This is a genomic window from Pseudomonas fluorescens NCIMB 11764 (genome assembly GCF_000293885.2).
Lineage (GTDB): Bacteria > Pseudomonadota > Gammaproteobacteria > Pseudomonadales > Pseudomonadaceae > Aquipseudomonas > Aquipseudomonas fluorescens_B.
Window position 1 is genome coordinate 4,872,010 of sequence record NZ_CP010945.1, and the last position, 115,343, is coordinate 4,987,352.

79 protein-coding genes and 2 pseudogenes (2 of these 81 only partly in view) are annotated in these 115,343 nt (G+C 59.7%); 57 read left to right on the plus strand and 24 right to left on the minus strand.

The genetic code is table 11. The features are described 5' to 3' along the window. Nucleotides 1-50 carry the 3' portion of an ABC transporter permease gene (locus B723_RS22280; protein ID WP_031318954.1) on the plus strand. 1,549 nt of this gene lie to the left of the window's left edge, so 50 of the gene's 1,599 nt are visible here — the last part of the coding sequence; the start codon falls outside the window, past its left edge; its stop codon occupies nucleotides 48-50. Next, nucleotides 47-1,117, plus strand: a complete 1,071-nt coding sequence (locus B723_RS22285; RefSeq protein WP_017339023.1) for an ABC transporter ATP-binding protein — start codon at nucleotides 47-49, stop codon at nucleotides 1,115-1,117. The genes B723_RS22280 and B723_RS22285 overlap by 4 nt, the downstream gene beginning before the upstream one ends. On the opposite strand, the gene B723_RS22290 is transcribed toward B723_RS22285, so the two are convergent. Continuing rightward, the gene (locus B723_RS22290) at nucleotides 1,114-2,004 is read right to left on the minus strand and encodes a site-specific integrase (protein WP_017339024.1); all 891 of its coding nucleotides are present in this window, start codon (nucleotides 2,002-2,004) and stop codon (nucleotides 1,114-1,116) included. The genes B723_RS22285 and B723_RS22290 overlap by 4 nt on opposite strands. 404 nt (nucleotides 2,005-2,408) lie before the next feature. On the opposite strand from B723_RS22290, the gene arnB reads away from it, so the two are divergent. From arnB to B723_RS32465, 15 genes are all read left to right on the plus strand, one after another. Continuing rightward, nucleotides 2,409-3,557, plus strand: coding sequence for a UDP-4-amino-4-deoxy-L-arabinose aminotransferase (gene arnB / locus B723_RS22295; protein ID WP_017339025.1), 1,149 nt, complete (start codon nucleotides 2,409-2,411; stop codon nucleotides 3,555-3,557). Then, entirely contained in the window at nucleotides 3,554-4,573 is a 1,020-nt protein-coding gene (gene arnC / locus B723_RS22300) for an undecaprenyl-phosphate 4-deoxy-4-formamido-L-arabinose transferase (protein WP_017339026.1), read from the plus strand. Before arnB ends, arnC begins: the two co-directional genes overlap by 4 nt. Next, nucleotides 4,570-6,561 (plus strand): bifunctional UDP-4-amino-4-deoxy-L-arabinose formyltransferase/UDP-glucuronic acid oxidase ArnA, encoded by a 1,992-nt coding sequence (gene arnA, locus B723_RS22305; RefSeq protein ID WP_017339027.1) that lies wholly within the window; start codon nucleotides 4,570-4,572, stop codon nucleotides 6,559-6,561. Before arnC ends, arnA begins: the two co-directional genes overlap by 4 nt. Next, a complete protein-coding gene (gene arnD / locus B723_RS22310) occupies nucleotides 6,561-7,445 on the plus strand; it encodes a 4-deoxy-4-formamido-L-arabinose-phosphoundecaprenol deformylase (RefSeq protein ID WP_017339028.1) in 885 nt (294 codons plus the stop codon). The genes arnA and arnD overlap by 1 nt, the downstream gene beginning before the upstream one ends. Next, on the plus strand, nucleotides 7,442-9,091 hold the full coding sequence (arnT, locus tag B723_RS22315; protein WP_017339029.1) for a lipid IV(A) 4-amino-4-deoxy-L-arabinosyltransferase: 1,650 nt from the start codon (nucleotides 7,442-7,444) through the stop codon (nucleotides 9,089-9,091). Before arnD ends, arnT begins: the two co-directional genes overlap by 4 nt. Further along, a complete protein-coding gene (gene arnE, locus B723_RS22320) occupies nucleotides 9,088-9,432 on the plus strand; it encodes a 4-amino-4-deoxy-L-arabinose-phosphoundecaprenol flippase subunit ArnE (protein ID WP_017339030.1) in 345 nt (114 codons plus the stop codon). The genes arnT and arnE overlap by 4 nt, the downstream gene beginning before the upstream one ends. Then, nucleotides 9,429-9,830, plus strand: a complete 402-nt coding sequence (gene arnF, locus B723_RS22325) for a 4-amino-4-deoxy-L-arabinose-phosphoundecaprenol flippase subunit ArnF (protein ID WP_017339031.1) — start codon at nucleotides 9,429-9,431, stop codon at nucleotides 9,828-9,830. Before arnE ends, arnF begins: the two co-directional genes overlap by 4 nt. After that, nucleotides 9,827-11,206 carry a UDP-glucose dehydrogenase family protein gene (locus tag B723_RS22330; RefSeq protein ID WP_017339032.1) on the plus strand — a complete coding sequence of 460 codons (1,380 nt, stop codon included), beginning with the start codon at nucleotides 9,827-9,829 and terminating at the stop codon, nucleotides 11,204-11,206. The genes arnF and B723_RS22330 overlap by 4 nt, the downstream gene beginning before the upstream one ends. A gap of 292 nt (nucleotides 11,207-11,498) precedes the next feature. After that, a complete protein-coding gene (locus tag B723_RS22335; protein WP_017339033.1) occupies nucleotides 11,499-13,499 on the plus strand; it encodes a type VI secretion system tip protein VgrG in 2,001 nt (666 codons plus the stop codon). Next, the gene (locus tag B723_RS22340; RefSeq protein ID WP_017339034.1) at nucleotides 13,496-14,362 is read left to right on the plus strand and encodes a DUF4123 domain-containing protein; all 867 of its coding nucleotides are present in this window, start codon (nucleotides 13,496-13,498) and stop codon (nucleotides 14,360-14,362) included. The genes B723_RS22335 and B723_RS22340 overlap by 4 nt, the downstream gene beginning before the upstream one ends. Continuing rightward, nucleotides 14,359-17,973 (plus strand): toxin VasX, encoded by a 3,615-nt coding sequence (locus B723_RS22345; RefSeq protein WP_052909702.1) that lies wholly within the window; start codon nucleotides 14,359-14,361, stop codon nucleotides 17,971-17,973. Before B723_RS22340 ends, B723_RS22345 begins: the two co-directional genes overlap by 4 nt. A 265-nt stretch (nucleotides 17,974-18,238) precedes the next feature. Continuing rightward, on the plus strand, nucleotides 18,239-19,087 hold the full coding sequence (locus tag B723_RS22350; protein ID WP_238588294.1) for a hypothetical protein: 849 nt from the start codon (nucleotides 18,239-18,241) through the stop codon (nucleotides 19,085-19,087). Then, complete coding sequence (locus B723_RS33115; RefSeq protein ID WP_238588295.1) at nucleotides 19,084-19,479, plus strand: hypothetical protein; 396 nt, start codon at nucleotides 19,084-19,086, stop codon at nucleotides 19,477-19,479. Before B723_RS22350 ends, B723_RS33115 begins: the two co-directional genes overlap by 4 nt. Continuing rightward, complete coding sequence (locus B723_RS22360; protein ID WP_031318957.1) at nucleotides 19,463-20,599, plus strand: hypothetical protein; 1,137 nt, start codon at nucleotides 19,463-19,465, stop codon at nucleotides 20,597-20,599. The genes B723_RS33115 and B723_RS22360 overlap by 17 nt, the downstream gene beginning before the upstream one ends. After that, on the plus strand, nucleotides 20,589-21,191 hold the full coding sequence (locus B723_RS32465; protein ID WP_017339038.1) for a GNAT family N-acetyltransferase: 603 nt from the start codon (nucleotides 20,589-20,591) through the stop codon (nucleotides 21,189-21,191). The genes B723_RS22360 and B723_RS32465 overlap by 11 nt, the downstream gene beginning before the upstream one ends. Here the strand turns inward: B723_RS32465 and B723_RS22365 are convergent. Next, entirely contained in the window at nucleotides 21,136-22,107 is a 972-nt protein-coding gene (locus B723_RS22365) for a LysR family transcriptional regulator (protein ID WP_017339039.1), read from the minus strand. The two genes, B723_RS32465 and B723_RS22365, sit on opposite strands and share 56 nt — an antisense overlap. 307 nt (nucleotides 22,108-22,414) lie before the next feature. On the opposite strand from B723_RS22365, the gene argH reads away from it, so the two are divergent. The 11 genes from argH (at nucleotide 22,415) to B723_RS22420 (ending at nucleotide 34,376) form a co-directional block, all read left to right on the plus strand. Further along, the gene (argH, locus tag B723_RS22370; protein ID WP_017339040.1) at nucleotides 22,415-23,842 is read left to right on the plus strand and encodes an argininosuccinate lyase; all 1,428 of its coding nucleotides are present in this window, start codon (nucleotides 22,415-22,417) and stop codon (nucleotides 23,840-23,842) included. Nucleotides 23,843-23,992: 150 nt separating this feature from the next. Then, nucleotides 23,993-24,871, plus strand: a complete 879-nt coding sequence (locus tag B723_RS22375; RefSeq protein WP_017339041.1) for an amino acid ABC transporter permease — start codon at nucleotides 23,993-23,995, stop codon at nucleotides 24,869-24,871. A 10-nt stretch (nucleotides 24,872-24,881) separates the two neighbouring features. Beyond that, on the plus strand, nucleotides 24,882-25,646 hold the full coding sequence (locus B723_RS22380) for an amino acid ABC transporter ATP-binding protein (protein WP_017339042.1): 765 nt from the start codon (nucleotides 24,882-24,884) through the stop codon (nucleotides 25,644-25,646). 39 nt (nucleotides 25,647-25,685) lie between these two features. After that, entirely contained in the window at nucleotides 25,686-26,510 is an 825-nt protein-coding gene (locus B723_RS22385; RefSeq protein ID WP_017339043.1) for an ABC transporter substrate-binding protein, read from the plus strand. Nucleotides 26,511-26,694: 184 nt separating this feature from the next. Next, on the plus strand, nucleotides 26,695-27,543 hold the full coding sequence (locus tag B723_RS22390) for a polysaccharide deacetylase family protein (protein ID WP_017339044.1): 849 nt from the start codon (nucleotides 26,695-26,697) through the stop codon (nucleotides 27,541-27,543). After that, on the plus strand, nucleotides 27,536-28,423 hold the full coding sequence (locus B723_RS22395; RefSeq protein WP_017339045.1) for a polysaccharide deacetylase family protein: 888 nt from the start codon (nucleotides 27,536-27,538) through the stop codon (nucleotides 28,421-28,423). Before B723_RS22390 ends, B723_RS22395 begins: the two co-directional genes overlap by 8 nt. Further along, nucleotides 28,420-29,769, plus strand: a complete 1,350-nt coding sequence (locus B723_RS22400) for an MmgE/PrpD family protein (protein ID WP_017339046.1) — start codon at nucleotides 28,420-28,422, stop codon at nucleotides 29,767-29,769. Before B723_RS22395 ends, B723_RS22400 begins: the two co-directional genes overlap by 4 nt. 79 nt (nucleotides 29,770-29,848) lie before the next feature. Further along, entirely contained in the window at nucleotides 29,849-31,027 is a 1,179-nt protein-coding gene (locus tag B723_RS22405) for an MFS transporter (protein ID WP_017339047.1), read from the plus strand. A gap of 159 nt (nucleotides 31,028-31,186) precedes the next feature. After that, nucleotides 31,187-31,894 carry an HPP family protein gene (locus tag B723_RS22410; RefSeq protein WP_017339048.1) on the plus strand — a complete coding sequence of 236 codons (708 nt, stop codon included), beginning with the start codon at nucleotides 31,187-31,189 and terminating at the stop codon, nucleotides 31,892-31,894. A gap of 220 nt (nucleotides 31,895-32,114) precedes the next feature. Continuing rightward, the gene (locus B723_RS22415) at nucleotides 32,115-33,221 is read left to right on the plus strand and encodes an enoyl-CoA hydratase/isomerase family protein (RefSeq protein ID WP_017339049.1); all 1,107 of its coding nucleotides are present in this window, start codon (nucleotides 32,115-32,117) and stop codon (nucleotides 33,219-33,221) included. 3 nt (nucleotides 33,222-33,224) lie between these two features. Next, the gene (locus B723_RS22420; RefSeq protein ID WP_017339050.1) at nucleotides 33,225-34,376 is read left to right on the plus strand and encodes an acyl-CoA dehydrogenase family protein; all 1,152 of its coding nucleotides are present in this window, start codon (nucleotides 33,225-33,227) and stop codon (nucleotides 34,374-34,376) included. 122 nt (nucleotides 34,377-34,498) lie between these two features. Here B723_RS22420 and B723_RS22425 read toward each other — a convergent pair whose 3' ends face one another. The 6 genes from B723_RS22425 to B723_RS22450 all read right to left on the minus strand — a co-directional run bounded on the left by B723_RS22425 (nucleotide 34,499) and on the right by B723_RS22450 (nucleotide 41,379). Further along, nucleotides 34,499-35,272 (minus strand): enoyl-CoA hydratase, encoded by a 774-nt coding sequence (locus tag B723_RS22425; RefSeq protein ID WP_017339051.1) that lies wholly within the window; start codon nucleotides 35,270-35,272, stop codon nucleotides 34,499-34,501. 45 nt (nucleotides 35,273-35,317) lie between these two features. Next, nucleotides 35,318-36,445: an acyl-CoA dehydrogenase gene (locus B723_RS22430; RefSeq protein ID WP_017339052.1), complete on the minus strand. Its 1,128-nt coding sequence runs from the start codon at nucleotides 36,443-36,445 to the stop codon at nucleotides 35,318-35,320. 83 nt (nucleotides 36,446-36,528) lie between these two features. Beyond that, entirely contained in the window at nucleotides 36,529-37,722 is a 1,194-nt protein-coding gene (locus B723_RS22435; RefSeq protein ID WP_017339053.1) for an acetyl-CoA C-acyltransferase, read from the minus strand. A 12-nt stretch (nucleotides 37,723-37,734) separates the two neighbouring features. Further along, on the minus strand, nucleotides 37,735-38,496 hold the full coding sequence (locus B723_RS22440) for an SDR family NAD(P)-dependent oxidoreductase (RefSeq protein WP_017339054.1): 762 nt from the start codon (nucleotides 38,494-38,496) through the stop codon (nucleotides 37,735-37,737). A gap of 16 nt (nucleotides 38,497-38,512) precedes the next feature. After that, nucleotides 38,513-40,177: an AMP-binding protein gene (locus B723_RS22445; RefSeq protein WP_017339055.1), complete on the minus strand. Its 1,665-nt coding sequence runs from the start codon at nucleotides 40,175-40,177 to the stop codon at nucleotides 38,513-38,515. Nucleotides 40,178-40,362: 185 nt separating this feature from the next. Beyond that, a complete protein-coding gene (locus B723_RS22450; protein WP_017339056.1) occupies nucleotides 40,363-41,379 on the minus strand; it encodes an AraC family transcriptional regulator in 1,017 nt (338 codons plus the stop codon). Between the two features lie 235 nt (nucleotides 41,380-41,614). Here B723_RS22450 and efeU point away from each other — a divergent pair, with 235 nt between their 5' ends. Genes efeU through efeO (B723_RS22470) form a run of 4 tightly spaced genes read left to right on the plus strand, consistent with a single transcriptional unit; the run spans nucleotide 41,615 to nucleotide 45,826 of the window. Continuing rightward, nucleotides 41,615-42,454, plus strand: coding sequence for an iron uptake transporter permease EfeU (gene efeU, locus B723_RS22455; RefSeq protein WP_017339057.1), 840 nt, complete (start codon nucleotides 41,615-41,617; stop codon nucleotides 42,452-42,454). A gap of 8 nt (nucleotides 42,455-42,462) precedes the next feature. Then, nucleotides 42,463-43,662 carry an iron uptake system protein EfeO gene (efeO, locus tag B723_RS22460; RefSeq protein ID WP_031318959.1) on the plus strand — a complete coding sequence of 400 codons (1,200 nt, stop codon included), beginning with the start codon at nucleotides 42,463-42,465 and terminating at the stop codon, nucleotides 43,660-43,662. A gap of 17 nt (nucleotides 43,663-43,679) precedes the next feature. Next, nucleotides 43,680-44,978, plus strand: coding sequence for an iron uptake transporter deferrochelatase/peroxidase subunit (efeB, locus tag B723_RS22465; protein ID WP_017339059.1), 1,299 nt, complete (start codon nucleotides 43,680-43,682; stop codon nucleotides 44,976-44,978). A 23-nt stretch (nucleotides 44,979-45,001) separates the two neighbouring features. Next, entirely contained in the window at nucleotides 45,002-45,826 is an 825-nt protein-coding gene (gene efeO / locus B723_RS22470; RefSeq protein WP_017339060.1) for an iron uptake system protein EfeO, read from the plus strand. Nucleotides 45,827-45,888: 62 nt separating this feature from the next. Here the strand turns inward: efeO (B723_RS22470) and B723_RS22475 are convergent, their stop codons facing one another. Together B723_RS22475 and pssA are read right to left on the minus strand one after the other, a co-directional pair. After that, complete coding sequence (locus B723_RS22475; protein ID WP_017339061.1) at nucleotides 45,889-51,693, minus strand: hypothetical protein; 5,805 nt, start codon at nucleotides 51,691-51,693, stop codon at nucleotides 45,889-45,891. Between the two features lie 107 nt (nucleotides 51,694-51,800). Next, nucleotides 51,801-53,144, minus strand: a complete 1,344-nt coding sequence (pssA, locus tag B723_RS22480) for a CDP-diacylglycerol--serine O-phosphatidyltransferase (RefSeq protein WP_017339062.1) — start codon at nucleotides 53,142-53,144, stop codon at nucleotides 51,801-51,803. Between the two features lie 215 nt (nucleotides 53,145-53,359). On the opposite strand from pssA, the gene B723_RS22485 reads away from it, so the two are divergent. The 4 genes and pseudogenes from B723_RS22485 to B723_RS22495 all read left to right on the plus strand — a co-directional run bounded on the left by B723_RS22485 (nucleotide 53,360) and on the right by B723_RS22495 (nucleotide 55,562). Continuing rightward, nucleotides 53,360-53,923, plus strand: a complete 564-nt coding sequence (locus B723_RS22485) for a TetR/AcrR family transcriptional regulator (protein WP_017339063.1) — start codon at nucleotides 53,360-53,362, stop codon at nucleotides 53,921-53,923. Between the two features lie 55 nt (nucleotides 53,924-53,978). Next, entirely contained in the window at nucleotides 53,979-54,455 is a 477-nt protein-coding gene (locus B723_RS22490; RefSeq protein ID WP_017339064.1) for a DUF1348 family protein, read from the plus strand. Between the two features lie 106 nt (nucleotides 54,456-54,561). Then, nucleotides 54,562-54,669, plus strand: a pseudogene (locus B723_RS34200) (hypothetical protein); the annotation flags it as partial. Between the two features lie 113 nt (nucleotides 54,670-54,782). Beyond that, complete coding sequence (locus B723_RS22495; protein WP_017339065.1) at nucleotides 54,783-55,562, plus strand: TSUP family transporter; 780 nt, start codon at nucleotides 54,783-54,785, stop codon at nucleotides 55,560-55,562. On the opposite strand, the gene nudC is transcribed toward B723_RS22495, so the two are convergent. Together nudC and B723_RS22505 are read right to left on the minus strand one after the other, a co-directional pair. Next, nucleotides 55,530-56,360: an NAD(+) diphosphatase gene (nudC, locus tag B723_RS22500; protein ID WP_017339066.1), complete on the minus strand. Its 831-nt coding sequence runs from the start codon at nucleotides 56,358-56,360 to the stop codon at nucleotides 55,530-55,532. The genes B723_RS22495 and nudC overlap by 33 nt on opposite strands. Nucleotides 56,361-56,367: 7 nt before the next feature. Next, on the minus strand, nucleotides 56,368-57,180 hold the full coding sequence (locus tag B723_RS22505) for a crotonase/enoyl-CoA hydratase family protein (RefSeq protein ID WP_017339067.1): 813 nt from the start codon (nucleotides 57,178-57,180) through the stop codon (nucleotides 56,368-56,370). A 555-nt stretch (nucleotides 57,181-57,735) separates the two neighbouring features. On the opposite strand from B723_RS22505, the gene glgA reads away from it, so the two are divergent. The 16 genes from glgA to B723_RS22585 all read left to right on the plus strand — a co-directional run bounded on the left by glgA (nucleotide 57,736) and on the right by B723_RS22585 (nucleotide 83,495). Beyond that, nucleotides 57,736-59,322 (plus strand): glycogen synthase GlgA, encoded by a 1,587-nt coding sequence (glgA, locus tag B723_RS22510; protein WP_017339068.1) that lies wholly within the window; start codon nucleotides 57,736-57,738, stop codon nucleotides 59,320-59,322. Between the two features lie 14 nt (nucleotides 59,323-59,336). After that, nucleotides 59,337-61,133 (plus strand): malto-oligosyltrehalose trehalohydrolase, encoded by a 1,797-nt coding sequence (gene treZ, locus B723_RS22515; protein WP_017339069.1) that lies wholly within the window; start codon nucleotides 59,337-59,339, stop codon nucleotides 61,131-61,133. Then, a complete protein-coding gene (malQ, locus tag B723_RS22520) occupies nucleotides 61,130-63,208 on the plus strand; it encodes a 4-alpha-glucanotransferase (protein WP_017339070.1) in 2,079 nt (692 codons plus the stop codon). Before treZ ends, malQ begins: the two co-directional genes overlap by 4 nt. Continuing rightward, a complete protein-coding gene (locus B723_RS22525; protein ID WP_017339071.1) occupies nucleotides 63,205-65,991 on the plus strand; it encodes a malto-oligosyltrehalose synthase in 2,787 nt (928 codons plus the stop codon). The genes malQ and B723_RS22525 overlap by 4 nt, the downstream gene beginning before the upstream one ends. A 2-nt stretch (nucleotides 65,992-65,993) precedes the next feature. After that, complete coding sequence (locus tag B723_RS22530) at nucleotides 65,994-66,335, plus strand: DUF2934 domain-containing protein (RefSeq protein ID WP_017339072.1); 342 nt, start codon at nucleotides 65,994-65,996, stop codon at nucleotides 66,333-66,335. A gap of 207 nt (nucleotides 66,336-66,542) precedes the next feature. Continuing rightward, entirely contained in the window at nucleotides 66,543-68,702 is a 2,160-nt protein-coding gene (gene glgX, locus B723_RS22535) for a glycogen debranching protein GlgX (protein WP_017339073.1), read from the plus strand. A gap of 1 nt (nucleotide 68,703) precedes the next feature. Beyond that, the gene (locus B723_RS22540; protein WP_017339074.1) at nucleotides 68,704-69,693 is read left to right on the plus strand and encodes an acyl-CoA dehydrogenase; all 990 of its coding nucleotides are present in this window, start codon (nucleotides 68,704-68,706) and stop codon (nucleotides 69,691-69,693) included. After that, nucleotides 69,690-70,448 carry a PIG-L deacetylase family protein gene (locus B723_RS22545; protein ID WP_017339075.1) on the plus strand — a complete coding sequence of 253 codons (759 nt, stop codon included), beginning with the start codon at nucleotides 69,690-69,692 and terminating at the stop codon, nucleotides 70,446-70,448. The genes B723_RS22540 and B723_RS22545 overlap by 4 nt, the downstream gene beginning before the upstream one ends. After that, on the plus strand, nucleotides 70,445-71,044 hold the full coding sequence (locus tag B723_RS22550; RefSeq protein WP_017339076.1) for an SAM-dependent methyltransferase: 600 nt from the start codon (nucleotides 70,445-70,447) through the stop codon (nucleotides 71,042-71,044). The genes B723_RS22545 and B723_RS22550 overlap by 4 nt, the downstream gene beginning before the upstream one ends. Further along, a complete protein-coding gene (locus B723_RS22555) occupies nucleotides 71,041-71,700 on the plus strand; it encodes a glycosyltransferase (protein ID WP_017339077.1) in 660 nt (219 codons plus the stop codon). The genes B723_RS22550 and B723_RS22555 overlap by 4 nt, the downstream gene beginning before the upstream one ends. Nucleotides 71,701-71,820: 120 nt before the next feature. Further along, nucleotides 71,821-72,579 carry a PIG-L deacetylase family protein gene (locus tag B723_RS22560; RefSeq protein ID WP_017339078.1) on the plus strand — a complete coding sequence of 253 codons (759 nt, stop codon included), beginning with the start codon at nucleotides 71,821-71,823 and terminating at the stop codon, nucleotides 72,577-72,579. A gap of 99 nt (nucleotides 72,580-72,678) precedes the next feature. Then, nucleotides 72,679-73,479, plus strand: coding sequence for an endonuclease/exonuclease/phosphatase family protein (locus B723_RS22565; RefSeq protein ID WP_017339079.1), 801 nt, complete (start codon nucleotides 72,679-72,681; stop codon nucleotides 73,477-73,479). 89 nt (nucleotides 73,480-73,568) lie between these two features. After that, a complete protein-coding gene (locus B723_RS22570; protein WP_050558256.1) occupies nucleotides 73,569-76,304 on the plus strand; it encodes an RHS repeat domain-containing protein in 2,736 nt (911 codons plus the stop codon). 386 nt (nucleotides 76,305-76,690) lie between these two features. Beyond that, nucleotides 76,691-79,183 (plus strand): autotransporter outer membrane beta-barrel domain-containing protein, encoded by a 2,493-nt coding sequence (locus B723_RS22575; RefSeq protein WP_017339083.1) that lies wholly within the window; start codon nucleotides 76,691-76,693, stop codon nucleotides 79,181-79,183. A 323-nt stretch (nucleotides 79,184-79,506) separates the two neighbouring features. Next, entirely contained in the window at nucleotides 79,507-80,574 is a 1,068-nt protein-coding gene (locus tag B723_RS22580) for an autotransporter domain-containing protein (RefSeq protein WP_017339084.1), read from the plus strand. 95 nt (nucleotides 80,575-80,669) lie between these two features. Then, a complete protein-coding gene (locus tag B723_RS22585; RefSeq protein WP_080995143.1) occupies nucleotides 80,670-83,495 on the plus strand; it encodes an RHS repeat domain-containing protein in 2,826 nt (941 codons plus the stop codon). A gap of 72 nt (nucleotides 83,496-83,567) precedes the next feature. On the opposite strand, the pseudogene B723_RS22590 reads toward B723_RS22585, so the two are convergent. Further along, nucleotides 83,568-83,897, minus strand: a pseudogene (locus B723_RS22590) (alpha amylase C-terminal domain-containing protein); the annotation flags it as partial. An 87-nt stretch (nucleotides 83,898-83,984) separates the two neighbouring features. Between B723_RS22590 and B723_RS22595 the strand changes: the two are divergent. After that, nucleotides 83,985-86,762 (plus strand): RHS repeat domain-containing protein, encoded by a 2,778-nt coding sequence (locus tag B723_RS22595; RefSeq protein ID WP_080995144.1) that lies wholly within the window; start codon nucleotides 83,985-83,987, stop codon nucleotides 86,760-86,762. A gap of 84 nt (nucleotides 86,763-86,846) precedes the next feature. On the opposite strand, the gene glgB is transcribed toward B723_RS22595, so the two are convergent. The 3 genes from glgB to B723_RS22610 all read right to left on the minus strand — a co-directional run bounded on the left by glgB (nucleotide 86,847) and on the right by B723_RS22610 (nucleotide 94,620). Continuing rightward, a complete protein-coding gene (gene glgB, locus B723_RS22600; RefSeq protein WP_017338497.1) occupies nucleotides 86,847-89,078 on the minus strand; it encodes a 1,4-alpha-glucan branching protein GlgB in 2,232 nt (743 codons plus the stop codon). Between the two features lie 2 nt (nucleotides 89,079-89,080). Further along, nucleotides 89,081-92,422 carry a maltose alpha-D-glucosyltransferase gene (gene treS, locus B723_RS22605; RefSeq protein ID WP_017338496.1) on the minus strand — a complete coding sequence of 1,114 codons (3,342 nt, stop codon included), beginning with the start codon at nucleotides 92,420-92,422 and terminating at the stop codon, nucleotides 89,081-89,083. A 203-nt stretch (nucleotides 92,423-92,625) separates the two neighbouring features. Continuing rightward, complete coding sequence (locus tag B723_RS22610) at nucleotides 92,626-94,620, minus strand: alpha-1,4-glucan--maltose-1-phosphate maltosyltransferase (protein WP_017338495.1); 1,995 nt, start codon at nucleotides 94,618-94,620, stop codon at nucleotides 92,626-92,628. A gap of 216 nt (nucleotides 94,621-94,836) precedes the next feature. Between B723_RS22610 and B723_RS33505 the strand changes: the two genes are divergently transcribed. Continuing rightward, entirely contained in the window at nucleotides 94,837-95,004 is a 168-nt protein-coding gene (locus B723_RS33505) for a hypothetical protein (protein ID WP_017338494.1), read from the plus strand. Between the two features lie 139 nt (nucleotides 95,005-95,143). On the opposite strand, the gene B723_RS22615 is transcribed toward B723_RS33505, so the two are convergent. Beyond that, nucleotides 95,144-95,653: an MgtC/SapB family protein gene (locus B723_RS22615; protein ID WP_017338493.1), complete on the minus strand. Its 510-nt coding sequence runs from the start codon at nucleotides 95,651-95,653 to the stop codon at nucleotides 95,144-95,146. A 122-nt stretch (nucleotides 95,654-95,775) separates the two neighbouring features. Between B723_RS22615 and B723_RS22620 the strand changes: the two genes are divergently transcribed. The 3 genes from B723_RS22620 to mapR all read left to right on the plus strand — a co-directional run bounded on the left by B723_RS22620 (nucleotide 95,776) and on the right by mapR (nucleotide 99,222). Further along, the gene (locus B723_RS22620) at nucleotides 95,776-96,009 is read left to right on the plus strand and encodes a DUF3203 family protein (protein WP_017338492.1); all 234 of its coding nucleotides are present in this window, start codon (nucleotides 95,776-95,778) and stop codon (nucleotides 96,007-96,009) included. Between the two features lie 195 nt (nucleotides 96,010-96,204). Beyond that, nucleotides 96,205-97,635, plus strand: coding sequence for a cytochrome c oxidase accessory protein CcoG (gene ccoG / locus B723_RS22625; RefSeq protein ID WP_031318843.1), 1,431 nt, complete (start codon nucleotides 96,205-96,207; stop codon nucleotides 97,633-97,635). 177 nt (nucleotides 97,636-97,812) lie between these two features. Then, nucleotides 97,813-99,222, plus strand: a complete 1,410-nt coding sequence (mapR, locus tag B723_RS22630) for a GntR family transcriptional regulator MpaR (protein WP_017338490.1) — start codon at nucleotides 97,813-97,815, stop codon at nucleotides 99,220-99,222. Nucleotides 99,223-99,242: 20 nt separating this feature from the next. Here the strand turns inward: mapR and B723_RS22635 are convergent, their stop codons facing one another. The 7 genes from B723_RS22635 to B723_RS22665 form a co-directional block, all read right to left on the minus strand. Further along, nucleotides 99,243-102,002, minus strand: a complete 2,760-nt coding sequence (locus B723_RS22635; RefSeq protein WP_238588296.1) for an RHS repeat-associated core domain-containing protein — start codon at nucleotides 102,000-102,002, stop codon at nucleotides 99,243-99,245. Nucleotides 102,003-102,260: 258 nt separating this feature from the next. Further along, nucleotides 102,261-105,032, minus strand: a complete 2,772-nt coding sequence (locus B723_RS22640) for an RHS repeat-associated core domain-containing protein (RefSeq protein WP_052909706.1) — start codon at nucleotides 105,030-105,032, stop codon at nucleotides 102,261-102,263. An 88-nt stretch (nucleotides 105,033-105,120) separates the two neighbouring features. After that, on the minus strand, nucleotides 105,121-105,867 hold the full coding sequence (locus B723_RS22645; RefSeq protein WP_017338488.1) for an SDR family oxidoreductase: 747 nt from the start codon (nucleotides 105,865-105,867) through the stop codon (nucleotides 105,121-105,123). A 222-nt stretch (nucleotides 105,868-106,089) separates the two neighbouring features. Beyond that, nucleotides 106,090-108,171: a putative bifunctional diguanylate cyclase/phosphodiesterase gene (locus B723_RS22650; protein ID WP_017338487.1), complete on the minus strand. Its 2,082-nt coding sequence runs from the start codon at nucleotides 108,169-108,171 to the stop codon at nucleotides 106,090-106,092. Nucleotides 108,172-108,384: 213 nt separating this feature from the next. Next, nucleotides 108,385-109,860, minus strand: coding sequence for an efflux transporter outer membrane subunit (locus tag B723_RS22655; RefSeq protein WP_017338486.1), 1,476 nt, complete (start codon nucleotides 109,858-109,860; stop codon nucleotides 108,385-108,387). Beyond that, nucleotides 109,857-112,964 (minus strand): efflux RND transporter permease subunit, encoded by a 3,108-nt coding sequence (locus B723_RS22660; RefSeq protein ID WP_017338485.1) that lies wholly within the window; start codon nucleotides 112,962-112,964, stop codon nucleotides 109,857-109,859. Before B723_RS22660 ends, B723_RS22655 begins: the two co-directional genes overlap by 4 nt. Then, on the minus strand, nucleotides 112,961-115,343 hold the 3' portion of the coding sequence (locus B723_RS22665; RefSeq protein ID WP_017338484.1) for an MdtB/MuxB family multidrug efflux RND transporter permease subunit. Its footprint extends 722 nt past the window's final position; only the last 2,383 of its 3,105 coding nucleotides appear in the window; its start codon lies beyond the right edge, outside the window — the gene reads right to left on this strand; its stop codon occupies nucleotides 112,961-112,963. The genes B723_RS22660 and B723_RS22665 overlap by 4 nt, the downstream gene beginning before the upstream one ends.

The following is a 115,343-nucleotide window of genomic DNA, read 5'->3' on the forward strand; positions in this document are numbered from 1 at the left end:
CGTTGACCGGGCTCCTCTATCACCAATCCAAACGAACGGCTGGCCGATGAACGCTCTTGAACTGCATTCGATCTGCAAATCCTATGGCGCGCATCGCGCCCTGGAAAACATCAGCCTGACGGTGCCCACGGGTAGCCGCACGGTGATCGTCGGGCCTTCCGGTTCGGGTAAAACCACCTTGCTGCGCATGATCGCCGGTTTCGAGTTTCCGGACTCGGGCCGCCTGACGTTCAATGGCCAGACGTTGGTGGACGACACCCACGAAGTCCCGGCGCATCAACGTCAGATCGGTTATGTCCCGCAGGACGGCGCCCTGTTTCCGCACATGACCGTGGCCGCCAACATCGGTTTCGGCCTGTCGACCAAGGGCGCCATCAAACACGAGCGTATTGCCGAACTGATGGACAGCGTGGCACTGGATTCCAGCATGGCCAATCGTTGGCCCCATGAGCTTTCCGGCGGCCAACAACAACGTGTGGCACTGGCGCGAGCGCTGGCGCAACAGCCGCGCCTGATGTTGCTGGACGAGCCATTTTCCGCGCTCGATACCGGCTTGCGCGCCGCCATGCGCAAACTGGTGGCGCGGTTGCTGGCGGACGCCGGTGTCACCACCATTCTGGTCACCCATGACCAGAGTGAAGCGCTGTCGTTTGCCGATCAGCTTGCGGTCATGCGTGAGGGGCGTGTGGTGCAGTCCGGTCATCCGCTGGACCTTTACCGCTATCCCGGTGACGAACAAACCGCAATGTTCCTCGGCGATGCCGTGGTCATGCCGGCCCGGATCGAAGCCGGCTGGGCGCATTGCGATCTCGGGCGGATCCCGGTCAACAATCATCGCAACAACCACTGTGCGCAGATCATGCTGCGGCCCGAGCAGTTGCAACTGGTCGGTATCGTTTCCAGCTCGGTCGAGACCGCCGGTTGTCGAGCCGTGGTGACCGAGCGCGATTTCAGCGGCAATACCTGCACATTGACCGTGGAACTGGAACCTCTGTCATCCACCGACCTGCCCGGTCGGTCATTGATGGTGCGCAGTTCGGGCCTGTACGCGCCACCGACCGGCAGTGCGGTTCACGTCTCGACCATCGGCCACGCCCATGTGTTGAGTGAATCTTAAAGGTCGAAGCGGTCTATCGCCCGCCGCCGCTCATTGTCATCGCGCACGTCGTAGTTGGCTGTCGTCTGGATATTGCTGTGATGGGCAAGTTTCTGCGCAATCGACAAGTCATGTTCCTCGATCACCCGGGTAATGAACGAGCGCCGAAAGTCATGGGGCATGATTTTCACCCCGACCTGCGCGCCGCGTTGCCGGGCGATGTAATAGATCGCGTGTTTGGTGATGCGCTCACGGGTGATGTGGCTGCCGCGGCGGATGCGATTGAACAGGAACGCATCATCCACCTCGCCTTCCTTGAGTTGCGAGCGTCGCAGCTCCAGCCAGGCATCCAGTTTGGCGAACGCCCAGGCCGGTGCGTATTTGATCAGCTGTTTGTTGCCTTTGGCGGTCACCCGCAGGCTGCGTTCGGTGAAATCCACCTGATCGAGGTCGAGGTTCACCGACTCTGATTTGCGCATGCCCGAACCGTACAGAATCCCGATGATCGCCGCGTCCCGCAGGCCTTGTGGCCGTGGATCGGCAGCACAGACTGCCATCATTTCCTGGATCAGCGAGCGGCGCAGATTGCGTCCCTGGGACAATCGTGTGCCGGCAATGCCCTTGACCGAGCGCATCTTCAGCAAGTGTTCCTGGCTGATCAGGCTCATGCGCCACGCTTCATTCATCACCCCGCGCACGGCGTTGACGTACAGCGAAGACGTGTTGGGCGCGTAGCCGTCCGCGCGCAACGCCGCCACCAGCGCGATCACATCCTCGGGCTGCAACTGGTGCCAGGGAATCTCCTCGACATTCATGTCTTCGAAGCCCAGGCGGTCGGCGGCGTCCTGCAACACATAACGCATGGTCAGTTGGCTGGACGGCGCCAGCCGCGCCAGATACAGGGGCATCGGATTGGTCTTTACAGCTGTTGAATCAGTAACAGGTAAGTCAATCAAAACAAAACGGCCTTGAGTGGAAACAGATCAATAAAACAACTAAGGATTGAAACAATCTTTATATAAAGCGGGACACTTCTGCAGGACTTTTCTACTAAAGAGCGCGATGAACGGCAGAAGCCTGAACATTGGCTTAATAACGTTCAGATAAACGATTCCATCGCCGTTTTTTGATGTTCCTTTCACAAAAACCGGCCTAACCTCATCTCTACCCGGCGGGCCTCGATAGGCTCCCAACCTGCCGGCCATGGCTGCAAAAGTCAAATAAGGCTCGTGCCCGACAGGTCACTAAACCATTGAAATCCCGTTTATTTCGGTACTTCCCCCGAAGGACGGCCTACGCCCCGAGGTTTTCCATGAGTGAGGCTTTTCTCCCCTTCTCCCGCCCCAGTATCGGCGATGAAGAAATAGCCGCCGTAGAGCAAGTATTGCGCTCCGGCTGGATCACTACCGGGCCGAAAAACCAGCAACTCGAAGAACACTTCGCCAACTATGTTGGCTGCCGCCATGCCGTGGCGTTGTCCTCGGCCACCGGCGCCATGCATGTCACGTTATTGGCCTTGGGCATCGGACCCGGCGACGAAGTCATCACGCCATCCCAGACCTGGGTTTCCACCGCCAACATGATCTGCCTGCTGGGCGCGACGCCGGTGTTTGTCGACGTCGACCGCGACACGCTGATGAGCAGCGTCGAACACATCGAAGCGGCCATCACCCCACGCACTCGGGCAATCATTCCGGTGCACTACGCCGGCGCGGCATTCGATCTCGATGCGCTTTACGCCTTGGCCGACAAACACGGCATCCCGGTGATCGAAGATGCTGCCCATGCGGCGGGCACCTTCTACAAAAACCGTCACGTCGGCGCGAAAGGCACGGCGATCTTCTCGTTCCACGCGATCAAGAACATGACCTGCGCCGAGGGTGCGATGTTCGTCAGCGACGATGAGGCGCTGGCCAACCGGGTGCGCATGCTCAAGTTTCACGGGCTCGGCGTCGATGCCTATGACCGCATGACCCACGGCCGCAAACCCCAGGCCCAGGTGATCGAACCGGGGTTCAAATACAACCTGGCCGACATCAATGCCGCCATCGCCCTGGTGCAACTGGAACGCCTGGATGAGATCAATGCCAAGCGTACCGCGCTGGCCAGACGCTATTTGCAGCGTCTGGAAGGCTCGCCGGTGCAACCGCTGGCGATTCCGCTTTACCCGCAGCAGCACACCTGGCACCTGTTCATCCTGCGCATCGATGCCGAGCGCTGCGGACTCGACCGTGAAGCGTTCATGCACGCCCTGCAGGCGCGGAACATCGGCACCGGCATCCACTTCATCGCCACCCACTTGCACACCTGGTACCGCCAGCGCTTCCCCAACATCTACCTGCCCAACACCGAATGGAACTCGGCACGCCTGTGCTCGATCCCGTTGTTCCCCGACATGATCACCGAGGACGTCGACCGTGTCGTCAGCGCCATCGAACTCACACTGGACACACGCCTGTGAAACCTTACCCGATCCGTTGCGTGTCGATCGTCATCCCGGTCTACAACGAGCAGGACAGCCTGCCCGAATTGCTCAGGCGCACCGAAGCGGCGTGCCAGCAACTGCACCACGACTACGAAATCGTGTTGGTCGACGACGGCAGCCGCGACAATTCCGCGCAGATCCTCGAAGAGGCCGCCAGTCGCGATTGCAGCCCGGTGGTGGCGGTCATTCTCAATCGCAATTACGGCCAGCACGCGGCAATCATGGCCGGTTTCGAGCAGTGCAAGGGCGATGTCGTCATCACCCTCGATGCCGATCTGCAAAACCCGCCCGAAGAGATTCCTCGCCTGGTGGCCCAGGCTGAGCTTGGCTATGACGTGGTCGCCACGGTACGTAGCAACCGTCAGGATTCGGCCCTGCGCCGTTGGCCGTCGAAGCTGATCAACCTCGCCGTGCAGCGTTCCACCGGCGTCGCCATGAGTGATTACGGCTGCATGCTCCGCGCCTATCGTCGATCGATTGTCGACGCGATGCTCGCCTGCCGCGAGCGCAGCACCTTCATCCCTATCCTCGCCAACAGCTTCGCCCGGCACACCACGGAAATCCTGGTGACCCACGCCGAGCGCGAACACGGCGAATCGAAGTACAGCCCCATGCGCCTGATCAACCTGATGTTCGACCTGATCACTTGCATGACCACCACGCCGTTGCGGTTGTTGAGCATTGTCGGCTTTGCCATGGCCGGGCTCGGCGTGGCGTTTGCCACCGTGCTGATTGTCTTGCGGCTGGTGTTCGGCGCCAGTTGGGCCGGTGACGGGATGTTCGTGCTGTTCGCCGTGCTGTTCGTGTTCACCGGCGGCCAATTCATCGGCATGGGCCTGTTGGGCGAATACCTGGGGCGCATGTACAGCGATGTCCGTGCGCGTCCGCGGTTTTTCATCGAAAAAGTCCTTCGCAGCCAGCCCGCCACACCCGTTCCCGTCATCACCGTTGACGGCCTCAATTCCACTTCTTCAGATCAGGTTCTCTCATGAGCGCAAAAGCCGTTGTTTTCGCCTATCACGATATTGGCTGTACCGGTATCGAAACCCTGCTCGACAGCGGTTATGAGATTGCTGCCGTGTTCACCCACGCCGATGATCCCAAGGAGAACGCTTTCTACGCCTCCGTTGCACAACTGTGCGCACGCCGGGGCATTGCGGTGCACGCCCCGGAAGACGTCAACCATCCGCTGTGGATCGAGCGCATCAGCCAGCTCACCCCCGATTACCTGTTCTCGTTCTACTACCGCCAGCTGCTGAGCGAACCGCTGCTGGCCACCGCACGCAAAGGCGCGTTCAACCTGCACGGTTCGTTGCTGCCACGCTATCGCGGTCGTGCTCCGGCCAATTGGGTGCTGGTCAACGGCGAAAGCGAAACCGGCGTGACCCTGCACCGCATGGTCAAGCGCGCCGATGCCGGTGCCATCCTCGCCCAGAAGAACGTTGGAATCGAGCGCAGCGACACCGCGCTGAGCCTGCACGGCAAACTGCGCGGGGCCGCTACCGACCTGTTACGCGACACCTTGCCCGCGCTGCTCGCCGGCAAGGTCAGTGAAACGCCGCAAGACGAATCCCAGGCCACGACGTTCGGTCGCCGCACGCCCGCCGACGGCAAACTGATCTGGCAAAAACCGGCAGAAGAACTGTTCAACCTGGTGCGCGCCGTCACCCAACCTTATCCCGGCGCGTTCTGCGCGGTGGGCGAACACAAGCTGGTTGTCTGGAGCGCCGAAGTGGTCAAGGGCAACGAAGGCCAGATGCCGGGGCGGGTCATCAGCGTCGATCCATTGCGCATCGCTTGCGGCGAAGATTCGCTGGTGATCAGCGCCGGTCAGCGCAACGACAACGGCTTGTACCTGAGCGGGCCGCAACTGGCCGGCGAACTCGGTCTGGTCGACGGTTCCGTGCTGCGAGGTGCCGAATCCGCACGCACGCCACGCCGCACACGCGTGCTGATCCTCGGCGTCAACGGTTTCATCGGCAATCACTTGTCCGAGCGTTTGCTGCGCGATGACCGCTACGAGGTGTACGGACTCGACATCGGCTCCGATGCCATCTCGCGTTTGCGCAGCCATCCGAATTTCCATTTCGTCGAAGGCGATATCAGCATCCATTCCGAGTGGATCGAGTACCACATCAAGAAGTGCGACGTGATCCTGCCGCTGGTCGCGATCGCCACGCCCATCGAGTACACCCGCAACCCGCTGCGCGTGTTCGAGCTGGATTTCGAAGAGAACCTCAAGCTGGTTCGCTACTGCGTCAAATACCACAAGCGGGTGATCTTCCCGTCGACGTCGGAGGTCTATGGCATGTGCCAGGACGACAAATTCGACGAGGACACATCCAGCCTGGTGGTCGGGCCGATCAACAAGCAACGCTGGATCTACTCGACTTCCAAGCAACTGCTCGACCGGGTGATCTGGGCTTATGGCCAGAAAGGCCTGAACTTCACCCTGTTCCGCCCCTTCAACTGGATGGGGCCGCGCCTCGACCGTCTGGACTCGGCTCGCATCGGCAGCTCCCGAGCGATCACGCAACTGATCCTCAATCTGGTGGAAGGCACGCCGATTCGCCTGTTCGACGGCGGTGAGCAAAAACGTTGCTTCACTGACATTGCCGACGGCGTGGAAGCACTGGCGCGGATCATCGACAACCGCAACGATGCCTGCAACGGCCAGATCATCAACATCGGCAACCCGGACAACGAAGCGAGCATCCGCCAGTTGGGCGAAGAGCTGCTGCGTCAGTTCGAAGCGCACCCGCTGCGCCACAATTTCCCGCCATTCGCCGGGTTCCGCGACGTCGAAAGCAAGGCGTTCTACGGTGCGGGTTACCAGGACGTGTCCCACCGCAAACCGAGCATCGACAACGCCAAGCGCTTGCTGGACTGGACGCCGACCGTGGAGATGAGTGAAACCATCGGCAACACGCTGGATTTCTTCTTGCGCGAAGCCCTGCTCGAAATCGCGGACAACGCTTGATGAAAGCGGGCCTCCGGATTGATGTCGACACCTACCGAGGCACTCGTGAGGGTGTGCCGCGATTGCTGGAAATGCTTGATGAGGCCCAGGTCAAAGCGACGTTTTTTTTCAGCGTCGGGCCGGACAACATGGGGCGGCACCTGTGGCGCCTGATCCGCCCGCAGTTTCTCTGGAAGATGCTGCGCTCCAACGCCGCCGGACTGTACGGCTGGGACATTCTGCTGGCCGGCACCGCGTGGCCGGGCAAGCCGATCGGCCGCGATCTCGGGCATTTGATGCGGCAAACCCGGGCGGCCGGGCATGAAGTCGGTCTGCATGCCTGGGATCACCACGGCTGGCAGGCCAATGTCGGACGCTGGAGCGACGCACAGCTGATCGAGCAGATACGTCAGGGCGTGGACACGCTGAGCGACACCCTCGGACAAAAAATCGACTGCTCGGCGGCGGCGGGTTGGCGGGCGGACGAGCGTGTGATCGAAGCCAAGCAGGGTTTCGGTTTTCGCTACAACAGCGATTGTCGCGGCCGCAGTCTGTTCCGGCCGACATTGGCCGATGGTGGTCTGGGCGTGCCCCAGATCCCGGTGGACCTGCCCACCTTCGATGAAGTGGTCGGCCCGGCCGTCACGGCCGAGGATTTCAACGGGTTCATTCTTGAACGATTCACGGCGCAAAACCTCAACGTCTACACGGTCCACGCCGAAGTGGAAGGGATTCTGATGGCCCACGATTTCCGTCAACTGCTGGCCGATGCGCGTCAGCGCGATATCCGTTTTCAGCCTTTGGGTGATTTGCTGCCCGAAACACTGGACACCTTGCCCGGTGGCCGGGTGGTGCGCGGCGCGCTCGACGGTCGCGAAGGCTGGCTGGGAGTGCAAGGCGTATGAGCAAACGCTGGGCATTGCCGTTGTTGCTGGGCCTTTGTCTGTTGGCTTATCTGCTGCCGATGGGCAGCCACGGTTTGTGGATTCCGGACGAAACCCGCTACGCGCAAATCAGCCAGGGCATGCTCTTGAGCGGCGACTGGGTTTCGCCGCATTTCATGGGCCTGCGCTACTTCGAAAAACCGGTGGCCGGTTACTGGATGATCGCCCTCAGTCAGGCGGTGTTTGGCAACAACCTGTTCGGCGTGCGTTTCGTTTCGGCCCTCAGCACCGGGCTCAGCGTGATGCTGTGTTACCTGATTGCCCGCCGGCTCTGGAACGAGCCGCGCAAGAGTTTTGCCTGCGCGCTGCTGTACATGAGTTTTACCGTGGTGGCCGGGCAAGCAGGTTACGCCAACCTCGATCCGCAATTTACCTTTTGGGTCAACCTGAGCCTGGTGGCTTTGTGGTTTGCCCTGGACAGCGTCAGCCGTGGCCGGCGCCTGATCGGTTGGGCGTTGCTGGGCCTGGCGTGTGGCATGGGGTTCCTGACCAAGGGATTTCTGGCCTGGCTGTTGCCGGTACTGATCGCACTGCCGTGGATGATCTGGCAAAGACGCTGGCACGAGTTGTTGCGCTACGGCGCGGTGGCGATAGCCGTGGCCATCGCCGTGAGCCTGCCATGGGCCTTGGCGGTGCATGCGCAGGAGCCCGATTACTGGCGGTTCTTCTTCTGGCACGAACACATCCGCCGTTTCGCCGGTGACGATGCGCAGCATGACGCGCCGTGGTGGTTCTACCTGCCAATGCTGGTGGCGTTCAGTCTGCCGTGGGCCGCGTTATTGCCGTCGGCACTGAAGCAGGCGTGGCAAACCCGTGGTCAGGCCAGCATCGGCTTTCTGCTGCTGTGGTTGCTGATGCCGATGCTGTTTTTCAGCCTGAGCAACGGCAAGTTGCCGACTTACATCCTGCCGTGCCTGTTGCCCCTGGCCTTGTTGCTGGGCAACGCACTGGCGGATCGCCTGCGGCTGGAGCAAGGCCTGGCGTTGGGCATCAATGGCTTGCTCAACCTCCTTCTGGGCCTGACCACCCTGCTCGCCCTTGTCTATCTGCAACTGAAAAACCCCCTGTACGACCACGAACTGCACAGCCTCGTGCTGGTGTTTATAGGCCTGATCGGCTGGATCATGGCCAACCTGCTGCAAGCGTTCCGACCGTTGCAATGCTGGGCGGCGCCGGCCTTCGGCAGTCTGTTGCTGATCGGTGTTCTACCGGCGGCGATGCCCGAAGCGGTGGTGGCCAACAAGATGCCCGACCAGTTCGTCCTCGAGCATGCACAGGAACTCGGCCAGGCCGAAACGCTGCTGAGCAACGATCTGGGCGCCGCTTCGGCCCTGGCCTGGCGCCTGAAACGCCCGGACGTGGCGTTGTACAACACGATAGGCGAATTGAAATATGGCCTCGCTTATCCTGACGGCGCGCAGCAGCGCGTCGACCCCGATCGCGTGCTGCAGTGGATGCGCGACGCCCGCCGGAACGGTTCGGTGGGCGTGCTGATGCGGGTCAAAGGGGAGGACGAGCTGCGTGAAATCGAACACTTGCCCAAGGATGGCAAACGCTATGAACAAGGCAACCTTGTGATTCTGATTTTTCCTCAGGGTGCGTCATGAGCCTGTTGCTGGTGTTGGCAGCCTGCCTGCTCACCGGCCTGGGCCAGATCGCCCAGAAATACGCCGTGGAGCACTGGCGCGGCCGGTCATCGGCTTGGGGCGAGAAACTGCGCTCGCCATGGTTGTGGCTGGCAATCGCAGCGTTGGGCGCGGGCTTGCTGGTGTGGCTGCTGGTGTTGCAACGCCTTGAAGTCGGCGTCGCGTACCCGATGCTGAGTCTGAATTTCGTGCTGATCACCCTGATCGCCCGCTTCGTCTTCCACGAACCCATCGACCGCCGTCACTGGTTGGGCGTGGCGCTGGTGATGGGCGGCGTGATTTTGCTGGGGCTGCACACATGAGCCTGCGCCGTGGCCTCACCTTCGCCCTCGGCAGCGTGCTGCTGGGCAGCGCCGCGCAGCTGGGCATGCGCTGGAGCATGACACGCCTGCCGTCACCGGAACACTGGCAGACAGCCCCGATTGATCCGACCGCTGTGGTCGTGGTGCTGGTCGCCATCCTCGCCTATGCCCTGTCGATGTTCAGCTGGCTCGCCGCCCTGCGCGATGTGCCACTGGGCCGGGCTTACTCGCTGTTGAGCATCAGCTACGCGCTGGTGTACCTGCTCGCCGTCGCGCTGCCGGCGTTCAACGAAGAATTCAGCCTTTCCAAAAGCTTCGGGGTGGCCCTGGTCATCCTCGGCGTCATCACCATCAACTCTCGACCTGCTCATGCGTCCAACCTCAGGAGTGACCTATGAAAATCAGTGTGTTTGGTAGCGGTTACGTGGGCCTGGTGCAGGCCGCTGTGCTGGCAGAAGTCGGCCACGACGTGGTCTGCATGGACATCGACGAGAAAAAAGTCGAGTTGCTGCAACAGGGCCACGTGAGCATTTTCGAACCGGGGCTCGCCAGCCTGGTGCGCGAAAGCCTCGACGCCAGGCGACTGCAGTTCACCACCGATGAAAAGTTCGCTGTGCAACACGGCCAGGTGCTGTTCATCGCGGTGGGCACGCCGTCCCGGGACGATGGCTCGGCGGACCTGCGCTACGTACTGTCGGTGGGCGAAGCGGTGGCCCGTCATCGCGAACACCCGGTGATTCTGGTGGAGAAATCCACCGTTCCCGTGGGCACCGGCGATACCTTGCGCGCACACATCGACAAGTGCCTGATCAAGGTCGGGCGGTTGTTGCAGTTCGAGATCGTCTCCAACCCGGAGTTTCTGAAAGAAGGCTCGGCCGTGGCCGATTGCCGGCGCCCGGACCGTATCGTCATCGGCTGCGAAAGCGATGAGGTGCGCGACGTCATGCGCGATCTTTACGCACCGTTCAACCGCAACCATGACCGGATCATGTTCATGGACCTGCGCAGTGCCGAACTGACCAAATACGCGGCCAACTGCATGCTCGCAACCAAGATCAGCTTCATCAACCAGATCGCTGAACTGGCCGAGCACCTTGGCGCCGACATCGAATCGGTGCGCCTGGGCATCGGCGCGGATTCGCGCATCGGCTATCACTTCATCTACCCCGGCTGCGGTTACGGCGGTTCGTGTTTTCCCAAAGACATGCGCGCCCTGATCCACAGCGCCGAAGAAGCGCATTGCTCCAGTGACCTGCTGCAAGCGGTGGAAGCAATCAACCAGCGGCAGAAACACAAGCTGTTCGAACGCATCAACGCGTTCTACAAGGGCGATCTGCGCGGCAAGACGTTCGCCGTGTGGGGCCTCGCGTTCAAACCCAACACCGATGACATGCGCGACGCACCAAGTCGCGTGCTGCTCGAATCGCTGTGGGCCGCCGGCGCCAGCGTGCGCGCGTTCGATCCGGAAGCGATGCAGGAAACCCAGCATTTGTACCCCGACGAAGCAAAGCTGATGCTCATGGGCACCCCGGAATCGGTGCTCGCCGGCGCCGATGCGTTGATCATCTGCACCGAGTGGCAGCAGTTCAAGGCACCGGATTTCAACCTGATCCAGCAACGGCTCAAAGCCCCGGTGATTTTTGACGGACGCAACCTGTACGACGCCGATCGCCTGGCGCGCAACGGATTCATGTACTTCCCGATGGGGCGCGGCGACTCGCGCAAGCTGCCGATTCCGTATCAGCAATGGCCGGTGGCTTCCGACGTCGCTTGATCGTTAACTCGCCGAGCATTTGTCAGCAGTCCCTGGGGGTAGGGCTGCTGGCACTGGTGTTGTTCAGTACCGGGGTTTGTCAGACGCATCCTGCGTTTTACGCCCTCGATACAGCGCAGTCCCGCGCCCGCCCTACAGCCCCCTCCTACAACCATGTGTCAGTGGTCCGCACCTGACCGTAGATTCCAACTTAACGGACTCGCCCTACGCCAAATAGCGATTCGTCTGACATTCATCAATGAGCCGATCCACGCAAAGTCCCGAGTCTTGAAATAGACACAAGGAAATGTGGATGTTCAGCGCCGTTAAACCCGTCGTTTTCACCCTCGACATTCAAGGTTTTCCCCGTGACCTTCAGGTACTCGAATTCCGCGCCAGGGAAGCGCTGAATCAACCCTACGAAGTCAATCTCGAACTGGTCGGCGAACGCCACGACCTGGACATCAAGTCGCTTCATCATCGCTCGGCTTTTTTGCGCTTCGGAGCTGACGGTGCCGGCATCCACGGGCAAATCCATGCAGTTGCCGAAGGTGATTCAGGCAAGCGCCTGACCCGCTACCAGATGACCCTGGTGCCGCACCTCAGCTATCTCTCCCATTGCCACAACCAGCGCATTTTTCAAAACCTCAGCGTGCCGCAAATCATTGCAAAGGTGCTGAAAGATCAAGGAATGCAGGCTGATACCTGGCGCTTCCAGCTGAATGCCGAGTACCGACCCCGGCTGTATTGCGTGCAGTACGAGACGGACCTGCATTTCCTGCAAAGGTTGTGCGAGGAAGAAGGTCTGCACTTTCACTTCGAGCACAGCGCCGAGGGGCATGTGCTGGTGTTCGGCGACGATCAAACCAGTTTTTCGAAACCAGAACGGTCAACCGCCTACAGGCAAGCCAGTGGCATGGTTGCGCAAGCGCCAGTGATCGACCAATTCAAGCTAAAACTGAATACCCGCCCGACCCATGTCAGCCGTCGCGATTACGATTTCGAAAAACCACGCGTGCAACTCGACAGCGAGTCTAAAAAACCGCTGGTGCCGCACCTTGAGGACTATGCGTTCCCCGGGCAATTCATCCATCGTGAGCGCGGTAAACAGCTGACCAATCTGGCACTGGAGCGCCACCGCGCCGATTACCAGCTGGCCAATGGACGCAGTGACCAAAGCGCCCTGCGCAGCGGTCACTTTGTCGAGATGACCGAGCATCCATGCCCTGAGCGCAATGGCCTGTGGTTGTTGACGCAGGTCGAGCATGTCGGCTTGCAACCCCAAGTGCTGGAAGAGGCGATGACCGACACCCGCGCGCAGGACGGTTTCAGCCAGGGTTACCGTAATCACTTCGTCGCCACACCGTGGGACGTGATATTTCGGCCAGCGCTTGACCACCCCAAGCCCCGTATGTCCGGCAATCAGCACGCCGTCGTTACCGGCCCGCCCGGTGAAGAGATTTATTGCGATCAGTACGGTCGAGTGAAAGTCCAGCTGCTGTGGGACCGCGACGGTCAGCAAAACGAACAATCGAGCTGCTGGCTGCGAGTCGCCACAGGTTGGGCTCATGAGCGTTACGGCAGCGTGCAGATCCCGCGCGTCGGAATGGAGGTGCAGGTAGGTTTTACCGACGGCGATCCGGACAAACCCTACGTCTTGTGCTGTCTGCCCAACGCCTCGACTCCGGTGCCACTGGATTTGCCCGCGGAACAGACCCGCAGCATTTTCCGCAGCCAGAGCAGTCCTGGCGGTGGTGGTTACAACGAGCTGCGCATCGAGGACAGAAAAGGCGCCGAGGAAATTGCCCTGCGTGCCCAACGCGATTTCGTGCAGCACGTTCTGAACGATGAGCGCATTCAAGTCGACAACCAGCGCAACGTGGTGGTCGGTGGAACTACCAGCCACGACCTGCGTGGCGAGGAACGCCATTTAACCCACGGCACCCGCCTGACCGAACTCAAGCAGGACGACCACCTGCTGGTCCTGGGGGATCGACATGTGCGCGTCGCGAATCAACGCCTCAGTGCGATGCAACAGCTTCACTTCAGTGCGGTGCAACAAGTCGTCATCAATGGCGGGACGCACCTCGCGATCATGGGTGGCGGTCAATGGCTGGTGTTGGGACCGGCGGGCATTTTCAGCAGCGTGCCGATTCTGGTGGGCGGCGCCCCACCCGTGAGCTTGCCAGCGGAGCCTCTGATGCCGGGCGCCTTGCCGTTGCTGAAAGTGACGTTTGATGCGGCCCAACAACGCCATGCATTGATTTCAACCCGTGCCTCGCGCTGCCTGATTTGCGAGGCCGCTCAAGCATGAACCTTTCGACCTCCTTGCCAAACGACCTGCCCTGGAGTGAGCAACAGGCTTTCCTGTTGCTGGACGGCGCAACCCTGAGCGATTTGCCGGAACGGTTGAAAAAACTCTGTCCCGGAGCAAGCACTGTTGCGCTGTATGACTGCGCGCCCTTCACTGCGCTGCGGGATATCTCGCCGATGCTGGTGGCGATCCAACAACCTGACGAACCGATTGTTCAGTTCTATCTGCAACAGGCGCATGAAGAGTGGGGCGTGCTGTTGTTCAGCACCGCACCTGCGCATGAGGTCGCCCAGCACTTGCGCAAACTGCTGACCGTTGAATTGCCTGAAGGTCTACCGGTGGTCCTGCGTCTGGCCGATGCCGCCGTGGCGCGAATCCTGTTCGGCAGCGGTGATCAGCGATTGTTTGGGCCTCTGTCCTGTGTGGTAACGGCCGATATCGTCGGCGCTAATTGGCATCGCCACCAACCCCGGTCGTCCGAGCGTCCTGACCTGCCGACGCCCTATCGCCTGAGCCCTGAACAGAGTTCGGGGCTGGACCACGCTGACCGGCGCCGCGTACTGCTCGAACTCGACGCTCATCTGCTCAGGCACTTCCCCGAACGCCAAGGCAGCGAAACCGTGGCCGAACGCTGGCCAATGCTCGAGCAACTGGAGGCTGAGGCCAGCACGCTGGGTTTGAGCAGCCAGTCCGAATTGTTTTATTACGCCAACGTCATGGCCTCGCTGGATGGCTCATCGCTCGATCAGCACCCGCACATCAACCGATTGCTGCATACGCCGTCGCTGCAATCCCCCGGCGAGCGCGTCGCGCTGGCCGCTGACCTCGCCCACCAGTGGGCCAGCCAACGAGGCCACCCATGACTTCACCCGCCAACCTCGCCGCAGCCGCGGCCTCCAAATCCCCCATCGGCTCTCTGGGGGCTTGCCCGCTGCGGCAGACCCACGTGCAATTGCTGCCCTTGCGTTACGGACTGGTGGAAAAGCCCCTCGACCCGAGTGCCGAACTGAAGCTGCCCTATGCCCTGACGGCCCGCCCGCTGGGCATTCGCCTGCTGCGCGATGGCTGGCTGTACATCATCGACAGCGTCACCGGCCACCTGCATGAATATCAGGTACTCAACGGACTGGTCAGCGCCTTGCTGCACAAGGGCGCCAAGGTCGCCAGCGATCAGCGCACGCCCATCGAAGAACGTCCTGCGTTGGTTTTTTCCAGGCGCAGCACCCTGCACGTGACCTTCGCCGAAGTGCAGTGGACGGCGGCCAAATGCGCGCAAGTGCTCGACAACCGCGAGGAACGCGAACACTTCATGCAAGCCGTCGACCTTGGCCCGGTGCATTGCCAAACCGGCGGCGAGCACCTGCTGACGGTCGCGCAAACCAAGCAGTGGCTGGCGGAGGTTGCGACGGACGCGGCCACTCAAAGGCAAACGGAGCAAAGTGCTGACGAACCGGACGCCGTTCTATTGCCTACGGTACAGGTCAGCGACGCCCCCGAGCACGAACGTGAACCCTACTTGTGGGAGCAGCCGCGGCGCTTTCGCGAGGCGCACATTGGCGAGTTGCTCGGGCGGGTGCGCCCGGCTTATCAGGACGACACCTTGTTCCTCGTGGTGCACGACGACCTCGGTGTGCTGCGTGATCTGGCCGAGTATCAGGACACCGTAGTCGGCTGGGTCGACGACTGGAGCAATGCCGACCACAACGAACGCAATTACCTGCTGGCGTGTTACATCGAATCCTTGAGCCAGCTCAGCCCGGCGGATGTCGGCTACCTGGCCGACGCCAGCGATAAACCAGCAGACAAAGCCTTGTTCACCGATCTGGAACAATTACCCGAACCGGACCGTGAACGCACCCGTCAGGCCCTGCTCGATTACTTGAACAGGGGCGGCAAGGTCGAGCCTATGGGCGTACCGGTGCCACCGAAACTGGTGCCGTTGCGCGATCAAGCCGTAGACCATGCCCGCGAGATCAACAGGTTCGACAGCCTTACACCCGACTTCACGGCTGAAAGCCGCGCCATTGAAGACGCAGACCGGCGTTACTACACGCGCCAGCATTTCGAGGTCGCTCCTGGCGATTTCGTCGAACGTCACCTGCAGACCCTGATCAACCTCGGCCAGGCGCACAACCGACGTATTAAGGACGTGCTCGAAGGCCCGATTTTCAGTGGCAAACGCGGGGTCAACGATTTCATCGACCGGGAGGCCATGGACACGGAGCTGTTTCAGCACCGCGACGACCTCAGCCGCTGGAACCGCCTGCTTGAGCGCATCACCGCCGACCGCACGATGCTGGTGTGTGCCGGGCGTTATCACCTTTCAGCCTGGTACTACGACGCGCACGAGCCATCGCAACTGGGCCAGGCCTTCACTGCCGAATACGCCTGCCTCAAAGACATTTGCCGCAGCGACCACGCCAGCGAAAAAATGCTCGGTTATCTGGAAGAACACCCGGAGTTGAGCCGGCCACTGTTCTACACCTTGCCCCTGCGCCTGCAGCCAGAACGGGCCGCGCAATACACGACGTTGTTCAACGCCGGCATGGGCGTGTTCAACAACCTGCCGCATTGGCTGGGCGAATTGCAAAAAATCGAACAACCGCCCCTGCCGGCCCTCGACGATCTGCCCGAGCATACCCGCGCCGTTGCCGACGCGGCCCAGCACAGCCTCAGCCCGGCGCTGAACCTGGGCCTGAGCCGGGCACTGGAAGGGTTTGACTTGTCGGCAGAGAAAATTCCTGACCTTGACGAACTGTTCCGGCGCCTGCCTAAAGCCTTGTCGCCACGAATACTCGATGCGGCAAAAACCACTGGCGTGACCTTTACTGTCGCCAGCCCGGCGGAACACGGCGCGCTGCAAACCGTGATTAAGGAAATGTTGAGGGAGCGCGATTACCTGAAAACCCTGACCCGTGAGCGCAACCAGATCACCCACAACAAAAACCGCCAAGGGCATAAAACGCCGAGGGCGGTTGAGTTGCAGGAAGAAATTGTGCGGGTGCGTGCACAGTTGACGCAGCTTGAAGGCCGGCTGGCGGGGGCGCTGAGCCCGATTGCCGAACTGCCGGATCAGTCGGTGCGGCTGCACGGCGCGACGCCGGCTCGGGCGGGAGTGACGGTGGTGTTTCCACCGGCCCAGCAGTTGGAGGTGCGGAGTTTGTTGAAGGATATTCGGTTGGGGGTTAGCTCGGTGCCGAATGGGAAATTGATTCGGAGCGAGGGGATGGGGTTGTTGGTGTTTTTGGTGCAGGGGGTGAATTTGGTTTCGGTCATCAGGGAACTGACTAATCAATCCAAGAACAAGCGAACATGGGCTCCCTTTGCCAGTGCATTGGCGGCTACTGGTGCAGCCGGGTTTACTGCGGCGCAAAGTCTTTCCGACACCGCGTTGAAGGCACGTAGCGCTGCACTCGTCGCGGGGCTTCAACACCACGCCTTGCAGAATGTGCACGTGCAGATGGGCAAGATGCATGTTGGGTTGGGTGGCTTTACTTACCTTTTTGGTTTTTTGTCTTCGTTGTCCAGCCTCATCAACCACCACCAGAACTCGCAACAGGCGACGCGTAGTGGCAATACGGCTGCGCAGAATAGTGCAGCGCTCGCGACAGTGGGCGCGGCCGGCATGACGACCGTCAATGCCTATGGTTTAACTCACACCGGTCGTGCTGCGTTTAACGTGTTGGTCGCAAAAAACAGCGCCGCAAGAACCGCCGCCTGGGCCGCTGCGGGCACACGCCTTTCCACGGTGTTCTTCCGCTTCAACCTCGCCGGCGCCCTGTTCACCGTGCTGGAACTGGGTGGCACCTGGCTGTACAACCGCTACAACATCAGCGCCCACGATAAATGGCTGAAAACCACACCGTGGAGCCTGGACACCGATAATCGCGGCGACCATACCCTGGATGAATATCAGCATTATTTGGGTTATTTGCTCAACGCTCCATATGCGCAACTAGGCCCGAATGAACATGACTCGTGGCTGAAAAACTTGCTGCTGAAAGCCAAACCCAGCGACATTCACTTGGTGCTGCCAAGGCTCAAGCTCAGTGATTTCCAGCCACCGTTGAGTGGACAACCGGCTCATCGTCTGGGGATCGGCGCCCACCGTCTTTCCGTTCCCCTCCACAGTCGTGGTGTACCGAGAGAACGCAAGGACGTCATCAGTGAGGAAGTCGCCAACAGCCTGCGGATCGTCCAAGCAGGACCCGACCGGCTGGTGCTGTGCCTGCAGTATCCCGTGGACCCAGACTCTGAATTGACCCCGGCGTCCGAAACGCTGGAACTGGCGGTCTGCATACAGACCTTGAACGCCAAGGGGGTGTGGGAATCGTTGACAGATGTTATTCACCTCAACCCGCACGGTAGGGACCATTTTCCTTCGTTGCCCCGTCAATCCGTTACTGAGCATCCACCGTTGTTGCTGGTTGATACCCATTTGCTGGAGCTGGCCGACCATGCCCACCAAGATTGATGTGCCTCTGCCTTCCCCGCACCTTGAGCAATCCCGAAAAGCCGGAGATGTTGAGCCGTTTCCCAGTGGGAGAATCACTTATCTCGCGCCGTTGCCATTGCCGACAGCGTTGCCACCGCACGGTCCGCATATCGGGGATCTGAATGAGGTGTACATGGACTTTGGCTTGGGTTCACCGCAGGTGTTTTCATGGCAGGTCGTATTAGGTTTACCATTCAGTGGTGCCTTCTCGATTGCATTTCTATTTCCGCTAATCGGCGGTTTCATGTTTTTTTTGTTCGGCATGGGGTGGGACGATATTTCTCACGCCATAGAGGGGATCTTCCATGAAACCTACGGACTAGCTCTGATAACGGGCTTCTCTGCCTGGATCATCCTCCTCTGCACTTGGCTCCACTATCACAACAAACGCGCCACCATCGTCCCCACTCGCTTCAACCGCCAACGCCGCGAAGTCTGCTTCATGCCCGAAGGCGCCACCGAACCGCTCTTCGTCCCCTGGGAATCCCTCTCCGCCTGGGTCATCGAAGCCCAAGGCGCGACCCAATACGGCATCCACCGCCAATACGGCATGGGCATCGGTTTCCAGCACGGCGAAACCCTGACCAGTGTCGAATTTCCCTGCTTCGGTCTTTCCCTCGCCATCAGCCACTGGGAAGCCATCCGCGGTTACATGGAATTCGAAATCCACGACCTCAAATCCATTCAGGACCCGCAAGACCTGCAAGGCCCCGACGATCCCCCCCACGAAGGCCTGCACACCTTCCACAACGCTCGCGCACGCATGCATCAGCAAATCCGCGACGACCAACGGGGTCGAGTATCTGGCTTCTTCTGGTACCTGTACCACGTCATGACCCTGTGGACGATTCCCAACCACCTGACCGAATGGGAAATCCGCCGCCTCCAGAAAATGGCCCCGCAGGCCATGCCCGAAGTGATGCGCCAGTGGTCCGAGCCGTTGCCAAAGGAACAATGGGCGAAACCGAGTGAAGAACTGCTACGCCTGAGCGATCAGGTCCGCACTCTGCATAAACGCCAACCGCGACGCCCGATCACCGAGATCTTTGCGCAAGTGCAGCGTTTAACTCCGACCGACAAACGTCGCACATGAGTTGTGTATTCAATGCCCGCGCCCACCGTCTTTCCGTTCCCCTCCACAGTCGTGGTGTACCGAGAGAACACAAGGACGTCATCAGCGAGGAAATCACGGATAACCTGCGCATCGTGCAAGCAGGACCTGACCGGCTGGTGCTGTGCCTGCAGTATCCCGTGGGCCCAGACTCTGAATTTACTCCTGCCTCCGAGACGCTAGAACTGGCCGTCTGTATCCAGACCCTGAATGCCAAGGGCGTGTGGGTTTCTCGCATTCGGGTCATTCGCCTGAGCCCTCGGGGTGAAGGCCGCTTTCCGGCGTTGGCCACTCAAACCGTTACCGAGCATCCACCGCTGTTGCGGGTTGAAACCCATTTGCTGGAGCTGGCCGACCATGCCCACCAACCTTGAAAGCGCCCTGCCTGCGCCACACCTTGAGCAACCCCGAAAAGCCGGAGATGTGGAACCGTTTCCCAGTGGGAAGATTACCTATCTTGCACCGTTGCCATTACCGACAGCGATACCGCCGCATGGTCCGCATATCGGGGAACTGAATGAGGTGTACATGGACTTCGGGCTGGGATCACCGCAAGTCTTTATGTGGCAGATGACTCTAGGCTTACCATTCAGTGGTGCTTTCATGATCACTTTCCTAATCCCACTAGCAATTGGCTGCATGGGCCTTATGTTCGGATATGACTTCGCATACACATGGGAGTTTGTCATTGATTTATTCTTCGCGATCTATGGATACGCCTTAGTTACCGGATTTTCCACGCTGGCAATCGGCCTCGGCGTCTGGCATCACAACCACAACAAACGCGCCGAAATCATCCCCACTCGCTTCAACCGCCAACGCCGCGAAGTCTGCTTCATGCCCGAAGGCGCCACCGAACCGCTCTTCGTCCCCTGGGAATCCCTCTCCGCCTGGGTCATCGAAGCCCAAGGCGCGACCCAATACGGCATCCACCGCCAATACGGCATGGGCATCGGTTTCCAGCACGGCGAAACCCTGACCAGCGTCGAATTTCCCTGCTTCGGCCTTTCCCTGGCCATCAGCCACTGGGAAGCCATCCGCGGTTACATGGAATACGAAATCCACGACCTCAAATCCATTCAGGACCCGCAAGACCTGCAAGGCCCCGACGATCCCCCCCACGAAGGCCTGCACACCTTCCACAACGCTCGCGCACGCATGCATCAGCAAATCCGCGACGGCCAACGGGGTCGAGTATCTGGCTTCTTCTGGTACCTGTATCACGTCATGACCCTGTGGACGATTCCCAACCACCTGACGGAATGGGAAGTCCGCCGCCTTCAAAAAATGGCCCCGCAGGCCATGCCCGAAGTGATGCGCCAGTGGTCCGAGCCGTTGCCAAAGGAACAATGGGCGAAACCGAGTGAAGAACTGCTACGCCTGAGCGATCAGGTCCGCACTCTGCATAAACGCCAACCGCGACGCCCGATCACCGAGATTTTTGCCGAGGTGCAGCGCTTGAATTCGACCGAAAACATCGCGCATGAGCGCTGAAAATCAAGATGGTATCTACCCCGTGACAGACTTGACGATTATTGTGCGCCGCGCCCTGGTTACCGACGCGCCCGCCCTCCCCGACATCGAACGTAGCGCTGCTCGATTGTTTCGCGGCGACCCTTCATTGGCTTGGCTGGCTGACAGCCCGGTGCCCGATGCCGAACACCATCAACAGGCAATAAAGACCGGACCGGTTTGGGTGGCGCAATCGGCCGAGGGTGCACTTGCAGGGTTTCTCAGCGCGGAGGAAGTCGACAACCAACTGCATATTCAGGAACTGTCCGTCAGCCAGCCCTTTCAGGGCCGGGGCATCGGGCGAAAGTTGCTGTTAGCCGCAGTTTCATACGCTCGCGGGCAAGAACTCGACGGTCTGACTTTGACCACATTTCGCGACTTGCCCTGGAATGAACTGTTTTATCGGCGCATGGGCTTCGCAACATTGAGCCCGGCTGAAACAGGACCACGATTAACCCGGGTATTAAACGACGAAATCGCTCATGGATTACCCGGTGGACGCCGTTGCGCGATGCGCTTCAGCCTTGAACCGGGGCCTTCAAATCAACCCCCATTGCCTGGGCGAACGCCTTGACCAGCGGACTGCGCACGGTGTTGTGTCGCAGGATCAGATTGAACGGCGTGCTGATATGAATCAGGTCGGGGCGTACCGCGCGAAATTGCCCTTGGGCGACCATTGAAGCGGCGTAATGCTGCGGTAGAAAACCGACGAAGCGCCCGGTCTTGATCAGCAACGCCACGGCTTCCACCTGGGTGGCCGAGGCCGAAAAGCTGTCATACCGGGCAAAATTCAATTTGTCGCGGTGGATCGCGTAGCGGTGGTTGATGCACTCGTAATCCTTGAGCACCTCGCTGTTGATTTCTGTCTCCGGCACCGCGAACAAAGGGTGACCCACCGCACAGTAAACCTCCGAGCGTTCTTCATACAACGCGTAATAATCGAACTCTTCACGTTTCTGATAAACAGGAACGATACCGGCCACTAACCGTCCCTCTACGACGCCTCTTTCCACTTCATCCAGCTGCGACGACTGAAGTTGAAACCTTACTTTCGGTGACGTTTCATTTATTCGTTTAAGCGCTGCAACTAACGGCGAATTAACATCGGAAATAGTATTGTCAATAACGCCCACACCAAGGTCGCCAACAAGTTCGTTCTGCGCTGAACTAAGCCGATCACGAAAGTTGTCGACCGAGGCAAATAAATCAATCGACGCCTGATACACCAGACGACCTTCTTCGGTCAGATGAAAACCCTCGCGGCCTCGGGTACACAGGCGCATGCCGATGCGGATCTCGAGGTCGGATATCTGTTTGCTGATGGCGGCCAGCCCCACATTCAGCTCGTTCTGCGCCGCGCTGAAACCACCGGCCTCGACCACGGCCTTGAACACTTTGAGCAGTTTGAAATCCAGTCCGCTGAGGGCCAACGGTGCCCGCTGCACCGGTTTTGGCGCGGGGTTTCCGGAATTGGAAAGTGGGGTTTCCATAATGCTTATTTACCTCTGGCGCGCTATTCAACAACCTGTGCCCAACAACAAAAACATAGCTGGCCAATAATAATGAACACAGAAAACCAGGCTTGGCAACCGCTAATAATCTCCGTACTTCAGTGCCAACTCACTGATTTCGAACCATTAAAAGCTGACACTTCGATCAGCTCTCGCATTGACGCAACTGCGCTTTTCCCCTGCCCTTGAATATTGAACAGGCCTGACCACGCCCCATTGATTTGCGGCGGGTGTTTGCGGCCCGGCACACCGATTTCAGTTCGCTTTACCGACGAGGAAAACAACAATGTCTCAAACCACCGACCGTCTCTGGGGTGCTCGCTTCAAAAGCGGCCCATCCGAAGCCCTGGCGGCCCTGTCCCGTTGCCCCGAGCGCTATTTTCGTCTCACCCCGTACGACCTCGCCGGTTCCAAGGCCCATGCCCGTGAACTGCAACGCGCCGGGCTGTTGAGCGAGCAGGAAACCCTGACCATGCTCGCCGCGCTGGAAGGTATCGGTGCTGACTTCAACGCCGGCAGCATCGCGCCCACCCTCGACGACGAAGACGTCCACACCTTTATCGAACGCTTGCTGACCGAGCGCCTCGGCGCCTTGGGTGGCAAACTGCGCGCTGGCCGCTCGCGCAACGACCAGACCGCCAATGACCTGCGTCTGTTCCTGCGTGACCACGTGCGCACCCTCGCCGTTGAAGTATTGGCCCTGCAACAGGCGCTGGTGGATCAGGCCGAACAACACATCGAAAGCATCTGCCCCGGCTTCACTCACCTGCAACAGGCGCAGCCGATCGTCTTTGCTCACCACCTGCTCGCTCACGCCCAATCGATGCTGCGTGACGTACAACGCCTGGTGGACTGGGACGTTCGCACCTCGCTATCGCCGCTGGGTGCCGCCGCCATGGCGGGTTCCGCCATCGCACGCCTGCCGCAACAGTCGGCCAAGGAAATGGGCTACAGCGGCGTCTGCGAAAACTCCATCGATGCCGTGGCCAGCCGCGATCACGTCGCCGAGTTCCTGTTTATCGCCAGCATGCTGGGCATCAATATTTCCCGCCTCGCAGAAGAATTCTGCCTGTGGTCGTCGCGGCAATTTCGCTGGGTCGCCCTGGATGATGCCTACGCCACCGGCAGCTCGATCATGCCGCAGAAGAAAAACCCGGACATTGCCGAACTGGCCCGGGGCAAGGCTGGCCGTCTGATCGGCAACCTCACCGGCCTGCTCTCGACGTTGAAATCCCTGCCGCTGTCGTACAACCGCGACTTGAGCGAAGACAAGAACGGCGTGCTCGACAGCGTCGACACCTTGCTGTTGGTGCTGCCGGCGATGGCCGGAATGGTCGCGACCATGAAGGTCAACGTCGAAGAATTGCGGCGTCAGGCACCGCTCGGTTTCACCCTGGCCACCGAAGTGGCCGACTGGCTGGCGATGCGTGGCGTGCCGTTCAAGGAGGCCCATGAAATCACCGGCGCGCTGGTTCAGGCCTGTGAGAAGCACGACATCGAATTGTGGGAAGCGTCCCCTGCGCTGCTGGCCGAGATCGATCCGCGACTCACCCCGGAAGTGCGCGACAGCCTGACCCTCGAAGCTGCCATCGCCGCTCGCAGTGGCTGGGGCGGTACCGCACCGCAGCAGGTGCGCGAGCAGATCGGTCGGTTGAAGACCGCCCTCGCGGCGCAGCAGCAATGGACCGAGAACTATCAGGGCTTCCGTCTCTAACGGCCGCCACGCATAACCCTGTGGGAGCTAGCCTGCTAGCGATTTGACTCTGTCTGACAAGCATTCGCTGATTGACACACCGCAATCGCCAGCAGGCTCGCTCCCACAAGGATCTGTGTTGGATTTGAAAGAACAGTACGGAGAAACAACATGAGCCAGACTCAGGCAGAACGACTCAAGGCGGAGCGCAAACTGGCGGAAAACCAGTTCGATATCACCCAGTACGATCACGTGCCACGGCGTTATTACGGGCGAATCTTTTTCGCCACCGTGATCGTCATCGCGATCTTCGGCCTGGTGCGGGCCTTTGCCGAAGGCAAGATCGAATGGTCGTATATCGGCCAGTTCCTCACCTCCCAGGCCATCATGTGGGGCTTGCTCAATACCATCGTCATGGCGGTGCTGGCGATGGGGCTGGGCATTGTGTTCGGGGTGATCACGGCGATCATGCGCATGTCGGCCAACCCGATCCTGCGCTACGTGGCGGTGACCTACACCTGGCTGTTCCGCGGCACGCCGCTGATCCTGCAACTGCTGTTGTGGTTCAACCTGGCGCTGATTTTCCCCACCATCGGCATCCCCGGCCTGTTCGAAATGGACACCGTGAGCCTGATGACGCCCTTCGTGGCCGCCCTCCTCGGTTTGAGCATCAACCAGGGCGCCTACACCGCGGAAGTGGTACGCGCCGGCCTGCTGTCGGTGGACACCGGACAGTACGAGGCCGCCAAGTCGATCGGCATGCCGCGCCTGCAGGCGCTGCGCCGGATCATCCTGCCCCAGGCCATGCGGGTGATCATCCCGCCGGTCGGCAACGAATTCATCGGCATGGTGAAAATGACCTCCCTGGCGAGCGTCATCCAGTACTCGGAATTGCTCTACAACGCCCAGAACATTTACTACGCCAACGCCCGGGTCATGGAGCTGCTGATCGTCGCCGGTATCTGGTACCTGGCCACCGTCACTGTCCTGTCCTTCGGTCAAAGCCGTCTGGAGCGTCGTTTCGCTCGCGGCGCCGGCAAGCGTTCTTGAGGAGCCCCACATGAGAAGCATCGTCAAGGCTGTGAGCCTGAACAAGTATTACGACCAGTTCCACGCGCTCAAGGACGTCAACATCGAAGTCGAGCAAGGCGAAGTGCTGTGCATCATCGGCCCGTCCGGCTCCGGTAAAAGCACCTTGCTGCGTTGCATCAATCAGCTGGAGAAAATCGACAAGGGCGGCCTGTGGGTCGACGGCGAACTGGTGGGTTACCGCATCGCCGGCAACAAACTGCACGAACTCAACGAAGCGCAGATCGCCCGTCAACGCCTGTCCACCGGCATGGTGTTCCAGCGTTTCAACCTGTTCCCGCACATGACTGTGCTGCAAAACATCATCGAAGGGCCGTGCCAGGTGCTCAAGCGTTCGCCCAAAGAGGCGCACGAAGAAGCCGTGGAACTGCTCGCCCGCGTCGGCCTGGCCGACAAGCGCAACAGCTACCCGATCGAGCTTTCGGGTGGTCAGCAACAGCGCGTCGCCATTGCCCGTGCATTGGCCATGCGACCCAAGCTGATGCTGTTCGATGAACCCACTTCGGCACTCGACCCGGAGCTGGTCGGTGAGGTGCTGTCGGTGATGCGCGATCTGGCGCAAACCGGCATGACCATGATCGTCGTCACCCATGAACTGGGCTTCGCCCGTGAGGTTTCCAACCGCATGGTGTTCATGGACGGCGGGCAGATCGTGGAGGCTGGAAGCCCCGAAGAAATACTAATAAGTCCGCAAAACCCACGCACCCAAAGCTTCATTTCTGCCGTTCGAACCTAAGTGCCCTTTGGCGCTCACAACACTCATAAGAGAACGACCATGAAGAACTTCGTTATCCCAGCAGTACTCGCAGGCCTGATGGCATCCAGCGTCAGCTTCGCCGCCGAATTGCCGGCCAGCATCAAGGAAAAAGGCGAGATCGTCGTCGCGATCATGCCGAACTACCCGCCGATGGATTTCAAGGACCCGGCCACCAACACCCTCACCGGCCTCGACTATGACCTGGGCAACGCCCTGGCCGAGCGTCTGGGCGTGAAGATCAAATGGCAGGAAACCGGTTTCGAGCAAATGATCAACGCGCTCACCACCGACCGCGTCGATATGGTGCTGTCAGGCATGACCGACACCGTCGAGCGTCAGGCCAGCGTGACCTTCGTTGACTACTTCACCAGCGGTCCGCAGTTCTACACGTTGCAGAAAAACAAAGACTTCAACGAAATCACCGACCTGTGCGGCAAGAAAGTCGGCACCAGCCGCCGTACCACGTTCCCGGCGGAAATTGCTGAATACAGCAAGGCCCACTGCGAAGCCGCGGGCAAACCGGCCATCGTGGTGGTCGGTACCGAAGGTTCGGCGGATGCCCGCGCGCAACTGCGTCAGAGCCGTATCGATGCGGCGATGCAAGGCAGCGAAACCTTGTCGTACCTGAAAACTCAAGAAAAGGACATGTACAAAACCGTCGGCCAGCCGATTTCCGTGCAGTTCTCCGGCATGGGCCTGAGCAAGAAAAAGCCTGAGCTGAGCGAAGCGGTGAAAGTCGCGTTGCAGAGCATGATCGATGACGGCAGCTACGCCACCATCCTGAAAAAATGGGACCTGGAATTGGGCGCGATCAAGACGGCGACCATCAACGCGGGCAAGTAATGCGTGCTCCCACAGAGGTCTCGGTCGATCGCAATGTTGTGACCAACCCATAAACCTGTGGGAGCGAGCTTGCTCGCGAAGGGGCCTTGTCAGCCGGCATTTAAGTTGAATGACACACCACTTTCGCGGGCAATCTCGCGCCCACAGGCGCCGGTGTTAACTGATAAAAGTTGGAGCGCTACTGATGTCCTCCTCACCCCAACCCACCTGGCCCGGCCAGCACACAGCTTGCCTCGCCCTGGCCTTCGACCTCGATGGCCCCACCGGCGATGCGATGCTCAACGGCACGATCTGGCACAAGCCCGAGTACTTCGGTTTCGGTGGTTACGGCCCTTACCGCGCACTGCCGCGGATTCTCGATCTGCTCGATGAGTTCCGGATTCCGACCACCTTCTTCGTTCCGGCCTGGGTCGTGGAGAACTGGCCGAAACAGTGCCAGGCCATCGTCGAGCGCGGGCATGAGGTGGCGTACCACGGCTACAAACACGAATCCTTTTACGCCCTGACGCTGGAACAGCAAAAGGACGTGATGAACAAATCCCGCGAGGTGTTCTGGAAATACCTGAACATTCGCGCTGAAGGCTTCCGCACGCCGTCCGGTGACTGGCGGGCCGAGACGCCGGCGATGCTGGTGGAAGCAGGCGTGGCCTATTCCAGTAGCATGCGCGGCGATGACCGGCCCTATCTGGTCAACGTCCCGGGGTTCGAAACGCCGCTGGTGGAAATCCCCGGCCGCTGGGAAATGGACGACTACGCCTCCCTCGCCTACACCCGTGCGCCGGACTTCCCCAGCGGGTTGGACCGCACCGCCAGTTATGAGCTGACCCTGGACAACTGGTGCCGAGAATACGACGGTGCCATGAATGAAGGGTTGTGCCTGACCACCCTGTTCCACCCCAAGATCACCGGCAAACCAGGACGCATCCTGTTGCTGGAAAAACTCTTCGAACACATGCGCCAGCGCGACGACGTGTGGTTTGCCACCTGCCGCGATGTCGCCCAGTGGTGGCTGAAGGAGCATCACCATGGCTGATTCCATTCTCTGGCCCAAAGGCTACCGCTGCGCCGTGGTGCTGACCGTCGATTACAACGACATCCACGGCATTCTCACCCAGGCGCCCGAAGTCGCCGGGCGCGACAAAACGCTGTCAGTCTGGCGTTACGGCACACAACGGGGCGTCGACCGCTTGCTGGGTCTGTTCGAAGAACTGGGTGTTTGCAGCAGCTGGTTTGTCCCCGGCATCGTTGCCGAGGAGAACCCGGAACACATCCGGGCGATTCAGGCGGGTGGGCATGAGGTTGCCTGCGCCGGGTATCGTCACCAGAACTACGACACCCTTGATCTGAAGCAGCAGACCGCCGAGATTGCCCGCGGCTGCGAAGCGTTGCAAGCGCTGACCGGTCAACGCCCGACCGGGTTTCGCGTTCCGGCCGGCAACGGTGCGCCGGGGTTCATCGAGGCATTACGGGATCAAGGCATTCGCTGGTCTTCCTCGTGGCGTGGCGATGATTTGCCGTTCGCTCACCCCACGGCGCCCGGCGTGATCGAGCTGCCATTGCATTACGAACTGGAAGACGAACCCTACTTCGCCTTCAACCTGAGCCCGGCGGTGCCGCCGGCTCAATCGCGGATCGCTTCCTACAGCCACACCCTGGGCAACCTGCAAATGGACTTCGCCGGGTTTCACCGCTTCGGGCTCTGTTATGTGCTGCGCCTGCACCCCGAAATCATTGCCACGCCGGGACGGATTGGCGTTTTGCGCGAATTGCTGCAGGGCATTCAGCAGCACGACGACGTTTGGATCGCCAGCGGTGCCGACGTAGCTCAATGGTGGGCCGAATCCGCGCCGCCCGTGGCCGAGGATCACCCGGCGTCGGTGTACGAGCGGCATTATCGGGATTACCTGCTATGACCGAACGCTTGCAAAGACTGGCACAGTTTTGCGTCGACACACGATTTGAACACTTGCCGCCGGCACTGGTGGCGCAAGCCACGCGGCATATTCTCGACACCTTTGGCGCTACGCTGGCCGGGGCTGGCAGCGATGTGGCAAAGCAGGCGCGGCAGGTGTTCGAGGGTGAAAGCGGCATCGCGCGGGTCTGGGGCACGGATGTGCGGGTCGGCGCCGCACAGGCCGCCATGCTCAACGGCGTCGCCGCCCATGCACTGGAACTGGACGACACTGGTGGCTGCGATCATTCCGGCGCGGTGGTGTTGCCGGCGGTGATGGCTGCGGTGTCGATGTCCGCTCGACCTGTCAGCGGTCGCGAGTTGATCACCGCCGTGGTCATCGGCTACGACGTCGGCCGCCGCGTGCTCGAAGCCTGCGGCGGTTACTCGGCGCACAACGGCGCCGGCTGGCACTCCACGGCGACCTGTGGCGTCTTCGGCGCGGCAGCCGCGAGTGGGCTCATTCTGGGGTTGAACGCCGGACAAATGGTGGCGGCACTCGGCATCGCCGGCAGTTTCAGTGGCGGATTGTGGGCCTTCATCCACGACGGCTCGCAAAGCAAAAAACTGCACAGCGGCCGAGCCGCCGAGGGTGGACTGCTCGCGGCGCGGTTTGCTCTGCAAGGCATCACGGGGCCGACGAAGTTATTCGATGACGTCTGGGGCGGGTTTCTAAAGACCCTGGCCACCGGGACGGCTCAACCTGAAGCGCTGGATGCGGATCTCGGGACTGTGTGGAAACTCGCTCGCTGTTCAATCAAGCCATATGCCTCATGCCGAGGGACACACTCGGCCATCGACGCCTTGGGACTGCTGCTGGAACGACTGCAGGTCAACGTCGATCAGGTCGAGGACATACAGGTCTCGCTGTGCGGTTTCCTGCAGGACATGTGCGGCGGTCAGGACGTGAGCACGCTGGCGGCCGCGCAGATGAGCCTGCCGTATGCCCTCGCCGCCCGGCTGGTGCATGGCCATTGTCGACTGGAAGCCTATGACGATGAACAGCGAGGCGATCCGCGGATTGCCCAGTGGATGTCGCGTATTCGCCTTGAAGTGGACCTGCGACTGTCAGAGGATGGCGAGCCCGTGGTGAGCGTGCAGACCGTGGACGGTCGGCAGGCCCGCCTTTGTGTCGATCCACCGTTGGGTGCGCCGGGTAATCCGTTGAGTGACGAGGCGCTGGAGCAGAAGTTTTTCAGTCTGGCCGGGCGGGTCATGCCGAGGTCGCAGGCTGAAGAATTGGCTGAGCAGTTGTGGCGGTTGGAAGAACTCGAATCGGTTCGGTCGCTGGATCGGTGGTTGACTTGAATCCTGCCTTGCCCGCGATGGCCGCAACTCGGTCTCACGCCGAACACTACAGAATCTGAATAAGGACATTTGCCCCACCGTGGCCACTTACTCGCTTGTTATCCGCCGCTTGATGATCGTCTCGCTGACCATCGTCGTCAGCCGCGCCATCACCAGCCCGTTGCTGACGCTGTTCCTGAGCAACAAGCTCGGCCTCAACCAACAGGACGTTGGCTTGCTGCTGGGCATCGCGGTGTTCATCGCCACCCTGCTCGCGCTCTACGGCGGGTACATTATCGACCGCCTCGAAAAACGTCGCTTGCTGATCCTCGCCATGCTCTCCAGCGCCATCGGTTTCGTGCTGCTGACCTTCGCCGAAAACCTGTATTTGACCACCCTCACCCTGGTGATCACTGAAACGGCGTCGGCGCTGTTCCTGATCGGGTCGAAGGCAATCCTCAGCGAAAACCTGCCCATGGGCCAGCGCGCCAAGGCCTTTTCACTGCGCTACACCCTGACCAACATCGGCTACGCCACCGGCCCGATGCTCGGCGTGGTGATTGCCGGGGTGTACCCGATTGCGCCGTTCCTGATTGCCGGCGCGATCGCGTTTTTCAGTATCTTTTTAATGAGCGGAATCCCCAGGGACTCGGCGCAGACGCCCGCGATCGGCCAGCCACAGAGTTTCCTGAAAACCCTGATCACCCTGAAAAACGACCGCACGCTGATCATGTTTACCTGCGGCTGTCTGCTCAGCACCGTCGTCCACGGGCGATTCACCCTGTACCTGTCGCAATACCTGCTGGTGACCCACGACTCCAAGCGCGCCCTGGAAACCATGGCCGCCCTGCTCGCTTGCAACGCCATCAGCGTGATCCTGCTGCAATACCAGATCGGGCGTTTCCTCAAGCGCGAACAACTGCGTTACTGGATTGCCGGTGGTACCAGCCTGTTCATCCTTGGCCTGATCGGCTTCAGCCTGGCTGACAGCCTGGTGTCGTGGTGCGTGGCGATGTTCATTTTCACTCTCGGTGAAATGATCATTTACCCCGCCGAATTCCTCTTCGTCGACACCCTGGCGCCCGAGGAATTGCGTGGCAGCTACTACGGCGCGCAGAACCTCGCCGCTCTCGGGGGCGCGCTCAGTCCAGTGATTTGCGGCTTCCTCCTGATGCACACGCCGGCGCCGACGATGTTTTATGCGCTGAGCGCACTGACGGCCATGGGTGGTTTCCTGTGTTTCATGAGTGGTCGTCGAGTCGCCTTACATCAAAATTAATGCACTCAAGCTGCATTAATATGAATTTGTCAGCATGTCGAATGAACGGCACACTGTGCCCTCTTCCTCCCCCAATAGTTGGAACACCTTCAAGGGCTTTCTGGGTATCCCAGCTAAGCCTTTTTTTTGCCTCGATTTTTTCAATGGGTCGTTTGCCAAATGCTTGCTCGCTGGTTACCTGCCGCCATCAATACCCGCCCCTCGGAATGGAGCCGCGCTGCCATCGGCATGGCGTTGGGCACGATGTTCAGCGTCTGGCTCTGCTCCCAGGTTTTCGGCATCGAAGTCGCGCAGCACCTGATCGGACCGCTGGGTGCGTCGGCGGTGTTGCTGTTCGCGGTGTCCTCCGGGGCGCTGGCGCAACCCTGGTCGATACTCGGCGGCTACTTGAGTGCCGGGGTGATCGCGTTGCTGGTCGCCCATGTGCTTGGACGCACACTCGGCAGCGCGTGCCTGGCCGCGGGCATGGCACTGATCCTGATGTGCTGGCTGCGCTGCCTGCATCCGCCGGCCGGCGCAGTGGCCTTGACGTTGGTGCTGGCCGATCCGGCGACCATCGCCCTGGACTGGAAAGCCCTCGCCCCGGTGATGCTCGGCGCTTCGACGATGTTGTTCAGCGCCCTGGTTTATAACAACCTGACGCGCATTCGTTACCCCAAGCGCGCCAGTGAACCGGTGGCCGTAGTGCCTGCCGATCATCCGCCGATCGATCGCCAGGCCATCACCGCCGAGGATTTGAAACTGGCCCTGGCGGAAATGGAGGCCTTCTTCGACGTCACGCCTGAAGACCTTGAGCAATTGATTCACGTCAGTGAATTGCATGCCAAACGCCGCAGCATTGGGGATGTGTTTTCTCGAAAGGGTTGAAGAAGATCTAAAGATCGCAGCCTTCGGCAGCTCCTGCGTTGGAACACGATCCGGCGCAGGAGCTAACGAAGCCTGCGATCTTTTGCTTTCGACCTAAGGTAAAAATGCAGACTCGTACTGCACATATCCCGGTTGTACATGGCAAATTTGCACTGGTACGATCCAGCATCGCTCGCGCGCAAGCGTCTCTATAAAGAACAATAAAAGCAGGGAGTTACTGATGACTGCTCAGGTTTCATCGAAGGGGACTTCGTCCATGGATGCCACGCAATATGAAGTGCTGGCCGAGGTTCGCAACCACATCGGTCACCTGACCCTCAATCGCCCCGCCGGTCTCAACGCGATCACCCTGGACATGGTCCGCCACCTGCACCGCCAGCTCGACGCCTGGGCAAACGATCCGCAGATTCACGCCGTGGTTTTGCGCGGCGCAGGCGAGAAAGCCTTCTGTGCCGGCGGTGATATTCGCTCGCTGTATGACAGCTTCAAGAATGGCGACACGCTGCACAAAGATTTCTTTGTCGAGGAATACGCCCTCGACCTCGCTATCCACCATTACCGCAAACCCGTACTCGCCTTGATGGACGGTTTTGTCCTGGGCGGCGGCATGGGGCTGGTACAAGGGGCCGACTTGCGGGTGGTGACCGAGAAAAGCCGCCTGGCGATGCCGGAAGTGGCGATCGGTTACTTCCCGGATGTGGGCGGCAGTCACTTCCTGCCGCGCGTTCCCGGCGAACTGGGTATTTACCTCGGTGTCAGCGGCGTGCAGATTCGCGCAGCCGACGCCCTCTATTGCGGGTTGGCCGACTGGTACCTGGACAGCAACAAACTGGAGGCGCTGGACGAACACCTCGATCAGCTGGAATGGCACGACACGCCGCTAAAGGACCTGCAGGGCCTGTTGGCGCAACTCGCGGTGCAGCAATTGCCCGATGCGCCACTGAGCAAACTGCGCCCGGCCATCGATCACTTCTTCGCCCTCCCCGACGTCCCGAGTATTGTTGAACAACTGCGCGAAGTCACGGTTGCCGACAGCCATGAATGGGCGATGACCACGGCGGATCTGCTGGAAAGCCGTTCACCGCTGGCCATGGCTGTAACCCTCGAAATGCTGCGGCGCGGCCGGCACTTGAGCCTGGAAGACTGCTTCGCCCTCGAGCTGCACCTGGACCGTCAGTGGTTCGAGCGCGGCGACCTGATTGAAGGCGTGCGCGCCTTGCTGATCGACAAAGACAAGAGCCCGCGCTGGGACCCGCCGACCTTGCAGGCGCTGGACGCCAAGCACGTCGCGAGTTTCTTCACAGGGTTTGACCGGAGCGGGAGCTGAGCCATGCACGATATCGAATTGAGCGAAGAACAAGTCATGATCCGCGACATGGCCCGGGATTTTGCCCGCGGCGAAATCGCGCCCCACGCGCAGGCCTGGGAAAAGGCCGGCTGGATCGATGACGGCCTGGTGGCGAAGATGGGTGAACTCGGCCTGCTGGGCATGGTGGTGCCCGAGGAATGGGGCGGCACTTATGTCGATTACGTCGCCTACGCCCTGGCGGTGGAAGAGATTTCCGCCGGTGACGGCGCCACGGGCGCACTCATGAGCATCCACAATTCCGTGGGTTGCGGGCCGGTCATGAACTACGGCACCGACGAACAGAAACAGACCTGGTTGCCGGACCTGGCCAGCGGCAAGGCCATCGGCTGCTTCTGCCTGACCGAGCCACAAGCCGGCTCCGAAGCGCACAACCTGCGCACCCGCGCCGAACTGCACGACGGCCAGTGGGTGATCAACGGCGCCAAGCAATTTGTCAGCAACGGCAAACGGGCGAAACTGGCAATCGTGTTTGCCGTGACGGACCCGGATCTGGGCAAGCGCGGTATATCAGCGTTTCTGGTGCCAACCGATACCACCGGTTTCATCGTGGATCGCACCGAACACAAGATGGGCATTCGCGCTTCCGATACCTGCGCGGTGACCCTGAGCAACTGCACGATTCCCGAAGCCAACCTGTTGGGCGAACGCGGTAAAGGCCTGGCCATTGCCCTCTCCAACCTCGAAGGCGGGCGCATCGGCATCGCCGCGCAGGCGCTGGGCATCGCCCGTGCCGCGTTCGAAGCGGCGCTGGCCTATTCCCGTGATCGGGTGCAGTTCGACAAGCCGATCATCGAACACCAGAGCATCGCCAACATGCTGGCCGACATGCACACCCGGCTGAATGCTGCACGGTTGCTGATCCTGCATGCCGCGCGCTTGCGCAGTGCCGGCAAGCCGTGTCTCTCGGAGGCTTCGCAGGCCAAGCTGTTTGCCTCGGAAATGGCCGAAAAGGTCTGCTCGTCAGCGATGCAGATTCATGGCGGGTACGGGTATCTGGAGGATTACCCGGTGGAGCGTTACTACCGGGATGCACGGATTACGCAGATTTATGAAGGGTCGAGCGAGATACAGCGAATGGTGATTGCCCGGGAGCTCAAGAACTACCAGGTGTGAAGCCTTAAAAGCTTCGCGGGCAAGCCCGCTCCCACGGGATCTCCGGTGTCCACAGATGTTGTGTACACAGGAGAACCTGTGGGAGTGGGCTTGCCCGCGATGGCGTCCGCAAGGACGCCGCATTACTTGCCGACGAACTCCGCCTCACGCTTGGCAATAAACGCCGCCATCCCTTCCTTCTGATCCTGCGTCGCAAATGCCGCATGGAACACCCGACGCTCAAAGCGCACGCCTTCCGACAGGCTCACCTCAAACGCGCGGTTGACGCTTTCCTTGACCATCATCGCAATCGGCAGCGACTTCCTGGCGATCAACGTCGCGACTTTCAGCGCTTCCTCCAGCAATTCATCCGCCGGAACGATACGCGCGACAATCCCGCAACGCTCCGCTTCCACCGCATCGATCAAACGCCCGCTCAGGCACATTTCCATCGCCTTGGCTTTTCCGACTGCGCGAGTCAGGCGCTGGGTGCCGCCCATGCCCGGCAGCACGCCGAGGTTGATTTCCGGTTGACCGAACTTCGCGTTGTCACCCGCCAGGATGAAATCGCACATCAACGCCAGCTCGCAGCCGCCGCCCAGGGCAAAACCGTTGACCGCAGCGATGATCGGCTTACGGCGGTTAGCCACGCGATCACTGTCGCTGAACAGATCATCGAGGTAGATCTGCGGGTAGGTCAGCTCAGCCATTTCCTTGATGTCGGCACCGGCGGCGAAGGCTTTCTTCGAGCCGGTCAGCACGATGCAACCGATGTTCGAATCCGCTTCCAGGCCATCGAGGGCGTGGTTCAGCTCGCTGACGATCTGCGCGTTCAACGCGTTCAGCGCCTGCGGACGGTTCAGGGTGATCAGGCCGACACGGCCGTGGGTTTCCAGCAAAATCGTTTCGTAACTCATAAATAACTCCTGTTTTGCATAACGCTCAATCTCTGTAGGTGTTTTTTAGAGACTGCGCGAAATGACCATGCGCTGAATATCACTGGTGCCTTCGTAGATCTGGCAGACCCGCACGTCGCGGTAGATCCGCTCGAGCGGGAAGTCGTTCAGGTAACCGTAACCGCCGAGGGTTTGCAACGCGGCGGAGCATACCTTTTCAGCCATTTCCGAGGCGAAAAGTTTGGCCATGGAGGCTTCTACCAACGCCGGTTTGCCGCTGTCACGCAATGCCGCGGCGTAATGCACCATCTGCCGGGCGACGGCGATCTGGGTTGCCATGTCGGCCAGACGGAACGCGACGGCCTGGTGTTCAATGATCGGTTTGCCGAAACTCTCGCGCTCACGTGCGTAGTCCCGGGCCGCTTCAAACGCGGCGCGGGCCATGCCCACCGATTGTGAGGCGATGCCAACGCGGCCGCCTTCGAGGTTGGCGAGGGCGATCCGGTAACCTTCGCCCTCCTCGCCCAAGCGATTGGCCACCGGTACTTTGACGTCTTCGAACAGAATCTGGCAGGTGTCGGAGGCATGCTGGCCGAGCTTGTCTTCGACGCGGGCGACTTTATAGCCTGGCGAATCGGTGGGCACGATCAGCGCGGTGATCCCGCGTTTGCCGGCACTCGGGTCCGTCACCGCAAACACGATCACCACCCCGGCGTTCTGCCCGGAGGTGATGAACTGCTTGCAGCCGTTGAGAACGTAGTGATCGCCCTCGAGACGGGCGCGGGTTTTCAAACCGCTGGCATCGGAACCGGCTTGCGGTTCGGTCAACGCGAAAGCGCCGAGCATCGCACCGCTGGCCAGCGGTTTCAGAAAGCGCTCTTTCTGATCGTCGTTGCCGTAGTTGAGGATCGGCACGCAACCGACCGAATTGTGCACGCTCATGATGGTCGAGCAGGCGCCGTCGCCCGCGGCGATCTCTTCCAGCGCCATGGCGTAGGCCAGGTAACCGGTGTCACAACCGCCCCACTGTTCCGGCACCAGCATGCCGAAGAAACCCAGATCGGCCATCTCGCCGATGGCTTCCTTGGGGAAACGGTGCTCGCGATCCCACTCGGCGGCGAACGGTTTCAGGCGTTCCTGGGCAAACTGCCGGGCCATGTCGCGGATCTGTTGTTGGTCGTCATTGGGAATCATGGTGAATCCTTAAAATCCGGGGTACGCCACAGAACTCTGTGGGAGCCAGCCTGCTGGATGGCTCCCACAGGGGTGAGGTTGGCCTAGTACAGGCATTCCACGGCCATTGCCGTGGCTTCACCGCCGCCGATGCAGATCGCTGCGACACCGCGTTTCAGGCCTTTCTGGCGCAGGGCCGAGAGCAAGGTCACCAGAATCCGAGCACCCGACGCCCCGATCGGGTGGCCCAGGGCGCAGGCGCCGCCGTGTACGTTGAGTTTCTCGTGAGGGATTTCCAGGTGGGTCATGGCGGCCATGCCGACCACGGCAAACGCTTCGTTGACTTCGACCAGATCGACGTCGTTCAGCGACCAGCCGGTTTTCTTCATCAACCGTTTGATTGCACCGATCGGTGCCACCGGGAACAGGCCCGGCGTGTCGGCGAATGCCGCGTGGCCATGGATCAGCGCAAGGGGTTTCAAACCGCGCTTTTCAGCTTCGGAACGGCGCATCAATACCAGCGCCGCCGCACCATCGGAAATCGAACTGGAGTTGGCCGCCGTCACGGTGCCGCCTTCACGGAACGCCGGCTTGAGCGAGGCGATCTTGTCCAGTTTGGCTTTCGGTGGCTGTTCGTCGTTGCTGATCACCACCTGCTCTTTCCCGACGGTCACGGTCAGCGGCACGATTTCGTCCTTGAAGCTGCCGTCCTTGATCGCCTGCTGCGCGCGGGTGGTCGAGGCAATGGCGAACGCGTCCTGAGCCTCGCGAGTGAAGCCGTTGGTTTCGGCGCAATCTTCGGCGAAGGTGCCCATCAGGCGGCCCTTGTCGTAGGCGTCTTCCAGGCCATCGAGGAACATGGAATCGAGCACACGACCGTGGCCCATGCGGTAACCGCTGCGGGCGCGGTCCAGCAGGTACGGCGCGTTGGACATGCTTTCCATACCGCCGGCCACGACAACATCGGCGCTGCCGGCGATCAGCATGTCGTGGGCCAGGATGGCCGCTTCCATGCCCGAACCGCACATTTTGTTCAGGGTGGTGCAGCGGGTCGATTTATCCAGCCCGGCACCCAGCGCAGCCTGACGGGCCGGGGCCTGGCCAAGGCCGGCGGGCAACACGCAGCCAAACAGCACTTCTTCAATGGCATCCGGCGCCAAACCTGCACGTTCAACCGCAGCACGAATGGCGGCAGCGCCCAGTTGTGGCGCGGTCAGGCTTTTCAGTTCGCCCTGGAAACCACCCATCGGGGTGCGGACGGCGCTGACGATAACGATTGGATCGTTGGCAATAGTCATGACAAATCCTCCTTACTTCGCGGCCATGCGCAAGGCGCCGTCGAGACGGATCACCTCGCCATTGAGCATGCTGTTTTCAATGATATGCCTGACCAGCGCGGCATACTCGCCCGGTTTGCCCAAACGTGGCGGAAAAGGCACGCCAGCGGCCAGGGAATCGCGGACTTCCTGGGTCATGCCGGCCATCATCGGGGTTTCGAAAATGCCCGGAGCGATGGTCATCACACGGATGCCGAAACGCGCCAGTTCACGAGCAGCGGGCAAGGTCAGGCTGACGATCGCGCCTTTGGACGCGGCATAAGCCGCCTGGCCGATTTGGCCATCGTAAGCCGCCGCCGACGCAGTGTTGATGATCACCCCGCGCTCGCCATCGGCATCCGGCTCGGTTTCGGCGATCGCCGCCGATGCCAGACGCAGCATGTTGAAGCTGCCGATCAGGTTCACGTTGATCACCTGGCTGAAACTGGCCAGCGCGTGCGGGCCGTTCTTGCCGAGGATCTTCTCGCCACGGACGATGCCGGCGCAGTTGACCAGGCCGTTGAGGCCGCCAAAGGCCTTGACCGTCGCCTGCACCGCCGCTTCAGCGGCCGCTTCGTTGCTGATGTCCGCGACCACGCTTTGCGCACCGAGACGTTCAGCCTGGGCCGCAACAGCGTCGGCGTTCATGTCCACCAGCATCACTTTGGCGCCGGCTGCGACCAGCATTTCAGCCGTGGCCGCGCCGAGCCCGGAGGCACCACCGGTGACGAGAAAAACCTTGTTTTCGATCTGCATCATTGTGTCCTTGGATTCAAGCTGAAGCGTTCTTCGCCGCGGCCTCTTGAGCCTTGGCGATTTCCTGGTTGCGCAAGATAAAGCGCTGCAATTTGCCGCTTGGGGTTTTCGGCAACTCGCTGACAAATTCGATTTCACGGGGGTACGAGTGCGCGGCCAGACGCTTGCGCACATGTTGGCGCAGCTCTTCGGCCAATTCGGGGGCGGCGCGGTATTGCGCGCTGAGCACGACGAACGCTTTGACCAGCTCGGTGCGCTCCGGATCGGGCTTGCCCACCACCGCCGCTTCGACCACGGCCGGGTGTTCGATCAACGCGCTTTCCACGTCGAACGGCCCGACGCGGTAGCCGGAGGTGGTGATCACGTCATCACTGCGGCCGACGAAGCTGATGCTGCCGTCCGGGTTCCACTCGACGGTGTCGCCACTCAGGTAATAGTTGCCAACGAAGGCCTTGGTGGGCGCGCCTTCGTAACCGGCAAACCAGCACATCGGCGACTGAGTGCGGTCGATGGCCAGGATGCCCGGCTGGCCGACGCCCAGCTCCTGGTACTCGTCGTCGAGCACCACGATGCGGTGGCCTGGCGAGGCAAAACCGGCGGCGCCCAGGTGAATCGGATGTTCGAGACCGTGGTGGTTGCACAGGACCATGCCCAATTCGGTCTGGCCGTAATGGTCATGAATCACCACGCCGAGGTTGTCGGCGAACCAGCGAATCACTTCCGGGTTCAACGGCTCGCCGGCACTGCTGACGATGCGCAATTTGCCCTTGATCGATTTGGCGAACTCGTCGCCACCGGCGATCAGCAAACGATATGCCGTCGGCGACCCGGTGAGGTTGGTGATCCCGTATTTGTTGATCACCCGGCAGGTGCTTTCGAGGGTGAACGGGCCATCGTAAAAGGTGATCGGATGCCCCATCGACATCGGCCCGGTCACACCAAAATAGATGCCGTAGGCCCAGCCCGGATCGGCGACGTTCCAGAATGCATCTTCCGGGCGCAAGTCCACGGCGTCACGGGTGTAGCTCTGAAAGGCGACGATGGCCTTGAGCGGCACGGACAACGCCTTCGACGGACCGGTGGTGCCCGAGGTGAACATCAGCAGGAACGGCTCTTCACCGATCAGCAGCACCGGCTCGCACTCGGGGGAATAGTTGGCCAGTTCGGCCCAGAAACTGAAATCGCCGCGGACAATGCCCTGGCCTTTCGCGCCACCGACGGTGACGATGGTCGGGCAGTCGGCAACTTCAGCGAGTTTGGAGCGGTTGACCGCGTCGGTCACCACCACTTTGGCGCCGGAACTGCTCAGGCGATGCTCGATGGCTTTGGGGCCGAATGCGGTGAACAACGGCTGATACACCGCACCGATGCGCCAGGTGGCGAACACGGTGATCAATAATTCGATATTGCGCGGCAGCAGGCCGGCGACCTTGTCGCCTTTCTTCACGCCCTGAGCCAGGAGGAAATTGGCGAAACGCGCTGCCTTGTCCTGCAGCTCGCTGAACGTGTACGTGGCGCTGGTGCCGTCGCGGCCTTCCCAGAACAGCGCGATGCGGCCTGGCAACGCATGCCGGTCGCAACACTCGACGCAGGCATTGAGGGCCGTCAGATCGCCCGCGAGTGCGGTATCGACGGTGTGCTGATAATTGAACTGTGACGTGGCAGACAAGTAATCGCGCATTGCCAGAATCCCTCTGTATTTTTATTAGGCTGGGGGGAACCGTAACCAACAGGGAAATACTCGCTCTGCGCGGGGGGTGGGGCAATGGTCAAAGCTATCAAGTTGTCTGACTGGTTTGGCCAAGAATTGAGGAATGCGGCGCCTGGGCGGCCGCCATCGCGGGCACGATCACTACAAAATCAGGTTCAGTCGGCCTCGTTCAGAATCAAACTCCGGTAATGCCCCGGATTCGACCCCGACCACTTGCGAAAAGCCTTATAGAACGAACTCGCATCGGCAAACCCCAACCGCGTAGCGATCTCGGCGAAGCTGATACTCGGTTCAGCCAGCCAGACAATGGCCAGTTCCTTGCGCACGCTGTCCTTGAGCCCCTGATACGTCTGCCCCTCTTCCGCCAGTCGCCGACGCAAGGTCGAGGCCGACATGCACAGTTGTTGCGCCAGAGGTTCGGTCTCTGGCCACTGTTCGGCGGGCAACTGCCGCAAATCGTGCTTGATCCGGCTCGCCAGGCTCTCCGGGTCGCGGTACTTGACCAGAATATTGGCCGGCGCATGGGCCAGGAATCGCTTGAGTTCTTCGGCGCTGCGTTTGATCGGCAAATCCAGGCAGTCGGCGGAGAAAATCATCCGGGTGCGCGGCCGGTCGAAACGCAGGTTCTCGGAAAACATCACCTGATAGTCGTCACAGAAATCCGGCTGCGGGCAGCGCAACTCGATGGCCAGAATCGGAATCCGTCGCCCCGCCAGCCAACAGGCAACGCCGTGAACGATCATCCAGTAGGTGAAATAGGTAAAGGCGCGACGCGGGTCCTGGTCGTCTTCCAGCAGCACGATCTCTGCGAGGCTTTGCTGGCGAACCAGCTGCGCGGGCAGGTGTTCGAGCATCAACGACAGAAACCCCAGCCCCGAGGTCAGGCCGGCAGCGAGGCTCGGCTGGACCATGGAACAGCGGCACAGAAACGCCAGACTGCCGGATTTGAGCTTGCGCGGGTCCATGCCAAAAAATTCATCGTCCCGACGCCGCGCCAGCAAGCGCCAAAGCCGTGCGTACGCGGTGGCCGGCACGCGGGCTGTGGTCGATTCGAGCAGCCCCGGATCGATGCCGACCTTGTTCAACACCTCGTCGGTGGAGGCGCCGGGGGCGCAACTTTGCAACAGCGCTTCACGCACCAGTTGAATGGAGATGGTGTCTTTTTCCGACATTGAGCGGGGTGTGCCCTGTTTTTATGAATGGTGCGCATATTAGCCCGATAAGATCAAAAGATCGCAGCCTTCGGCAGCGCCTGCATTTGGTATGCATTACCTGTAGGAGCTGCCGAAGGCTGCGATCTTTTGATCTGTTCAGCTTAGGTTCAGGTTAATGCCAATGATTGCCATTTGGTAATGAGTGTCATTATGTTACAAATTAGCACCCTATCTAATTCCCAGACGGTGCCGAATGCTTGTCCCTTTTCTGATCATGCTGCGCGAAGGCATTGAGGCCGCATTGATCGTTGGCATCATCGCCAGCTACCTCAAGCAAACCGGTCGCGGTCAATGGATGCCTGCCGTATGGATCGGCGTGTTTCTCGCCGCCGCGCTGGCCCTGCTGGTGGGCGGTGGCCTGGAGTTGGTCAGTGCCGAATTCCCGCAGAAACAACAGGAACTGTTCGAAGGCGTGGTCGGCCTGGTCGCCGTCGGCATTCTCAGTTCCATGGTGTTCTGGATGCGCAAGGTGGCGCGTTCGATCAAGCATTCGCTGCACGTCTCCCTCGATCACGCGTTGACCGGCTCCAGGCATCAAGTGACAGCGCTGATCGCCATGGTGTTTTTTGCCGTCGCCCGGGAAGGCCTGGAAACGGTGTTCTTCCTGCTCGCGGTGTTCCAGCAGAGCGAAGGGCCGGCCGCACCGATCGGTGCCCTGCTCGGCCTGATCCTGGCGATCATCGTCGGTTTCCTGATCTACACCGGCAGCATGCGCCTGAACCTCGGCGCGTTCTTCCGCTGGACCGGCCTGTTCATCCTCGTGGTGGCCGCCGGCATTCTCGCCAACTCGGTGCAGGCGCTGCATGAAGCCGGGGTCTGGAATCACCTGCAAACCGTGCTGTTCGATTTCAGCGCCACGCTGCCGATGGATGGCCCGCTGGGGTCAGTGCTGGCCGGCATGTTCGGGTATCAGGATGCACCGACTGTCAGCACCCTGGGTGCCTACCTGATCTATCTGGTGCTGGCGCTGGTGATGTTTTTTCTCCCCGCGCCTGCACCCGCTAAACACGCTTCTTCCGTTTCCAGTCAGTAAGGGCCTACATGTCAACGCCTACTCCTCCAGTGGCCTCCCCTCCCCGTGCCTTGCGCTGGGCGGTGGCCGGTTCGGTGATCGTGATGATCGCCGCCGGCGGCCTGTTCTACTACGCCTCAAAAATGGCTGCGGCCAAACGTCAGGCCAACCATGACGAAGTGCTGGTGACCATTCACCCGCACAGCTGCGAGCCGAATGCATTGACGGTGCCGGCCGGTCGCGCCAGTTTCCGCATCGTCAACCACTCGGACCGCGCCGTTGAGTGGGAAATCCTCGATGGCGTGCTGGTGGTCGAAGAACGGGAAAACATCGCCCCCGGCCTGAGCCAGGTGATCAACGCCAACCTGATGCCCGGCGATTACGCGATCACTTGCGGCCTGCTGAGCAACCCGCGCGGCACGCTGCATGTGACGCCTACCACCGCTTCCGATGCCGCGGCCAAAGCCAAACCGTCGATGGTCGCTTTCGTCGGGCCACTGTCGGAGTTCCGCGTTTACCTGAGCAGCCAAAGCACCGCGCTGATCAAAGCCGTCACCGCGCTAGAGCAAGCCATCGAAGCCGGCGACCTGAGCCAGGCGCAAGCGTTGTATGTCCCGGCCCGCACCGCGTATCAGCGCATCGCCCCGGCCGCACAGCGCCTCGCCGAACTCGACAACACGATCAACGCCCGTGCCGATTACTTTGAAAAACGCGAGCAGGATCCGGGTTTCAGCGGTTTCCATCGCCTCGAATATGCGCTGTTCCAGCAACGCACCCTCGACGGCCTGACACCGGTGGCTCAACGGTTGCTGACCGACGTCACCACGCTCAAACAACAACTGCTCGCCCAATCGCTACCGCCGGAACAGCTGGTCAGCACCGTGGTGCGCAACCTCAACAACCTGGGCGAAGTGCGCGCGAGCAGCGGTGAAGAAGAACGCTACAGCCGCACCGACTTGAACGGTTTCGCCGGCAACCTCTTTGCTGCCCGCAAAGTCGTCGACCTGTTGCGTCCGCTGCTGACCAAGTCCGCCGCCGAACTGCTGCCCACTCTCGACAACGCCATCGCCAGCCTCGATGCAGAACTTGACGGCTTCAAGGTCGAGAAAGGCTACGCGAGCTACGACAGCGTCAGCGCCGAACAGCGTAAACAGATCGCCGACATGGCCAAGGCGCTGGCCGACGCACTCGACGGCATCGATCCCGCCCTCGGCCTTTCCGGCCTATAGCAGAAGACGAACTTCAGATGAACGATTCAGAGCAATTCAACCTTCAGCGGCGCCGGGTATTGATGGGCATGGGCGTCGCCGGCGTGGCCCTGGCCGGTTCAGCCTTGAGCTGCCCGGCCCTGGCCGCCAGCCCCGCGCAAGTCACCGAAGCGCCGAGCAGCGACAAGACCGAGGACCGCCACGATTTCCATGGCCAGCACCAGAGCGGCATCGTCACCCCTCGACCGGCGTCCGGCATGCTGGTGTCGTTTGATGTGTTGGCCAGCGACCGCGAGGACCTGGAGCGGCTGTTCCGCACGCTCAATGAGCGCATCGCGTTCCTGATGCACGGCGGCCCGGTGGCGCAGGTCGATCCGAAACTGCCGCCGGTGGATTCAGGCATTCTCGGCCCGGTGGTGACGCCGGATAACCTCACCATCACCGTGTCGGTCGGCGAATCGTTGTTCGATGAGCGCTTCGGCCTGGCGAACGCCAAACCGAAACGGCTGATCCGCATGGTTGGCTTTCCCAACGATGCGCTGGAGGCCGATTGCTGCCACGGCGACCTGAGCCTGCAGTTCTGCGCCAACACCGCCGACACCAACATCCATGCACTGCGCGATATCGTGAAGAACCTGCCGGACCTGCTGCTGGTGCGTTGGAAACAGGAAGGCAGCGTACCGCCGCAGGCTCCCGCGAAACCGGGTGTGCCGGCACAGAGCGCGCGCAACTTTCTGGGCTTTCGCGACGGCTCGGCCAACCCCGACTCCAACGACGCCAAGGCCATGGACAGCATCGTCTGGGTCCAGCCCGGCAACGACGAACCGGCCTGGGCTGCCAATGGCAGCTATCAAGCGGTGCGGATCATCCGCAACTTCGTCGAACGCTGGGACCGCACACCGTTGCAGGAACAGGAAAGCATCCTCGGACGGATCAAAAGCACAGGCGCACCCATGGGTGGCGCTCATGAAACCGAGGTCCCGGATTACGGCAAGGACCCGGAAGGCAAGCTGACCAAGCTTGACGCCCATATCCGCCTGGCCAACCCGCGCACCGCCGCGAGCCAGGCCAACCTGATCCTGCGCCGACCGTTCAACTACTCCAACGGCGTGAACAAGAACGGTCAGCTGGACATGGGATTGCTGTTCATCTGCTACCAGGCCGATCTGGAAAAAGGCTTTATCACTGTGCAAACCCGACTCAACGGTGAACCGCTCGAGGAATACCTCAAGCCGGTCGGCGGGGGGTACTTCTTCACCTTGCCGGGTGTGACGGGCGACCAGGATTTCATCGGTCGCTCACTGCTTGACGCTGCCTCCCCAAAAACAACCGCATAACCACCCCGATACGGAACCGTCCCATGAAAAAGTCGCCCCTCGCGTTACTGCTGACCCTTGGTTTGCTCAACACCCCGCTTTCGGCTTTCGCGGCGACGGCGCCGCTGGAACTGGTGGGGCCGATCTCGGACTACAAGATCTACGTCACTGAACAATTGGACGAACTGGCCAGCCACACTCAGAAATTCACCGACGCCGTGAAGAAAGGCGACCTTGCCACCGCGCAAAAACTCTATGCGCCGACCCGGGTTTACTATGAGTCCATCGAGCCGATCGCCGAACTGTTCAGTGACCTGGACGCGTCCATCGACTCCCGTGTCGACGATCACGAAAAAGGCGTGAAGGCCGAAGACTTCACCGGTTTCCACCGCATCGAGTATTCGCTGTTCTCCGAGAAAAGCACCAAGGGTCTCGGACAATTGGCTGATGGCTTGAACAAGGATGTCAAAGACTTGCAAACCCGCGTGGCCGGCCTGACCTTCCCGCCCGAGAAAGTGGTGGGTGGCGCAGCGGCGTTGTTGGAAGAAGTCGCGGCGACCAAGATCTCCGGCGAGGAAGATCGCTATAGCCACACCGATCTTTACGACTTCCAGGGCAACATCGACGGCGCGAAGAAAATCGTCGACCTGTTCCGTCCGCAGATCGAGAAGCAGGACGCGGTGTTCATGGCCAAGGTCGACAAGAACTTTGCAACGGTGAACAAGACATTGGCCAAATACAAGACCAGGGATGGGGGTTTTGAGACTTACGACAAAGTGAAGGACAGCGACCGTAAAGCGCTGGTTGGGCCGGTGAATACATTGGCTGAGGACTTGTCGACGTTGCGTGGGAAATTGGGGCTGAACTGAGTTTCAACCCTTTGAAGGACGCTTCGCGGGCAAGGCTTGCTCGCGAAGCCGTCCAGGCGGGGTCAGCGCTGCTGAAGTTTTAGATCCAGAGGGATGAAACCCACAAGTGCAGGCCCGAAAGGCCTACCGCTATTGTCCACGCCATACCATTTGTTGTTCTGACGAATGGCCGTGGTGTTAGTGCCTCGGTGAATGCCTTGCATGAGCGCGTGATCAGCATCCACCCAACCCGACATTTTTTTCCCCGCCGCCCCGGCGGCTCCTCCGAAAAAGCCCCTGACTTGATTGAGGCCGGTTTGCAGGCGACCGAGGCCGTTTTGAGTGATATCGAATACACGACTGGTCAGCATTTGACCAAAGCGCCGCATGCCTCTTGCAGTGCCCGAGAGGAGATCAGGCAATCCGCTCAACGGGTTGATGACCGAATGGACTGAACCCGCGCTGATTTTCATTAACTCAAAAGCCTTCACCTTGACCGGTGAAACAGACTTGACCACGCCCACTGCCGTACTCACGCCACCGACCAATCCGGACAGGCTTGAAACAGCATCGGAAAAACACCCAAACACGCCATTGATCAAGCCCATGCGCGTCCCGGTGCTCAAATCGCTCACACAGCCGACGAAGGGAATCAGCTGCAGTGCAAAGCCTTTCAGGTTTTCCCAGAATTGCTTCTGCTTGTCCCGGGGTGTGAGTCCTTTGGCGCGATCCAGCAGAACCGCCTTTTGCCCCTGCAGAAAATTATCGTTGATCACCGCACTGATGATCCTCGCCAGCTTGGGCGAGAAGTAACTATTGGGGACGTATATTGTTTCATCCGCGTAACCCACCAGCGGCGTAGCGGCAAAGCTGTCACCCAATTTCTCGATGATCAACTTGGGTGATTTGACATGGGTTCGCGGTGCGGCCCCTGTTGTATATGCCAGAAAATCGAAGGGCAACTCAGCGCCTCGCTGAACGACTGCATTGACTGGAGAACCTTTACTGACTTTGACTTTTTCGACTGTCATCACGCCATTCAGCGGCAGCACATCGGGCAGGTCCGAACGCTTGATGATTTTCATCTGCGCCGGGAACACTTCGAAGTAGCTGATTTTTCCACCGTGCTCACAGCGTATCAGCGTGCCATATCCCCCCCGAGCCGCCGCCTGAAGCTCGCGTGTTTCATCCTCTTTTATCCTCCCGGTTTCTTCTCGCAAGGTGAACAGTTCGATGGTCCCCAGCTCAATACATTGGCGGTCTTGCAAAGGCAGTTCGGCGAACAGCAGTTGGGTTGGAGCGATAAACGCTTCAGAAAATCCGGCGAAATAGCTGTCCACGGAAGACGTTAAAAGCGTGTCGAGGTCTGGTAGTGCCTGGATTCTGGTTTCCCACACCCCTTGCGTCATCCCCATCCGGCTGGGCTGCCACCAATTTTCAGGGGTCAAGTCACCGGCCATGTACACCTCGACCAGATCGTGGGTGGTCCCTTTGGCGGCCTGGAGGTTCCAGCTGGCACCCAATAATTTTGACCAGAGTTTCATCGCCCCTATTTCGTGGTCACTGGCATCCGGAAATACCTTGCGTAACTCAATGATGGCCATGTCCCTGCGCGTTTGCAGCGGGCGGGAAAAGGTCTGCAATGCCTTGGCAATGTCAGTGCGCTGCCTGGCGAACATTTTGGCGGCGTATTCATAATCCCCGGGTGAATAGGATGACGTGTGCCTCTGTCGAATAACGCCGTTCATGACACCCCATGCCACTAAGATGTCGACACCGGCGCTCTGAAACAACAGGCGGCTTTCTTCGGTGGCTGGATCAAGCACTGCAAGCGCCATGAGCTGGTCGGCGGGCATCGCACGGGAACAGCCCTGATTCGTTGCTTCCACGATGGCAACGCCCAGGCGCAACGTCATCCAGTTGACCGTTCCCATGTGCACGTTGCTACCGCCAGGCACGAGGAACTCCGGGGCAACCTCGGCCAGGAACAAGTGCGCCACCAGTGGTGCAGTCAGCGCGCTGACACCCTTGTCACTAATCAAATGATTTTCGATATCGGCACGTATCGCACCCAGTTCACGCCCTCTGTTGCCGGGCTGATAAACATCGTAACCGGCAATGTTTCCGGACTTGCCAGGCGCGTCGGGATCAACGCTCAGTTTTATCGCCGTGCACAGGAGCTGCTGGCAGTGCTCCATGGAAGCCGTTTGCCCTTCGGTGGCTCCGTACCAATTGAGTTTTTTGACCAATTGCTGTCCCCAAGCGTCGGCACCATACGTGTCGAAAATCTCAGCGAGCAAATGGTGGGCATTGTTTCGCCGCTGTTCGACTGAGGTGCCGGTGAGCGGATAAGTACCCAACGCGTGGAAGATTGACGGCGACCCGTCCAGAAGTACTTTGGACAACTCAATAATCTGAGTCTTTTCAGCGTTTGATAGCGTGACAGGCGCAGTATTAGCCAACGGCCAGTCTGCCCCATAGTTGCCTAACGGTGGGGATGGCGGCATTGACGTGTTCAGCCAACCAATGATGTTACGCACCTCTGCGACATTTTTGGGCGCATCAAAGCCTCTGAAACGGATGACTTGCAGCAGGTCAGCAGACGTACTGGAGTACAGTGCGCCGCCGGATGTTCTGGCCTGCTCAAACAACTTGTCGAGCGCTGCCTTTAACGCAGGCCGTGCGTTCACAGCGCCAGTCAGATCAACCCAGATCCCCTCGGAGAACACCTGGATTTTTCGCTCAGCGAGCCTGACAGGGAACAGGCTGCAGTCGATTTTCAGAGCCTGGCAAAGTTCGATCATCGCTGGCAACGCCAGTAAATCATGCAGGTGGCGGCGTATTTCCTGGCTTGCCTGCTCAAGTGGTCTGCTGACAAAACCAGCCATGGTTTCCGACAAGGTAACGGGCGCGCTATCGGCCTTGTCCTTTACCACCCGTTCGAGGGCAGTGACCAACAGTGCGCACTCCTTGGCAACGTCAGCAATCTGTTCGACCTGTTCGATCGCTTTTTCCAGGCGCGCCTTTTTAGCGGTAGAGAACGCGGGCCACGCCGAAGTTTTCAATTGGCTGGCGATTTGTTGTGCGCTCACTGTCCGGGATGGCGGGTTTACCCCGTAAAACCCGAGCACAGTATCGCGAGGAATGGCGTTGGAGTCCGAACTCAAATGACACAACCCGAAATCGCCGGGGTCGAGCAATTTCAGGATCGGCAACAGTGATTTTGCCGCCGGCCACCACCCCGAATGATCCCACAGCCCGAATTCGTGGAGGGTGGTCAGGCCGTTTTTGGTGATGGCCCCTGTCACCCGGTCGTGATGGATGCGCAGCGTTGGCAAGGCCAGGCCTTTGGCAGTGAAGAACTCCAGAAGCGCGTTGTCGTTCACGGCTTGCTTGTACAGTTCGACCGATGAGTGGATCAGCGTCCCCGCAGGGATCACCACTGGCGTGTTCCGATTGGACTCCAGCACTGTAAGGACGTCACTGTGCAGCTGATGATCCGCGGTGGAGAGCGCGCCCGGATCATTCAACGTCTCCAACACCCACTCGGCGGCCCGTTTTGATCGTTGTGTACGTTCTGGCTCTGTCGTGCCCTCATCAATGAGTGGAGCAAGATCGTGGTGCTTGAAATAGTCATCCCGGGGGTGTTCGGCGACCTCGAGGATCAATTCAGCGCTGCTAATGCTCCGGTTCCATGGCACCGGCTGCAGCAACAAGCCGGCAACATCGTTCACCAATCGGGGATCCTCGTGAGGATCCTCAAAAGTCGAGTCGGCGATTCGCGCCCTGATAGCCTCGTCAACCGATGGCATTGCGCTCAGGGCGGTTTCCACTTCATTCAAGATGTCGCCACGCAGTCCGGCGTCTTGTTCCTGGATAAAGTGTGGACCACCGATAATTGCTCCGGCCCGGAGTTTGTGGAATTCATGGACAGCCGCATAAATTGTGGCCATCGCGATCGTTGCGGCGGCGCGTGGGTGCTGCCGGGCAATACCCGTCACGGAGTTCAACGTCGACACACCCATCGCGGACAGGTAACTGCCGACTGTCTGAAGCCATACGCCAAGATCGGAGTACAACGTATCGATGAAACGCTGCTGTTGTTCCAGCGGTTCGACTGTCGGCGCGTAAGGACTGTCCGGGTTGGCTACAGGTTCCGACTCATGAGGGAGGAAGGGTTTGAGCAGGTCTGGAAGCGCTCCAAACAGGGTGCGCAGCGGGACAAGTTCAGTCTGCTCGACTGCTTCGACGGGGTGCCAGCCGGTCAGCAAATGCATGGATTGCGTAAGTAATTCATCGATGTGCCGGGCAAACAGTTCGGCTTGCTCAAATGCTCCGACATAGAGTGATGCCACATTTTCCTGTGCATGTGGGCGGGGCCGTGTACCGTCCAAACGCACAGGCTGGGGGACATTGAAGGGTTGGCCTAGGACTGCGGCGTTTGCGACAGTCACATTAATCTGTGGCGAAACGGATGATGGGCTCCCGCTTTCATATTGCACTGGCGGTTGCGCCTGCTGAGCGGGCCGGCCAGGGAGAACGGGCCGCCCGGCCACGGGGACCTTCAGCTGCCGGGCATTGTCGACGGCATTCAGCACATACAACAGTTTGGCCCACCCCCCTTGCGGTACAGGTGTTCCACGGACATCGATATGTTTGAAGAAGTCAGCATTCTGATTAATTGCTTCCAACGCCGAGAGCAGTGAAAAGCCATCCTCCTGCCCGGTGTCTGCGAGTGCTTTTCCAGCTTCGCTATTGACAGAAACGCCGCCCCGTTTAGCTTCCTCCTGAAACGCGATAATCGCCGTCGACACTGCCGTCGACGCACTAGCCCACACCCCCGTTGCCGCAGTTTTGCCTGCCGACTTCGCACCATTGAACAATGCTTTACCCAAATCCATCACGGGCAACGCGCCCAGTGTATTGAGTGCCGAATTCGCCCGATTGACCCAATGCTGTACGCCGGCCGTCAGCCACGCAGGGTCTGTCCACTCGTTGAACAATGGCGGCACAGACTTCAGCTCGATGTTTTGCCAGAGCGCCTGGACTGCCCGTTTGTGCCGGTCCGGGAAACGCTCACGTTGAGTGGTCTCATCCAGGCGTTGCAGAAATTCGCCCAATAAAAATCTGGTCTCTGCGGGTGATGGCCGGACAGTCAAAAACTCTTCCAGCTTGGTCAGCGTGCTTTCGATTCGCCCCTCACGCCATGGCCTGATTGACGACCGGCAGTCCCTGACGGTGGTGCGCAGGCATTGCCACTGAAGATCCGACAACAACTCACCATTGGCGATCAGCTCGTCTAATTGATGTCGCGATGAATTCCTGTGTAACTGTATAAATCCGAGAACACTGTCGGGGTTGGCGCTTGCGAACAATTCGAGACGTTCGCCGAATACCTCCCCCCAGCGGTCCGGCGGCAAATGGCAGATGACCTCGACAATGGCGCGCAGTCGCTCGACGGTCAGGTCGCCTTTGGGCTGAATCGAACGCATCATCGCCTCCACGAACAAGTCAGCCATCGAACGACCCACATCGGTTTGCAAAAGGCCGCTTTTCAAAACATCAAGCACCTCCTGTTCCGAAAGCCGCTGTGTCTTCAAGTGCTTTCTCAAGGAAGCCCAGGTTTTCTCAAGCGACATTTGATCGAAGACCAGTTCGCCAGGATACCCATCCCCCTTGCGATACACCGGAGGATAAAGGTCGTTCAACTCTGCTGAGAACGATGAATCGAACACCGGAAATCTGGCTCCGGGGAGCATCGTGCGTGTGGGGATGTTTTGCGCTTTGAGGAGTTGCTTGCTGACCCGGGTCGAATCAGGCGTGTCATTGCCTGAACGGAAGGAGAATGCAGAAGGCGTTGCATTGGAAGGGCCACACGGAGCGGGCATTGGAAATCTCTTGTTTCATGAGGTCACGGCGGCACGCTAGAACCTGTCCCGCCCCCTCACTATCAAATAACGCCCAAAGTCCGGTGCCCCTTCAAAGCACCTGAAACTTACAAAATCCGATACAACAATCGCTCGATCCGCACTCGACTCACCCGCTTGAGAAACTTGGCCACTGCCGCCGGGTAATCTGGCAGGGTTTCCAGATCCTGATACCGCTCGATACGCGTGGTGTGCTGGAAAATCTCCGCCAGCTCGCTGCGACGCGGCTGCAGCAACTCCCCTTTTGGGTCATCAATCAGCAACGCGTTTTCCAGGTCGAGGCGGAACGCTCGCGGGTTGAGGTTGTTGCCGGTCAGCAAGGTATAACGCTGATCGATCCACATGCCTTTGAGGTGATAGGTGTTGTCGCCGTCCTTCCACAGGTGCAGGTTCAACTGACCGCTGTCGACGCTGCGATGATGACGCTTGGCGAAGCGGCGCAGGCTGATCTCGTAGAGGTAGGGCAATGCTGCGATCACCTTGAAAGGCTCGCTCGGCGGGATGTAGAAGTCGTTGGCGGTCTTGTCACCGACCACGATGTCGATCTTCACGCCACGCGCCAATGCCCGATTGATTTCCCGGGTCACCGCCAATGGCAAGTTGAAGTACGGCGTGCAGATCGTCAGTTGATGCTGCGCGCTGGCGATCAATTCGCAGATCACCCGGCTCAACGGATTGTTCTTGCCCACCCCGAGCAACGGGCTGACCGACAAACCGTCCTTGGCAGTGCTGCCCATAGTGGTGTCGTACGTAGCGTGCTTGAGGCGGCTGCGCAGGTCGCCGATGTCATTGCGCAGGCTGCGGGTGGTCGGCAGGTTCGGCAGATCGAGGCGATGCACCGCTTTCGAGGCGACCAGGCCGTGCTGGACCAGGTGCTGCATCGAATCGGCCAGCGCGCTGCTCTGCAGCAGGTGATAACGGTCGTAGCGGTATTTGTCGAACTTGTGCAGGTAGACGTTGTTGAGACTGGCGCCGCTGTAGATCACGCAGTCATCAATCACGAAGCCTTTCAAATGCAGCACGCCGAACAGCTCGCGGGTCTGCACCGGCACGCCGTACACCGGTACAACGCTGTCGTGGGTGCGCGTGGTTTCCTGGTACCACGCCGAGTTGCCCGGCTGCTTGCCGGCACCGATCAGGCCACGCTGGGCGCGCAACCAGTCGACGACGACCACCACGTCCAGTTCCGGACGCGCCAGTTTCGCGGCGTGCAAGGCATCGAGAATTTCCTGGCCGGCTTCATCCTGTTGCAGGTACAGCGCGACGATGTAGATGCGCTGGGTCGCTGCGGCGATTTTTTCCAGCAGGCAACGACGGAACTCGGCAGCGCCAGAGAGGATGGTGACGGCATCGGCGGTCAGCGGAAAACTGCGCAGTTTAGGCAGCAGAGAGCGTTTGAAAAGCGACGGCATAGGGCTCGCAATGGGTCGAATCCGGAGAGTTCGAGAGCTTACACCATGGATGGGCTTGGGTCTTGCTGGTGTCTGTGCTGCCCTCATCGCCAGCAGGCTAGCTGCCACAGCTGAAATGCATTCCCCTGTGGGAGCGGGCCTGCAAGCGATAGCTATCCAATCAATAATAAAAAAGCCGCTTGACCAAGGAGAACGATCGTTCTACTGTTGGCCGCATGAACGAAATAACTAGCAACGACACACGCGACATCATTCTGGATGTCACCGAAAAGTTGATCTACAAAAGTGGCATCTCTGCCACCGGCATGGATCTTCTGGTGAAAACCGCCGGCGTCTCCAGAAAAAGCATTTACCGCTACTTCGCCAATAAGGAGGAGCTGACCGTCGCCGCCCTGCAACGGCGCGACGTGCGCTGGATGCACTGGTACAGGACCGCCGTCGACCAGGCCGAAACCCCGGCCGATCGCCTGCTCAACCTGTTTACCGTGCTCAAGACCTGGTTTGCCTCGGAAGGCTTCCGTGGCTGTGCCTTCATCAACACCAGCGGTGAAACCGGCGACCCGCAAGACCCGGTTCGCCTGGTCGCCAAAGAACACAAACAGAAGCTGCTCGACTACGTGCGCGAGCTCTGCACCGAACATGGCGCCAAAGACCCGGAGACGCAGGCCAGACAGCTGCTGATCCTGATCGACGGTGCCATTACCGTGGCGCTTGTCATGGGTGATCACAGTGCCGCCGATAATGCGCAATGCATGGCGCGAAAGTTATTGGACCTGTAACACTTAACCAAGCCCGACAACTTGCTTGAACTTTAATTTGATAGGGAGACTTTACATGTCTAACGCCGAAGTTCGTCCGCCATTGCCGCCCTTTACCCGTGAGTCCGCCATCGAAAAAATTCGCCTGGCCGAAGACGGCTGGAACTCCCGTGACCCGGAACGGGTGTCCCTCGCCTACACCCTGGACACCAAATGGCGTAACCGCGCCGAATTCGCCTGCAACCGTGAAGAAGCCAAGGGTTTCCTGACCCGCAAATGGGCCAAGGAACTGGACTATCGGCTGATCAAGGAACTCTGGGCGTTCACCGGCAACCGCATCGCTGTGCGCTACGCCTATGAATGGCACGACGACTCGGGCAACTGGTTCCGTTCCTACGGCAACGAAAACTGGGAGTTCGACGAGAACGGCCTCATGGCCAACCGGTTCGCCTGCATCAACGACATGCCGATCAAGGAAAGCGACCGCAAGTTCCACTGGCCGCTGGGTCGTCGGCCGGATGATCACCCAGGGCTGTCCGATCTCGGTCTTTGAATTCACATAGGTCAACTGTGAGCGGGCTTGCCCGCGATAGCGGAATGTCAGTCAGCCAATGTGTTGAATGTGACGCCGCCATCGCGGGCGAGCCTGCTTGTGTTCGCTGAACAGGCATTGGCGTAATGCGCGGATTGTCGGGGATTGGGCGATTAACGGGACTGAGCCGCCGTTTGTGTGGCAGATCGGGAATGGGCCCGACCGTAAAATCTGAATCCGAGCCTACAAGGAATTGGGGCAGCGCGGTCGCAGCAGAAGTTGGATGTAGGTAAGATATCGGCCCTTCCCCGCAGCCCTTTACTGCACCCCGCCGAATAAGTCGATTCCATGCCTTTCGAACTCAGCGTTGATCTCTCCACCCTGGCCATTCTGGCCGTTGTCGCCTTCATAGCCGGTTTCATCGACGCCATTGCCGGCGGCGGCGGTCTGTTGACCACCCCGGCGCTGCTGACCGCCGGCTTGCCGCCGCATCTGGTGCTGGGCACCAACAAACTCAGTTCGACTTTCGGCTCGGCCACCGCCAGCTTCACCTTCTACCGGCGCAAGCTGTTCCATCCCCGGCAGTGGCTGCACGCCATTGTCGGCACGCTGGTCGGCGCGTTGACCGGTGCGGTGGTTGCGCATTACCTGCCCGCCGAATGGCTGAACAAGATGCTGCCGGTGATCGTGTTCGCCTGTGGCCTCTACCTGTTGTTTGGTGGCACGCCGAAAGCGCCGCTGGACAGCAACGCGCCGATCAAGAAAAAGTGGCAATCGACCCAAGGCTTCAGCCTGGGTTTCTACGACGGCGTGGCCGGCCCCGGCACCGGCGCGTTCTGGACCGTCAGCAGTATGCTGATGTACCCCATCGACCTGGTGAAGGCCAGCGGTGTGGCGCGCAGCATGAACTTCGTCAGCAACATTGCGGCGCTGTCGGTGTTCATCTTTTCCGGGCAAGTGGACTGGATCATCGGCCTGTGCATGGGCCTGTCGGTGATGGTCGGTGCATTCTTCGGCGCCCGCTCCGCCATCAGTGGCGGCGCCAAATTCATTCGTCCGGTGTTCATCACCGTGGTGCTGGGCCTGACCGTGCGGCTAGCCTGGCAACACTGGTTCAGCGTGGCCTAGACGCCGCGCCACATAGACGTCGATCAGGTAACGGGCAATCGAGCGTGACGCCGGCAACGGCGGCAGCTCGTGCACGTTGAACCACTGGGCGTCCTCGATCTCGTCTTCCTGACAGACAATTTCGCCACCGGCGTACTCGGCGTGAAAGCCGAGCATCATCGAGTGCGGGAACGGCCAGCACTGGCTGCCCATGTACTGGATGTTCTTGACTTCGATCTGCACTTCCTCGCGAACCTCGCGAATCAGGCAATCTTCGGCCGACTCGCCCGGCTCGGCGAATCCGGCCAGCGTGCTGTAGACCCCGGTGACAAAACGCGGTGAACGCGCCAGCAGGACTTCATCGCCACGGGTAATCAGCACGATCATGCTCGGCGAAATGCGCGGGTAATAACGCAGGTCGCACGGCTCGCAGTACATCGCCCGCTCCCGGATGACTTGCTTCGTGGCCTGTCCGCAATTGCCGCAAAAGCGGTGCTCGCGGGCCCAGGTGCCGATTTGCGCGGCATACCCCAGCACCTTGTAAACGGCGTGATCACCGTCGAGCATGAACGCCCGCAGGCCTTTCCAGTTGCAGCCCGGCACTTCGCTGTGACTGCGCAGCTCCAGCAGATACACCGGCTCGCCATCCAGGTGGCCTATGCCATGTTCGGCAAGAATCGTCAGGTCCTGACGCTTGAGCCATTCGCGCGGGAACAGCGCGCCATTGTCGTCAAACAGGAAGCCTTCGGGGCTGCGCGCGACGGCCCAGCCGCCCGGTTGATCGGTGTCCAGTACTGCAGTGGTCCAGCGTGAAGTCATTTTTCAATCAATCCAGAAATTCGGGTTTCTGTTTGCTCATATGGGCGGCCATGGCCACGCGCAAATCGGTGGATTGCAGCATGGCGGCGTTCCAGGTGGCGACGTATTCGAGGCCGTCGTCGATGCGATGGTCACGCATGTAGCTGATCATCTCCTTGGTGCCGGTGACCGCAATCGGCGACTTGCTGGCGATGTCGCGGGCAATGCCCATGACGCCGTCGAGCAGGCTGGCGGTGTCGCTGTAGACGCGATTGACCAGACCGATAGTGCGCGCTTCCTCGGCGCCGAACGAGCGACCAGTGTAAGCCAGTTCACGCAGCATGCCGTCACCGATGATCCGCGGCAAGCGTTGCAATGTGCCAACGTCGGCGGCCATGCCGATGTCGATTTCCTTGATCGAGAATTGCGCATCTTCGGCGGCATAACGCATGTCGCAGGCGGCTATCAGATCGATCGCGCCACCCAGGCAGTAACCCTGAATCGCCGCCAGCACCGGCTTGCGGCAATTGTCGACGGCATTGAAGGAAGCTTGCAGTGCCAGAATCTTGCGCCGCAGCAGGCGGGCGTTGCGCCCCACGTCCTTGCCCAGCTCATTGGCCACGCCGGCCAGCATCATCAGGTCGATACCGGACGAGAAATGTTTGCCGGCGCCACTGAGCACCACCACCCGCACTTCGTCGGTGTCGTCGATCCACTGGAAGATCTCGATGATCTCGCTCCAGAACGCGGCATTCATCGAATTGATCTTCTCCGGACGATTGATCTGCACATGGGCAATTTTATCGGCCAGTTCGACGGTGAACGCAGTGTACTGAGACATGGCAGTGATCCTTTACCGGGCAAAAATGAGGCCCGAACTATAACAAGGCATGCCGTTCGGCAGTAAGGCAGCGGTTCGGCCAAAAGCGGGACTGCATGGCGCACCAGCGTAGTGCGCAGGCGTGACAGCACTCGCACATTCATGTGAACGCCAGGTTACCTTTTGGGGCTCGATCGCAAAAAAACGTGCACTTCGTCGGAGCGTTTGAACCCTTTTCATGCACGTCCGTACCTCATTGAACCGATTGTCGAACAATTTTGCCATCTGTGCTTCACCGCTCTAAGTTCTGGCCTAGACTCATTTTCGCGAGGCAAAACCGGTCGGTCACAAAGTGCAAAAATAATCGAAACTTTTGCTCTTCGTGGCCGGTCCTCTGAAAGGTAGGTGCGTTGCGACTGGTGCAATCCTTGCAACGTCCACTCCAGCCAATCTGCTTCAACGCATGGGTCGCGTTTGCTGCCCAGTGCGTCGCGCGTTTGCGCCCGGCCACAGGAATTGGCCACGAAACACCGTTTGCCAGACCTGAGAATTAGATCAACAACACGGGAGATTCATATGATCAGTGCGGCTTTAGACATTCAGGGAGAACGTGCTCATCAGCAGGTCGGCGATACGAGCGCCGTGAGCGCCCCAAGTGCCAAATCGATCAACGTCCCGAGCACCAAGACGCTGATACCGGTGGCCAGTCAGAACCCCAATCGAAAGAAAGTGTTGTTCGTGACCTCGGAAATCGCCGACCTGGTGAAGACCGGCGGTCTGGGCGACGTCTCGGCAGCACTGCCCCGGGCCATGGCGCTATTGCACGATGTGCGTGTGCTGATCCCCGGCTACCCGCAAGTGCTGCACAGCGAAAACCCGATTCACATTATTGGCGAGCTCGGTGGTCATGCCGCATTGCCACCCTGCAAGATCGGGCGCATGGACATGCCCGACGGCCTGGTCATTTACGTGTTGATCTGCCCGGAACTCTACGAGCGCGAAGGGTCTCCCTACGGCGCCAACAACGGTCGTGACTGGCCGGACAACCATATCCGCTTCGCCCGCCTGGGCCTGGCCGCTGCCGATATCGCTGCCAACCTTGCCCAAATTCACTGGTGCCCGGACCTGGTGCACGCCCATGACTGGCCTGCCGGCCTGGCGCCTGCCTACATGCACTGGCGTGGGCAACGCACCCCGACGCTGTTCACCATTCACAACCTCGCCTACCAGGGCGTGACCAGTCTTGGGTCGTGCCCGGAACTGGGCATTCCCGCACATGCTCTGCAACAGGAAGGCATGGAGTTCTACGGCAAGATGTCGTTCCTCAAGGCCGGCATGGCCTATTCGAGCCACATCACCACTGTCAGCGCCACCTATGCCCAGGAAATCACCACCCCGGCCTTCGGCTGCGGTCTCGACGGTTTTCTTGCCGCCAAGACCCAGCAAGGTCTGCTCAGCGGCATTCCCAATGGCATTGATGAAAGCTGGGACGCCGCCACCGACTCGCACCTGTTCCGCCCGTTCAGCATCGGTGACTGGGAAGGCAAAGCGGTCAATGCGGCGCACGTGCGCGACCTGTTTGGCCTGGACGATTCAGAAGGTCCGCTGTTCGCCGTGGTCTCGCGCCTGGTGTACCAGAAAGGCCTGGACCTGACCGAAGCCGTGTCCGAGTACATCGTCCAATCGGGTGGCCAGATCGCGATCATCGGTCGCGGCGAGCCGGAAGAAGAACAAGCCATGCGCGAACTGGCCCTGCGTTTCCCCGGGCAAATCGGTGTACGCATCGGCTTCAACGAAACCGACGCCCGCCGTATGTTCGCCGGCAGCGATTTCCTGCTGATGCCATCGCGTTATGAACCGTGCGGCCTCAGCCAGATGTACGCCCAGCGCTTCGGCTCGTTGCCGGTGGCCCGTAACACCGGCGGCCTGGCCGACACCATCGAAAACGGCGTGACCGGTTTCCTGTTCGACGAATCCACCGTCGAGAGTTATCAGGAAGCGTTGAGCCGGGCTTTCAAGGTGTTTGCCTTTCCCGACCTGCTCAATGCCATGCGTTGCCGCGCCATGGCTGCGCCGTTCAATTGGTGCAAAGCGGTCGAACCCTACGCAGAACTCTACGAACAGCTGGTCGCCAAGGCGCTGGGGAAATCGAACAGACAGTAAGAGGTTTTTGAACAATGCCGTTACGGACCCTTGAGACCTGGCCCCACGGCGCAATCATGCTGGACGCAGAACACACGCGTTTTGCCTTGTGGGCGCCAGATGCGTTTTTTGTCAGTGTCGAACTGGAAGATGGACAATCCTTGCCGCTACTGCCTCAGGCCGATGGCTGGTTCGTGATCAAGGCGCGTTGCCCCGCAGGTACGCGTTATCGCTACAACATAGACGGTGAGATTGAAGTCCCCGACCCCGCCTCCCGCGCGCAGGCCGGCGACATTCACCTGCACAGCGTGGTGGTCGATCCCCTCGCCTACACCTGGCAACACAGCGCCTGGCTGGGACGGCCATGGAACGAGGCGGTGATCTACGAGTTGCATGTCGGTGCGCTGGGCGGCTTCAGCGCAGTCGAACAGCACCTCGAGCGCCTCGCGGCGTTGGGCATTACGGCCATCGAGCTGATGCCTATCGCACAATTTCCCGGTGAACGGAACTGGGGCTATGACGGGGTGCTGCCCTACGCGCCCCAGGCGTCCTATGGCACCCCTGAACAACTCAAGCACCTGATCGACACCGCCCACGGCCATGGCCTCGCGGTGATCCTCGACGTGGTCTACAACCATTTCGGCCCGGATGGCAATTACCTGCATCGCTACGCCAAGGGCTTCTTCAACGAAGACAAGCACACGCCCTGGGGCGCGGCCATCGATTTCCGGCGGCGCGAGGTGCGTGATTTCTTCATCGACAATGCGTTGATGTGGTTGCTGGAATACCGCTTTGACGGTTTGCGCTTCGATGCGGTGCACGCCATCGAAAGCCCGGACTTTCTTCAGGAGCTGGCACAACGGATTCGCCAGCAGACCGATCCGGTGCGGCATGTGTGGTTGACGGTCGAGAACGAGCACAACCAGGCCAGCCTGCTGCAGGAAGGCTTCGACGCGCAGTGGAACGACGACGGCCACAACGCGTTGCACGTCCTGCTGACTGGTGAAACCGATGCCTATTACGCCGACTACGCGGACAATCCCACAGAGAAACTGGCTCGTTGCCTGAGTCAGGGTTTCGTGTTCCAGGGCCACACCAACCGACACGGTGAAGCGCGGGGCGAGCCCAGCGGGCACCTGCCCCCCAGCGCGTTCGTGTTGTTTTTGCAGAACCATGACCAGATCGGCAATCGTGCGTTCGGTGAACGTCTGCCGCAACTGGCCCACCCCGACGCGCTGAAAGCCGCGACCGCACTGTTGCTGTTGTCGCCGATGATCCCGCTGATGTTCATGGGCGACGAGTTCGCCGCCGAGCAACCGTTCCTGTTCTTCACCAGCCATCACGGCGAGCTCGCGGAACTGGTCCGTGAAGGCCGACGTAACGAGTTTGCCGCGTTTGATGCGTTTGCCGATCCGGAGAAACGTGAACGGATTCCCGACCCGAATGCACAGCAGACCTTCGAAGACTCTCGCCCCTGCCTGACGGCCCGTCGAGACTCCGCCATGTACCAGCTGTATTGCCAACTGTTGAAAATCCGCCATGAGCGGATCGTGCCGCACGTGTCCGGCGCCCATCCACTGGGCGCCGATGTGCTGGCCGAAGGCGCCGTCACGGCGCGCTGGCAACTGGGCGATGGCAGCCTGCTGCGCATTGACCTGAACCTCAGCGGCAAGCCAGTGGTCCACTCCCCACAGGCCGGCAATGCGTTGTTGTTCGAACACCCGCCGGAGTCCGCCGACCTGTTGGATCAGGGCACCCTTGCCCCGTATTGCGCGCTAGTCAGCCTCACGGCCGCGGCCCCTTTGCTACCCCCGGATGGAGAGCGCCAATGAGCGATGCGCAACTGGAAATACTGGCCGGCCGAGCTGGCCTGGCGGTCGACTGGATCGACGCCAACGGCCGCCCACAGAAAGTCGCCCCATCAGTGTTACGTAACGTCCTGACCGGACTCGGCCACCCGGCCGGCACCGCCCAGGAAATCGACGCCAGCCTGCTCGAATTGCAGCAGGTGCAACAGACCCGGCATTTGCCGCCGCTGTTGACCGCAGACTTTGGCGTGGGCCTCAACCTGGCGCATTACTTCGAGCCGCAGACACCCTGCGAGATCCACCTTGAAGATGGTTCGCGGCTCAGCCTGAAACTGGATGCCGAGGCGATATTGCCCGGTCTGATCCCGGTCGGTTACCAGCACGTCAGCATTGACGGGCAGTCCTTTACGCTGGCCGTGGCACCGTCGCGCTGCTACAGCGTCGGCGACGCCGTCGACAGCCCGATCCCCCGCGCCTGGGGCCTCAGCGTGCAGCTGTATTCGCTGCGCCGTCCCGGCGATGGCGGTTTCGGCGATACCCAGGCCCTCGAGGATCTCGCCCGGGTGGCCGGTGAACGGGGCGCCGAAGCCTTGGCGATCAGTCCGCTGCACGCGATGTTCAGCAACGACACCCAGCGCTACAGTCCCTATTCGCCGTCCAGCCGTTTGTTTCTCAACAGCCTGTACGCCGCGCCCGGAGCGATCCTTGGTGAGCGCGCAATGCGCACAGCGATAGATGCCACCGGGCTCGCCGCGGAACTCAAGCACCTCGAGGCGCTGCCACTGGTTGACTGGCCCGTCGCGGCCGAAGCCAAGCACCGTCTGTTGCAAGCGCTGTACGAAGGCTTTGTCCAGGGCGAACACCCGCTGCATGAAGACTTCAGCAGTTTCCGCCACGCTGCCGGCGAAGCCCTGGAAAACCACTGTCGCTTCGAAGCCATCCAGGAAGCCCGCGCCGCCAAGGGTGAAAACCTCGACTGGCGCGAATGGCCCGAGCAATGGCGCGATCCGCGTAGCGCGGCGCTGGCTGACTTCGCCGAAGAGAATGCCGGGCGCATCGGCTTCTTTGCCTTCTGCCAATGGCTGATCACCCGCTGCCTGGAGCGCGCACAAACCGCCGCCCGCAGCAGCGGCATGAGCATCGGCTTGATCGCTGACCTGGCGGTGGGTGCCGACGGCGGCGGTAGCCAGGCCTGGAGTCGCCAGGACGAATTGCTCGCCTCCCTGACCGTGGGTGCGCCACCCGACATCCTCAACCGCACCGGCCAGGGCTGGGGAATTTCCGCGTTCTCGCCCGAAGGCCTGGTACGCAATGGCTTTCGCGCCTTTATCGAAATGCTCCGGGCCAATTTCGCCCACGCGGGTGGCCTGCGCATCGATCACGTCATGGGGCTGCAACGGTTGTGGGTGATCCCCAACGGCGCCTCACCCGCTGACGGTGCTTATCTCTATTACCCGGTTGACGACCTGTTGCGCCTTCTGACCCTGGAATCCCATCGGCATCAGGCCATCGTCCTGGGCGAGGATCTCGGGACGGTACCGGACGGTCTGCGGGAAAAACTCATCGCCCGCTCGATCCTCGGCATGCGCGTGATGCTGTTCGAACAGGACAACGCTCGCTTCAAACCGATCCTCGACTGGCCGGACAACGCCTTGGCGACCACCAGCACCCATGACTTGCCGACGCTCAATGGCTGGTGGCATGGCCGCGACATCGACTGGAACGCTCGACTGGGGCTGGTCGATGCCCAAGGTGAAATCGAGTGGCGCCATCATCGCGAACGGGAGCGCGAAGGCCTGCGGCGGGTGTTGAGCGAAGACCCGCAGAACTTCCGCGAGGAGTCCCACGAAACCGATCAGGTACTCGACGCCGCCATTCGTTTCCTCGGCCATACCCGCGCTCCGCTGGTGTTGCTGCCGCTGGAGGATGCCCTGGGCATCGAACAGCAGGCCAACCTGCCCGGCACCATCGATACGCATCCCAATTGGTCGCGACGTTTGCCCGGCGACAGCGAAGCATTGCTCAATGACCCGGACGCCGCCAGGCGTCTGGAACTGCTCGCTTGCGCGCGACTTCAGGCCGCCGAGCGTGACCGATGAATCCGCCACGTACCCAACCGCTGCGGGCGACCTTGCGACTGCAGTTTCATAAAGGCTTCACGCTCGACGATGCGGTGCCGCTGGTGCCCTATTTCGCCAGCCTCGGCATCAGCCATGTCTACGCATCGCCGCTGCTGAGCGCCCGCGCCGGCTCCATGCATGGTTATGACGTGGTGGACCCGACCACGGTCAATCCTGAACTGGGCGGCGAAGCGGCATTGCGCCGGCTGGTCAGCGCGTTGCGTGCACAGGACATGGGGCTGATCCTCGACATCGTCTCCAACCACATGGCGGTCGGCGGCGGTGACAACCCCTGGTGGCTGGACTTGCTGGAATGGGGGCGCCTGAGCCCCTATGGCGAGTTCTTCGACATCCAGTGGCATTCGCCCGATCCGTTGATGGAAGGCCAGCTGTTGTTGCCCTTCCTCGGCAGCGATTACGGCGTTGCGTTGCAGGACGGCACCCTGCCCTTGCGTTTCGATGCGCAGCATGGCGCGTTTTACGTTGAGCATTACGATCATCACTTCCCGATTTGCCCGATGAATTTTGGCGAACTGCTGAAAGCGGATGACGAGCAACTCAAATCACTGGCCGACCGCTTCAGCACCTTGAGTTATCAGAACGACGCCCACCGTCTGGCGATGCCGTTGAAAGACGAGCTGCGTGAACTCGCCAGCGACCCGGCCGTGCTGCACATCATTGAACAGAACCTGAAAGCCTACGATTCGCTCACGCCCGACGGCTTCCAGCGTCTGCATCAGTTGCTGGAGCGCCAGAGCTATCGCCTCGCCAGTTGGCGTACGGCAGCGGACGACATCAACTGGCGGCGCTTTTTCGATGTCAACGAACTGGGCGGCCTGCGCGTGGAGCGTCCGGCGGTGTTCGAGGCGACCCACGCGAAAATCTTCGAACTGGTGGCTGAAGGCTTGATCGACGGTCTGCGCATCGACCACATCGACGGCCTCGCCGACCCGCGTGGTTACTGCCGCAAACTGCGTCGGCGGGTCGACAGCCTGGCACCGGATCGGCACTTGCCGATCTACGTCGAGAAGATCCTTGGCGAGGGGGAAACCCTGCACCGTGACTGGTCGGTGGATGGCACCACGGGTTACGAATTCATGAACCAGTTGTCATTGCTGCAACATGACCCGGAGGGCGCACAAACCCTGAGCGAGTTGTGGAGTCGCTACAGCGAACGGCCCGCCGACTTCCGTCAGGAAGCCCAACTGGCGCGCCAGCAGATCCTCAACGGTTCCCTCGCCGGTGATTTCGAAAGTGTCGCCCAGGCCCTGTTGCAAGTGGCCCGGGATGACCTGATGACCCGCGACCTGACCCTCGGCGCGATTCGCCGGGCATTGCAGGAACTGATCGTGCACTTTCCGGTGTATCGCACTTACATCAGTCCCCGTGGGCGCTCCGCGCAGGATGATGTATTTTTCCAGCAAGCCTTGGACGGTGCGCGGCAAACCCTCGGTGAGGCCGATTGGCCCGTGCTCGATTGCCTGGCCCGATGGCTGGGGGGTGAACCGTGGCGCAAGCGTCCGGTGGGCCGTCCGCGCAAGATGCTCAAGCATGCCTGCGTACGCTTTCAGCAGTTGACCTCGCCGGCGGCGGCGAAGGCCGTGGAAGACACCGCGTTCTATCGCTCGGCAGTTCTGCTGTCGCGCAATGATGTGGGGTTCAGCACCGAGCAGTTCAGCGCGCCGGTGGCCGACTTCCATGCCGCGTGCCTCAATCGCCTCGAAGAATTCCCCGATAACCTGTTGGCCACTGCGACCCACGACCACAAACGCGGCGAAGACACCCGCGCCAGGCTGGCGGTGTTGAGCGAGCGCAGCGCGTGGTTCGCCTGGCAGGTGCCGCTCTGGCAAACACTGGCCCGGCCGCTGCGCGACGACGACCAGATGCCGTCCGCCGGCGATGAGCTGATCCTGTATCAGGCGCTCCTTGGCAGCTGGCCACTGGATCTGCGCAATGACGATAAAGCCGCGTTCGAGCACTACACTCAACGTGTGTGGCAGTGGCAACAGAAAGCCTTGCGCGAAGCCAAGTTGCAAAGCAGCTGGAGCGCGCCGAACGACGCTTACGAACACGCAGCTCACCAATTCCTCGAACGCCTGCTGCTCAGCCCTGAAGGTGAACGGCTGCGCGCAGCCCTCGGTAATGCGGCGATGTCGATTGCTGCACCCGGTGCACTCAACGGCTTGGCGCAAACCTTGCTGCGCATGACCGTGCCGGGCATTCCGGACCTTTATCAAGGCAACGAGTACTGGGACTTCTCGCTGGTAGACCCGGACAACCGCCGCCCGGTGGATTACGCCAGTCGCCACCAGGCCATGCAGCGTCCGCAGGACGTGCCTGACCTGCTGGCGAGCTGGCGGAACGGGCACATCAAACAAACCCTGATTGCGCGCACGTTGAACCTGCGCGCCGAGCATCCCGAGCTGTTTCAGCGAGGGTCGTATCAAGCCCTGGAAGTGGTCGGCAGCGAGGCACACCGGGTGCTGGCATTTGCGCGCTCGTACAACCAGAAGCGGGCCATCGTGATCGTACCGATACGTTGTGCGGGCCTGCTGGAAAACAGTGCCGAACCCAAGGTCGGCGCGCAGCTGTGGGGCGATACGCGGGTCAAATTACCGTTCACCACCCCTGACGACAATCTGAAGGGACTTTTTTCCAGCGTCACAGTCACAGAACACAAGGAGCTGATGATTGGCGCCGCGCTGGGGGATTTCCCGGTCAATCTCTTTATCCAAAACCTTGAGTTCAGTTCAGGAGCATAGCGATGAGCACCGACGAAAAACGCATCCGCGAATTTGCCTATCAGATCTGGGAATCGGAAGGGAAACCCGAGGGCGAGGAAGTTCGTCATTGGGAGATGGCTCGCAAGCTGGCGGAAGCTGAAGCCCTGGCGCCGAAGAAGTCACCGAAAGCCGCCGGGAGCAAAGCCGCCACCGCCAAACCGGCAGTCAAAGCGGATGGCAAGCTCAACGGGCAGGCCGATGGCAAGGCTGCGGCATCGAAAGCCAAGGGCAAACCGGCCGCGGCGGCTGCGAAAGTAACGCCGCCGGATGAAAAAGTGGCCGAGAAAAAACCGCGTGCCACGAAAAAACCACCCGCGGTTTGACGCTTCACTTCGTTTGCACTTGATTGAACTCATGGCGAGCCCGCTCGCCACAGTGGGCGCGTTCGCCCACGAAAACACGAAAAATTGAGCAGGAGCGAGGCTTGCCCGCGAAGGCGGTGTTTCAGTCAACACTTGAATGGTCTGACTCACCGCCCACGTGGGCAAGCCGCGCTCCTGCAAAGAACTCCCATTTTTGCAGGAGCACCTATGACCAGTCCGAAAAAATCCGCGCCAGCACCTCAAGCCGAGGCCTCGCGAATCCGTGAAGGCTTGCCCTTCCCGCTGGGCGCCACCTGGGATGGTCTGGGGGTCAACTTTGCGTTGTTTTCCGCCAACGCGACCAAGGTCGAACTGTGCATTTTCGATGACGCCGGCGAAGTCGAACTGGAACGCATCGAACTGCCGGAATACACCGACGAGATTTACCACGGTTACCTGCCCGACGCCCATCCGGGGCTGATCTACGGTTACCGCGTCTACGGTGCCTATGATCCGGCCAACGGTCATCGCTTCAATCACAACAAACTGCTGATCGATCCTTACGCCAAACAACTGGTCGGCCAGCTGAAATGGTCCGAGGCGCTGTTCGGCTACACCATCGGCCATCCCGACGCCGACCTCAGTTTCGACGAACGCGACAGCGCGCCGTTCGTGCCCAAATGCAAGGTCATCGACCCGGCGCACACCTGGGGTCACGACCATCGCGTCAGCGTGCCGTGGGACAAGACGATCATTTATGAGACCCACGTACGCGGCATCAGCATGCGGCACCCTTCCGTCCCCGAGAACGTGCGTGGCACCTTCGCCGGGTTGATGGTCGATGATGTGCTGGAACACATCCGCAAACTCGGTGTGTCGAGCGTGGAATTGCTGCCGATTCACGCATTTGTGAATGACCAGCATTTGTTGCACAAGGGCATGACCAATTACTGGGGTTACAACAGCATCGCGTTTTTTGCCCCTGACCCGCGCTACCTGGCCAGCGGCAAGATCGCCGAGTTCAAGGAGATGGTCGCGCACCTGCACGAAGCCAATCTCGAAGTGATTCTCGACGTGGTCTACAACCACACCGCCGAGGGCAACGAACAAGGCCCGACCCTGTCGATGCGCGGCATCGACAACGCCTCGTACTATCGCTTGATGCCCGACGACAAGCGCTTCTACATCAACGATTCCGGCACCGGCAACACCCTGGACCTGAGTCACCCGTGCGTGCTGCAAATGGTTACCGACTCTCTGCGTTACTGGGCCACGGAAATGCACGTGGACGGTTTCCGTTTCGACCTGGCGACCATTCTCGGTCGCTATCACGATGGCTTCGACGAGCGTCACAGCTTCCTCGTTGCCTGCCGACAGGACCCGGTGTTGCGCCAGGTGAAAATGATTGCCGAGCCGTGGGACTGTGGTCCCGGTGGTTATCAGGTCGGCGGTTTTCCGCCAGGTTGGGTCGAATGGAACGACAAATTTCGCGACACCGTGCGTGCATTCTGGAAAGGCGATGACGGTCAACTGGCTGACTTCGCCAGTCGTATGACGGCTTCGGGCGAAATGTTCAACCAGCGTGGCCGCCGGCCGTATGCGTCGATGAACTTCATCACCGCCCACGACGGTTTCACCCTCAATGACCTGGTGTCGTACAACGACAAACACAACGAAGCCAACGACGAGAACAACCAGGACGGCAGCAACAACAACCTGTCCTGGAACCACGGCGTCGAAGGCCCGACCGACGACCCTGAAATCAACGCACTGCGCCAGCGGCAGATGCGCAATTTCTTCGCCACGCTGCTGCTGTCCCAGGGCACGCCAATGCTGGTGGCCGGTGACGAGTTTGCCCGTACTCAGGAGGGCAACAACAACGCTTATTGCCAGGACAGCGAGATCGGCTGGGTCAACTGGGACCTGAGCGAAGACGGCAAGGCCCTGCTGAAGTTCGTCAAACGCCTGATCAAGTTGCGCCTGACCTACCCGATCCTGCGTCGCGGACGATTCCTGGTGGGCAATTACAACGAGGACATCGGCGTCAAGGACGTCACCTGGCTCGCACCGGACGGCAGCGAGATGAGCATCGAGCAATGGGAAGACGCGCACGGCAAATGCCTGGGCATGTTGCTTGATGGTCGCGCACAGGAAACCGGGATCCGCCGCAAGGGCGGTGACGCGACCTTGCTGCTGGTGGTCAACGCCCACCATGACATCGTCAACTTCACCTTGCCCGAAGTCCCGGACGGCGGTTTCTGGACCTGCATGGTCGACACCAACCAACCGTCGATTCGTGGTCAGGAACGCTTCGAGTTCGGTCACGAATATTCCGTCACCGGCCGTTCGCTGCTGTTGTTCGAATTGCAGCATGAGGAAGAAGAGTGAAATGGACCTACAGGCTTTTCTTCAGCGACAGTCAGCGGACTACGCCGATACACGGGCGCTAGGCCGGTGCCTGCGGAAGCTGGTCGAGGCTGGTCTCGATCAGCTTCCGCTGCCGGGCAGCGGCCGGACGCTGGAGCGCTTTCAGCGTCTGGCCGAGGTCGGCGGGCATGATCTGGGGTTGTGCAAGTTGTACGAAGGTCATACCGATGCCCTGGCGATCATTCAGCAACTCGGCGGTTCGCCCACGCCTTCCAGCACTTGGGGAATGTGGGCCGCCGAGCCGCCGGACGCCCGGGTGCGGGTCAGCCCTCAAGGCCAGATGGTTGCGCTGAACGGGCGAAAGGCCTGGTGCTCAGGCGCGGCGGTGTTGAGCCACGCGTTGCTGACGGCGTGGGACGAACAGGAGCGCCAGCAACTGGTCGCAGTGGCGCTGGACCAGCCCGGCGTAACCGTCACCGATCAAGGCTGGCAAGCGCTGGGCATGGGCGCCACCGGCAGCGTCGAAGTGCTGTTCGACGGCGCCGAGGCGCAGGCCATCGGCAACCCCGGCGACTACCTGCAACGCCCGGGTTTCTGGCAAGGCGGGATCGGCATTGCGGCGTGCTGGTACGGCGCGGCGCAGAGTCTCGCCGAACGCCTGCGCAGTCACTGCGGCCATCGCGAAGAACCCCACGCCCTCGCCCACCTTGGCGCCGTCGACAGCGCGCTGCACGCCGCGGCAACGGTGTTGCGATTCAGCGCGTTGAGCATCGATGCCGCCCCACAGCAAAACGCCGAACGCCTCGCTCGCCGCGCCCGTGCGGTGGTTGAGAATGCCGTCGAACAGGTGATCCTGCACGTCGGCCACGCCCTCGGCGCCGGCCCTTATTGCAAGGACCGGCAATTCGCCCGACTGATCGCCGACCTGCCGGTGTTCCTGCGCCAAAGCCACGCCGAACGCGACCTCGCCGCGCTCGGCCAGCACATCATCAAGGGAACATGGACGTTATGAAAACCAATCCCATCGTCGGTCAGGGCACACCCTTGCACCTGTGGCAAACCTCCAGCCACCTGGCACAAATGCCGGTGATCGACATTCTCGACCTGGTGCCCGAAGGTTCCCGGGCCGTGATCGTGGCCCCGCACCCGGACGACGAAGTGCTCGGCTGCGGCGGTTTCCTGCAATTGCTCGCCGCCGCTCAGCGGCCGTTGCAACTGATCTCGGTCACCGATGGCAGTGCCAGCCACCCCGGCTCCCGGCGCTGGCCGGTCGAACGCTTGAGCGCGGTCCGTCCGCAGGAATCCGTTGAAGCGTTGCGTCGACTCGGTCTGCCGTTACACAGCCTTAAATGGCTGCGCGGCGGGTTTGCCGACAGTCAGGTGGCAGCGCGGGAAACGCAATTGGCTGAATTCATCGAGCGTCACCTGCGCCCCAACGACGTGGTCTTCACCACATGGCGCGAAGACGGCCATTGCGACCATGAAGCAGTCGGGCGTGCCAGTGCCGCAGCGGCGAAACGCGTCGGGGCAACGGTGCATGAACTGCCCGTCTGGACCTGGCATTGGGCAACCCCTGAAGACAGTCTGGTGCCGTGGCAGCGTGCGCGAAAAATCCTCCTGGCCCCGCCGCTGGTCGCGCGCAAGCGTCATGCCATCCATGCCTTCGCCAGCCAACTGGAAGGCGACCCGAATATCGGCTTGCCACCGGTGCTGGCACCGTACGTGCTTGATCGTTTGCTGCAACCGTTCGAAGTGGTGTTTCTATGAGCGTCGAGGATCGCTACTTCGACGGGTTGTTCGCCGGTAGCGACGATCCCTGGGCGTTTCGTCAGCGCTGGTACGAACAGCGCAAGCGCGCGATCACCCTCGCCGCGTTGCCCCGCCCCCGCTACCGCTCCATCTTCGAACCCGGTTGCGCCAACGGTGAACTGAGCGCCGGGCTGGCCACACGTTGCGACCGTCTGTTGTGTTGCGACACCGCAGCCGCCGCCGTGACGCTGGCCAGAACGCGCCTGAGTCTGTTCGACCACGCTGAAGTGCGCCAAAGCCGCTTGCCCGGCGACTGGCCGAACGAGCAGTTCGACCTGATCGTGCTCAGTGAAGTCGGTTACTACCTGGACGCCGGTGACCTCAATCAACTCATCAAACAGGCGACACAGTCACTGACTGCCGACGGCCAACTGCTGGCCTGCCACTGGCGCCCGCCGATCGATGGTTGCCCGCTCAATGCCCGGCAGGTCCATGACTTGCTGCACGAGCATTTGCATCTGCCACGCCTGGTCTTGCATCAGGAAGCCGATTTCCTGTTGGAACTCTGGAGCCGCGAACCGCGCTCCGTGGCGGCGCTGGAGGGCTTGCGATGATTGGCATTCTGATCCCGGCGCACAACGAAGAAGCCTTGCTCGAAGACTGCCTGCAAGCCGCGCTGGGTGCCGCGCAACATGAACTGCTGGACGGTGAGGCGGTCGAGGTGCTGGTGGTGCTCGACAGTTGCACCGATCGCTCGTCCGACATCGTCGGCAACTACCCGGTGCACTGCCTGGAAATCAATGCACGCAATGTTGGCCAGGCCCGCGCTGCGGGTGCGCGGTTTTTGCTGGATCGCGGGGCGCGCTGGATTTCCTGCTCCGACGCCGACAGTCGCGTCGCTCACGACTGGTTGGTGGCGCAACTGTCGCTGGAGGTGGATGCGGTGTGCGGCACGGTGACCGTAGAAACCTGGGATGAATCCTTCAGTGAATCGGCACAGATTCGCTATCACCAGCACTATCAGAACCGTGAAGGACACCGGCACATTCACGGCGCCAATCTCGGCATCAGCGCCGAGGCCTACCGGCTCGCCGGCGGTTTCGAACCCCTGGCATGCGACGAAGACGTGCAACTGGTGCGGCAACTCGAACGCTGCGGCGCGACAATTGCCTGGAGTCATCGGCCCCAGGTACTCACCAGTGCCCGACTGGACAGCCGGGCCCGGGGTGGCTTCGGTGACTACTTGCGCGACCTGGTGCAGACCGGATGAAAAGCCGAGCGGATCAAACTCGACGCGACGAATAGCCGATCTTGAGCAATACTCTGCTCGCTGCAATCCAGGGTTCGGAGCGCGGCACTTTGCTATCAACGTGAACAAGGACGTAGCCCGATGAAATCCGTTTCCATCAGCGACAGCAGTCCATCAGCGCAAGTCTGGAACAGCGCTCTTCAGCTGGACAATGTTCCGGTCATCAACACTCAGACCCTGGTCCCTGCTGGCGCGCGCGCCGTGGTGATCGCGCCGCATCCCGGTGACGAAGTCGTGACCTGCGGCGGTCTCCTGCAATTACTCAGCACCCTTGGCCATCCCCTGCAATTGATCTCGATCACCGACGGCAGCGCCAGTCATCCGGGGTCGCAGCAGTGGTCGGAGAAACGTCTCAGCGTGTTCCGCCCCCAGGAAAGCGTCGAAGCCCTGCGCCGGCTCGGGTTGCCGATGCACAGCCTGAAGTGGATTCGCGGCGGTTTTACCGACAACGCCCTGGCCGAGCGCGAGCTTCAATTGACCCAGTTCATTACCCGCTACCTGCGGCCTGGCGATGTGGTGTTCACCACCTGGTGCGAGGACGGCAATGTCGACCATGAAACCGTCGGCCGCGCCAGCGCCAAAGCCGCAGCCTCAGTCGGTGCGGCGTTCAACGAAATGCCCGTCTGGGCCTGGCATTGGCCATCGCGTGACAGTGGATTGATCCCCTGGCACCGCGCACGCAAGGTCCGCCTCGATACCTGGACCGTTGCGCGCAAAAGCCACGCCACCCATGCTTACGCCAGTCAGCTCGACGGTGAACCGGCCATCGGTATCCCCCCGCTGCTGCCACCGGTGCTGCTTGAGCGGATGCGGTTGCCGTATGAAATCGTGTTCGTCTGAACGACACCGATCCCACAGGGGAAGGCGTTACATTCGGACTGAACTGCCTGCGCCGGTTTCAGTCGCATGCATAGGCAACCCTGATTCAGAGGAGTGAACGTGACCAATGATTCCAAGCCGCAGGCCGTCGACTCGGTGCCATTGAACACGCCCCCGGCAATTCATCGATTGCGGGTGTTGACGGTCAACACCCACAAGGGATTTACCGCGCTCAACCGACGCTTCATTCTTCCGGAACTGCGTGAGGCGGTACGCAGTACTTCCGCGGACCTGGTGTTCCTGCAGGAAGTCGTCGGTGAACACGAGCGGCACTCTTCCCGTTTCAACAATTGGCCGCAGACCTCGCAATACGAGTTTCTGGCCGACAGCATGTGGAGCGATTTCGCCTACGGGCGCAATGCGGTATACCCCGATGGTCACCACGGCAATGCCCTGCTGTCCAAGTACCCTATCCGCGAATACCGAAACCTCGACGTCTCGATCACCGGGCCCGAACGCCGAGGACTGCTGCATTGTGTGCTGGACGTACCGGGCCACGCCGAAGTCCATGCGATCTGCGTGCACCTGAGCCTGCTGGAAAGTCATCGCCAGTTACAGCTCGAATTACTCTGCCAACTGCTGGAATCATTGCCCGACGATGCCCCGGTGATCATCGCCGGCGACTTCAACGACTGGCAGCTGCAAGGCAACACCGCCCTCGCCCGCCGTGACTACCTGCACGAAGCCTTCGAACGTCACCACGGTCGCCCTGCCAAAACCTATCCGGCACGGTTTCCGTTGCTGCGCCTGGACCGGATTTACCTGCGCAACGCCAGCAGCCACGAACCGCGAATATTGGGCAGCAGGCCATGGACGCATTTGTCGGATCATTTGCCATTGGCGGTGGAAGTGCATTTGTAGCCAATACCTGTTAGTTCTTACAGTATCCCGTCGCCTGGATTGAAGGCATCCTTTGTCAACTGTTCATTGGGCGGAAACGACGGTTCACGATGACTTCCCTTGCGTGTCACGACAGCAACACTCCGACGTTGGCAGTGATGGACTCTCGGGGGCTGCCTGTCCGTATCGTCGCCTACTGTCGTGAGCATGCAATCCAGATCGCGGAGTCGCGGATCACTCGTCAAGCCTTCAACGCTGCCGGGCAAAAGGTGGCGAGCTGGGACCCAAGACTGTGGGAAGACTCACCGACACCCAATGTGGCAACGGTGCACGGACTGTCGGGTCAAACGCTACTGACCAACAGTGTCGACGCTGGTTGGAAAGTGGACTTGCTGAATGACGCAAGCTCATCACTGGTGAGTTGGGACAGTCGCGGCAGCCAGCGTCAAAACGAGTACGATTGGCTTCAACGCCCGGTTACCATCAGCGAGCAGTTGGCCAGCGAATCACAGCTTATCGTCGAGCGATTGATCTACGGCACTGCGAGCACTGAGTTTTCGGCCCATAACCAATGCGGCCAACGGGTTCGTCATGATCATGCTGCTGGCAGCCAATTGTGGGCGGAGTACACGGTAAGCGGTGTGCCAATCGTAGAAGTCCTGCGCTTTTTGAAAAGGCTGGACACACCAGACTGGCCACTCGCTCTGCCGATGCGCGATGCATTGCTTGAGGATGGCGCAGGTTATGTTTCACATCACTCCTACTACGCAGCAGGTGCAATGCGCAGTGAGACTGATGCCGGGAATAATCTTCGGTCATTTACCTATACGCTGGCCGGAGAGCTCAAAGAGGTTCGGCTGAAACTCGCGGGTGTGGGCCAATCAACGCACGTGCTGGTCAGCGACATTCATTACAACGCCTCGGGCCAAGCTGAAAGCGAAACGGCCGGTAACGGAGTGGTGACGACCTCGCAATACAGTGCTGACGACGGCCGCCTGATTCGACTGTCGAGTGGTGTCCCCGGCTTTGCCCCGCATCAAGACTTGCATTACCACTACGATCCAGTGGGCAATATATGTCGCCTCGAAGACAAGGCACAGCTCGTCCGTCACTTCAAAAACCAGCGAACCGACCCCAGCAATAGCTATTGTTATGACAGCCTTTACCAGTTGGTTAAGGCCCATGGAAGACAAGTGGCTTCAAGTAGTCATGGCCCTGCCCTCCCATCCATACTGCCCACACCATTGGATGCGAATCAGCTCATCAATTACACCCAATCCTTCTCTTATGATGCTTCCGGCAATCTGCTTTCTCGCCACCATAGCGGCGCGCCGGCATTGAATATGGCCGTTTCCAAATGCAGTAACCGTTGTTTAACCGTGTTCGATGAAACATCTCCACCTGATGAGGAAGCAATCGTCAGCGGGTTTGATGCCGCCGGTAATCAACTGCAACTAACGCGCGGTCAGGTCATGAGCTGGAACGCTCGAAATCAACTGCATCGGGTCACGATGGTCGTGCGGGAGGATGGCCCGGACGATCTGGAATTTTATGTTTACGGTGAGCGCAGTGAGCGACTGCGCAAAGTGCGACTTACTCAAACGAGCAGCCGCACATTGCGCGCTGAGGTGCGTTACCTGAAAGGACTCGAAATACATATTGATAACGCGAGCGGCGAAGAGCGCCACGTCCTCAATGTGAGGGCGGGCCAGAACCAGGTTCGAGTTCTGCATTGGGAAACAATGCCGCCAAAAGATGTTATTCAGGATCAACGTCGTTTTGGCCTGACGGATCTGCTTGGTTCATGTACCGCAGAGCTTGATGAAAACGCTCGCCTGATCAACCAGGAAGGTTTTTACCCGTATGGCGGAACCGCATGGTGGGCGGGAGTTAGCTCTTTGGAGACGAAATACAAGACTCGACGCTATTCGGGAATGGAGCGGGATGCCGCAGGGCTTTATTACTATGGGTATCGTTACTATGCGCCGTGGTTGCAGCGATGGATGTGTCCGGACCCCGCCGGTGATAGGGAGGGATTAAATCGATATTTGATGGTCATAAATAATCCGATAGGTTTTTTTGATGTGGATGGGCTCGGTCGCACTCCGATAAACGGTGAGACATCGCATCTCGTACGTAAATCCGAGTTCCCTGACACTACTTACTATGATCCGCATTTGAATGAACGTTTTGCCTCGTTCTCCGATGAGTCGAAGAAAAGACTTTACTATGTTGAAAATAATTTGATTCATCAGCAGCTATCAACACATGAAATAAACTCCTCATTTAAGTCAGGTAATTTCAACAATGTGTTCAAACCAGAACATTGGATATTCAAATTAAATCTTCGAGACCCCAATACAACAGACTACTACGCAAATGATGTAGCGCGATACCAATATTCTATAATAGCACAAAAACAGGGCTTTTATGGAACACTGCCTTCATTAATCACAAGAGCCGGCGTGATGAATGGCCCAACACTTAAGACAACCAAATACTTGAAGAGCGGCAGCAAAAAAATGCTCAAGATTTTCCTGCAACAAACACCTAATGGTAAATCGACGCAAAGAGTGTTAAATGACTTCGGCCTAATTGCAACTAAGGTTGAACGAATTATCGATCTCGGAAAGGTGAACTTTTTAATACATGTAAAACCAGTCTCGTTAGATTTTCAACAAGAGATAGCGTCGCCACCAACGAGGATGAACACCTCATCAGAGAATTCGCAACACGCCTCAAAAACTGCTGCAAATGATTCTACTTTTGAACCTCCTCACCACATGCCTCAGTCCCAACCACGAACAAAAGGATTGTTTTCTTCGGTTCGAAAACTTTTCCGCTAGTTTTCAGAGAGAGTTGGTCCATTGAGCACTGCTTGCGTAATGCCCCAGTCCTCACTCCCCCTGGGCGTCTGCCGGATCATTTGCCATTGGCGGTGGAGGTGCATTTGTGATTCCCGCCGGCCTCGTTTGACTCCACGCTAAAAAAAAACAGCCGTACCTGTTATTTCTGACAGTAGCCAGGCTGAGAATCTGTTGTTACGGTGCACGTGTCCGTATCAGTTGCAGGTACGGATGGAACCGTAGCGGCCAACATTGCCAGGTTTTATTCAGTTCGGCTTTTTTGCATTACCGATGTCGTCTCGCAATTCGCGCTGCCAACAGCGTCTGAAACCCTGTCACTCCTGACGAGTGAAGGCCTCGGGCGCCTCCGACGCGTGGAGACGAGCATGACGTTTTCGACACACCTGCCCCATTGCCGTTATTCGGCCTGCGCCATTTCCCTCTCGCTGTGCATAGGCGCATCCCCTTCCACTCTCGCCGCTTGCGCATTCACACCAACCACCGGCAACGACAGTTTCACTTGTGACAGCGGCAGCAGTGGGCCTTTGACCGATCTGTCAGGCAATAACACCCTGAGCTTTCCCGTCAATGGCACCGGCACCCTCAACGGCAATGTGACCTTTGGCGCCGGCGACGACACCGTAGACATGAGCTCGGGCAGCCTCGCGGGCACTCTCGATCAGGGCGATGGCGACGACAGACTGATCATCAGCGCCGGCCAGATAACCGGTGCCGTCAGCCAAGGCAACGGTATCGATGACTTCATCATGTCGGGTGGAACCATCGCGTCCCTCGCCCAAGGCGACAGTCGAGACACCTTCCTCATGACCGGCGGCACCATCGTCGGCGCGTTCGAGGACGGCGATAACGCCAGAATGACCGCCGGGACCATCGGCCGGGTCGACATGAAGCTCGATGACAACCTGTTCGATCTCTCCGGCGGGCGGATTATTGGCAATCTCGTTACCGGATTTGGCACTGACACCCTTATCGTTTCCGGCGGGTGGATCGGCGGCAATGTCAGTGTCAGCGGCGGCAACGATAGCGTCACGGTGACAGGAGGCGAGATCGTCGGCGAAGTCCGACTCAGCGCTGGTGATGACATCTTGCTCTGGGACGGCGGCGGTGTCATCCACTCGGCCATCCTCATGGGTGAAGACAATGACAGCGCCACGCTGCGCGGTCTTGATGAAAGCATTCTCGCCGCCTCACCGGCCATCGATGGCGGCAACGGCAACGACATGCTGACGTTCGACCGGACCGCCTCGGCGGGCGCCAGCCGTTATATCAACTGGGAAACGGTAAACTTGAACAACGGCTCGCGCTTCGACCTCGCCGGCAATTTTGTGCTGGGTGATAACGCCAGCGGTACGGGTGTGTTCAATATCGACGGCAATAGCATCCTGACGTCCACCCAGGGCAGCATCACGCCGTTCTCTGCTGCTCAGCGCGTCACTTTGAACAACGCTGGCGCGATCGATTTGAGCAGCGGCAATACCCGCACCAACGACACCCTGACGGTACAGGGCAATTATTCGGGCAGCGGCGGTCAGTTAGTGTTGCAAAGTGCGCTCGGCGCAGACAATTCCCCCAGCGATAAACTGGTGGTCAACAACGGGACAATGACCGGAAACACTCTGCTTACCGTCAGCAACGTCGGAGGATCCGGCGGTTTGACCCTGCAAGACGGTGTCCAGGTGGTTCAGGCACAGGGAACGACGACCAGCGACAACCGGGCCTTTGCCCTAAGGGGCCCGGTTTCGGGCGGGCCTTACGAGTACTTTCTGTTCAAGGGAGGAATCACTGCAGGCAGTGAAAACAGTTGGTTCCTGCGCTCCACCGTTGTGAGCTCTGCCGAGGGCACTCCGGTGGCGGCTGCCGGAACGCCAACTTTGCCCATCGCCGTCGCCGGTGCGGCGCCGATTCCCTTGTACCGTCCGGAGGTCCCGACCTGGTCAGTCTTACCGCCGGCAGCGGCACAGCTGACCATGGCGGCGCTCGGGACGTTCCATGATCGCCAGGGCGATCAGCGCCTGCTTAAAGAAACCGGTGCCGTCGGCGCTGGCTGGGGCCGGGTCTATGGCAGGAACCTTGACCAGACCTGGGCTGGCACTGTATCGCCGCGACTCGATGGATCGCTTGACGGTTTTCAAGTCGGAAACGACGTGTACAGCTCACAAACGCCCAGCGGCCAGACCTGGCGCACTGGTCTGTTCGTCGGCCACACCCGCTTGCGGGGCAATGTGGACGGTTTCAATCAGGGTTTTGAAGGCAAGCGTGCGGGCAAAGTCAAGCTGGAAGGCGAGAGCTTTGGCCTGTACTGGACGTTGACTGATCCCGAAGGCTGGTACGTCGACGCCGTCGCAATGGGCACTCGACTGAGAGGCGACAACCGTTCCGAACGCGGACTGAAACTCGATAACCGCGGCCACGCCCTCACCCTTTCGGCCGAGGCCGGTTATCCGATTGCGCTAGCGGGCGACTGGGTCGTGGAGCCCCAGGTGCAAGTGATCCACCAGAAAATCGATCTCGACAGCCAGGACGATGGCGTTTCACGCGTCTCGTTCGATGCCGATGGCCTCTGGACCGGGCGCCTGGGGGCTCGACTCAAGGGCCGTTATGCAGTCAGTGGCCGGCCAATCGAGCCCTATCTGCGAGCCAATCTTTGGCAGACCTTTTCGGGCACTGACACGGTGACATTCGGGACCTATCCGATCGAAACCCAACAAAAATCCGCTTCCGCCGATCTGGGTGTCGGGGTGGTGCTGAGCCTCGCGTCGTCCGTCAGCGTGTACGCCAGTGCCGACTACAGTAGCAATATCGACAGCAATCCATTGCGCGGGAGGTCGGCAAATCTGGGTGTGCGAATCACCTGGTAAGATGATAGCAAGCTACCAAAAAGCCTCTAGCCCGAAGGTTTCATGACGTTTTTTCGAACAAACAATAACTTAGATGGCCGTCGAAAATCAGTCACTTGCGAACGCTAAAATAGCACTACCACTTATCGGCCATTTTCTTGACGCAGCGCCACGAGTCTTCTTAGCTACACGGTACTACCCCGGAATTAACACCTGAGGCAATCCCCCAGACACCCGTGAAAACGAGCGGGCCAAGGCTTGCCCCACGCCATTCGGTCGCCCCTCAATCGGGGTAGGAGAGACGCCAGAGCGAGATACCGCATGCGACTGCAAGGTAGACCTCCATGAAAACTTCATTCACCCCACAAGAGATCAAAGTCACTTTTTGCACTGTCTCGAGCTCACTCCTGCTGTGCTCATCCATGGAAGTGCAGGCCTCACCTGCCGAGGAAGAATCATCCCTCTGGTATGACCAGGAGGTCCCGGCGCTTACCTTGCCCGCGCTCGCCTCAACCTACCCCGGCCGCTTCAGCGCCAACCCTGATTTGCGAAGTTCACACCTGACCATCGAAGACGCTGCACCCTTAGCCTGGGATCAGCTGTACGGGCAGACGTCGCGGCAGGCTCAAACCGATTACCAGTCTCAGGGCTTCACGCTTCCTGGTGCCCATCAATTCAAAGGTCCGGCGATCCTGACCCTGCAAAGTGGTAGCGGCCATACCCAGCAGTTCGGTCTGATCGGCGGCACCAGTCAATTCCAGAGTAACGGCAACGGCCTGCTGACCAGTCGCGCCCTCGCCGCCCCCAATACCGACACGCTTAACCTGCAAGGTCAGAGCCTCGGCGCCTACTACAGACTGACCGGCCCCCAAGGCTGGCACGTGGATTTGACGGCCAGCGGCGGTCGGGTCAACGGCATCAGCCGCAGCGAACAAGGCGCCCGGCAAGTCACCGAAGGCAGCGCAGTCACCTTCTCGGTGGAAGGCGGCTTTCCGATTGGTCTGAGCGACAACTGGGTCGTCGAACCTCAGGCGCAGTTGATCAATCAGCGAGTCACACTGGACACTCCTTATGCAGGATCGGGAAATGCCTCGTCCAGCGACCTGTCCTCCTGGAGCGGCCGGGTCGGTGCGCGACTGAAAGGCAGTTACGACATCAAGGGCCTCGCCGTTGAACCGTATGTGCGGACCAACTTGTGGCACACGGTGTACACCGGCAATACCGTGACCCTCGATCAGGTCGACAAGATCAGCAGCAGTCGCTACTCATCCACCGTCGAAGTGGGGTTGGGTCTGGTGGCCAGGGTGACGCCCGCCGTGAGTCTGTACTTCAGCGCCGATTACAGCAGTGATGTGGATGACAATGATTTGAATGGGTTGATTGGCAGTCTGGGTGTGCGGATGCGGTGGTGAAAAAAACCGGGCTCCACTGTTATTTCTTACAGTAGGCAAGCGCGTGAAGGTCGTGCATTTTGATGCGCAGTCCACATTGATCAAGGCCAGCACGGATGCCTACTGGAATCTTCACCAACGCGCACACCGGCACACCGACCCTTCGGGTGTCGGAAGCGCGTGGGCTGGTGGTGCGGGACGTGCTGTTTCATCGGCGTGAGGTGGGTGACCCGATTGATACGCGGGTAACCGAACAACGTTTCGATGCGGTTGGACGGTTGGTGGCCAGCCGTGATCCGTATCTGTTCGACCTGGCGAAGACTGATGAGACGACGCCGTTCAACCTGAGGCAGACCATGAGCCTGTCCGGCGTCGCGCTGGCGACCGACAGCGTGGACGCCGGATGGCGCGTTGGCCTGCAGGGTGAAGCCGGGCAGAGCCTGGAGAGATGGGACGGTCGCGGCAGCCACTCACTGACGCAATACGATGAGCTGCTGCGCCCGACGGCCATCCGTGAACGGGGACAGGACGTCGCCGAGCACACGCTGGAGCGTTTTACCTATGCCGATGCCAATGCGGAGGTCGCCGCGCACAACCTGTGCGGCCTGCTGATTCGCCACGACGACCCGGCGGGCACGGTTCATGTGCATGACCAGAGTCTTGCCGGTGGCGTGCTGAGCCACACCCGGCACTTTTTACGCGACACCGAGGCGCCTGACTGGCCGCTGGAGGTTGCTGAGCGAGAGGCACTGCTCGAATCTGGCGACGGTGCGACGACATTGAATGCCTATTCCGCCAACAGTGAGCCGTGGAGCCAAACCGACGCCTTGGGTAACCGCCAGGCGTTCACCTACACAATCGATGGCCAACTGAAAAACACCCGGCTGACCCTCGCCGGCGACAGTCAGACCGAAAAGCTGCTGGTCAGCGATCTCCGTTACAACGCCACCGGCCAGCTCGAAACGGAAACCGCCGGCAACGGCGTCATCACCCGCCACCGCTACGACGAGGCCGACGGCCGGCTGTCGCAACTCAGCGCCCACAAAGCCGATGGCACGCCGCTGCAAGACCTGAACTATCTCTATGACCCGGTGGGCAATGTGCTGAGTATCAAAGATGCCGCGCAACCGATCCGCTACTTCAATAACCAACGCATCGAGCCGATCAAAACGTATCAGTACGACACGCTCAATCAGTTGATCTACACCACCGGTTGCGAGGCCCATACCGGACGCGGCGGCCCCGCCCTGCCCGATTTTCAATCCCTGCCACTCGACCCCAACCAGATCGCCAACTATACGCAAACCTACCATTACGACGCCGGCGGTAATCTATTGGATCTGATGCATGTCGGCCCGCAAGCCCACAGCCGCACCTTGACCCGTTCCCGCTACAGCAACCGCTGTTTGCCCGAGCGTGACAATCGACCACCGACCGAGGCAGAACTGGCCGCAGGGTTCGATACCAACGGCAATCTGTGTGAATTGCAACCTGGCCAGCGGCTAAGTTGGGACCTGCGCAACCAGCTCAGGAAAGTCTGTCCCGTCGTGCGCGAAGATAAACAAGATGACTGCGAATGCTATATCTACGACGGCGGCGGTCAACGAGTGCGCAAGGTGCATTCCGCCCAAACCAACGCGCGTACGATCATTCGCGAGGTTCGTTACTTGCCCGGCCTGGAAATCCGCAGCCACAGCGTCACCGGGGAAATCCTGCATGTCATCACCGCCAGCGCCGGCAGCAACACCGTGCAATTACTGCATTGGGTCGCCAGACAACCTGAGGAAATGCCCCGAGATCAGGTACGTTACAGCCTCAACGACCACCTGAAGTCCTGCGCATTGGAATTGGATCAAAACGCCAAACTTATCTGCCAGGAATGGAATTACCCGTTCGGCGGCACTGCGTATTGGGCCGGACGTAACGCAACCGAGGCCATGTACAAGACCGTGCGTTATTCCGGCAAGGAGCGAGATGCGACAGGACTTTATTACTACGGTTTCAGGTATTACGCGTCGTGGCTGCAAAGGTGGATCAATCCTGATCCGGCGGGATCCATTGACGGAATAAACCGGTACAGCATGGTAGGCAACAGCCCTGCAACACTAGTTGATCACATGGGGTTAATGCGAAGAAGCAGCCTGTTAAATTCACCCCAGAGTCAAGCAACAACAAACAAAAGCAGCTCGAAAAATACAGAGCCAGGTTTAACCCATCCAAAGGAACACGAAAACAGAATTTATAACTTCGTTGATCCACGCTCCGAAGAAGGCGGGGTGCGTCGGAAAATAGTATCGTCATTTTCCTTCCCCACACCTACTAGCTCTGACTCTATTCGATACTATTTAGACCAGTCAAAGCCTGGCAACTCATTTGCAGGAATCATGCACATTAAAACCGGCGAATTACATATATATCCACTGGATGCAAAACGACAAGATGCTGACGAATATATCTGGGCCAAAAAATACAGCGGAACAACCAAAGACAATGGTCGCCCCATACTACACGCAACAGTAACCAATAGCGCCTTACCTACCTCACACGAGCAGCTAGTGAACAAAATTTCCGGAGAAAGAGATCATTACGTAGGTTTCAGCATAAATGATTTGAGGCACATCAGGGGCTATGAGCACGGGGGTTTTTTGGCAATAGCAGATTATAGGACCAGTGTGCTTTATGGTCGATCTAGGACATTAAACACCTTGCATTTTAAAGCCATTTCCGACGAAGGAGTCTCATATAGTACTGATAAAGAAACATACGAAAAAAATAAAGGGGAATTTATATTTGAATTGCCTATAGAGCTGAAACTAAAAATAATCAATACAATAATAACCGACTTAGGGGAGAACCATGATGTTTCGGCATTGTTGCGAAACGAGTTATCGCGAAGCGAACTAAACCCAAACTACAAACCCATCAAAAAGTTCTACATTTAACATGTAGAGTAGTTTTTAATCGTTCCTTCGATATGCTGAAATCGAGGGAGCGATCACCAAATCACAGTAAAATTACGTTATCTCCGGTCGCAACATCAACACCGCCAACGGCGGCAAATTCAACACCAACGAAAGCGCCTGCCCATGACTCGCCTCTTCCTCGGTAAACGCCCCGCCGCTGTTTCCGTAATTCGACCCGGCATACATCGCCGCATCACTGTTGATCACCTCCGTCCATCGCCCGGCAATCGGCACGCCAATCCGATAGCTCTCACGCGGCACCGGCGTAAAGTTGGCCACCACTAACACCGGCCGGCCGTCCTTGCTCCAGCGCATAAACGCTGTTGATCGCATCATCACCGATCAACACTGGAACCCTTGCCGCGCGTCGTCCTGGCCATGCTCCTCGACCTGTTACTTCTTACAGTAGGCAGCCGTGTGAAGGTCGTGCATTGTGATGTGCAGTCCAATTGATCAAGGCCTGCATGGATGCCTACTGGAATCTTCACCAACGCGCACACCGGCACACCGACCCTTCGGGTGTCGGAAGCGCGTGGGCTGGTGGTGCGGGACGTGCAGTTTCACCGGCGTGAGGTGGATGATCCGATTGATACGCGGGTAACCGAACAACGTTTCGATGCGGTTGGACGGTTGGTGGCCAGCCGGGATCCGTATCTGTTCGACCTGGCGAAGACTGATGAGACGACGCCGTTCAACCTGAGGCAGACCATGAGCCTGTCCGGCGTCGCGCTGGCGACCGACAGCGTGGACGCCGGATGGCGCGTTGGCCTGCAGGGTGAAGCCGGGCAGAGCCTGGAGAGATGGGACGGTCGCGGCAGCCACTCACTGACGCAATACGATGAACTGCTGCGCCCTACGGCCATCCGTGAACGGGGACAGGACGTCGCCGAGCACACGCTGGAGCGTTTCACCTATGCCGATGCCAGTGCAGAGGCTGCCGCGCACAACCTGTGCGGCCTGCTGATTCGCCACGACGACCCGGCGGGCACGGTTCGTGTGCATGACCAGAGTCTTGCCGGTGGCGTGCTGAGCCACACCCGGCACTTTTTACGCGACACCGAGGCGCCTGACTGGCCGCTGGAGGTTGCCGAGCGAGAGGCACTGCTCGAATCTGGCGACGGTGCGACGACATTGAATGCCTATTCCGCCAACAGTGAGCCGTGGAGCCAAACCGACGCCTTGGGTAACCGCCAGGCGTTCACCTACACAATCGATGGCCAACTGAAAAACACCCGGCTGACCCTCGCCGGCGACAGTCAGACCGAAAAGCTGCTGGTCAGCGATCTCCGTTACAACGCCACCGGCCAGCTCGAAACGGAAACCGCCGGCAACGGCGTCATCACCCGCCGCCACTACGACGAGGCCAACGGCAGGCTGACGCAACTCAGCGCCCACAAAGCCGATGGCACGCCGCTGCAAGACCTGAACTATCTCTATGACCCGGTGGGCAATGTGCTGAGTATCGAAGATGCCGCGCAACCGATCCGCTACTTCAATAACCAACGCATTGAGCCGATCAAAGCGTATCAGTACGACACGCTCAATCAGTTGATCTACGCCACCGGTTGCGAGGCCCATACCGGACGCGGCGGCCCCGCCCTGCCTGATTTGCAGCCATTGCCCCCCGACCCCAGCCAGATTGCCAACTACACACAAACCTATCATTACGATGCTGGCGGCAATTTGCTGGATCTGGTGCATGTTGGCGCACAAGCCCATGGCCGCACCTTGACTCGATCCCGCTACAGCAACCGCTGTTTGCCCCAGCGCGACAATCGGCCGCCGACCGAGGACGAGTTGGCCAACGGCTTCGATGCCAACGGCAATCTGCGAGAGCTGCAAGCCGGTCAGTCACTGACCTGGGATTTGCGTAACCAGTTGCGTGAGGTACGCCCTGTCCTTCGCGAAGACGCCAAAGACGACTGCGAGTGCTACGTCTACGACGGCGGTGGCCAGCGGGTGCGCAAAGTGCATTCGAGCCGCATGGTTATCCGTGAAGCGCGCTACCTGCCTGGCCTGGAGATCCGCAGCCACAGCGGCACCGGTGAAACCCTCCACGTCATCACCGCCAGTGCCGGCAGCAACAGTGTGCAAGGACTGCATTGGGCGGCCAGACAACCGCAGGAAATCGCTCAAGACCAGTTGCGTTACAACCTCGGCGATCACCTGAAATCCAGCACACTTGAGTTGGACCAAGATGCCGACCTGATCAGTCAGGAATGGTATTACCCGTTCGGTGGCACGGCATATTGGGCAGGTCGAAACGCGACCGAGGTCAAATACAAAAGCGTGCGCTATTGCGGCAAGGAGTGCGATGCGACGGGACTTTATTACTACGGGTGTCGCTATTACGCGCCATGGTTACAGCGGTGGATCAATCCAGATCCAGCAGGGTGTGTGGACGGAATGAACTTGTTTTCGTTGGTCGGCAATAGCCCCATTGTTTTTTTTGATGAGTCCGGACACATCCGAGATGACTTCAATCCCCCACAATACTTGCAAAACTTTAAATTTTTACTTTACGAAGCCCCTGACCCGCCCATCATGTCTTTTCAAGAGGCTCGCAGAGTAATCCATCAAATCGAAACCAGGCTCTTTAACTTTGAAAGTTTATCAAGCGCGGAACAGCGAGCGGAATTCAAACAACACGTCATCGATTTACATGAACAATTGAACACCTTGCCACCGGCATTCATGCAAGATCGATGGGGCGCCCACTTTCTCGAGAGGTATCATTTTTTGTTATCTGCAGCCTCGAAATTTGAGCCACTTGACCACACCCCTCGCCCAAAATACATCTATACCGAAAGAGACGGAAAAACCGATAGCCGAGGTCAAACTTACCGAAACGAGGGGCCTGCCAGCCCAGGTGAATCACGCCGACCTGATTATGGAACAGCGAGCTCAGGCTTTGGTCGTTCGGGCACCGTTAATACCGCTCAGCACGTGCCTCTTGACCCCCTCCCATCTGGCACTAGCAGCAGGATTTCAAACGGATATGAACTTTCCATCAATATCATTAATAATCAAAACATAAATACACTATTTCCTGATGCAGAAAGTGCCCTCGAGCGATACAAACGCATTGCCGTGCTCATTCACCCGGACAAACTCTTTCATGAGAGAAGACCGGATGTTCGGCAAAGAGCCACGCAAGCGTTTCAAATACTGGGTCACTGGAGGGACCTTCAGAACGGTCCCCCTCAATCAAACTCCCCTCCTCACCGCACTCAACCACATCACTAGTTCAAACGGTGCGTGAGAACAGCTAATGAACAATGCCAAATGTGCAGCCATTGTTCATTTCTGCTCCTGAAGAACGTCGCAGTCTCACCCCTCCGGCCGCAACATCAACACCGCCAACGGCGGCAGATTCAGCACCAGCGACAACGCCTGGCCATGGCTCGCCTCTTCCTCGGTAAACGCCCCGCCGCTGTTTCCGTAATTCGACCCGGCATACATCGCCGCATCACTGTTGATCACCTCAGTCCAGCGCCCGGCAAACGGTACGCCAATCCGATAGCCCTCACGCGGTACCGGCGTAAAGTTGGCCACCACTAACACCGGCCTGCCGTCCTTGCTCCAGCGCATAAACGCATAAACGCTGTTGATCGCATCATCGCCGATCAACCACTGGAACCCTTGTGGGGCGTCGTCCTGGTCGTGCAAGGCGGGTTCTTCGCGGTACAACCGGTTCAGGTCGCCGACGAGTTTCTGCACGCCTTTGTGTTCCGAATACTGCAGCAAGTACCAATCCAGCTGCTGATCGTGGTTCCACTCGCGCCACTGGCCAAATTCGCAGCCCATGAACAACAGTTTCTTGCCCGGATGTGCCCACATGAAGCTCAGGTAAGCCCGCAGGTTGGCGAATTTCTGCCAGCGGTCACCGGGCATTTTGTCTATCAGCGAGTGTTTGCCGTGAACCACTTCGTCGTGGGAGATCGGCAGGATGAAGCGTTCGGACCAGGCATACACCAGGCCGAAACTCAGTTCGTTGTGGTGATGGGCGCGGTACACCGGATCTTGCTGGATGTAGTGCAGCGAATCGTGCATCCAGCCCATGTTCCATTTGTAGTCGAAACCCAGGCCACCCTGCTGCGTACTTTGGCTGACGCCAGGCCACGCAGTGGACTCTTCGGCGATCACCAACGCGCCGGGCGCTTCGAGGTTGACCACATCGTTGAGGTGACGCAGGAAGTCGATCGCTTCAAGGTTTTCCCGACCGCCGTGACGGTTCGGCACCCACTCGCCGGCCTTGCGCGAGTAATCGCGGTACAGCATCGACGCCACCGCATCGACGCGCAGGCCGTCGACGTGGAAATGCTTGAGCCAGTGCAGCCCAGAGGCCAGCATGTAGCCGTGTACTTCGGTGCGACCGAGGTTGTAGATCAGCGTGTCCCAATCCTGGTGGAAGCCTTCCTGCGGGTTACCGTATTCGTACAGCGCGGTGCCGTCGAATTGCGCCAGGCCGTGAGTATCGGTCGGAAAATGCGCCGGGACCCAATCGAGAATGACGCCGATATCGGCCAGGTGGCAGGCGTTGACGAACGCTGCGAAATCATCCGGCGAACCGTAACGGGCGCTCGGGGCAAACTGTGAGAGCAGTTGATAGCCCCATGAGCCGCCGAACGGATGTTCCATGATCGGCATCAGTTCAATGTGGGTGAACCCCAGTTCCTTGACGTACGGAATCAAGCGTTCGCCCAGCTCATGCCAGGTGTACTGGCGCGCCACTTCGCCCAGATCGTCCAGCTCGCACTGCCAGGAACCGGCGTGCAATTCGTAGATCGACAGCGGCGCGCTCGGTTTTGAACGCTCGACGCGAGCCTGCATCCACTCGTGATCCTGCCACTCGATGCTCAAGGGAGAGGCGACTTTCGACGCAGTGTCCGGCGGCAGCGTGGTGGCCAGGGCCATCGGATCGGCCTTGAGCGGCAGAATGCCGTGGGTGCCGAGGATCTCGTATTTGTAAGCCTCGCCTGCCTGCAGGCGCGGGATGAACAGTTCCCAGACGCCGGTCGGGTGACGCAGGCGCATCGGGTGCCGACGGCCATCCCAGTTATTGAAGTCGCCGACCACCGACACCCGTTTGGCGTTCGGAGCCCACACGGCGAAACGCACGCCGTCGACACCGTCGACGTTTTTCAGCTGCGCACCCAGGCAACTGCTCAAGTCACGGTGATTGCCTTCAGCGAACAGGTACAAATCCATTTCACCGAGCAACGGACCGAAGCTGTAAGGGTCTTCGGAAACCTGTTCGCCGCCCGCCCAACGCGTGCGCAGCACATACGGCTGCGCCCGATCGAAATGCCCGACAAACAGCCCGGGCGTTTCGGTGGCCTCAAGGGCGCCGAGTTCCTCCCCGGAATCCTTGGCCAACACCTGTACGCTCAACGCGTCAGGCAGATAGGCCCGAATGAATTGCCCGCCAGCGCCATCGCCATGGGGGCCGAGAATTGCAAAGGGGTCTTGATGCTGGGCGCGTACCAGCGCGTCGATGTCCCGCGATCTGGGCAGTAACGCCTCTTTAGCGTGACCCTGTTCCTTGTTCGAGAAACTCATGACTACTCTCCACCAAGATCGGAAAAGGGTTTAAGCCCACTCAATAATCCATATAAACCGTGCAATGGCACGGGCAACCAGGTGGGCCGATTTTCTGCTTCATAGGCCACCTCGTACGCCGCTTTTTCCAGACCGAACAACGCCAGCGCGGCGTCCTCGCCTTCCGGATCTTGCCACGCATGAGCAAGACTAGCTGCCGCCAGCCGATAAGCGTCGACAAATGCCTGTTTCGCTTCATTTAAATAGCGTTCCGATACCCGCAGCCGGGCTGCCCGGGCATCGGTGGTGTTATCGACGTTGTGCACGTTGATGGCCATAGCCGCCGCGTAGTCGAACGAGCGCAAGACGCCGCTGACATCCTTGTAGGGGCTGTGCTTGCCGCGCCTTTCGGCCAAGGGCCGCGCCGGTTCGCCTTCGAAGTCGATCAGGTAGGCATCGCCCTTGATCACCAACACTTGCCCCAGGTGCAAGTCGCCATGGACGCGAATCCGCAACCCCCCGGTCGCCTTTTTGCCCAGTTCCTGGACGTGGCTGAGGATGGCTTTTTTGTTGTCCAGTAAACGAGTGACCAGGGTTTTGTCCGCCGGGTTCAGTTCGTTTTGATGCTGCTTGAGCAACTTCAGCGCGTGTTCCAGTTGCGCGGCGACATCCTTGGCCGAAGCCAGGGCATCTTTTTGCGTGGTGACTTGCGGGGCGAAGTCCGGGTTGTCCGTGGGCGCTGCCAGCACCTGATGCATTTCCCCCAGACGCTGACCGAGCATCCCGGCGAAGTCGCGCAGTTCGCCGAGGGCGTTGTAATGCTGCTCCTGCTCGGACATGGCATCGGCGAGTTCGTCGCGCAATGCCCGTTCGAGGTTGTTCTGCGTCCATTCCCATGCATCGCCCTGATTGCTCAGATAGCCTTGGGCGATCATCAGCAGGTTGTCTTCGCCCTTGGCATCGCGACGGACCACCGACCCCAGCAATGGAGAGATATTGGCGAAACCCGCATCGGTCAGGTACGCGCTCATTTCCAATTCCGGGTGAACGCCCGAGGCCACCTTGCGGATCAGCTTGAGCACCAGGCTGCTGCCGATCACCACCGAGCTGTTGGACTGCTCGGCCGACAGATAGCGCACTTCCGATTCAGCGCTCAGGCCCAGCTTCGCCAACTCGGCAGTCGGTTCGAAGCGAATCTCGCCGCCATCGGACGGCAGCACAGTGTTGTCCTGCATGCCTTGCAGCACCGCACGGATGAAGTTTTCGAGGCTGAACGCATCCGTGATCAAGCCCACTTGCGGACCTCGTCGCACCCGAGACAGCGCCAGTTGCTGCGGCAACGCGGGGCCCACCTGATCATCCGCAATAAAGCCGAACGGCAATTGGTAACGGCTGGTCTGACCGCCGCTGGTGACTTCGATTTCACTCAGCAGCACCGGATGCAACGCATCACCGAAGCGCACGCCATAGGCCAGGTTGACCTTGTCAATGGCCGCATCCTTGCCGGCGAACCAGCGCCGGTTTTGTAACCAGTTAGGCAGGATGCCCTGTTCCAGCGTGCCGCGAGACGGCGCTTCGAGCAGTTCTTCCATGCGCTTTTTCAGCACCAGGGTGGTGAAGTCCGGCAGGCTTTGCGCCGGTTCTACGTGCCAGCTAGGCATTTGATTCTCCGCTGCGAGTCCGAACCAGTAAAAACCGTAAGGCGCCAGGGTCAGGAGAAAATTCAACTGGCCGATCGGCGGGAACGCGTTACCGCCCAGCATCTCGACCGGCACCATGCCGACGTAGGCCGACAGGTCCAGTTCTGCCGCTTGTGCACTGCGGGACACGTTAGCCACACACAGAATGATCTCGTGCTTGCCATCTGCCCCGGTGAATTCACGGGTGTAAGCCAGAATCCGTCGGTTGCTCGGCGACAGCATTTTCAGTGTGCCGCGTCCGAACGCCTTGGATTGCTTGCGCACGGCGAGCATGCGCCGGGTCCAGTTCAACAATGAATGCGGATCGCCCGCCTGGGTTTCGACGTTGACCGACAGGTAACCGTATTGCGGGTCCATAATCGGTGGCAGCACCAGGCTGGCCGGATCGGCGCGGGAGAAGCCGCCGTTACGGTCGATCGACCATTGCATAGGCGTGCGCACGCCATCGCGGTCACCAAGGTAGATGTTGTCGCCCATGCCGATTTCATCACCGTAATACAGGGTCGGCGTGCCGGGCATCGACAGCAACAGACTGTTCAGCAGCTCCACACGGCGACGGTCGCGTTCCATCAACGGTGCCAGGCGCCGGCGAATCCCCAGGTTGATCCGCGCCCGACGGTCGGCCGCGTAGTAGTTCCACAGGTAGTCACGCTCCTTGTCGGTGACCATCTCCAGGGTCAGCTCATCGTGATTGCGCAGGAAAATGGCCCACTGGCAGTTGGCCGGGATCTCCGGGGTCTGGCGCAGAATGTCGGTGATCGGGAAGCGGTCTTCCTGGGCCAGCGCCATGTACATGCGCGGCATCAACGGGAAGTGGAAGGCCATGTGGCATTCGTCGCCGTTGAGGCCTTTTGTATCGGTGTCACCAAAGTACAGCTGCGTATCTTCCGGCCATTGGTTGGCTTCGGCGAGCAGCATGCGATCTGGGTAATTGGCGTCGATTTCGGCGCGTATCTGCTTGAGGACGTCGTGGGTCTCGGGCAGGTTTTCATTGTTGGTGCCGTCCCGTTCGATCAGGTACGGAATCGCATCCAGCCGCAAACCGTCGATGCCCATGTCGAGCCAGTAGCGCATCACCGACAACACGGCTTTCATGACTTGCGGGTTATCGAAATTCAGGTCCGGCTGGTGCGAATAGAAACGGTGCCAGAAGTACTGGCCGGCGACCGGGTCCCAGGTCCAGTTGGACTTTTCGGTGTCGAGAAAGATGATGCGGGTGCCGTCATATTTTTGATCGTCATCGGACCAGACGTAAAAGTCCCGCGCCGCCGAACCGGGTTTGGCTTTTCGCGCCCGCTGGAACCAGGCGTGCTGGTCCGAGGTGTGGTTGATGACCAGTTCGGTGATGACCCGCAAGCCACGTTTGTGGGCTTCAGAAATAAAGCGCCTGGCGTCGGCCATGGTGCCGTAATCGGGATGCACGCCACGGTACTCGGCAATGTCGTAGCCATCGTCGCGCCGGGGCGACGGGTAGAACGGCAGGAGCCAGATGGTGTTGACGCCAAGGTCGGCGATGTAATCGAGTTTGGCGATGAGGCCGGGAAAGTCGCCGATCCCGTCATTGTTGGAGTCGAAAAAAGACTTAACGTGAACCTGGTAAATCACTGCGTCCTTGTACCAGAGCGGGTCCTTGATAAAGGTGGCAGCCTTGGGTTTCTTCGCCATTTGAAACTCCTGTTGAATTCAATAAAGCCCCCGCTGAAGCACACGGGCTGCAGAAGAAGGCTCTTTTGTGGCGAGGGCGCGTGCTCCCGCTGGGCTGCGAAGCGGCCCCTGCTTTCGTTCTGACAAACCGCATCCACAGGACTTACGACTGCTTCGCAGCCGAGCAGGAGCAAGCTCCCTCGCCAGAAGAGCGGGCAGCCTGTCTAGACAGTGATCCGCCAGATGCCGAACGGTTGATGCGCCGGGTCGATCCGCATGAATTGGTACTTGCCGTGCCACGTCCAGCGATGGCCGCTCATCAAGTCCTCGCCCTGAGTACTGGCGTCGTCGGGCAACCCCATTTCCCACAGCGGTAACTCGAAATTCGCTTCCTGAACGTTATGCGGATCGAGGCTGACCGCGACCAGAATGAAGTTGCTGCCATCCTCGCTGCGTTTGCCGAAATACAGGATGTTGTCGTTCCAGGCGTTGTAGACCTTCAGGCCCAGATGCGTGTGCAACGCAGGGTTCTGCCGGCGAATGCGGTTGAGCTGCGCGATCTCGGCAATGATGTTGCCCGGCGCGTTGAAGTCCCTGGGGCGGATTTCGTACTTCTCGGAGTTGAAGTATTCCTCCTTCCCAGGCACGGGTGCGGCTTCACAAAGCTCGAAACCTGAATACATGCCCCACAGCCCGGAGCCCATGGTTGCCAGGGCCGCACGGATCAGAAAGCCGGCGCGTCCGGACTCGTGCAGAAACGCCGGGTTGATGTCCGGTGTATTGACGAAGAAATTCGGCCGGTAGCATTCGCGCCACGGCGACTCGTTCAACTCGGTGAAGTACGTCGACAGTTCGTACTTGGTGTTGCGCCAGGTGAAGTAGGTGTAGCTCTGCGAATAACCGACCTTGCCCAGGCGCGCCATCATCGCCGGCGTGGTGAAGGCTTCGGCGAGGAAGATCACTTCCGGGTACAGCGCCCGCACATCGGCGATCAGCCACTGCCAGAACGGCAGCGGTTTAGTGTGCGGGTTGTCGACGCGAAAGATCTTCACGCCCTCCTCGACCCAGCCGACCACGATGTCGCGCAATTCGACCCAGAGGCTGGGGATCGCGTCAGCGGCATAGAAGTCGACGTTGACGATATCCTGATATTTCTTCGGCGGGTTCTCGGCGTATTTGATCGTGCCGTCCGGGCGCCAGTTGAACCAGCCGGGATGCTGTTTGAGCCACGGATGATCCTGGGAACACTGAATGGCGAAGTCGAGTGCGATTTCCAGGCCATGGTCGGCTGCTGCGGCTACCAACCGACGGAAGTCTTCGCGGGTGCCCAGTTCCGAGTGAATCGCCTCATGCCCGCCCTCTTCACTGCCGATGGCATACGGGCTGCCTGGATCGTCGGGGCCGGCGGTGAGGGAGTTGTTCGGGCCTTTGCGGTAGCTGCGTCCGATCGGGTGGATCGGCGGAAAGTACAGCACATCAAACCCCATGTCCTGAATCATCGGCAGCCGCGAATGCACGTCGTTAAATGTGCCATGACGGGCCGGATCGTCGGTGATCGAGCGCGGAAACAACTCATACCAACTGGCGAACTGGGCGATCTCACGTTCGACGTCCAGCGGATACTCGGGGCTGAAGCTCAAATAGGCGCGGTGATCGGCCTGAGACATCAGGTCGGCGCTGCGCTGGTGCAGAAACAGCGCCACCTGCTCGATTTCGAGCAACCCGGCCAGTTCATGGTGCAGCGCTGCCAGCTCTTCACTCAGTTGGCCTTCGGAGCGTTCGGCTGCCTGTTGAACCAGGGTGCGACCTTCCTGCAGCTCAAGACTGACGGGCACACGGGCCGAGTGCTTCTTCTCCAGCTCATAGCAGAAGCTGGCGAACTGATCGATCCAGGCCTCGATGCAGAACACATAACGGCCCTGACGCGAGACGCGGAATTGGCCTTGATACCCGTTATTGCCCAGCTCACCCATGACTTCGCTTTGCCAGGCGTCATCATCGGCAGCGCGCCAGCGAACCCGCACGGCCAGTTTGTCGTGCCCGTCGGCGAAGACTTTACTCGTGACCACCACGTCTTGCCCGATCACGGCTTTAGCGGCGAATTGCCCGCCATCCAGGGTCGGCATGGTGTTTTCAATGGCGATGCGCGGCAGCAACAAGGCCTGCGACAACGGCATATGAGGGTTGTAGTTCAGCTCTGTCGGTTTTTCTGCAGTCATCGAGCATCTCTCCTTTACGCCCCATGGACGCTCTTGTACCTGATCGTCGTTCGCGCAAGGCCAGCGGCCCCGGAATGAACTCACTTAGGTTCCGAGCGACAGGCTTCGGTAAAGTTCACGTGGATTTGCCCGCATCTGCGGTGGAATCAATTCGTATGCAAAGAGGTCAATCCACTTAAGCACGACTTGCGCCATCTGCCACTGGAGGCTTCAACGATGAGTATTCCAATCCCGGCTGAAACACCCGATCCAAACATCGACACCCCGACGATTCCTCCCACCGAGCCGCCGCCGGTGCCCGAGCAGGAGCCGCCGGGGACTACCCCGCCGCCGCGGGAAGATCCGCCGGAGACGATGCCGCCGGTGATCGTTGCCCCCGAGTAAAGTGGCGAGGGAGCTTGTCGGAACGCCGCACCATCCCCTTCGGCTGCGCAGCGGTCGTGATTTTTTGGAGGAGCTTCGCACCCCAGCGGGAGCAAGCTCCCTCCCCACACAAGCTACTCCGCCACAAATGCGCCGTCCGTCAGGGCTTATCTTCCTGCTCGTTTTTCTCAAGCAACTTAACGATCCTCGGCATCACACTGAAAATCGCCAACGCCAGCAACGTACTGAACACCGCCGTCGCCTCACGCCCCAACCCGGCGGAAACACCAATCGCCGCTGTCAACCACAACCCGGCGGCGGTGGTCAGGCCTTTCACGTGGCCCTCATCGCCTTCCTGGTTTTTAAGGATGGTCCCGGCACCGAGGAAGCCGATCCCGGCGATTACCCCTTGCACCACGCGGCTCATGGCATCGGCCTGAGAGCCGGACATCTGCGGCACCAGCACAAACAGCGCGGCACCGAGCGCCACCAGCATGTGCGTACGCACACCGGCGGCCTTGCCCTTGTGCTCGCGTTCAAAACCGAGAATCCCGCCCAACACGGCGGCCATCAGCAGTCTTACCGTGATACGTGTCAGTTGAGAGGCATCGCCAATGTCAGCGAACTCCGCTTGCAGCGTCACCCAAACTTCATGCCACCAGGCGTCCATGGTGCATTCCCTGTAAATGATCGATAGAGGATGGACCGCGCCGACCATTAATCGGTTGCACAGAACGATGGCCGCCTGTTGAGCCCTAACCTTGTATAACCCGCAGAAAAAAGGACCTCTCCATGACAGTGCGCATCGAAAACAAGACCTGCTTTTTCACCACCGAGAACGGCGAGGAAATCCGCCTGTGCCCGGATGTGACCATCGTCACCGACCCCGAGAAAGCAATGTCGGCAGTCGATATCAACGGCCAGCACATCTACATCACCGAAGCAGAAGCCGATGCATTGACCGTAGCAGGTGCGGTGGACGGTCGCCGGCATTTGAAGGCCACGGACAGTGATTCGGTGATTTGACTGACCCGGATCAATACGACCCGCGGGCGCCTGTAATAGCGCCCGTAGGCCCGTTGCCGCAGGTGCTTCAAGTTGTCGCACGTAGCGGCTAAGCGCTCATCTGATCCGCTTTTTATTGCGATACCTGAGTCTGTTATGCAAACAGATCGACGCTCATAGTGACCCGGCCTGATGGAGGCTGATGAGCGTATGACCATGAGCGAAAGAATCCCCGTCCGAACCGTAGAAAGTGTCCCGTTAGTCAGCAGCTATGAGCCTTCGCGTCCAAAGATGAAGGCCAAATCCAGCGACAACCTGATCCACACCCGCAGCTTCACCGGCCTGTTCCGCACCCTGCGCATGAGCGGTGCGGGCTTTCTGTTTCTGCTGTTCTTCGGCACGGTGTGGCTGAACTGGGGCGGCCGCCAGGCGGTGCTCTGGGATCTTTCTGAAAGCAAATTCCACATCTTCGGTGCGACCTTCTGGCCACAGGACTTCATCCTCCTGTCGGCATTGCTGATCATTGCGGCGTTCGGCCTGTTTGCGATCACCGTGTTTGCCGGACGCGTCTGGTGCGGCTACACCTGCCCACAGAGCTCCTGGACCTGGATTTTCATGTGGTGCGAGAAGATCACCGAAGGTGAACGCAACCAGCGGATCAAACTGCAAGCGGCGCCCTGGGGCCTGAACAAACTGATGCGCCGCGCCGCCAAACACACCTTGTGGCTGGCAATCAGTTTGCTGACCGGCCTGACCTTTGTCGGTTACTTCACACCAATCCGGCCGCTGGCCGAAGAGTTGCTGACCCTGCAGATCGGCGGCGTCAGCCTGTTCTGGGTGCTGTTCTTCACCGGTGCCACGTACATCAACGCCGGTTGGCTGCGTGAAGCGGTATGCATGCACATGTGCCCGTATGCGCGGTTCCAGAGCGTGATGTTCGACAAAGACACCCTGACCATCTCCTACGACGTCGCCCGTGGCGAAAACCGTGGCCCGCGCAAACGTGACGTGAAACCTGCCGAAGTCGGCCTTGGTGATTGCATCGATTGCCAGCTCTGCGTGCAGGTGTGCCCGACCGGCATCGACATTCGCGATGGTCTGCAAATGGAGTGCATCGGGTGCGCCGCGTGTATCGACGCCTGTGATTCGATCATGGACAAAATGGGCTACGCCCGCGGCCTGATCAGCTACACCTCCGAACACGAGTTGCAAGGTGGCAAGACCCACCTGCTGCGACCCCGGCTGATCGGCTACACCGCGGTGTTGCTGGTGATGATCGGTGCGCTCGCCCTGGCCCTCGTCGAACGGCCGATGGTCTCGCTGGACGTCAGCAAGGACCGTGGCCTGTTCCGCGAGAACAGTCTGGGGCAGATCGAAAACATCTACAGCTTGAAGGTCATCAACAAGACCCAGCAACGCCAGGACTACCGTTTGGCCCTGGTCGATGGCGACGGCTTCCAGTTGCAAGGCAAGACCGAACTGAGCCTGGCGCCCGGCGAGATTGTTGACGTGCCGGTGTCCGTGGCGATGACCACTGAACGGCCGAGCAGCAGCTCGCAGAGCATCCGCTTCAAGATTGTCGACAGCGATGAGCCTGACATTTATAGCGTCGCGGACAGCCGCTTTGTTGCGCCGATGAACCGTTGAGCCTTTAAGATGCAGTGCTTGTGAGATGCGGTCCTCTGTGGCGAGGGAACTTGCTCCCGCTGGGGTGCGAAGCGCCCCCAAGATCTACGAAAGATCTACGACTGCTACGCAGCCGAGCGGGAGCAAGCTCCCTCGCCACATCAGTGCACTAACCGAACAATTCCAACCGGGCCTTAGATGAAACGCTACGAAAAATTCGCCGATGACATCGCTGAACTGATCCGCTCCGGCGTCCTTGGCCCCGGCCAGCGCGTGCCGTCGGTGCGCTACGCCAGCCAGACCTACGGCGTCAGCCCGTCCACGGTGTTCCAGGCCTACTACCTGCTCGAACGTCGTGGCCTGATCCGCGCCCGTCCGCGCTCCGGTTATTTCGTCAACACCCATGCACCGAGCCCGTTTTCGGAGCCGGTGATCAGCAGCCAGGTCAACGAATCCACCGAAGTCGATGTCAGCGAACTGGTGTTCTCGGTGCTCGACTCGATCAAGGACCCCAACACCGTACCGTTCGGTTCCGCGTTCCCCAGCCCTACCCTGTTTCCCCTGCAACGATTGTCCCGTTCCCTGGCCAGTGCCGCCCGGGACATGGACCCGCGCATGGTCGTCACCGACATGTCGCCGGGCAACCCGCAACTGCGCCGACAAATCGCCCTGCGCTACATGGTCGGCGGCCTGATGCTGCCCATGGAAGAACTGCTGATCACCAACGGCGCGCTGGAAGCGCTGAACCTGTGCCTGCAAGCCGTCACGGAACCCGGCGATCTGGTGGCCATCGAAGCCCCGGCGTTCTACGCCTGCCTGCAAATCCTCGAACGGTTGAAACTCAAGGCCGTGGAAATCCCCGTACACCCGCGTGACGGCATCGACCTCGGCGTGCTCGCGCAAACCCTGGAACGCCACCCGATCAAGGCCTGCTGGTGCATGACCAGTTTCCAGAACCCCATGGGTGCGACCATGCCCGAAGCGAAAAAGCGTGAATTGGTGGAATTGTTGCGCACCCACCAGGTGCCGCTGATCGAGGACGATGTCTACGCCGAACTCTATTACGGGCAACAGGCGCCGAAACCGGCCAAGGCGTTCGATACCGAAGGGTTGGTGATGCATTGCGGCTCGTTCGCCAAAAGCCTCGCGCCGGGTTATCGCATCGGTTGGGTGGCTGCCGGGCGCTATGCGCAGAAGATTGAGCGACTGAAACTCATGACCTCGCTGTGCGCGTCGATGCCAGCTCAGGCGGCCATTGCCGATTACCTGCAACATGGCGGCTACGACCGGCATTTGCGTAAATTGCGTTATGCGCTGGAAGAGCAGCAGAGTGCGATGCTGGCGGCGATTGCGCGCTACTTTCCGGCGCAGACCCGCGTCAGTCAGCCGGCTGGCGGCTACTTTTTATGGCTGGAACTCCCGGCGCAGATGGATTCATTGAAGTTATTTCAGATGGCGTTGGCGCAGGGGATCAGCATTGCGCCGGGGCCGATCTTTTCGCCGGCGCAGCGGTTCAGGAATTGTATTCGGTTGAATTATGGGAGCCCTTGGGATGAGGCTTCGGAAAAGGCGATGGAGACGTTGGGACGAATTGTAAGGTCGTTTTGACAGTGACAAATGCCGTCTAACTATTGGTGCAATGAAAGCTGAGCACTGCGGCTTGATCTTTCTCGGCTTATCGCATTAGAGAAAGCCGCTAGCGTATCGGCGTTATTAAGAGCCATGTGCGTCCTAAGCGCCGGGTTTTCTTTAAAACGTTTGAATGCCTCATCCATATTATCGGCTTCGGCGGCCAATAAGAAATATCGCCGGGTTCCAGATTTAATATTACGCTCATCAGCATCCACGCCACTCATCATATTTTTCGACGCAGCCTCCATTGCTATGTATTGTAGTTCGTCCACTACGTAACGATCACCGCTTATTGTGAGAACGCCGTTTAATTCATCACCAATCGGAACACTTAAATACCACCAGTCTTCAGACCGCAATGTTTTACTGCGATGTGTCAGCTCATGAATTAATACATGACTATTGCTTTCCACTGTTCCGCGCGCAATAAAATATGAGTTGAAGTATATTTTTCGCCGCCTATCATTGGGCAAAACAAACGCCCAAGACTTGCTCAAACTTTCAGCATCAGAAAAAGCTACCATTTTTTCTGGTTTGTCTTGCAGCTCGCGAATATCGTTTAGAATTTCACGATAGCCTTGCACGAGCCAGTCAATATCATCAGAGTCAACTGCACCAAAGTAATCATTAATAAGGCCCCTATCAAAGCCTCCGCCTTCCAGCTCTGCCACGACATCTTCCAATACCTTCTCAGACCTATAAAAAGCTTCAATCAATGCGTTTGCCAGTTGCGGAAGGTGCTTTCTAATATTCTTCATTCCTCGCTGTTCGATCAAAACATGGTCGTCTTTATTCCGCTCGATCATTCGATCACTTATCCACGCCAGAATCGAAAACTTTCCTTGTTGGTCCACATACTTAATAGGATTATTTCTGACAAAACGATAAAAGTTCAGACCATCCACATTCCCCGCCGAGTCCGGACTCAACCAGCGCTGCAACCACGTCGCGTAATAACGCGCACCATAGTAATAAAGCCCCGTCGCATCTCGCTCCTTGCCAGAATAACGCACAGTCTTGTAACTGGTTTCTACCTCATGCCGCCCCGCCAGCCATGCCGTGCCGCCAAACGGGTAATACACTTCCTGGCTGATCGGTTTCGCCTGCGCATCCACTTCAATCGCACTCGACCCCAGGTGATCGTCGAAGCAGTAACGCAACTGATCGTTTTCCACGCCGTCGGGCGGCGGGCTGTCCCAATGCAGCAGCCGCACGGAACAACGCCCGGCCTGAACATTGAGGACCTGCAACTGCTCACCCGTGGCGCTGTTGGTGTGCAGTTCGATACCCGGCAGGTAATGTACTTCGGCTGTATGGGTAATGGAGTGCGCCGCAGCGCTGCGCCATTTGCGCAGACGCATGCCCTCAGCATCGTAAACGTAGCGCTCCCAATCATTCGCGGCAACGATCCGGGTGACTTGGGTGACCTGGGCCAATTCATTGCGACCATTCCATTGCAACGCCTGACCCGGTTGCAGCTCCAGCAGATTGCCGCGAGCATCGAACAGCGCCTCCAGATCCGCACCCGGTCGATCTTTGACGCTGCGATTGCTGTGCGCCGCCACCTGCATGGTCAAGGTGTCGTTCTCGGCACCGAGATGAGTGCGCTCCAGCAGATTACCGGTCTCATCGTAATGATAGGTTTCGCTGTAGTTGCTCCAACGGCTGGCATCGGGCGGGCCGAAGGCTTGCCACTCGGGCAATGCGGGGCCGAATGAGGGCTTGGCGGTTTCCCAGCCGGTGGCTTTGATCAATTGATACAGCGTGTCGTAGGTGAACCGGCGGACCGGTTCGATGCGCTGGTTGGCGAAATACTGGATCGGTAACGCGGCGTCGGTAATTTCGGTGATGTTGCCCGCCGGGTCGTAGCGGTAGCTCAGGTTTTGCAAAAACACACCGTCCGGACCTTGATTGGCCAGCGACAGCAGATGTCCATCGGCCGGGTCATAACTGGAAACGGTGCGCATGCCGTTGCCGGCGAGTTCCTGCTGAACCTGTCCGAGCGCGCTGTACTCGATGGCGCTGACCAGCGTTTCGGCGGCAGGTTGTCCGGCCCGTTGCAGGCGAACTTCGTGCAGTTGGCCGGCCCGATCATGGGCGAAGTGGCGGACGTGGCCTTTGGCATCGGTCTGGCTCAGCGCCTCACCGGTGACCGCGAAGTGCCAGGCAGACTGCGAACCGTCACCCGGCTCCAGCAAGCTGTTGCGTTCAGTCTCGGCGAAGGGCCAGTCCGGCGGATCCAGGCTGTCGAGGAAACGACGGACTTCGGCGAGGACCACACCCGACAGCCCGTACTCGGGCAGCAATCGGCTCCCCGCCGGATCATCCTGTCGCACCGGTTGGCCGCAGCGATTGTGCCGCGCATTGTCCGTCGAAGAACTGCCCCAGGTGATCCGCTCGGCACAGAGCTCGGCTTCGTCGACGCTGTGCTCGAAGATTGCCACCGGTCGCAGCAACGCATCAACTTCGGTGCGGCGGTGCCAGCCTCGCTGATCCCACGCTTCAATGGGCTGCCCGGCCGCACCGGGCAAGCTCAGTTGCCAGCCGGCATCGACACTGTCGCTGCACAGACTTTGGCCTGACAGGCTGTAAAAAGTATGTAGATTGGGTGGTACCGCAGCACCCGACTGCATCAACGCAAACAAACGGGGATCCCATTGCTCGGTGAGCCTGCCCGTTGCATCGTGAAGCTGATGCGTGACCCGCGTTTCAAAGGGATCACCCACATCGCGTCGATGATAAACCACCTCACGCACGGGCAACCCGCGTGGCTCAATGGCGCTTATTGACGGTGTGTAACTGTGCAAATCGTGGCACTCAACGATGGAGAGGCCACTCGCAATCTAGGCGTGCCGGGGACCAACGTCTACTGTCAACAATGACAGTAGACGTTGGTCCCCGTTGATCAGAGGTTGGAATGCTAGAGCAGATAAACTCGCTGTGGCGGATTGTGCGGTATTTTTGAGCAGTCCTTGAATAATCTCCAAGGCAAGACACTCATTGAGTCGCGCCATTTAAATAGCCGGAGCCATAATATAACTCGCGTAGTTATCAGGATTTCTAAATGCCATTTTTGTTCGAAGCGCAGGAGTTTTTTTGAAACTCTCTAATGCTTCATCAATGGATGCGCCCCCCGCAACGTTTACAAAGTCATCTTGAACGCTAGGATCGATATCGTCTATTACAATATTTGTTGTCGTCATCATTCTTTTCGACATGCTTGCCATGGCCGCATTTTTCGAGGTTTTTAAGTCAACGTTTCCGCTGACAAGTTTGGCGCCAGCATAGTCGCTAGATGTCGGCACCAAATACCATAAGTCTTTTTGAGCACTTATAACTTTGCTTTGATGAATGCGCTCATGAATAATAATAAAAGCTAACTCTTCTGTCGAAGCACTTGTGAAGAACTGATTGTTTACGTATATTTTTTCTCTTCTATCGCCAGGAATGACAAATGCGGCGGTATCTGCGTAGTCGCCATCGACATCGTCGAAAACGACAATTTTTTCAGAGATGTCAGTAATTCGCTTAAGTCCTGACAATGCTTCTTTGTAAACCTTGATTAACTGATCAGTATTGCTGCCACCTTCAACTCCGAAGTGTGCGTTCAGTTTTTCTCGATCATGGCTACCATTTTTCAACTCCTCCACACTTCGACTCAAACCCTCTACTGCTAATTTAAGCGCTTCTTTTAGTTTGCTAGCCAAAAGTGGCAGGTGAAGACTGATGTTCGCCATTCCTCTATGCTTGACAATGTCAGGAATTCCGATTTTCTGTTCGAACATAACATCATATTCGGCAGCTGAAATTGGGGCGTATCCGTCGGGATCAAAAAATACAAGCGGCCTATTGTTTACAAAATCATAAAAATTTAACGCATCTATATCCCCCGCGGGGTCTGGACTCAGCCACCGCTGTAACCATGGCGCGTAAAAACGCGCGCCATAGTAATAAAGCCCCGTCGCATCTCGTTCCTTGCCCGAGTAACGGATAGTCTTGTAACTGCTTTCCACCTCCTGCCGCCCCGCCAGCCACGCCGTGCCGCCAAACGGGTAATACACTTCCTGGCTCATCGGTTTCGCCTGCGCATCCACTTCAATCGCACTCGACCCCAGGTGATCGTCGAAGCAGTAACGCAGTTGGTCGTTTTCCACGTCATCGGGGGGCGGACTGTCCCAATGCAGCAGCCGCACCGTACAGCGCCCCACCTGAACACTGATAACCTGCAACCGCTCACCCGTGGCACTGTTGGTGTGCAGTTCGATGCCCGGCAAGTAGCGTACTTCGGCTGTATGGATGACGGATTTCGCTGCAGCACTTTGGCATTTGCGCAGACGCATGCCTTCAGCATCGTAAACGTAGCGCTCCCAATCATCGGCGGCAGCGATCCGGGTTACTTGGGTGACCTGGGCCAATTCATTGCGACCATTCCACTGCAACGCCTGACCGGGTTGCAGCTCCAGCAAATTGCCACGAACATCGAACAGCGCCTCCAGATCCGCACCTGGTCGATCTTTGATGCTGCGATTGCTGTGCTCCGCCACCCGCATGATCAACGTGTCGTTCTCGGCACCGAGATGAATGCGCTCCCGCAGATTGCCGGCCTCGTCATAGTGATAGGTTTCGCTGTAGTTGCGCCAACGGCTGGCATCGGGCGGGCCGAAGGCTTGCCACTCGGGTAATGCGGGACCGAATGAAGGCTTGGCGGTTTCCCAGCCAGTGGCTTTGATCAGTTGATTCAACGTGTCGTAGATGAAGCGGCGGACCGGTTCGATGCGCTGGTTGGCGAAATACTGGATCGGTAACGCGGCGTCGGTGATTTCGGTGATGTTGCCCGCCGGGTCATAGCGGTAGCTCAGGTTTTGCAAAAACATGCCGTCCGGGCCTTGATTGGCCAGCGACAGCAGATGCCCATCGGCCGGGTCATAACTGGAAACGGTGCGCATGCCGTTGCCGGCGAGTTCCTGCTGAACCTGTCCGAGCGCGCTGTACTCGAGGGCGCTGACCAGCGTTTCGGCGGCAGGTTGTCCGGCCCGTTGCAGGCGAACTTCGCGCAGCTGGCCGGCCCGATCATGGGCGAAGTGGCGGACGTGGCCTTTGGCATCGGTCTGGCTCAGCGCCTCGCCAGTGGCTGCGAAGTGCCAGGCAGAACGCGCGCCCTCATCCGGCTCCAGCAACCCGTTGCGTTCAGCCTCCGCAAGGGGCCAGTCCGGCGGATCCAGGCTGTCGAGGAAACGACGGACTTCGGCGAGGACCACACCCGACAGCCCGTACTCGGGCAGCAATCGGCTCCCCGCCGGATCATCCTGTCGCACCGGTTGGCCGCAGCGATTGTGCCGCGCATTGTCCGTCGAAGAACTGCCCCAGGTGATCCGCTCGGCACAGAGCTCGGCTTCGTCGACGCTGTGCTCGAAGATTGCCACCGGTCGCAGCAACGCATCAACTTCGGTGCGGCGGTGCCAGCCTCGCTGATCCCACGATTCAATGGGCTGCCCGGCCGCACCGGGCAAACTCAGTTGCCAGCCGGCATCGACGCTGTCGCTGCACAGTGGCTGGCCGGAAAGGCTTGGGATGCTGACCAGATTCGGCGGCACCGCGACGCCGGACTGCGCCAGGGCAAACAAGCGAGGATCGCGCTGTTCAGTGAGCCGACTCGCCGCGTCATAAAGCTGGTGCGTGACTCGCGTCACCACCGCTTCGCCGGCGACGCGTCGATAATAGGCCAGGGCACGGACAAGTAAACCGCGGGGCTCAATGACACTGATTGATGGCGTATGGTTGTACAAGTCGTGGCGCTCACCGATGAGAGGCCACTCGTAATTTAGGTGCGCGAGCTATCGACGTCTACTGTCACAAATGACAGTAGACAGCCATTCAGCGCCCACCACCAAGATCAACAAACGTGCCGGTCGCGTAAGAAGCCTTGTCCGACAACAACCACACAATCGCCTCAGCCACTTCATCCGGCCGGCCCCCGCGCGCCATCGGGATCGCCGATTCCAGTTTGCTGACCCGGTCCGGATCGCCGCTCAGCGCATGGAAATCGGTGTAGATGTAACCGGGGCGCACGGCATTGACCCGAATGCCTTCGCCCGCCACTTCCTTGGACAGGCCGATGGTAAACGTGTCGAGCGCGCCTTTGGACGACGCGTAATCCACGTACTCATTTGGCGCTCCCAGGCGCGAGGCGACCGAAGATACGTTGACGATACTGCCGCCCTGCCCGCCGTGTTTCGGCGACATGCGCAGCACGGCGTGCTTGGCGCAGAGGATCGGCGCCAGGACGTTGGTCTTGAGGGTTTTGAGAATGCGGAACTCGGACATTTCGTCGACGCGGGATTTGTGCCCCACGGTCCCGGCATTATTGACCAGCGCGGTCACCCGGCCCAGTTCGGCGTCAACGCGGTTGAACAGCCCGATCACTTCGTCTTCGATACTGACGTCGGCTCGTACCGCGATGGCCTGGGCACCGAGGGCGCGTACTTGCTCAAGCACGCGGTGCGCCGCCTCTTCGTCGGATTGATAGTTGATGCAGATCCGATAGCCCTGTGCGGCGGCCAACAAGGCTGTGGCGGCGCCGATGCCGCGGCTGCCGCCGGTGATGACGATGACTTTGTCCATGCGAGCGTTTCCCCGTTAAAGCGTTTGCAGTCGGGGCCAAGAATAACCGCCATTGGCGGGTTTTGCATGGGGTCTGTGGTTGTCCTGTGGCGAGGGAGCTTGCTCCCGCTGGGCTGCGCAGCAGCCCCAAAGCCTTGCGTCGCAGTGCATCAGTTAACCGCATACATTGTTTTACGACTGCTGCGCAGTCGAGCGGGAGCAAGCTCCCTCGCCACAGAGGGGTCAACTTACCGCCAACCGCTCCCCGCGAAGAATATCCACCATGAAGCGCTCCGCCGGCAGCGGATGCCCCAACAGATAGCCCTGCAACGAGTCGCAACCGAGTTGAGTCAGGAAATCCTGCTGCACATCGGTTTCCACGCCTTCGGCAACGATGCGCAAATCCAGCGCCTGGCCGAGGGCGACGATGGCGGAAACGATGGCTGCGTCGTCGCTGTCCCGTTCCAGGTCGCGAACAAACCCCCGGTCGATTTTCAGTTCGTTGGCCGGCAAGCGCTTGAGGTACATCAGGCTCGAATAGCCAGTACCAAAATCATCAATCGACAGGTCGACACCCATCTCCGAGAGTTCGTTAAGCACCATCATGCTCGCATCGGCATCGCTCATGGCGGTGGTTTCGGTGATTTCCAGGGTCAGGCTGTTAGCCGGCAAATGATGCGTAGCCAACGCCTTGGCGACACTCTGGACCAGGCCAGCGTGGCAGAACTGCAAAGCCGACAGATTCACGGCGATGCGCCAGTCGGTGTAACCGAGCACGTACCATTCGCGCATTTGCCGGCAGGCTTCGTTGAGCACCCAATCGCCGATTGGAATGATCAGGCCGGTCTTCTCCGCCAGTTCGATGAACTTGTCCGGCAGCAGCATGCCCTGCGTCGGGTGCACCCAGCGCAACAACGCCTCGGCGCCGACAGGCCGGCCGTTGCCGGCATCGAATTTTGGCTGGTAGTAGAGGCAGAATTCTTGCTGTTCCACTGCATTGCGCAGGTCTTGCAGCAATTGCAGCTGTTTGCGCGCGTTGCTGTTCATCGAGGCGTCGAAGAAGCTGTAGCCGTTTTTGCCCGCGCCCTTGGCGTGATACATCGCCGCGTCGGCGTTCATCAGCAGTTCTTCGCAGGTCTGGCCGTTTCCCGGATAAAGGGCGATGCCGACACTGGCGGATATTTGCAAATCATGTTCAGCAACGCGAAACGAGCGCGCGATCAGCCCGACTTGCCGCGCCGCCAGATTCAGTGCGTCATGTTCATCAGCCAGTTGCACCAACAGCACGAACTCATCGCCACCAATCCGCGCCAGCGTGTCCTGGCTACGCAAGTCCTCACGCAGGCGCAGTGCGACTTCGCGCAGCAACTGGTCCCCCATGTGATGGCCGAATGCATCATTGACCGGCTTGAAACCGTCCAGATCGATGAACATCAAGGCAAAACAACCGCCTTGCTCCTGCACTCTCGACATGGCCTGGTCGATACGGTCAGCCAGCAACACCCGATTTGGCAGACCGGTCAGGGTGTCGTGCAGCGCCAGTTGGGTGAGTTCGCGATTAGCCTCTGTCAGCGAATGGGCCAGCTCGGCGGTGCGAGCCTCCAGGCGCGCATCGAGAATCGAGGTGAGCAAGGCAATGCTCAGCACCGCCATCGTAGTGATCAGTACCAGGCTGTCCAGGCCCTTGCCGTTCAAACCGTTGATCGCCGCGCCACAAAAACTGCCGTCTGGAAAACGCGCAGCGGCCATGGCGGTGTAGTGCATACCGACAATGGCAATGCCCATGATCACCGCCGCGCCGCCTCGAAGCAGACTGACAGAAGGCGTGTGCCGGCGCAGGCGGAAGGCGATCCATAATGCAGCGCCCGAGGCGCCGACGGCGATGAGCAAAGAGGCGCCGAACAATGTCGGGTCGTAATCGATACCCGGTTGCATGCGCATGGCCGCCATGCCGGTGTAGTGCATGGCGCTGATGCCAGCCCCCATCACCAGCGCCCCGAACGCCAGTTGCCAGCCCGGCAGTTGTGGCTGGCTGACCAGCCACAGGGCAAAGCCGCAAGACAGAATGGCGGTCAGCAGCGACAGGGCCGTCAGGGTAACGTCGTAGCCGAGGTCAATCGGCAGTTCAAACGCGAGCATGCCGATGAAATGCATCGACCACACGCCGATGCCCATCGCCAAAGCGCCGCCGGCCGTCCACAAATGCACGGCACGGCCTTTGGCCGTGGCGATGCGCCCGGTCATGTCGAGCGCGGTGTAGGACGCGAGAATCGCCACAAAAAGCGAGATGATAACCAGCGTGGGGGAATAGCTACCGATGAGCATGGGACTTCTCGTGACGACCCGCCGTACTGCTTCCATTCTCGGGGGACAAATCCGGCGATTGTACTGATTGCATGAAAGAACGCACTGACAAAATTAGCAAAAGGCCATCAACCCGATGAAACGCTTGTTTGATTGCTGGCGATGATGTTGGATTGGCGTTCCCGGAGCCCACCCCACGCGCCGCCGGGCGCCCTGTAGGCGCTGTCGAGTGACCTACAAGTTACGGTCGAGCTGGCCATCCCATCCGCCACCCAGCGCCGCAATCAACTGCACGCTGGCAATCAAGCGGCTCTGCAACAAATCCAGCATGTTGCGTTCGTTGTTCAGCGCAGTGGCTTGCACGACCACTACATCCAGATAAGCGATCAACCCGGCCTTGTACTGATTCCGGGTCAGGCGCAAGGACTCACGCGCCGCGTCCAGGGCCTGCTGACGCACGGCCGATTCGTTCTCCAGGACCTTGAGCTGGACCAGATAATTCTCCACCTCGCGGAAGCCGTCGAGCACGGTCTGGCGGTACTTGGCGACGGTTTCGTCGTAGGCTGCTTCGCTGCGATCGACTTCCGCCGACCGTTGGCCGCCGTCGAACAAGGTCATCGCCAGTTGCGGGCCGACCGACCAGAAGCGGTTCGGCACACTGATCCAGTTCGAAGTGGTGCTGCTGCTGTAACCGCCATTCAAACTCAACGTCAGGTCCGGGTAATAAGCGGCCTTGGCCACACCGATGTTAGCGTTGGCGGCCATGACCGAGCGTTCGGCGGAGGCGATGTCCGGGCGGCGTTCCAATAACTGCGAAGGCAGGTTCAGCGGCACCTCGGGCAGCATCGGGATATCCGCGGATTCCGCGAGGCTGAACTCGGCCGGCGGCAACCCGATCAGCACGGCAATGGCGTTCTCGAACTGCGCACGCTGCCAGATCAGATCGACCAGTTCGGCCTCGGTGCTCTTGAGCTGGGTGGTGGCCTGGGCCACCGCATCTTTGCCGGAAACACCGGCGCGGTACTGGTTTTCGGTCATTTTCAGCGAGCGTTGATAGGCCTCGACCGTGGCTTGCAGCAGACGTTTCTGCTCATCGATCACGCGCAATTGCAGGTAGTTCTGCACCAGTTCCGACTGCTGGCTCAACCGCATCGCCGCCAGATCGGCAAAACTCGCCTCGGCATTGGCGGTGTCGGCTTCCAGCCCGCGGCGCAGCTTGCCCCAGACGTCGGCTTCCCAACTGACCCCTGCCTGTGCGGTATAGGTGTCGCGGATACCACTGGAGGAACTGGTCAGGCTCGAACTGCTGCTGCCGGTGCCCTGGCTGGAGCGGTTTTTCCCGACCGTCAGGTCCACGGTCGGAAAAAACGCACCGCGAGCACTGCGCACCAACGCCTGGGCTTGACGGTATTGGGCTTCGGACTGGGCAACCGTCTGGTTGGCGCTGTTGAGTTTCTCGATCAGGCCATTCAATTGTTGATCGCCATACAATTCCCACCACGCACCGCGGGCCAGGGAATCGCTCGGATTGGCCTGACGCCAACCGGCCGCTTCCTTGTACTGCACCGGCGCAGCGGTTGGCGGGCGCTGGTAATCCGGGCCGATGGCGCAGGCACTGAGCAGCGCAACGCACAGCGACAGGCTCAACAGGCGCGAGCCTCGGGCCGTGATCAGCGGTGCGGACAGGTTGATTAGCGAACGGTCAGTCATAGCGGAGTTTCCAGGGCAGCATCGGTACGCACCCCACGCCAGTGGTTGAAGCGATGGCGCAGTTTGTCGAGATAGAGGTAAACCACCGGGGTGGTGTAAAGCGTCAGGACCTGACTGAAAATCAACCCGCCAATGATGGTCAGGCCCAGTGGTTGACGCATTTCCGCACCTTCGGCACGGCTCAGTAGCAGCGGCAAGGCACCGAGGATCGCGGCCAGCGTGGTCATCAGAATCGGACGCAGACGTTGCAGGCAAGCGCTGCGAATCGACGCCAGCGGTTCCAGGCCCTGATGCCGCTCAAGTTGCAATGCGAGGTCGATCATCAGAATGGCGTTTTTCTTCACCACGCCGATCAGCAAAAACAGCCCGAGCAACGAGATCAGGCTGAACTCACCGCCCAGCGCATAGATCGACAGCAACGCGCCGACCCCGGCCGACGGCAAGGTCGAGAGAATGGTCAGTGGATGGATGTAGCTTTCATACAACACACCCAGCACCAGATACACCGCCACCAGCGCGCCAAGAATCATCCACGGCTGGCTCTTCTGGGTCGCGGCGAAAGCGTCGGCGGTGCCGGCCATTTTCACAATCACGTCTTCCGGCATGCCGAGCTTGGCAATCGCCCGTTCGATGGCCGCAGTGCCCTGCTCCACCGTCACGCCTTCAGCCATGTCGAAGGAAATGCTCTCGGAGGCGAACTGACCTTCGTGGCTGACACGGTCGTCCTCCAGGCTGTTTTCGTAATGGGCGATGGTCGACAGCGGAATCCGCGCGCCATCGGCGGTGATTACCTGAACCTGCTTGAGGGTGATCGGGTCCTGGGCGTACTTCGGATTGACCTCCATCACCACCTGATATTGGTTGAGGCTGTCGTAGATGGTTGAAATCTGTCGCTGGCTGTAGGCGTTGTTCAGGACGGCGGTGACCATGTCCATGTCGACCCCCAGGCGTTTGGCCTGGTCGCGATCGACGATCAAGGTCACCTGCTGCGCCCCGCGTCCTTCACGGGCGTCAATCGCGGTCAGCTCCGGCAACGCCTTGAGCGCGGTCACCACCTTCGGATACCACTGGCGCAGTTCGCCAAGGTCGGCGCTTTGCAGGATGTAGGAATACTGCGAGGTGGTCTGCTCGCGGCCGCCGCCAAATTGCAGGTCCTGATCCGCCATCAGCATCAACTGCGCGCCGGCGACCTTGGGCATTTCCTTGCGCAGGCGCTCGATGACTTTTTGCGCAGAAACGCCCCGCTCCTTGATCGGTTTCAGGCGTACCAGCATGAAGGCGTTGTTGGTGCCGTTGGTGCCACCGATGAAGCCGGCGACGCTTTCCACCGCTTCATCCTTGAGTACAGCGCGGCGGAACGTTTCCATTTTCGGCTGCATGACGCTGAACGACAGACCGTCGTCGCCCCGCACAAAACCGATCAACTGACCGGTGTCTTGCTGAGGCATGAATGTTTTAGGAACAACGACATACAGCGCAATGTTAACGCCAACTATCACGATAAGGCTGAGCAAGGTCAGGCGACGGTGACGCAACACCCAATCCAGGCTGGTGGCGTATTTAGCGACCATCCACTCGTTGGCGCGGTGGCTCCAGCGTTGCAGGCGGTTTTCCTCACCCGGCGTATGCGGCTTCAGCCAACGGGCGCAGAGCATCGGTGTCAGGGTCAGCGAGACCACCAACGACACCACGATGGACGCGGCCAGGGTGATGGAAAACTCACGGAACAGGCTTTCGATGATCCCGCCCATGAACAGGATCGACAGGAACACTGCGACCAGCGAGACGTTCATCGACAGCAGCGTGAAACCGACTTCCTGCGCCCCGAGGTAAGCGGCCTTCATCGGCGGCACGCCTTCGTCGATGTGCCGGGTGATGTTCTCCAGCACCACGATGGCGTCGTCCACCACCAGCCCGGTGGCCAGGATCAGCGCCATCAGCGACAGGTTGTTCAGGGAAAATCCGTACAGGTACATCACCGCGAAGGTGCCCACCAGCGACACCGGTACCGCAAGGGTCGGAATCAGCGAGGCGCGGAAGTTACCGAGAAACAGGAACACCACCAGGATCACCAGCGCCACGGCGATCAGCAGGGTCATTTCCGCTTCGTGCAGGGTCGCCTTGATCACCGGCGAGCGGTCCATGGCCAGGTTCAGCTTGACGCTGGCCGGCAGTACGGCTTGCAGTGCCGGGAGCTGAGCCTTGATCTCGTTGACCGTCTCGATGATGTTGGCGCCGGCCTGACGGTTGATCACCAGCAAGACCGCCGCGTCATTGTTGAAGAAACCGCTGTTGTAACGGTCCTCGACGCCATCGCTGACCTTGGCCACATCCTTCAACCGCAGTGCTGCACCGCCGTTGTAGTGAATGATCAGCGACTCGTAGTCCTTGGCTTTTTCCAGCTGATCGTTGGCCTGGACCTGCCACAACCGCTGACCGTCTTCGACCGAGCCTTTCGGCCGACGCACGTTGGCATTGGCGACGGTGTTGCGCACATCGTCCAGCGCCACGCCGTACTGGTTGAGCGCCTGGGGTTCGAGTTCGATCCGCACCGCCGGCAGGGAGCTGCCACCGATCTGTACTTCACCTACGCCCTGCACCTGGGACAGGCTCTGGGACAGGATCGTCGAGGCCAAATCGTAGAGCTGGCCCTTTTCCAGCACATCCGAGGTCAACGACAGCACCATGATCGGCGCCTGGGACGGGTTGACCTTCTTGTAGGTCGGCATGCTGCGCATCCCGCTCGGCAGCAGGTTGCGCGAGGCGTTGATCGCCGCTTGCACTTCGCGCGCCGCGCCGTTGATGTCGCGATCAAGGTCGAACTGCAGAATCACCCGGGTCGAGCCCTGGCTGGAACGGCTGCTCATGGTGTTGACCCCGGCGATGGCGCCGAAGGAACGTTCGAGTGGTGTAGCCACGGTCGAAGCCATCACCTCCGGGCTCGCCCCCGGCAGACTGGCCTGGACCACGATCACCGGGAAGTCCATTTGCGGCAGCGGTGACACCGGCAGCAAGCCGAAGCTCACCCCGCCCAGCAGCATGATCGCCAGGCTCAGCAACATCGTTGCGACCGGGCGCTTGATGAAAGGTCCGGAGAGGTTCATGGCTGTTCGACCACTTCCACGGGCTCGGCCTGACGGCCCCAGCGCCGACCGAGGCGGTCGAAGTAGAGGTAAATGACCGGTGTGGTGAACAACGTCAGCACCTGGCTGACCAACAAACCACCGACCATCACCAGACCCAGGGGCTGACGCAGCTCAGCGCCGGAACCGGTGGCCAGCATCAACGGCACGGCACCGAACAATGCCGCCAGCGTGGTCATCAGGATCGGCCGGAAGCGCAGCAGCGCTGCCTGATAGATCGCCGTCTCCGGGTCCATGCCCTGATTGCGCTCGGCGTCGAGGGCGAAGTCGATCATCATGATCGCGTTCTTCTTCACGATACCGATCAGCAGGATGATGCCGATGATCGCGATCATCCCCAGGTCATTGCCACTCAACAGCAACGCCAGCAAGGCGCCGACCGCCGCGGACGGCAAGGTCGAGAGAATGGTGATCGGGTGGATGTAGCTCTCATAGAGCACGCCGAGCACGATGTACATGGTCACCACCGCTGCCAGAATCAGCAGCAACGTGCTCGACAACGACGCCTGGAACGCTTCGGCCGCGCCCTGAAACTGGGTCTGTACGCCAATCGGCATGCCGATGTCTTTCTGCACTTGCTCGATGATTTCCACCGCATGCCCCAGCGCCACGCCGGGCGCAAGGTTGAAGGACATCATCACCGCCGGGAACTGGCCGATGTGAGTGATCGCGAGCTGCCCCTGACGTTCCTCTATGTGCGCCAGGCTGGACAGGCGCACTTGCCCGCCATCGGTGGTCTTGACGTGAATCTGGTTCAGCGCATCCGGGCCGATCTTCTCGCCGGACTGCGATTGCAGCACTACGCGGTACTGGCTGGCCTGGGTGTAAATGGTGGAAATCTGCCGCTGACCGAACGCGTCGTACAGCGCGTCGGTAATGTTCGACACCGACACCCCGACCCGCGACGCCGCATCACGGTCGATCACCAGGTAGACCTGCAGCCCTTTGTCCTGCAAATCACTGGCAACATCGGTCAGCTCCGGCCGTTGGGCCAGTGCTTCCACCAAACGACCACTCCACAGGTTGAGCAACTCGGAATCCGGCGACGACATGCTGAATTGGTACTGCGTACGGCTTACGCGGTCTTCGATGGTCAGGTCCTGAACCGGCTGCATGAACAGACGAATGCCGACCAGCTTGTCCAGTTCCGGTTGCAGGCGGGCAATCACTTCGGTGGCACTCAAATCGCGGTTGCTGTGGGACTTGAGGTTGATCAGCAAACGACCGCTGTTCAACGTCGAGTTATCGCCATCGACGCCAATATAGGAAGACAGACTCTCTACGGCCGGATCCGCCAGGATCACCTTGGCCAGTTCCTGTTGCCGCTCGCTCATTGCTGCAAAGGAAATCGACTGCGGCGCCTCGGAAATGCCCTGAATAACGCCAGTGTCCTGCACCGGAAAGAACCCCTTCGGCACGACCATGTAAAGGAATACAGTCAGCGCCAGGGTGCCGATCGCCACCAGCAACGTCAGCGGTTGATGCTTGAGAACCCACTTTAACTTGCGCCCGTAAGCCGCGATCATCCAATCAATTGTGGCACCGCTGGCCCGGTAGAAACGGCCCTGTTCTTCTTCCTTGGGTTCGCGCTTGAGCAGTCGCGCGCACATCATCGGTGTCAGGGTCAGCGAGACGACCAGGGAAATCAGGATCGCCACCGCCAACGTGATCGCAAACTCGCGGAACAAACGCCCCACCACGTCGGCCATGAACAGCAACGGGATCAGTACAGCGATCAGCGACAAGGTCAGGGAAATCAGGGTAAAGCCGATCTGCTTGGCGCCCTTGAGCGCCGCGTTCAACGGGCTGTCACCCTCTTCGATAAACCGGGAAATGTTCTCCAGCATGACGATCGCATCGTCCACCACAAAACCGGTGGCGATGGTCAGGGCCATCAGGGTCAGGTTATTGACCGAAAAACCGGCGAGGTACATCACGCCGAAGGTGCCGATCAACGACAGCGGCACGGCCACCGAAGGAATGATCGTGGCACTGGCGCGCCGCAGGAACAGGAACGTCACCATCACCACCAGCGCGATGGCGATCAGCAATTCGTGTTGTACGTCGGTGACGGACGCACGGATGGTCTGGGTGCGGTCGGTCAGCACAGTGACGTCGAGGCCGGCCGGCAGGTTATCCGTGATGCTCGGCAGCAACGCCTTGATCCGGTCGACCACTTCGATGACGTTGGCGCCGGGCTGGCGCTGGATGTTCAGCAACACGGCCTGGTTTTCGTTGGCCCACGCCGCCAGACGTTCGTTCTCCGCTCCGTCGACGATTTCCGCCACGTCCTTGAGCCGCAATGGCGCACCGTTGGCGTAGGCCAGGATCAGGTTGGCG

Coding starts and splice junctions, on each gene's coding strand:
- B723_RS22285 (WP_017339023.1), top strand. CDS start 47: ATGAACGCTCTTGAACTGCATTCGATCTGCAAATCCTATGGCGCGCAT.
- B723_RS22290 (WP_017339024.1), bottom strand. CDS start 2,004: ATGCCCCTGTATCTGGCGCGGCTGGCGCCGTCCAGCCAACTGACCATG.
- arnB (WP_017339025.1), top strand. CDS start 2,409: ATGAGTGAGGCTTTTCTCCCCTTCTCCCGCCCCAGTATCGGCGATGAA.
- arnA (WP_017339027.1), top strand. CDS start 4,570: ATGAGCGCAAAAGCCGTTGTTTTCGCCTATCACGATATTGGCTGTACC.
- arnD (WP_017339028.1), top strand. CDS start 6,561: ATGAAAGCGGGCCTCCGGATTGATGTCGACACCTACCGAGGCACTCGT.
- arnT (WP_017339029.1), top strand. CDS start 7,442: ATGAGCAAACGCTGGGCATTGCCGTTGTTGCTGGGCCTTTGTCTGTTG.
- arnE (WP_017339030.1), top strand. CDS start 9,088: ATGAGCCTGTTGCTGGTGTTGGCAGCCTGCCTGCTCACCGGCCTGGGC.
- arnF (WP_017339031.1), top strand. CDS start 9,429: ATGAGCCTGCGCCGTGGCCTCACCTTCGCCCTCGGCAGCGTGCTGCTG.
- B723_RS22330 (WP_017339032.1), top strand. CDS start 9,827: ATGAAAATCAGTGTGTTTGGTAGCGGTTACGTGGGCCTGGTGCAGGCC.
- B723_RS22335 (WP_017339033.1), top strand. CDS start 11,499: ATGTTCAGCGCCGTTAAACCCGTCGTTTTCACCCTCGACATTCAAGGT.
- B723_RS22340 (WP_017339034.1), top strand. CDS start 13,496: ATGAACCTTTCGACCTCCTTGCCAAACGACCTGCCCTGGAGTGAGCAA.
- B723_RS22345 (WP_052909702.1), top strand. CDS start 14,359: ATGACTTCACCCGCCAACCTCGCCGCAGCCGCGGCCTCCAAATCCCCC.
- B723_RS22350 (WP_238588294.1), top strand. CDS start 18,239: ATGTTTTTTTTGTTCGGCATGGGGTGGGACGATATTTCTCACGCCATA.
- B723_RS33115 (WP_238588295.1), top strand. CDS start 19,084: ATGAGTTGTGTATTCAATGCCCGCGCCCACCGTCTTTCCGTTCCCCTC.
- B723_RS22360 (WP_031318957.1), top strand. CDS start 19,463: ATGCCCACCAACCTTGAAAGCGCCCTGCCTGCGCCACACCTTGAGCAA.
- B723_RS32465 (WP_017339038.1), top strand. CDS start 20,589: ATGAGCGCTGAAAATCAAGATGGTATCTACCCCGTGACAGACTTGACG.
- B723_RS22365 (WP_017339039.1), bottom strand. CDS start 22,107: ATGGAAACCCCACTTTCCAATTCCGGAAACCCCGCGCCAAAACCGGTG.
- argH (WP_017339040.1), top strand. CDS start 22,415: ATGTCTCAAACCACCGACCGTCTCTGGGGTGCTCGCTTCAAAAGCGGC.
- B723_RS22375 (WP_017339041.1), top strand. CDS start 23,993: ATGAGCCAGACTCAGGCAGAACGACTCAAGGCGGAGCGCAAACTGGCG.
- B723_RS22380 (WP_017339042.1), top strand. CDS start 24,882: ATGAGAAGCATCGTCAAGGCTGTGAGCCTGAACAAGTATTACGACCAG.
- B723_RS22385 (WP_017339043.1), top strand. CDS start 25,686: ATGAAGAACTTCGTTATCCCAGCAGTACTCGCAGGCCTGATGGCATCC.
- B723_RS22390 (WP_017339044.1), top strand. CDS start 26,695: ATGTCCTCCTCACCCCAACCCACCTGGCCCGGCCAGCACACAGCTTGC.
- B723_RS22395 (WP_017339045.1), top strand. CDS start 27,536: ATGGCTGATTCCATTCTCTGGCCCAAAGGCTACCGCTGCGCCGTGGTG.
- B723_RS22400 (WP_017339046.1), top strand. CDS start 28,420: ATGACCGAACGCTTGCAAAGACTGGCACAGTTTTGCGTCGACACACGA.
- B723_RS22410 (WP_017339048.1), top strand. CDS start 31,187: ATGCTTGCTCGCTGGTTACCTGCCGCCATCAATACCCGCCCCTCGGAA.
- B723_RS22415 (WP_017339049.1), top strand. CDS start 32,115: ATGACTGCTCAGGTTTCATCGAAGGGGACTTCGTCCATGGATGCCACG.
- B723_RS22420 (WP_017339050.1), top strand. CDS start 33,225: ATGCACGATATCGAATTGAGCGAAGAACAAGTCATGATCCGCGACATG.
- B723_RS22425 (WP_017339051.1), bottom strand. CDS start 35,272: ATGAGTTACGAAACGATTTTGCTGGAAACCCACGGCCGTGTCGGCCTG.
- B723_RS22430 (WP_017339052.1), bottom strand. CDS start 36,445: ATGATTCCCAATGACGACCAACAACAGATCCGCGACATGGCCCGGCAG.
- B723_RS22435 (WP_017339053.1), bottom strand. CDS start 37,722: ATGACTATTGCCAACGATCCAATCGTTATCGTCAGCGCCGTCCGCACC.
- B723_RS22440 (WP_017339054.1), bottom strand. CDS start 38,496: ATGCAGATCGAAAACAAGGTTTTTCTCGTCACCGGTGGTGCCTCCGGG.
- B723_RS22445 (WP_017339055.1), bottom strand. CDS start 40,177: ATGCGCGATTACTTGTCTGCCACGTCACAGTTCAATTATCAGCACACC.
- B723_RS22450 (WP_017339056.1), bottom strand. CDS start 41,379: ATGTCGGAAAAAGACACCATCTCCATTCAACTGGTGCGTGAAGCGCTG.
- efeU (WP_017339057.1), top strand. CDS start 41,615: ATGCTTGTCCCTTTTCTGATCATGCTGCGCGAAGGCATTGAGGCCGCA.
- efeO (WP_031318959.1), top strand. CDS start 42,463: ATGTCAACGCCTACTCCTCCAGTGGCCTCCCCTCCCCGTGCCTTGCGC.
- efeB (WP_017339059.1), top strand. CDS start 43,680: ATGAACGATTCAGAGCAATTCAACCTTCAGCGGCGCCGGGTATTGATG.
- efeO (WP_017339060.1), top strand. CDS start 45,002: ATGAAAAAGTCGCCCCTCGCGTTACTGCTGACCCTTGGTTTGCTCAAC.
- B723_RS22475 (WP_017339061.1), bottom strand. CDS start 51,693: ATGCCCGCTCCGTGTGGCCCTTCCAATGCAACGCCTTCTGCATTCTCC.
- pssA (WP_017339062.1), bottom strand. CDS start 53,144: ATGCCGTCGCTTTTCAAACGCTCTCTGCTGCCTAAACTGCGCAGTTTT.
- B723_RS22485 (WP_017339063.1), top strand. CDS start 53,360: ATGAACGAAATAACTAGCAACGACACACGCGACATCATTCTGGATGTC.
- B723_RS22490 (WP_017339064.1), top strand. CDS start 53,979: ATGTCTAACGCCGAAGTTCGTCCGCCATTGCCGCCCTTTACCCGTGAG.
- B723_RS22495 (WP_017339065.1), top strand. CDS start 54,783: ATGCCTTTCGAACTCAGCGTTGATCTCTCCACCCTGGCCATTCTGGCC.
- nudC (WP_017339066.1), bottom strand. CDS start 56,360: ATGACTTCACGCTGGACCACTGCAGTACTGGACACCGATCAACCGGGC.
- B723_RS22505 (WP_017339067.1), bottom strand. CDS start 57,180: ATGTCTCAGTACACTGCGTTCACCGTCGAACTGGCCGATAAAATTGCC.
- glgA (WP_017339068.1), top strand. CDS start 57,736: ATGATCAGTGCGGCTTTAGACATTCAGGGAGAACGTGCTCATCAGCAG.
- treZ (WP_017339069.1), top strand. CDS start 59,337: ATGCCGTTACGGACCCTTGAGACCTGGCCCCACGGCGCAATCATGCTG.
- malQ (WP_017339070.1), top strand. CDS start 61,130: ATGAGCGATGCGCAACTGGAAATACTGGCCGGCCGAGCTGGCCTGGCG.
- B723_RS22525 (WP_017339071.1), top strand. CDS start 63,205: ATGAATCCGCCACGTACCCAACCGCTGCGGGCGACCTTGCGACTGCAG.
- B723_RS22530 (WP_017339072.1), top strand. CDS start 65,994: ATGAGCACCGACGAAAAACGCATCCGCGAATTTGCCTATCAGATCTGG.
- glgX (WP_017339073.1), top strand. CDS start 66,543: ATGACCAGTCCGAAAAAATCCGCGCCAGCACCTCAAGCCGAGGCCTCG.
- B723_RS22540 (WP_017339074.1), top strand. CDS start 68,704: ATGGACCTACAGGCTTTTCTTCAGCGACAGTCAGCGGACTACGCCGAT.
- B723_RS22545 (WP_017339075.1), top strand. CDS start 69,690: ATGAAAACCAATCCCATCGTCGGTCAGGGCACACCCTTGCACCTGTGG.
- B723_RS22550 (WP_017339076.1), top strand. CDS start 70,445: ATGAGCGTCGAGGATCGCTACTTCGACGGGTTGTTCGCCGGTAGCGAC.
- B723_RS22555 (WP_017339077.1), top strand. CDS start 71,041: ATGATTGGCATTCTGATCCCGGCGCACAACGAAGAAGCCTTGCTCGAA.
- B723_RS22560 (WP_017339078.1), top strand. CDS start 71,821: ATGAAATCCGTTTCCATCAGCGACAGCAGTCCATCAGCGCAAGTCTGG.
- B723_RS22570 (WP_050558256.1), top strand. CDS start 73,569: ATGACTTCCCTTGCGTGTCACGACAGCAACACTCCGACGTTGGCAGTG.
- B723_RS22575 (WP_017339083.1), top strand. CDS start 76,691: ATGACGTTTTCGACACACCTGCCCCATTGCCGTTATTCGGCCTGCGCC.
- B723_RS22580 (WP_017339084.1), top strand. CDS start 79,507: ATGAAAACTTCATTCACCCCACAAGAGATCAAAGTCACTTTTTGCACT.
- B723_RS22585 (WP_080995143.1), top strand. CDS start 80,670: ATGCCTACTGGAATCTTCACCAACGCGCACACCGGCACACCGACCCTT.
- B723_RS22595 (WP_080995144.1), top strand. CDS start 83,985: ATGCCTACTGGAATCTTCACCAACGCGCACACCGGCACACCGACCCTT.
- glgB (WP_017338497.1), bottom strand. CDS start 89,078: ATGAGTTTCTCGAACAAGGAACAGGGTCACGCTAAAGAGGCGTTACTG.
- treS (WP_017338496.1), bottom strand. CDS start 92,422: ATGGCGAAGAAACCCAAGGCTGCCACCTTTATCAAGGACCCGCTCTGG.
- B723_RS22610 (WP_017338495.1), bottom strand. CDS start 94,620: ATGACTGCAGAAAAACCGACAGAGCTGAACTACAACCCTCATATGCCG.
- B723_RS33505 (WP_017338494.1), top strand. CDS start 94,837: ATGAGTATTCCAATCCCGGCTGAAACACCCGATCCAAACATCGACACC.
- B723_RS22615 (WP_017338493.1), bottom strand. CDS start 95,653: ATGGACGCCTGGTGGCATGAAGTTTGGGTGACGCTGCAAGCGGAGTTC.
- B723_RS22620 (WP_017338492.1), top strand. CDS start 95,776: ATGACAGTGCGCATCGAAAACAAGACCTGCTTTTTCACCACCGAGAAC.
- ccoG (WP_031318843.1), top strand. CDS start 96,205: ATGAGCGAAAGAATCCCCGTCCGAACCGTAGAAAGTGTCCCGTTAGTC.
- mapR (WP_017338490.1), top strand. CDS start 97,813: ATGAAACGCTACGAAAAATTCGCCGATGACATCGCTGAACTGATCCGC.
- B723_RS22645 (WP_017338488.1), bottom strand. CDS start 105,867: ATGGACAAAGTCATCGTCATCACCGGCGGCAGCCGCGGCATCGGCGCC.
- B723_RS22650 (WP_017338487.1), bottom strand. CDS start 108,171: ATGCTCATCGGTAGCTATTCCCCCACGCTGGTTATCATCTCGCTTTTT.
- B723_RS22655 (WP_017338486.1), bottom strand. CDS start 109,860: ATGACTGACCGTTCGCTAATCAACCTGTCCGCACCGCTGATCACGGCC.
- B723_RS22660 (WP_017338485.1), bottom strand. CDS start 112,964: ATGAACCTCTCCGGACCTTTCATCAAGCGCCCGGTCGCAACGATGTTG.